This is a genomic window from Nocardia bovistercoris (assembly GCF_015674855.1).
In the GTDB taxonomy this organism is placed as follows: domain Bacteria; phylum Actinomycetota; class Actinomycetes; order Mycobacteriales; family Mycobacteriaceae; genus Nocardia; species Nocardia bovistercoris.
The window spans coordinates 287,581-402,923 of record NZ_JADMLG010000002.1; the positions used below are offsets into that span (position 1 = coordinate 287,581).

Sequence of the window (115,343 nt, forward strand, 5' to 3'; positions counted from 1 at the left end):
CTACGATTCACTGCTGCCGACCATCGAACACGTCATCCATTCACGCACCGCGAGATCCGACGACTCCTACGACGCCGAACACCGCACCCTCGTGCAAGCCGTCATCGACGGCGACGCCGAACGAGCCGCGCAAGCCACCCGCTGCTTCCTCGGCTCGCTCATCGCCGAATATCCTGAACCCCGCTAACGGAATTCGCCAGGCGAAATCCACGTAACCAAGGGGTCACCGAGCGCCGTAACGCGATGTGAGTCGGATTTGCCGGCCACGCAACGGAGCGCCATCGGGGCGCAACAACCGGCTTCTACCTTTGTCTCGAACCGCAGCGAGGCAATCGAGAGGAAGCCCCGATGACTGCCACAGTAGCCCCCGCCGACTCGGCGACCCCGACATTCACCCACCAGAGCCGAGGACGCTGGCTCGAGAAATGGGAACCCGACAACACCGAATTCTGGGAATCCGGCGGCAAACTCACCGCACGCAAGAACCTGCTTTTCTCGGTGTTCGCTGAGAACCTCGGCTTCAGCGTGTGGGTCATCTGGGGCACCGTGGTCACCAGCATGGGCCTGGCGGGCTTCGACTTCCTCGCCGGACTCGGCAAAGGCAACCCCACCGCGGTCAGCAACGCGCTGCTGCTCACCTCGACCCCGACCCTCGTCGGCGCCGCACTGCGCATTCCCTACACCTTCGCCATCCCCAAATTCGGCGGCCGAGCATTCACCGCGTTCAGCGCGGCCATGCTGCTCATCCCCACCCTCGGCCTGGCCTACTTCGTGAACCAGCCCGGCACCCCCATGTGGGTGTTCATGGTGCTGGCCGCGCTCGCGGGCGTCGGCGGCGGCAACTTCTCCTCGTCGATGGCCAACATCTCCTTCTTCTTCCCCGAAGGCAAGAAAGGCGCCGCACTCGGCATCAACGCCGCGGGCGGTAACCTCGGCGTCGCGCAAACCCAGCTGATCCTGCCGCTGCTCATCACCCTCGGCACCCACATCATGGCCAAGGACCCCGCGGGCTACCGCTTCGGCATCACCCTGTCGGTGCTGGTCTGGATCCCGTTCATCCTCTTCGCCACCTTCGGCGCGCTGCGCTACATGGACAGCATCGGCACCGCCAAATCCGATGGCAAGTCCTACAAGCGGGCGCTGACCAACCGGCACACCTGGATCATGTCCTTCCTCTACATCGGCACCTTCGGCTCCTTCATCGGCTTCTCCTTCGCCTTCCCCACCCTCATCAAGGCCAACTTCCCCGACCTGGCGAAGATCGGCTGGATCACCACCGTCGGTAACCTCGCCTTCCTCGGCGCCCTCGTCGGCTCCTTCAGCCGCCCCTTCGGCGGCTGGGTCTCCGACCGGGTCGGCGGCGCGAAGATCACCGTCTTCGTCTTCGGCGGCATGTCGGTGGCGGTGGGGCTCATCATGGTCGGCCTCGAGATGAAGAGCTTCCCGGTCTACCTGATCGCCTTCCTGCTCCTGTTCGTCCTCACCGGCATCGGCAACGGCTCCACCTACCGCATGATCCCCTCGATCTTCAGCGCCGAAGCCAAGAAGTACGCCTCCGAACACGGCATGGACCTCACCGAAGCCGCCGCGTCGGCCCGCCGCCAAGCGGGCGCGGCCATCGGCGTCATCGGCGCGATCGGCGCCTCCGGCGGATACCTGCTCCAACAAGCACTTCGCCTGTCCAACATCAACTTCGGCAGCATGACCCCCGCCTTCTGGGCCTACGCCGTCGCCTTCCTCGTCATGGCGAGCGTCACCTGGTTCTTCTACCTGCGCTCCAGTTTCGCCGTCGGAAGGATCGGTTCGCTGGCCTACGCGAAGGTCTGATACCGCCCGCCTCCGAACCCGAATGCCGCCCCTCCCGTCCGAGGGGCGGCATTCGCCGTGTCAGCGAGACGACGAAAGTTGGCACATCATGTGAGTTCGGGGCACATGATCTCGTGATTCCCGTGGCGTTGCCGACGAAGTGCGGGCACACTTTCCATGGCGACCCTGTGCACGCCGATAGTCGACCGGGGGAGGTGGTCATCTTGAGAATTCGACCGCGGCAACAACTTCTGGACCTGTGGCGAGCGGTACTCGCCTACTCGTATCGCGACGGGGAGTGGCACTGGGGCGGACGCGACGGATCCAACTCCATCAGCGACGCCGAGCAACTGCTGTGCCTGCTGTATCCGGCCACCGAGGTCGACGCGTTCCGACTCGACCAGCCCGACGAAATCGAGCCCGACGCGAGAGAGGCGCTCGAACTCTTCGGCGAGGAGAGCCGCATCGGCGGCATCCTGGTGAACGTACTCGAGGACTACCTCGACCGCTACACCGGCGACGACGGACATCCACATTTCGGCGCAGGCAGCTATCTGCATTCGATCAACGGAATTCCGCCCAGCGACGCCCAACGGGGGCTGGAAGTCGTCGACTCCTATTCGATGTCGGTGAGCCTGTGCATCGCGTCCATGCGCTTCCTGCGCGGATTCGAGCGATTCGTGCGCACGGAAGTTCGGATGGAGGCCAGACAGTTACGCGACCGCATCCCAAGGGTGACGGAGAAGGTGTCCGATCGCCTCACCGCGGCGATGGCGGGGCTCGTCCGCAGCTTCGTGATCCACACTCCCGAACCCAAATCAGTTACGGGTCAGGCGATCCTGACCATGATCAAACAGAGCGAAACACCGGCCGACGAACTCCTCGCGCAACTGTCGTCCCGACTGGAACGGCTGCGAGTACAGGCCGCCAGCGAAATCCGGCTCGCCCAATACGACCAGAGCGAGGTGGCCGAAGGAACACGCATCGATATCGCCGACGACAGACGCCTGTTCGAGTGCGGGTGGAGCTGGGGCGTGGTCACCACCGCCGCAGGCATCGATTTCGTGCCGAGTCATGCGGGCACCGCGCCGGGCAACGCCGATCCCCGCCCCTACCTGTACTTCTCCACGGTCGCCCTGGACGGCATCAGCGACCTTGCCTCCCAGCGCATTCGAGAATTGGATCTACTCAACCGCGACCAGCGTGTCCTCGCCGACGCGCTCGCCCTGCGTTTCGAACTGACCCGCACCTACTGGTCGACCATCGCACGATTCGACAGCGGTCACTGGCCCCTGGAAGACATTCCTTGGCGCACCTCCGACGAGGACGAATCCGACTACTACAGCCTCGCGGTCTCGGCCATGCTCATCCAGGATCTGGTCTTTCGTGACAGCACCGAGGATCTCGCGCGCACGGTCGCGATCTTCGACCAACTCGCCCGCCGCGGACGCATCACCAGCCGCCTCACCTCCGGTGACCAAGCGGCCACCCTCCACCACCCCGGAGTTCAGCTGCGGCTCACCGGCAGCAAAGGCATCGGCGGCGGTCCGGAATTGCACTGGTACGCACCAGACTTCGCGACGATGATGCTGAAGCGCTGCGTACAGGCCGCCAGCCTGCGGACCGATGTCAACATCCGCGACCAGCTCACAGCGCTCGCCGAATCCGCGATGGGCCACCTCGACAATTTCATGCTGCGCGACGGGCAGGCACGAGGGCTCTGGGACGACCCGAGCCGATTGATCGACTCGACCGTCCCCCGCCCCGACGAACCCTCGTGGTTCGTCACCGAACGAGTGATGGAATGCCTCGTCACCGCGTTCGACACCTTCAGCCGGCCATCATTGGCGCCCAAATCCATGGTCTCCCGCGCGGTCGATCTGCTCAGCGAAGCCGAACACCTGCTCAACCAGGAGGAACTAGAGGTCGAAGGCGACGACCTGTCACCACGGCAGAACCGCGTCAACCAGATCAGACAAGCACTCGATCGCGCCCGCCGAATCCTGCACGAGCGGCCGGGAACCGCGTACGCTCTGGCCACCCGTGCCCTGACAGACCTGGACGAACTGGCGTACGCGCGCCAGGACGCCAACCGGTAGAGGAGGGGATCGTGCTGGTCTTCGCCACCTCCGACAAGGGTGGCACCGGACGCTCGGTCACCAGTTGCAATATCGCATACCGACTAAGCCTGTCCGGGCGCAACGTGGCCTACGTCGACTTCGACTTCGGGTCCCCCACCGCGGGAGCCCTTTTCGAGATCGGGTCGATAGAACGCGGTATCTCCACCGAGCCGGGTACACACGTGAGCGGGGTGCACAATTACCTGCTCGGCCGCAACGGCTCGCCCGCACGTGTCGATGTCGCGAGCAATACCGACCGGACCGAACTCAAGCGCACGACCCAACGCGCCGGTCGACTCGTCCTGCTCCCCGGTGACGAAGGCGGCGCGGAGTTCCTCACCTGTGACGAGGAGATGGTGGAACGCTGTGTCGAATTGCTGGCCGCGCTGGACCAAGAGTTCCGCGTCGTCGTAGTCGATCTCAGCGCGGGACGATCCGTCGCACTGGAGATCGCATTGAAAGCGACGATCCAGCCCGCGCTGCGGCGCCGCACCGCCCGCTGGCTGATCTTTCACCGCTGGACCCGCCAGCACGTCCTGGCAGCCGCCGGACTCGTGCACGGACCGAATGGATTCCTGGAAGCCGGTGTCGAATACGGCCACACCGACGCAGAATTGCTCGGATCAGTGCGCTTCGTGCGCACCGCCGTCCCGACCACGGTTTCCTATCTGAGCGCCGACCACCCCGCCCAATCGACCTGGTTGCTGGAACAGGACGCGGCGCTGCGCCGTCTGGCCACCGCCAACCGCCTCGGCACCACCTCGGTGCTCGGGGCCACCCCCGTCGAGCCGGTTCTGCAATGGCGCGAACAGCTGGTCCTCGATAGCGATGTCAACGCCCACATCGCCAAAGCCGAAACCACCCAGGCGTATATCGAACTCGCCCGCCGCCTGGTAGACGACACCGCCTGGGAGATGCTCTAGATGCGGCACACGCAGAGCTACAGCGAGGCTACGGATCTACTGCGGATCGCTGCTGTTCCGTTGTCCCATTTGTCCATCGAGGTCGGACATTTCTATCTCACCGACATCATCGATGACATCGGCAGGGTCGAATCGGAATTCCGCCGGATGGTCCCGTTGGTCACCACGTTCACCGAGTCGGCGCGTGTCCGGTTCGGGCCGACCGCCCGTATCAGCACCTGTTACCTCCTCGACGACTACTTTTCGCCGGACCGGAACGCGGCGGAAATCCTCGACAAACTGCTGAATGCCGCCAGCGCCGCCGGACTAGTCATCGACTACCTCGTCCGCGAATCCGGCTGCGCCCAGATTTCGCACTTCAACGACGGCGTGCCAACCGGTGAGCCGATTCCGGTCGCGGAGATGGTCGCCGCGCAAATCGTCGCCGAGCCGGCCCCACAGGACAAATCGCGTGACCGTCCCACGGATCGCCCCGGCTGGCTCTGCAACGGCCGCCGCTCCTCCGAGCACGACCCGATGCAGGCCATGCGCAACAGGCAGTACCTGCCGCCAGAGGAATTCGGCCGCCGCGAACACACCATCTTCCTCGACGTCGAGTTGTGGAACATCCGCACTGCCGACGGTGTCGAAACCACCCGGTGGTCGTGCGCCTTCCTGGCCGCCGTCTGGCATCTGCTCCGACTCGGAGTGCTTCGCTATCACGGGGCGCCCGTGATCGTCGCACACCCGTGGCACGGCGAACCATGGCCGCAGCGGTGGCACGACGTCCCACCGCTGATCCAACTCAATCCCGACGCAGAGCCGTTCGCCGCCTACCGGACGCTGTCTATGCTGCCCAAGCTCTACATCGGCGTCGAACACGCAGTCAGGCTGATCCTCGACCACCTCGACCTCGACGAGGATGTGGTCACCCAAATCATCGCGAGCGCCGCCGCCGAAGCCGCTCCCGTGACCATCTCCCGCAAGATCAGCGACCGACTGTCCCACCTGCTCCTCGACGGAGCCTGAGATGAGGGGCACGCTGGTCGTACTCGGCGAGGTCCGCACGTGCCTGCTACCGGCCATGGCCGCCGTCAACCGAGCCGAGGCGAACGACTTGCTGGCATTGATGCCCGGCCGCGTGGTGCGTTGGAAGGAACGCCCCGGCCGACTCGCCATCTCCCCGGCCTTGGCGGTGGGCGTCGACTGCAACCTGACCGCAGGAACCGGGACCCCCCGCATCGTCGGCACGGTGGCGACCAACGCAACCCTGGTAGGAGGTCGAATCCTGCAATCCTCGTCCCACACCCGCGTCGTACGCGCCACCGAGCGCCAGCGGCAGACCTGGTCGCATTACATCAGCCAAAAGGGCGTAACCGAACTCATCGGCCCCCTCCCCGAGCGCGACACCGCCCCTGAAGACCTGACCGAGGGGTACCTGGCCGCCCGTGCCGAGGAGGACTCCCTCGACCTCGCCACGATCACCGCCCGCCTGCTGTCCCGCATCACCGCCGACGCTCGACTCGACCATCAACCACCCCTGCAAGCACGTACCACCCGACTGCGCTGGGCCGCCCGAATCGGCGGAAGCAGCGGTCCTTCGGCGACCATGCTCGTGGACGACGAAGAGGTCCGCTCGATCCGCCTGGTCCTGCGCGAAGCCGACGATCTCGATGCGGCACAACGCTTCTGCGAAGACCTAGCCGCGCACGACTGGTTACTGACGACATTGGTCGACATCCTCGAGGAAGCCGACCGCTACCCTTCCGCCAGCCGCGAACGACGAGAGATCCTCGCCCCCGCGCTGGAACACCTGACCGGATTGTGGATGCCGGGCGGACACACGCCTGCCGCGACGCGAACGCTCTGGAAGGAGTTACAGAACGAGCCCGGGTTCACCAGACAGTGGACCACACTCGTTTCGAGCCTGCGCGACAATATCGCCGTCGCGACACTGGCCGCCCTTCGCTAGCTATCGACCAGCCCTCGCCAAAGATTGATTCCGTCTGAACCCCGTCATCGGTTCCGGCTGATCCGTAGCACCGGCGGGGGCGACACCGTCGCGGATCGGTTCATCGTCTCGGGAACCGTCCGCCGAATGGTAGAAAACATCGGCGGGATCCAGCGTACGCTCCATAATGTCACGCGACCCATTCGAACCGAAATATTCCTCATCGGAATCGACCTTTTCGAATCCGACCTTCTTGAACAGTTTCCTGGCATGCTCGTTCGCGGGTCGCACTGTCAACGTGACCACCTCGACATTCGCAGCCACGCACTTGTCCAGAGCGAACAGGAGCAAGCGTCGACCGAGACCGCGTTCTCGATACGATTCGGCGACGGCGAACGTGAACAACGTGGCCTTGCCCTCCTTCGCGAGGACCAACACGTACCCGACGACTCCACCGTCAACAGCGACTACCCATTCAGACCCGTGATGGGCGAACAGTTGACGTAATGCCACCGAACCGTATGGCTGCTGTCCCGCGAAAATCGTGTGCTCCAGGACCCCGATCGCCTCAAGATCATTCAGGCATGCCTGCCGAAGGTCTGTTCCGTGCGGCATCTGCCCTCCTTCGTCGGATGTAGGACGGCCGAAGCCGCGTAGCCAATGCGAACTCGGTTTCGGACGGAGGATCTCCAAGGCTCTCATACCAAGCGAAAGAATATCGTCCTACTTCAACATATCGCACGATCGTCAGCACATCGCCAGGTTCCGTCATCCTCTCGATCCCACACGCAATCTTGCGAAAGCAAGCGCGGTACTCGACTCTGTTTCCCAGAAGATTGCTCCGTAAACATCTGCACCGCAGCTATTCTGCGGCGACGAGCAAACTGTTCGGTTTTCTGGACTGGAGATGTCCACCGATGCACACTCTAGAAACGACGACGTTCGGCACGATCCGGTCGTGGGGTGAGACATCGGAATGGCAAGGCGGTCACGGGCACGGCCCTGGAGAGAGGGGAGCCGGTGCGCGCGCATGTCCATAGCGACCGCGGCTAACCGTGAGAATCGCATCGACAACGGCCGGGGGACCGAATGTTCCGACAGGCACAACAGGACGATCTCCAGATGATGGCACGAATAGAACAAGAGTCGTTCGGGGAACTGGCGTATCCGATATTCGTTCTACGCCAACTGTTCGACCTACACGGCCGCCATTGGATCGTCGCATACGACAGTTCGAGCATCCAGGGCTACGCCATGGTCTGCGTCGACTCCGACTATTGCGCATGGATCTTGGGGCTGGGCGTATCGCTGCTCTGTCGTGGACGCGGACTCGGGCGGGGATTGCTCGGGCGAGCGATGGACCAATGCAGGCGCTGCGGTGCCGAGCGCGTGCGCATCACCGTCCGACCCGACAACGCCATCGCCGCGCAGCTGTACCGCAGCGCGGGCTTCATTCGAATCGACTACGAGGAGAACTATTTCGGCGCGGGCAACCCGCGCGAAGTGCTCGAACACACGCTGGGCAACGGTGTCCGCCCGTGGACACGGGCGGACACCGGCGACCACCAATGGATCAAGCAGTCGGGAAGACCGCAGCCGTAAGCGAATTTGGCCGCTATCGTGGAACTCGTCACATTTACAGCAGCGGTTGCTGTCCGGGGGGAACCATGATTGAGAACGCGCACCGCGACGAGACGCCGCTGGGGGTCCGGAGGATGACCCAACGCATCAGATATCGCGCCCATGGATACTGCGACCTGATCACGCAGCCCGACCAACCCGGAAACACCCTCACCTCGGGCTCGCTTCTGGCTGAATTCCATCATCAAGTCGAGAAACTGGTGCTCGACTACGAGAACGAGGAGATCCCGGCTCGCGGCGACGCGCTGATATTCGGAGACATCTACAACGAGTACAAGCAACCCGGTGAGTACACCGAACCACCGTCCGAAAACGGACCGACCGAGACCGATGATCGAGGGGACGCCGTCACCAAGGCGATCACAAAACTCCTCGCACTGGAGACGGAGTTCCGAGGCCCCCGAGAACTGAGCGTCACTCAGAATCACCATCTTGCCAAGTGGTACGAAAAGCTCGGACACACCCTGCGCACCGTCGACCTGCCGTCGCATGCCGCACTCGCCTTCAAGCGCGCGACCCGGCTGCACGGTCTGGCCCAGGATCCCTCCGCGCAGGACAGATGCCGACTGAAGCGGGCGCGGGCGAAGCGTCGCGCGACCACACCCGCCTGGAAGCGCATCCCCGGCTGGGTATCGGACGCGCTCTGCGGCTATGGTTTTCTCCCATTCCGGCTACTGTTCTGTGTTGTCGTGCAGATGGCGCTGGTCACCACAATCTTTCTGATCGTCGAAGACCAGTCGTTCGGCACATCGTTCCAGATGTGCGTCACCAACTACCTCGCTCCGGTCGGGCTCCCCTATCTCGACAGCAAGAACATCGGAGTGGGCGGCAGAGTCGTACTCAATATTGAGGCGTGGATGGGCATCGTGACCACCTCGGTGTTCTTCGCACTGCTCGTTCGACGCTGGTTTCGCATCTGAACTCACACCTCGTAGCCGATTCTGTTCGGTCGCGTCGCGCTCCACATCGCCATCATCACGCGATTGCGCAGATGTGCGACAGAGTTCCGCCATTCGGCGGTGAGAGCCGCGTCGGCCTGGAGTTGCGTCCACAAGCCTCGCAGCTCGGGCGGAGTATGCGCTTCCGGCAACCACAGGTGGGCGAGATGCTGCAATACCGGGGCGATGATCTCGGTCGCCTCAGGGGAGGCAGGGCCTGCCAGATCAGCGCGTTCGATCGCATCGGTGAGCACCGTGAGCAACCAGTCGTGCACCGCGAGATCTTCGCAGAAACGCTGCGCGTCCATCAGCTCCGGTTCGGACGGCACGACTATCAGCGCCGCGCGCACCACATCATCGAGTAACCGGAAGGAGACTCGGGGTGAATCGACGTCACCGATGCGGGCGGCCCAGCGCAACCGAGTCGTCCCCGCGCGCAACGGCGCACGTCCGAGCCGTCGCATGCCGATGTCGTTGACCAGGCCCGCGGTTATCGACTCGAGATCGAGTGTCGGCCCGCCGCGCGTCGCCAGAAATCCCTCGGTCAAACGGGCGCTGGTGGCGTCGGAGACCTTCGCGATCACCTCGAGAACACCCGCACGCGCGAGATAATGGTCCCAGCCTTGTCTCTTGTCGTGAGCCGAGCGGACGACAGTGCAGCGCGCCGAACTCTGCAACACTCGACCACCGACCACCACACCCCTGCGGGCCACCGTTCCGATCGCACGGACCGCGGGGTGGGAAGGCGCGGCCAACGCGCAGTCGACACCGTTCAACACTTCCGACGATATGCCGAGCGATATGGGCCGTGTCCGCCACCGCACCCGATGATCCGGATCAAGTGCGAGCAGGTCCTCGACTTCGCCGCGTTGCAACGCGACAGCCGTCGGCAACAGTAGGCTGCGGACCTCACCGAAGACCGCGAGGATGCCGTGCGATAAAGAGGGTTGCGCGGCGTAAGGCGGCGTGGACGGCGCCGGTTCGCCCCGAAGGCGAGGCTGCGCTGTCGCACTGCGTGCGATCAAGCGTGCGGCACGATCACGGCTCGCACCGGCCTGTCTTGCCCTCCGGGTATGAGGTGAACGGGATACGTCCACCTCAGGTTCCGGCCAACAGGTAGTGCGCGAGACGTTCGGCGACCCGCCGCGGCACCTCTACGTTTTCGCCGCTACCGCGCCGAACCACCTGCTGAACGACATCCTGATCGAGATGGACGTGGTCGAGGATCACTCGCACGGCGTGCTCGATCTCGAGGTACCGCTGCGGCAGAATCGACAACGACCGATACGCGGCGAACGGCTTGGCCCCCTTGTTGAGCTTAACGACGGCGGGTAGGTCGGCCCATCGATCCGGCCATAGCTTCTTCGGATCCCACAACATAGGCTCCACTACGGGTCTGCCATCGACGCGGAGCACACCCAGGCGCATCAGCTGCCAAACCGCCGCGAGAAACGGGCAGGACCATTTCCGAAGGGTATCCGTTCGCCCATTCATATCGCTGGCAGGTGTCGTCGACATCTCGACATCGAGGAATATCGAGTGGAAGCGCCTGCCCATCTGCTCCGGCGGTGTGGGAGGCCGCTCGGGATGCATGGCTTGACCGGGTTCCGCACCGGTCGACCGCACTCCGTTGCAGAGCCATCCTGAGGCCGTGGTGGGCGGCACGCTGCCGTTCTCCCACGCTCTGGGTTCCGCGACGATCCGGTCGCGCACGATCTGTGCCAGAGGAATCTCCGGCATGAAGACCGCCCCCTCGCGCATGACCGCAGGCACCTCGGCGCATCCCGCTTCGCGAGCGAGGTAGTCGATGGTCAGGCCACATTCCTTGGCCACATCCAGCACCTTCGGGAGAATCAGGCGGGGATCGGTATCCGAGCGAAAGTAGTCATCGATCAAGAAACAAGTACTCACCCGAGGGCGGCGGCCGAACTCGAGCTCGGCCGCCCGTACGAACCCGTCGAGCAGTGCGACGATACTGCGGAACTGACTCCGAATATCGTCGGTACCGTTGACCAACTCCCCCATGAGGAAATGACCGACTTCGATCGACAGATGCGACAACGGCACGGCGCTGATGCGTCCATGCTCGGTCGCCTCGCTGTAGCCCACCACATTCTCCATGTGGTTGGAGACCTTCCTTCCTGATAGCGTCGACGGTTGCTTATGCGAGTGCCTCAGTCTGGACCCCACATTCGCGCGTCGAGCAGTGCTTCGGCGAGCAGATCGAATGCTTCGACGGTTTCCCGATTGGCGATCTCCCTCTGCACATCGACATCGAGGATCAGCTGCTCGCGCCACTGCAGCATGGGCTCGACCGGGATCGTACCCAGAAGTGCACTGGCCCCGACTCGTAACTCACCGGCGAGTTCGTTCAGTATCCGGTCCTGCTGGTGCAACCAAGCGGCCTGTGGCGCCGAACCTCCGCGCAACCGATCGACCTGCGGGACCACCGTTCGCACGAACCGAACATCCTTCAGCAATTCTTTGCCGTGCCCGGCCTGTCTACCGCATTCGAGCAGTCCGTGTGGACCATACACCAGGCTGTTGGCGGCATAGATGTGTTGGCGTGTCCACCGATGGAAGACAAGCCAACGCACCGTGCGGTCCTTCAGCGCCTTGTCCGCGGTCGCACTCAGGACGATATCCATGGCGAGGGAGCGACCGGCGCTGAGATCCACGATGGATACGTCGAATTGCTCGTCGACCTCGCGCAGTAGGCGCACGCAACGACTGATGACATCCGCGTCCTTTTTGCGATCGAACTCCCCACCGCCCTGATCTCCGGGGAACAGCACCAACTGTCCGCCGCGACCACGAATGCGTCGCATGTCCTCGCGATCGGTCGCGTCCCGCACATTGACTCGCGCCGGGGTGCCTGCCGTGCCGAGCAGATACGAGTGCAGCCCTTGGCCGTGCTCGGCTTCGGCGCCCTGCGGCCGGACCGGTGCGACGCCGCGCTCGTATCCACCGAGCTCAAACAATGCCCCCGCCGTCGGTGAGCCGAAATCGAAGTCCAGATACGCGACACGCCTACCTCGAGACGAAAGTCGGTAACCCAGATTGCAGCTCGTCACCGACCTACCCGTACCTCCCTTGTCGGAGGTCGCGAACATGATCATCGGATTACACATTCCTCGTGGCGTCACGGCGCGCGGCGGCGAGCTTGTCCAGCTCGCGCAGCGCGTCGAGGGTATGCACAAAAGTCGTCGCGGCGTCTTCACGGATCAATCGCCGGGCCTCATCGATATTGCGCTCCACACCGTCGAGCGCGGCGCGATTATCGGAATAGTCATCGACGCTGACGCCGAGCATCTCCTGGTCGAATCGATGCTCGGCGGTGTTGAGCATGACTCGCGCGACCGTCTGTAGTTCCGGCCAGTTCGGTGGTGGTTCGCGATAGGTGTGCTCAGCAGCGACCAGACACTCGATCACACGCTCGGTCATATACCACGAAGGCATATGCTCTTCGGTATGCGAGCCGTCGGAGAAAGCGCCGGCCGGGTCGTCCCACAGGCCGATCGCGCCCCTCCGCAATATCCGCGAATGTAGATGGTCCATAGTCGATTTCGACAGCTCCATCAGCTTGTCCCTGGCCGCCACATTGTTGGACAGACGCGCCGCTTGCAACATGCGCTTGAGCAGCACCGCCGAGAAGTCCGATACCTGCCAATGCAACAGAGGACCGTTGTCGACCCGCTCGGTTCCACGTAACCTCAGCAACACGCCCGGCCGATGTAACAGTACCGAAGGATCGTCCTTCATTGGACGACGGATGATCCGGCCGCGACCGGCGAGCTCGTCGAAAATCGCTACGGCCCTGGTCAAGTCGTCGTCGGAGGCATTGCGCCGCACGAGATCCTCGATCAGTACGGCGGAAACGATGAGGCTGTAGTAGTCGGACTGCTCGCCATCGGAGGTCTGCCACGGAATATCCTCGAGCGGCCAGCTGTCCTCGCCGAATCGCGCGATGATCGACCAGTAGCGTTGCGTCAATTCCCAGCGCGTGCGCAAAGCCTGTGCCAATCGGTGCTGAGTCTCGTCGAGCAACCCCAACTCTCCGGCCCGTGGCGATACGAGGTCGTTGATGCCGTCGAGCGCGACGACGGTGAAATAGAGGGACGGCCTGGATTCTGCGACACCGGCAACCGTGCCGATCGGCGAATCGACGAAGTCCACCGGACTTGCACCGATAGGAATCCCCCAACTCCAACCGCATTCGAACAGCAGTGACTCGTCCTCCAGCTCCCTGACAGACTCCTCCTGTCCGAGCGATACATCACTGCGCAGCCGAGCGCGCACCCGTTCCAGACTGGCCCTGATACCGGTGATCACCGTCTGCTCGGTTCGGCCAGTCGGGTTCAACATCTCCAAAATCGACTGTCCCTCATGCGATTTTGGACGCATCGTATTGACGACGAAGCTGCGGACCAGACCGGTCATCGCTGCGGTGAGGCGCCTGCTCAACTGTACGGACAGCTCGTCTATCTGCTCGGTGAGCTGACCGGGCCTTGCCCTGGGTCGATAGTCACGCAGGAATCGCAGACCCGCCATGCACACCGTCAACGACATCGAAAAGGAGTCGACGATCTCCAACTGTTGCTGGACCCTGGTGGGTTCACGCCCTTCCTCACCGGAACGCACATAGCTTCCCCCCGCGAAGATCGGGAGCCCGTCCTCGGTGGAGTTCTTGCGGACATAGGAACTCAGCAGCAACACGATGAAAGCACCGATTCGCGTTGTACCACCGATCGATTCGAATACCGACTGCACATCCTGTTCGATTCGATCCGGATCGTGCAAAGCGAAGATGTCGATCTCGGTCGCGGGGTAGAGTAAACACAGTAGCTGTTCGGAATCACTGATCGAGTTGGAACCGTGGACTCCGCCCCACTCCCACTCACCATCCTTCCAACACGCATTGATCATCGAGCGCCAGATCCCAAGGATCTGCTCCCTCGGTTGGATACGCATTCGCCGCCGTCCTCGAAAACCCCTCGTAGCGGGCCGCTTCGGTCCCAAGTCAGACATTCTCGACCCAGCGGCGATGATCTGCAAAAGATAGCACGCCCGTACATCTAGGACGGTAGGCCATCGGTGCTCGAGCGCCCGAAATGTCCGCCCAACGCTGAAGATTCGACCTTCCGGTCACAATGTCAATCGAACCATGTCTGCGGTCCGCGACAAGCCGGGGAACGCCTGCGGTGTCGATCGCGGATGCAACGCGTGCACGGCCAATCGGAACATCACCGCGCGCAACAGCATTTGGGGCCACTCCGGAAGATCGGACCACCGTTCCATGAGCCCGTCGTCGGCGCCACCCCACGCCAGGGCATCGACCACCGCGACACCGGCCGCCCACGGAGCCGGACGCCAGTACGGAGTGATGTCGGAGAGGCCCGGGGTATAAGGGCCGTCGAAAAGAACTGTGCCGAACAGATCGCCGTGCACGAGTTGAGCCGGGGTCTGCACCGGCTTACGCAGAGTGGCGAGTTGGCCGATGAGTTCCATGCTGCGTTGCCCGTCGGGGCTCGTAGGGGTGGGGCTGCCGCCGCCTCGGAGGGTGCGCAGCGGGACGGCTTCCCAGGCGGCTCGGTCGGCGGCTACGAAGACGTCGACATCCACCCAGGGGGCCACGGGCGGCTGGACGAGGAACCGGGGACGTTCCAGATTCGCGGTAGCTTGGTGCAGACGCAGGGATACCGAGACGACCTCGTCGTGGCGGGGTTCGGCGGTGCCTTGCAGGAATGTGTCGGCGCGCCAGCCGGATACGACGTAGCGGCCGTCGGTGGCGCGGACGGGGCGGGCCAGGCGCAGGCCGTCGACCGAGAGGTTTTCGCGGACCTTGGCCGACCACGCGGCGCGTGCGTGATCGGCGACGGGGCTCAGGACCACGTCGCCGAGGCGCCAGCCGCCGTCCCAGTCGCCGAGGGAGACGGGGGTCACTTCGCGTAGACCGAACGTGGCACGGACGTGCTCGGGAGGTTCCACAGAAGTCACTGCGGTACCGTACCGCCGGTCGGGGCCTGCCCTACGGAGCCACACCGACGGTCCGTACACCCACCCGTCTCGTGCCTCGCACCCACCCCACCCGAGCACACCGCCCCAGATGACGCTAACCTCCGCCGCACGGCAGCACCTCCGCCGCACGGCAGCACCTCCGCCGCACGGCAGCACCTCCGCCGCACGGCAGCACCTCCGCCGCACGGCAGCACCTCCGCCGCACGGCAGCACCTCCGCCGCACGGCAGCACTACCTCAATCGGTGCCTTCGGTCGAGCACCGAAAGCGCCGGGGCACCGTCAGTAGACCGGGAGGGACTTGTCCACCTGGTTCGCCCACGCGACGATGCCGCCTTGTACGTGGGTGGCGTCGGCGAAGCCCGCTTTCTTGAGGGCGGCGAGCACTTCGGCGGAGCGGATGCCGGTCTTGCAGTGCAGGACGATGGGGCGGTTCTGGGGGAGGTCGGAGAGGGCCTCGCCGGAGAGGATGCGGTCCTTCGGGATCAATTTCGCGCCTTCGATGTGGACGATGTCCCATTCGACGGGTTCGCGGACGTCGATGAGTTCGATGTCCTTGCCCGCGTCGAGGAGTTCCTTCAGTTCGCGGGCGGTGATGGTGGAGTCGGCCGCGGCGGCTTGGCCTTCGTCGGAGACCACGCCGCAGAACGCCTCGTAGTCGATCAGTTCGGTGATCGGCTGACGTTCCGGGTCGCGGCGGAGTTTGATGGTGCGGTAACTCATGTCGAGTGCGTCGTAGACCATGAGTCGGCCGAGCAGCGGGTCGCCGATGCCGGTGAGCAGTTTGATCGCCTCGGTGACCATGACCGAACCGATGGACGCGCACAGCACGCCGAGCACGCCGCCTTCGGCGCAGGACGGGACCATGCCGGGCGGCGGGGCCTCGGGGTACAGGTCGCGGTAGTTGATGCCTCGGTCGTCGGGCGCGTCCTCCCAGAAGACGGAGACCTGGCCTTCGAAGCGGTAGATCGAACCCCACACGTAGGGTTTGCCCGCCAGTACGGCCGCGTCGTTGACGAGGTAGCGGGTGGCGAAGTTGTCGGTGCCGTCGACGATCAGGTCGTAGTCGGCGAACAGCTCGACCGCGTTGTCGGGTTCGAGGCGGATCTTGTGCAGGTTCACGGTGATGCCCGAGTTGATCTCGCGGATCGAGTCGCGGGCGCTGTCGGCCTTGGGGCGGCCGATGTCGGATTCGCCGTGGATGATCTGGCGCTGCAGGTTCGAGGCGTCGACCTCGTCGAACTCGACGATGCCGAGTGTGCCGACGCCGGCCGCGGCCAAGTACAGGAGTGCGGGGGAACCGAGGCCGCCCGCGCCGATCACGAGCACCTTGGCGTTCTTGAGCCGCTTCTGCCCGTCGACGCCGAGATCGGGGATGATCAGGTGGCGACTGTAGCGGGCGATCTCGTCGGTAGTCAGCTCAGCGGCCGGCTCGACGAGCGGCGGCAGGGACTTCGATGATGACACGTCCAGGACTCCTCGAATCGAATGGGCCGGGCACGGCGCGGCATATGTCCATGATGCAACGTCGGCCGCCGAACCGTTCTTCCCGCCCCGGCGCTCGCCTCAGCCGCGCGGATACGGCCAGGGGTTGAACCGGCAGCGTTTGCCGTCCATGGGAACGACGCCGTCGGGGTCGAGCGCGGCGATGTCGTTGTTCTTGGTGCCGAAGGTCTGCTGCATCATCACCGGCGCGAGTCCCCCGTCGGTTTCGCACGGCTGATGCTGGTGGTAGCCGATGGCATGGCCGACCTCGTGGTTGATCAGGTACTGCCGGTAGGAGCCGATGTCACCTTCGAAGGACAGGGCGCCGCGCACCCAGCGCACCTCCGACAACACGACCCGGCGCAGGTCGGCGTTGAAGCAGGAAGAGTCGATGGGGATGTCGAATCCGCACGCCTTGCGGGTGGAGTCGCGCGAGGTCAGGGAGATGCGGAAGTCGGGTTCGCCGCGGTCGATGCGGCGGAACGCGAACTTCTTGTCGTGCGACCAGCTCTTCGGGTTGGCCAGGGTGCTGTCGACCATGGCCGCGACCGCGGTGTCACCGCCGAAACCCGAGGTGTCGACGCCGTCCTCGATTTCGACGGTGTAGCTGAAGTGCAGTTCGGCGCCTTCGCCGAATTCCGGGCTCGAGCCCGCGACGGTGTGCCAGAGGCCAGTACCGGTCTCGGTGAACGGGCCGCCTTCGGGTAGTGCGCCGGTGGGTAGGTCGGTCGGGAAGTGGCCGTCGCCGGGTGGTGCGCCGATGATGCCCGCCGACGCGGCGCGCGGGCTGAGCCGTCCGAAGCCGGGTGCGCCGGACGCGCTCGCTGTCTCGGCTCCGCCGTTGACGGCGTCGACGATCACCAGCACGGTCACCACGAACAGCACGGGCAGCGCGTAGGCGCGCCAGCCGTAGGTGGAGATGAAGCGTCCGAGTGGGCTCTGCTTCTTCACGTCCCGGTCGGGGCGCGGGGCGCGATTGCCGCCGTCACCGGGCGCGGTGGGGTCCCAGCGGGCGCGCAGCGGCTGATGCGAGCGGTCGGGGGTGTGCAGGCCGAGCGGATCGTAGACCTCGACGTCGGTTTCTTCCTTGACCGCGAGTTCGGCCGTCGTCCCGGTCTCCGGCGGCGCGTGCTCGGCTGTCGGGTCGGGACCGCCTCGGTCGCCCGCCGCTGCGTCGTCGTAACGGCCCGCCGCTGCGTCGTCGTAACGGCCCGCCGCTGCGTCGTCGTAACGGCCCGCCGTGCCGCCGCCGGTACGGCCGGGTTGCACGCGATCGCGCTTACGTCCTCCGATCCTGGAGCGCGGCCGCCCTTTCGCGGATTCGGAATGCGCCTCGGACCTTGCCACGGAGTCCGACACTACGGTTCCGAGGGCCGAGGAGCGAATGGGACGTGAACTCGAGCACCCGCCGGACACCACGGGGAGGCCGGAACCGCGGATCCGGATCTGCAGACGCGGAGGGTCACGAACACAGGTTCTCACAGCTCGAGCCCACGATCGCGCACGACCGAGCTCCGACGCGCACGACTTCGGCGACGACAGCGCCGACACCTGTGCCGAGAGCACCGGCGAGCGGTGGGACGAGACATCGGCGACACATTCGACGGGACATCGGACACATTCGACGGAGACATCGGTGACACATTCGAGACCGTCGTGCGATATACCTCAGGAAGTGGATCCACATGAGCGACCCCGGTCGGCATGCGGGCCACGACCGGGTATCGTTCTTGTGATACCCGGTGCGCACATCCCTTCTTACCGGGGAATCGACTGGGAGAGCCGAAATGACCGACCTCGTGGACCGGATGACGTCCCGTAGAACGTCGTCCGAGGCCATGGCACCGACGAAACGCGGTACTCGTCTGCCGCGCGACGAGCGGCGCCAGCAGCTGCTCCATGCTGCCAGTGAGGTCTTCGTGCTACGCGGGTATCACGCCGCGGGCATGGACGAGATCTCCCAGTGCGCCGGTGTCAGCAAGCCTGTGCTGTATCAACACTTCGCCAGCAAGCTCGAGCTGTATCTCGCGGTGCTCCAGAGCTACGTCGACATGCTGGTGTCGAGTGTGCGGCAGGCGCTGCGTTCGACCACCGACAACCGGCAGCGCGTGCGCGCCGCGGTCGCGGCCTACTACGACTTCGTCGACAACGAGATGCAGGGCTTCCGCCTGGTCTTCGAATCCGACCTCACCAGCGAGCCGCAGGTGCAGCGCCGGGTCGAGCAGGCCACCGAGGCGTGCGTCGACGCGGTGTTCGACCTGGTCGCCCACGATTCGGGACTCGACCCGTACCGGGCCCGCATTCTCGCGGTCGGGCTGGTCGGCGCGAGTCAGTTCACCGCGCGCTACTGGCTGGAAGCCGATCGGCCGATCCCGAAGGACGAGGCCGTCGACACCACCGTCGCCCTGGCGTGGGGCGGTCTGTCGCATGTGCCGCTGCATCCGCTCGACGGTCAGCCGCGCACGCTCGGATCCTGAGTCTTCGTAACCGACGAAGCCCCTGAACCCGACCGAGAGGTCGAGGGCAGGGGCTTCGTTCGTCGCAGGCTTTCGTTCGTCGCCGTGGCGCGTGGATCAGACGGCGGCGAATCCGACGCGGCCCGCGGCGGGGGTGCCGATTTCCACGTAGGCGACCTTGGACGCCTGGATCAGGAATTTGCGGCCCTTCTCGTCGATCAGCGAGACGACGCCCGCATCGCCGGTCAGCGCACCGGTGACCAGTGCCTCGACCTCGTCCGGGGTCTGCGAGCTGTTGATGACCAGCTCCCGCGGGCTATCCGAAATACCGATCTTGACCTCCACGGCCAACCTCCGAAACTCGAGTCCAGTGCTTGTCGGATCAAGGCTAGTCCAGGGCGGTCGCAGCGCGGCAGACGGCCGCCTGCGCTGTCAGCGAACGGCGGCCGTCGACTACTTCGGCTCGACCAACTGGATGTCGAGTTCGATCTTGACCGCGTCGCTGAGCATGCCGGGCAATGGGCCGCCGACACCGAAATCGGTGCGCTTGATGGTGCCGGTCGCGGAGAATCCGGCGTGGCGCTCACCGGCGGCGGGGTGCTCGCCCACCCCACCCCATTCGACCTCGAGGGTGACCGGTTTGGTGATCGCGCCGAGGGTGGCTTCGCCTTCGACGGTGAAGGATTCCTCGATCAGCACCGGCCGTGGCGCGCGGAAAGTCAGGGTCGGGCGGTTGGCGACATCGAGGAAGTCGGCCGTGCGCACGTGGTTGTCGCGGTCGGCGTTGCCGGTGTCGAAGGAGTCGAGGTGGATGGTGGCGCCGAGGGTGGCGGCGCCGGATTCGTCGACCACGAATTCGGTCTCGAAGCGGGTGAAGGTGCCGCGGACCTTGGAGATGCCGAGGTGGCGGATGGTGAAGGCGACCGAGGAGTGCAGCGGGTCCAGCGTCCAGGCGCCGGGGGTGAGAGCGGATGTCGCGGTGGTGGTTTCGGCTGTTTCAGTCATGCTACGACGATCCACGCGCGCTCTCCGGTTAACCAGACCGCCGTTATCCTGGACCTGACAGGGCGCGGCTGACTGTCCTCGGACAGGGCACGATGGATGGATGGACCGAAACGGCTTCGCGGAATTCCTGGTGGCACGCCGCGCCGAACTGCGTCCGTCCGATATCGGGATGCCCGCGGGCGGACGGCGCAGGACTCCCGGTCTGCGGCGCGAGGAGGTCGCGGTGCGGGCCGGGGTGAGCGTCGACTATCTGGCTCGGCTGGAACAGGGGCGCGATACGAACCCGTCGGTGTCGGTGATCGACGCGCTCGCCGACGCGCTCCTGCTCGACGGTGCGCCTCGACAGCATTTCACCATGCTCGCCTTCGCTTCCGGTAACGAATACAACTGTCCCGGTTCGGAATCCCCGCAGGAACAGGTGCCCGATTCGATGCGAGCCGTGTTGAAGGCGTTGCAGCCGATGCCCGCCTTCGTGATGGGCCGCTACCTGAACATTCTCGCCTGGAATCCGGCGTGGGCCGATTTCGCGACCCCGCTCGGCCTGTTCGACGACGAGGAGCCGAATCTGGCCCGATTCGCCTTCGGTAATCCGTCCGCGCGCCGGGTCTTGCGGGATTGGCCGAGGGCGGCCGACGATTTCGTCGCGGTGTTGAATCGGGCGAAGATCCGGTGGCCCGCCGACGATGCGCTACGCAAATTCATCGAAATATTGCGCGGCGAACCGGAATTCGCCGCGCGCTGGAAACCGCATCGCATCGAGGTCAAGGGTTCGGGGGTGCTCGAATTCGAGCACCCGGAACACGGACCGCTCGACGTGCCCTTCGAAATCCTCGACACCGATCGCGACCAGAGCGTGGTGATCTGGCTCACCGACCGGACCGCCGCGCAGGCGCCCGGTCTGCGTCTGGTGACCAGGAGCGCCGCCAACGAGTGAGGACTTACAGCCCGAGTACCGCCATGCGCTCGGCGTGACTGGTCTGCATCCGCTCGAAGAGTTCCGCGATGCCGTTCAGGTCGCCGGTGGCGGTGAGCACCAGGTCGGTGAGTTCGTCGCGCTGGGCCATCACGTACTGCGCCTGGGTGATGGCCTCGCCGAGCAGCCGTCTGCCCCACAGGGTGAGCCGGTCGCGCTCGGAACGGCTGACGGCGACGGCCTTGCGGACCTCCTCGACCACGAATTCGGAGTGGCTGGTCTCGGCCAGCACGTCCTGCACGACGGCCGCGACCTCGGGGCTGAGCGCGCCCGCGATCTCGGTGTAGAAATCGGCGGCGATGCCGTCGCCGACGTAGAACTTCACCATCGACTCGAGCCAGGTCGAGGGGTCGGTGGAGGCGTGGTAGGCGTCGAGGGCGCGCACGAACGGCGCCATCGCGTCGAAGATGTCGGCGCCGGTGCTCGCCAGCGCGGCCTCCAGCGTCTCGAAATGGGCCATCTCGGCGGCGGCCATCTTCGCGACCGCGACTTTGCCGCGCAGCGTGGGTGACAGTTTGGCTTCCTCGGCCAATCGGTAGAACGCGGAGATCTCACCGTAGGCGAGCACCGCGAAAAGATCGGCGACACCTGGATGGTCCGCGGCGAGGATCGCGGAATCGATGAGCGGGACTCGCAACGCGGCGGATGACTGTGTTCCCATGTCAACCGAGCCTAGTCCGCAATTCCGAACGTGGCCTTACCAACCCGCGCGTTATCGACATCGCTACATCGAATTCACAGACTGGGAAAGAAACTTGTCCAGATACGTCCATGTGGTTTCCCTGGCCGTGTCGCCGGTGAGAATGCCCAGATGACCGCCCGGCGCGGTCTCGAAGCGGACCGAGGCGGCGCCGGTCAACGTGGCGAGTCCGGCCTCGACGGCCGCGGCCGGGGTGATGACGTCGTCCGGGCCGCCGACGAGCAGCACCGGGGCGGTCACGTCGGCGAGCGCGATGGCGCGCGAACCGAGGCGGAGCACGCCGCGGCCGATGTCGTCGTGCAGGATCATCCGGCCCCACAGCTGGCCGTAGAAGCGGCCTGGGTAGCCGGGCATCTCGGCCATGAACCGGTCGACCGACTCCATTCCGGCCAGTGTGTCGGTGCGCGCGATATTGGCGGCGACGAACCACGGCCTGCGCAGTTCCCGGTCCAACGCGGTGACCCGGTAGGCGAATCGGGTGAGCGGGGCGGGCACACCGCCCGCGACGCGGATCGCGGTCGAGGTCGCGAGTCCGCCGGTCAGGCGGGCGACCGCGCGCAACTGCGGCACGCCGGTCACCTTGCCGTAGTCGAGCGGCGAGCCGATCGCCGTGACGGAGCGCACCGGCAGGTGCGCGTGCGCGGCGGCGGTGAGCAGGGCCAGGGTGCCGCCGAGTGACCAGCCGATCAGGTCGACCGGTTGTCCGTCGCGGTCGGCGGACACGCGAAGGATCGCCTCGTGCAGGATGTCGTCGATCCAGTCCTCGAAGCCCATGCGGCGGTCGGCGAAGGTGATCTCGCCGTAGTCGATGAGGTAGGGGTGGCGGCCGGTGGTGAGCAGGTGCCGGGCCAGGCTCCGGTCCGGGCGCAGGTCGAAGCAGGAGGCGGGAGCCGCGGGCGGCGGGATGAGCAGGACGGCGGGCGCGTTCGGGGCGCCGCCTTCGAAGCGACGCAGGGCGCGGTGCGGTTCGTCCCAGAGCAGGGTGGACGGCGCGGGATCGGGTGCGCGCACGCCCGATCCGAAGGTCAGCGCCCAGGCGTTGCGGGCGGCGGTGGTGACGGTGTCCGCGAGACTCACACCGGAAATCTTACCGATACCATCGGTAACACAAAGTTAGCCGATCACTGCCCCATACCGACCGGATTGTTCGCGGGAACCACCGACGTGCGCACGGCTCGCACCAACGGCTCGAGCACGGCCGTGAGTTCGGCCACCGCCTCCTCGCTCAACCGCGACAGCGCGCCACGCCACGCCGACTCGTCGGTGACGGCCTCCACCCGCTCCAGCAGCGCCACGCCGTCGGCGGTCAACTCGGGCGCGGACGGCTCCCCCGTCACCAGCCCCGACCCGGTCAGGTCCCCGACCAAGGCCGCCCACTCCGGCGCCGACCAGCCGCGCGCGGTCCGCAACACCGGCTCGGTCACCTTGCCCGCCGCGACCTGGAGGACCAGCGCGTGCGCACCCGAGACCCCGGCGCCGACCAAGGCCGCGACGTGCCCGTCGCCGCGATGCTCGCGCAGGGCGGTCGCGACCTGCCACAGCGCCGCCACCGCGTCCTGCCCCAGCGATAGCTCGGCATTCGCGGCGAACAGCGGCCTGCCGGTCGGATCGGCGCCGCGCAGCGCGGGCAACAGCAACTCGACCGCGCGGGCGCACTCCTCGTCCCGTGCGCCCGACGCACGCAACAGCCGGGTGGCGGCCGCCGACCTGGCCTCGAGACAGCGCGAAGGCGACGTCCGCGACCAGGCATCCGGCAGCGCCCTGCCGACCATGTCCGGATGGAAACCGGCGAAGGTCGCCGTCACCGCGCCCGCCGTCACCGCGCCCAGCGGCGCGGCGCGGAACGCGAAGTAGGTCTGCCAGAAACCGCGCAGTCCGATCTCGACGCCCGCCTCCTTGATCCCGGCGCCGAAATACACCACGTCGTGGATCGGCTCGAGTGTCGTCCAGATTCGCCGCGCGACATGAATTGCCATGTCGCGCAGCGTACGTGGCGAACACGACGGCGGAAACAGGAGTCGGTTCCGAGAATTGCGGCGACGGCAATTCGAGCCGTGCACAATATCACGCTACAATCACCACGGACAACGGAAAATTTCGCTCGACCGGAGTCGCCCGATCCGCGCCCTCGACCGTCGTCACGGATGGTTTCGGTGAAGGGCCATCGATCAGGTTCCGGGACGAAATTTCCCGATGTCAGGAAAATGTGCGCGCACCAGATCCGCATCACCGTGCGCCGCGCCGATGTTCCAGGTAGCTGCCGTCTCGCAACGGCGCCGTGGCGACGTCAGGCGACTGGCCGGGTGAGTATCACAGGCGGATACGTGGCCTTCGTGGACCGGCCGGTCCGCCCACGCCTCGTGCGCGCGTGACGCGATGACGAGGAAGGCACGAACCTGAGCAAGATCACCGTCGAACAGGAACCAGGTCTGACCGACACCCTGTTGACCGCCGAACTGGATGACACGCATACCGCACCGACATTCGCCGAATTGGGGGTTCGCGCCGAAATCACGCGCGCACTCGGCGAGATCGGAATCGAACGCACATTCGCGATTCAAGAACTGACCCTGCCGCTCGCGCTCGCAGGCGAAGATCTCATCGGTCAGGCGCGCACCGGTATGGGTAAGACATTCGGATTCGGCGTTCCGCTGTTGCATCGGATCGCCACCACCGACTCCGGCACCACGCCGCTGGACGGCACACCGAGGGCACTGGTCATCGTGCCGACCCGCGAACTGTGCATCCAGGTCACCGCGGACCTGGAGAACGCGAGCAAACATCTCAGCAACCACCAGGGGCCGCTGCAGGTCGCCTCGATCTACGGCGGGCGACCCTACGAGTCGCAGATCGCGGCGCTGCGCTCGGGCGTCGACGTCGTGGTCGGCACGCCGGGGCGACTACTCGACCTCGCCAACCAGAACCACCTGATCCTCGGCAAGATCGGCGTGCTCGTCCTCGACGAGGCCGACGAGATGCTCGACCTCGGCTTCCTGCCCGATATCGAACGCATCCTCACGATGGTCCCGGACAAGCGCCAGACCATGCTGTTCTCGGCCACCATGCCGGGACCGATCATCACCCTGGCGCGCACCTTCCTCACCCGCCCCACCCACATCAGGGCCGAGGAACCGTCCGATTCGGCCGTGCACGACCGCACCGCGCAGTTCGTCTACCGCGCGCACGCGCTGGACAAGAGCGAACTCATCGCCAAGGTGCTGCAGGCCGAGAGCCGCGGCGCGACCATGATCTTCACCAGGACCAAGCGCACCGCGCAGAAGGTCGCCGACGAACTCGCCGACCGCGGTTTCGCCGTCGGCGCGGTGCACGGCGACCTCGGTCAGATCGCGCGCGAGAAAGCGCTCACCAAATTCCGCAAGGGCGTCATCGACGTGCTCGTCGCCACCGACGTGGCCGCGCGCGGCATCGACATCGACGACGTCACCCACGTCGTGAACTACCAGTGCCCCGAGGACGAGAAGACCTACGTGCACCGCATCGGCCGCACCGGTCGCGCGGGCCGCACCGGTGTCGCGGTCACCCTCATCGACTGGGACGAACTCAACCGCTGGGCCGGAATCAACACCGCGCTCGGCCTCGGCATCCCCGACCCCGTCGAAACCTATTCGCGCTCCCCGCACCTGTTCTCCGACCTCGGCATCCCCGAAGGCGCGACCGGGACCGTGCGCAAGGCGCGACAGGAACGCGACGCGGACGCCACCGTCGAGGAGCGGCCGGCGCGCGCCCCGCGCAAACGCAACCGCAGGCGCACCCGCGCCGGTCAGCCGATCGAGGGCGGGCCGGTCACCGGGGTGGAGCCCGACGGCGGCGAGGTTTCGCCGTCGGAGCGGGTCGTGTCCGGTGAGTCGGAGTCCGAGGAAGGCGGGCGTCCGCGGCGGCGCCGTCGTCGCCGGAAGGGGAACGCCGAGCGGGATACGGCGGTCACCGAGTCGGGTCGGAGCGAGGACGAGTCCGCGGCTGTCGAAGCGGCGGATGATGCGACAGCGCACCGCGACGATGATCCGACAGCGCACGGCGACACAACGACGAGCGGCGCGGCGACGCCGGAAAGTGACGCGTCCGATACCACGGATTCCGAGGCGGCGCAGAAGCCACGTAGGCGACGCACGCGCAGGAATTCGGAGGCCGACACCACCGTGAACGGGCATCAGTACACCGATGCACCGGCAGCCGAAGCGGACACCGCGACCGGTCGATCCACCGCGTCGGGGGCGGACCGTGTCGAAGCATCCGAACCCGCGGCGGCGGGATCCGGGGATGTGACAACGTCCACGGCTACTTCCGCGATGACGGCGCCCGCCGAGATCGCAGCATCCGTCGAGCCCGCCGCAAGTACGACGTTCGCCGAACCAGCTACGCGAACGACATCCTCCGCACCCGCCACGGGGGCAACCACGGCCGCAGGGGCGCCCGAGCCCGCCGCCGGCACGACGTCTGCCGATATGACCACCGGTACGACGCCGTCCGAATCGGCCGACGGAGAGACATCCACGGGTACCGCTTTGGGAGTGGCTTCCACCGACGCCTCGTCTGTGACAGATTCCACACCGGTTGCATCGGAGGCCGCGGCACCGCCGCGGCGCCGCACGCGCAAGAAGGCGGTCGTCACCTCGGACGCGGAGACGGCGGTGAACGGCGACTCCGCGACCACCGTCGACGCTGCCGCGACGAACGGGGCGGAAGGCTCCGTTGCCACCGACTCGGCCGAGCCCGTAGCCGACAAGCCGGTCCGCAAACGCGCCCCTCGCAAGAGCGCCGCCGCGACCGTCACGCCGAACGCAACCGGTGCGAACTCCACCGACGATGGGGCAACGGCGGAGGAGACCGTCGAGAAGCCGACCCGGCGACGGACCCGCAAGACCGCGACCACCGAGGAGCCGAGCGCGGACACCGCGCCCGCGGCGGCCGCGGCCGAGGAGAAGCCGACCCGACGGCGCACCCGCAAGACGGCGGAGGCCACCGAAGCGAACGGCGAGGAGACACCCGCGCCCAAGCGAACCAGGCGCCGCAAGGCCGACGTCACCGAGGACACCACCAACGGTGACCACGTCCCGAACGGCGCCGCCGACGAAGCGCACCGCGTCACGTTCTCGGCGGCCGCTTCGGCCTGATCCAAGGCTTCGTCCGCCCCATCGGGAACGGACGAATCCGCCCCGCACACCTGTGGACTGTCGACATTCCGGTCGACAGTCCACAGGCGTATCGGCACGGTCCCGACACCCACACAGCGGCTCGCGAGACCGTCCCGTGTGCCCTTCGCTCGAGCGGTCCGGCTGTCCGACCACGAACAGCACACGGCGGTCGGCCCGCAGCAACCCGACCGATCGAGCCGGGCCTGCGGCACGCTGTGCGGCCACGAACGGCGCACCGTGGTCGGCTCGACGACGGCGACCAGCAGCGGCTCGGGGGTGACGCAGCACGGGATTCCGCCGGAAAGGTGACCGGTTCGGGGGGATTCGGGAGATCGACTACCCTCGCAGGCGTGCTCGCACCTGAGCGGCGGACGCGCGCCGATATCATCTTCGCAGTCGCGATCGCCGTTGTCGTGTCCATGACCGCGCTGGTGGTGTGGGCGCGCGGCGACGCGACGGGGACCGAGTCGGTGACGGCGTCGACGCCGGTGACGGCCCCGCCGACGGCGGAGGGGGTGCCCGCGAGTCTGCGGGAGTTGTGGCACGCGGAGGATGGGGCGAGCAAGCGGGCATTGGTGTCGGCCGGGGTGGTGGTCACCGCGCAGGACGGCACGGTCTCGGGGCGTGATCCGCGCACCGGCGAGCAGGTGTGGCATTACCGGCGGGATATGCCGTTGTGCGGGGTGGAGTCGCAGTTCTCCATGGTGCTCGCGGTGTACCGGGACGAACGCGGGTGCAGTCAGACCACGTTGCTCGCGGGTGACTCGGGTGCGCGGCGCACCGCGCGCAGCAGCTACATGGATGCCACGGTGCGTTTGTCGGTGGACGGCACTTACGCGCTGGCGCAGGGGCCGCGGCGGCTGGAGATGTGGCGGTCGGATCTGGTGCGCACGATCGAGTACGGGTTCGTCGACGCGCAGGTCAATGCGAAGACCCAGCCGCGCAAGGGCTGCGATCTGCTGTCCTCGGCCTCGAATCCGTCCCGGCTCGCGGTGTTGGAGCGGTGTCCCGATGATCCCGCCGATCGTTTGACCGTGCTCAACCCGGTGCCGAAGGACAACACGGTGCCCGAGGAGTACGGCTCGCATGTGCTCTCCGGCGGCGGCGCGGACTCCCGTGACGCGCGTGTGCTCGCGGTCTCGGACACCAGGATCCTGGTGTATCTGCCAGAGGCGAGCGCGCAGGGCGGCAGCGAGACGGTGCCCGCACGGCTGGCGGTGTACGACGCGAACGGGAATCCGCTGGTCAACCACCGCTTGCTCGCGCCGCTGACCGCCACGGCCGAGGTCACCAAACTGGGTTCTACCTACTTCCTGTTCACCGGCGAGACGCTGCTCGCCTTGAACGGCAGCACCTTCGACCCGCTGTGGAATCTGGGCGAGGTGCTCGGCACCCCGGCGATGATGGCCGGTTCGCTGCTGGTCCCGGTGACCGGCGGCATCGCGGCGATCGATCCGGCGACGGGGACGGCTTCGGCGAATATCCCGGTCGATCGCGCGGGCCACGACGGCTCCCCGCTCGCGCTCGCGGTCATCGGCGGCGTCGTGCTGGAGAAACGCGGGAGCACCATCCACGCGCTGGGGTGACGCGGGCATGATGGACGGCATGTCCGGAATCGACGATGCGAGGGTCGTATTGCTGCGCCACGGTGAAACCGCCTGGTCGAAGCTGCGCAGGCACACCGGCCGCACAGATGTGCCGTTGACGGAGTCCGGGGAGGAGCAGGCGGTGGCCGCGGGTCCGCTGCTCGCCGAACTCGGGCTGCGTGATCCGCTGGTCCGCACCAGTCCGCGCCGCCGCGCGGTGCACACCGCCGAGTTGGCTGGTCTGAAAGGCGCGGTGGTGGACGAGGATCTGGCGGAGTGGGACTACGGCGACTACGAGGGGGCAACCACGCCGCAGATCCGCGAACAGGCCCCCGATTGGACGATCTTCACCGGCGCGGTGCCCGGCGGCGAGTCGGCCGAGCAGGTGGGTGCACGCGCCGACCGGGTGCTCGCCTCGGTCGCGGCGGTGTTGCCGGAACGCGACGCGGTGCTGGTCGGGCACGGGCATTTCTCTCGTGTGCTGATCGCGCGGTGGGCCGAGTTGGCGGTGCGCGAGGGTCGCCGTTTCGCCATGTCGACGGCGGCGGCGAGTGTGCTCGGCTACGAGCACGGCGGCCGAACGATACTGGCGCACAACCTGACCGCACGGACACAGGGGTGAGCGTGATGCCGTTGCACGCCGAGATCCGGCGCGCCGTCGAATCCGATGTGCCCGCACTGGTGGAACTCGTACACGATCTCGCCGCGTACGAAAAGGCTTCCGAGCAGTGCACTCTCACCGTCGAGCAGTTGCGTGCCGCGCTGTTCGGTTCCGCGCCCGCGCTTTTCGCGCATGTGGTCGCCGACGAGTCAGGGGTGGCCGGATGCGCGATCTGGTTCCTGAACTACTCGACCTGGAACGGCGTGCACGGAATCTACCTGGAGGACTTGTACGTCCGGCCGGAAAGGCGTGGGCGTGGCTATGGGAAGGCGCTGCTCGCGGCGCTGGCGGCGGAGGCGGTGGCCGAGGGGTACAGCCGGGTCGACTGGTCGGTGCTGACCTGGAACACGCCGTCGATCGAGTTCTACCGGTCCATCGGCGCGGTGGGTCAGGACGAGTGGATCGGCTACCGGCTCACCGGTTCCGCACTGCGCGCGCTGGCCGCGCAGTCACGCTGAGGTCTTGGTGAGTTGTACGGTGGGACAGGATGTTCCGCCGTCGAAGGTCGAGGTAGAGGATGCAGGTCACGATCCCGGACGGCTGGCCGGACACCGTCGGGGACGCGATCGCGGTGCAGGACTCGCTGCGCCCGCTGGTCGATGCCACCGATCCGAGGCCGCCGGATTTCCGCACCATCGCAGGCATCGATTCGGCCTATGACGAGTCGGGGCTGGTCGCGGCCGCCGCCGTGGTGCTAGAGGCGCCGACCTGGCAGACCGCCACCACATCGGTGGCCATCGGCGAGGCGAGCTTCCCGTACGTGCCCGGTTTGTTGGCTTTCCGCGAACTGCCGACAGCGTTGGCGGCGCTCGAACAACTCGACGCCACACCGGATCTGCTGATCTGCGACGGTCAGGGACTGGCGCATCCGCGACGGTTCGGACTCGCGTGCCACCTCGGGATTCTGGCGGGCATCCCGACCATCGGCGTGGCGAAGAACGCTTGGGGCGACTACACCGATCCGGGTCCGCAGCGCGGCGCCCGCGGCGATATCCGGATCGACGGCGAGGTGGTCGGTCGGGTGTTGCGGACCAGGACCGGAGTGCGACCGCTGTTCGTGTCGGTGGGACATCTCGTCGACCTCGACACCGCGTGCGAGCAGGTGCTCGCGCTCACCCCGCACTACCGCCAGCCGGAGACCACGAGGCAGGCCGATCAGATGTGCCGCAGGGCGTTGCGCGACGCGGTCGCGCGCAGGCAGCGCACGCTCGGCGCCGCCGGTTGAGTCAGTCGAGGTCGGCGCCGTATTCGCTGGCCATCCACCGGGTGGAGGCCGGTGCGAAAAGCAGGACGAGCGCGGCGATCACGACCACGCCGAGCAGCGCGCCGTAGACCGGCTGGTGGGAGTCGGTGAGCAGCGACCAGGTGACCGGGAGCAGCAGGATCTGGGCGATGGTTGCGATGGCGCGACCCCACCGGTACCCGAGCAGCAGTCCGATGCCCGCCGCGAGCACCGCACCGCCGAGGATGCCGAACCACGCGGCGGTGCCGTAGCCGCTGGCCTGGCTCTGGTCGTGGCCGAGCAGTCCGCGCACCACGAGCACGACGGCGACGATCACCGCGATCGCGCCTTCGAGCGCCACGAGTCCGCCCGCGCCACGCACCGTCACGGGCACCCCGCCCACTGTGTTCTCGCCACTGTCGACCACGCGCCCCAGCCTACGAGTACGCGCGGCCCGCGCGCGGTGGCGGGGAGGTGGAGCCGATTAGGCTGCCACCGTGCGGACGCTGCTGATCGTGAATCCGAATGCCACCTCGACGACGCCTGCGACCAGGGATCTGCTGGCGCACGCGCTGGAGAGCCGCACTCAGCTCACGGTCGCGCACACCCAGCACCGAGGGCATGCGGCGGAGTTGGCGCAGTGGGCATCGACCAACGAGATGGACCTGATCGTGGTGCACGGCGGCGACGGCACGGTGAACGAGACGATCAACGGTTTCCTGCCGCTGCCCGAACTCGACGACGGCGGCGCCTGGCTGCCGCGCCTGGGCGTGATTCCCGGCGGTTCGGCGAATGTGTTCGCGCGGGCGCTCGGAATTTCTCCCGACCCGGTCACGGCGACGAATCAGTTGATCGACCTGTTGACCTTGGAGGGCGATCGCCGGATCGGGCTCGGGCTGGCCGACGATCGCTGGTTCACCTTCAGCGCGGGCGTCGGGCTCGACGCGGATGTGTGCGAGGCGATCGACGCGGGTCGCGCCAATGGGCACCCGGCCACACCCGCCCGCTATATTCGAACAACTGTGCGACAATTTTTCCGGGCAAAGCGGAAGGAGCCGACCGTGCGGATCGAAATACCCGGATTCGACCCGGTCGACGAGGTCCATTACGCCTTCATAACGAACGCGAGCCCGTGGACGTACCTGAACTCGACGCCGGTGCACACCAATCCCGGCACCACGTTCGAGACCGGGCTCGGCGTGTTCGCCGTACGGTCGATGGCGGTCCTGCCAACCCTGGCGCTCTCCCGCCAGCTCCTGATGCCCGACGGAAATCCCAAGGCGCGCAATTTATTTCGTGAGGACGACGTGCCGTCGGCGCGTGTCGAGACGACCGAGCCGATCGGTCTGCAAATCGACGGCGACTTTATCGGCAAGCGAAACGTGGTGGATTTCACCTCGGTGCCGGACGTGCTGGAGGTCGTCGCTCCGCGGCCGCGGCGATGAGGACACTTCACAAAAAACCCGGTAGTTGTGCTGCGAAAACCCGGTAGACCGAGTACAAAGGACCGGGCAGGTTCCCCCATGTGGGGACTCTCAGAGCGTGAGCTTCCCCACGGTGCGCCGTAGACCTATTGACATCTACGGTGTTCGTGAAAGCATTCACAAGCAACCGTGCGGAAACATTCAAGTCGCACAAGTGAACGAACCACAAACCGTCGGCGCCCTTTGCGGCGCCCAGTAAAGGAGCAGAGGATAATGGACTGGCGCCACAAGGCCATCTGTCGCGACGAGGACCCCGAGCTGTTCTTCCCGGTGGGTAACAGCGGTCCTGCGCTCGCGCAGATTGCCGATGCCAAGCTGGTCTGCGCTCGCTGCCCCGTTACCGCCGACTGCCTGTCCTGGGCCCTGAAGTCCGGGCAGGATGCCGGCGTGTGGGGCGGTATGAGCGAGGACGAGCGCCGTGCGCTCAAGCGTCGCAACGCGCGCACTCGCACACGCACCGTCGTCTGATTTCGACGACGGCGTTGCCGGACCATTCAGCCCGGCCCGGCAACGCATTTCGGCCCGGCACCCGCGAGGTGCCGGGCTCAATTTGTTTTCGGACGGGAATTACCGCCGCGCGCGAATCCGCGAACCGTGAATCCGAAGAATCCGGCAGCGCACAGAATCCGGCAATGCGGACTTCGATGCGGATGGCGCGGGCGGTTTTTCGCGTTCAGCGCGCCGAACGGCGGCCGAGCGGAACCCGAAGCACCGCATCGGTACCGACGTCGGCGCCGGGGTGTAATCCGATCGAACCGCCCAATTCCGCGGTGACGAGCGTGCGAACGATCTGCAATCCCAGCCGATCCGAGGCCTCGAGACTGAAACCGGGCGGCAATCCGCGTCCGTCGTCACTGATGATCACGTCGAGCCAGCGCGCCGACCGCTCGGAACGTATTGTGACGGTGCCGTTCTCGCCCGAATCGAAGGCGTGCTCGATGGCGTTCTGCACCAACTCTGTGAGAACCATCACCAATGGCGTCGCGCGTTCGGCGGAGAACACGCCGAGCGAACCCGCCCGGCGCACCTTGATTCTCGTGGTGTGCACGGTAGCGACATCGGCCATGATCGGCAGCAGGCGATCCACGACTTCGTCGAGATCGACCTCCTCGTCCACCGACATCGACAGCATCTCGTGCACCGACGCGATCGAGGTGACGCGGCGCACCGACTCGGTGAGCGCGACCTGCGCCTCCTCGTTCTCGGTGCGCCTGGCCTGCAACCGCAGCAGCGCGGCCACCGTCTGCAGATTGTTCTTGACCCGGTGGTGGATCTCCCGGATGGTGGCGTCCTTGCTGAGCAGCGCGCGATCGCGGCGCTTGACCTCGGTGACGTCGCGGACCAGCACCGCCGCACCCGCGAGTTCACCGTGCGGGCGCAGCACCAGCGTGCGCAACAGCACCGTGGCGCCGCGCGCCTCCACCTCCATGCGCCTGCCGGTGCGACCCGCGAGCGCGGCCTGGATGTCGCCGACCACCTCCTGCGCGTCGAAGGGGTCGGTGATCAGCGAGCGCGTGGTGATCGCGAGATCCTGGCCCGCCAGATCGGCCTGCAGGCCCATCCGGTGATACGCCGACAGCGCGTTCGGACTCGCGTAGACCACGATGCCCTCGGTGTCGAGCCGGATGAAACCGTCGCCCGCGCGCGGACTGGAGTGCGTGGCGGCCCGATCCTCCGGGGTCGGGAACGAGCCGTCGGCGATCATCTGGCACAGATCGTCCGCGCAGGCCACGTAGGCGATCTCCAAGGTGGAGCGCACCCGAGAGCGCTGCACGTCGGTGTCGCGGCTCAGCACCGCGATCACATCGTCGCCGCAGCGCACCGGGATGGCCTCGCGAATGGCGTGCACCGGATACGGGTGGTAGACGCCCTTGGATTCGATATCGCTGTCGGAGCGGACGACCGTGCCGGTGGTCAACGCCTCGAAGACCTGCGGGTGCTCCTCGCGCAAAGCGCTTGTCCCCACCTTGTCCTCGATGTGGGCCGTCGACGCGGTGGTCGGGCGACACTGAGCGACACAGACCACGTCGGCGCCGTCCACGATCGGACCTGCGCCGACCCACAGCAGCAGATCGGCGAACGACAGATCCGCGAGCAACTGCCAATCACCCACCACCCGCTGTAAGTGGTCGACGGCGACGCCGGGTAGGTCGGTGTGTTCGGCGAGTAGCTCACTCAGTGTCGACACGTCGGATCCGCCGTTTCGTTCAGGAGATGACGGCGATCAGATCGCCCTGCTGTAGCACCTGGCCGGGCTCGACGGCGATCGAGGTGATCTCGCCCTCGACCTCGGTGAGCACCGGGATCTCCATCTTCATCGATTCCAGCAGCACCAGAGTCTGGTCGAGGCGCACCGTGTCACCCACGGCGACCTCGACCGTGAGGACCGTGGACACCATCTCCGCGCGCACTTCTTCAGCCATGACACCCCATTCGTTCGTCGTCGATTCGGCCTTAAGTATCCGCTGACGGTACAGCCAACCACACGTGGAAGAATGTTCTTCGTTCAGATGTGGTCCCCGCACCGTCGGGGAGGATCCGGAGGTCTACCGAATGGGTAAGCGCGGACGTAAGAAGCGCAGCCGCAAGGGAAATGCGGCCAATCACGGCAAGCGTCCCAACGCCTGAGTCGCGCCGGGAACATCGAGCGGCCCGCACCTCCTACTCGGAGCTGCGGGCCGCTCGGTGTTCGGGCTGACGCGGTTCGAGCTGAAACAGTCCGGCCGACACAGCCGGGCTAACTCTCGGTGGTCTCGATCCTGGTGATGGTGACCGACTTACGGATCTCGAGGGTCAGCCGGTCGCGCAGCGCGTCGGGCGCGCGATCGCCGCCGCACTTGCGGCTCAACAGATCCTTGACCTTCTCCTCGATGCCGTACGCCTCGATACAGGGCGAGCAGTGGTCCATGTGGTGCCGCAGCCGCTCCCGCGTCGCCTCGTCGCATTCGCCGTCGAGCATCAGCCAGACATCCGCGAGCACCGCCGTGCAATCGAGCTCCGTATCGGGGTCCCGCTCGCTCACTGCTTGACCTCCTGGCGATCACTCCGGTTGAACCCGCGCTCGCGCGCCACATCGGCGAGCAAACCCTTCAACTGCTTGCGGCCGCGGTGCAGCCGAGACATCACCGTACCGATAGGAGTGCCCATGATGTCGGCTATCTCCTTGTACGGGAACCCTTCGACATCGGCGTAGTACACCGCCATCCGGAATTCCTCCGGCAATTCCTGCAACGCGGACTTGATGTCGTCGTCGGGCAGCGCGTCGAGTGCTTCCACCTCGGCCGAACGCAGGCCCGTCGAACTGTGCTCGGCGGTGGCGGCCAACTGCCAGTCGGTGATCTCGTCGGTGGGGTACTGCGCGGGCTGGCGCTGCTTCTTGCGATAGGAGTTGATGTAGGTGTTGGTCAGGATCCGATAGAGCCAGGCACGCAGGTTGGTGCCCTCCTTGAAGGATTTGAAGCCCTGGAATGCCTTCACATAGGTTTCCTGGACCAGATCCTCGGCGTCGGCGGGATTGCGCGTCATGCGCAGCGCCGCGCCGTAGAGCTGGTCGAGCAGCGGGAGCGCATCGCGCTCGAACCGCCGGGCCAGTCCGGCCTCGTCGGCCGGGGCCGCCGCGTCATCGTCGAGCGCGCGGCCGAGCGTGTCCTCGGTCACCGCGTCATCGTCGCTCGTCACACCTGTCCCTTCGATCGGCGTACCTGCCAAATCTACCGGCAAGTTCGGATCGGCGGATGAGCGCGGGTGGTACGGCCCTGTCGCGGGCGACACCGGGCGTTCGTCGAGCAGTACTGGCACCGACATCTCTCCTTCACGTCGTGCGGGCCGGGTCGCGCGGATTGGCTGTCGCCGCCGAGCTGTGGCCTTCCGCGCGTCGTCTATTCGCATGCAACAGGAGTGGCCCCCGCCGTGTTCCCGCACCGGCCGTGCGCGCGGCGTCGGCGCGTGAATCGGTGGCGGCCACGGGTACCCGGGTCGCTAGAGTGGCCGCCATGGCAGGCGCTTCGACCCCCGCGATCCGCACGCTGACCGCGGCGAAGATCCCCCACCGGGTGCATTCCTACACCCACGATCCGCGCAGCGACTCCTACGGCGCCGAAGCCGTCGACGCGCTGGCCGCCGACCTCGGACTCGCGGCCGCGCAGATCTTCAAGACCTTGGTCATCGAGTTGTCCACCGGCGCACTGGCGGTCGCGGTGCTGCCGGTGCCCGACTCGCTGTCGCTCAAGGCCGCGGCGGCGGCGCTCGGCGCGCCGAAGGCGGCGATGGCGGACAAGGTCAAAGCCGAACGCGCCACCGGGTATGTGCTCGGCGGCATATCGCCGCTCGGGCAGCGCAAATCGCTGCCGACGGTGGTCGACGCCTCGGCGCTGAACTGGGAGCGAATCCTGTGCAGCGCGGGCAAGCGGGGTCTCGAGATCGATCTCGCGCCCGCCGACCTGATCGCGACCACGGCGGCGGTCACCGCGCAGATCACCGCGTAGACACCGAGGTGCGGCCCGCCATCGCAAGGCCGGGCCATCGGACAACTCCGCGGCGAAAGCCGATACGAGGACCGGCCCATTCCACGCCGAGACATCCGAGTGGTCGAACCATTCGATGGGTGAACCATCCGAGGGCGGTGGCCGCGACGAATGCATTACGGCGCCGACCGGTAGCACCGTCGCGCGCCGCGACAAACCGTCCGGCTCGACCGCTCCGACTCGAGGATGTGATGCGAATGTCCACGCTCCGCCCGCGCACCGTCACCGTCGCTCTCATCGGCGCCGCGGTATTCGGCCTCGGCGCGACGATCACGGCGACACCCGCCGTCGCCGCGCCCTACGCACCGGCTCCCGCGTGGTTCGACGGTCCTTTCACCGGACCGAACGCGGCGCAGGACCCGCAGCGCGACCAGCGGGCCCAGAAGGCGGAAGACCTGGGTGGGACGGTGGTCTCCGAGGTCATCGACCTGGTCACCGGCGTCGTCACCTGCGGTATCAACATCGCGACCGACAGCGTGAAGTGCAGGCTCTGAAGCCCGTTACAGCAGGCTGATCTGCTCGGCCCGGTCCGCGCCCGTCCCGTCGACGGCGCTCAACAGTTCAGGGCCGTTGTTCTTGACGCTGTTCACCAGGGTGGGAACCGGTCGCGCCACGATGTGCGCGACCGTTTCCGGTTTCGGCGTCTCCAGGAGTTCGGCGGGGGCGGGGCGGTCGGGGTCGAGCCAGGCGTCCCAGTGTTCGCGCGGCATCGGCAGCGGCATCCGGTCGTGGATCTTCGTCAGATCGCCGACGGCGTCGGTGGTGAGGATCGTGCACGAGAGCAGCGGGTCCGAATCCGGCAGCGCGCGGTCGCGCCAGATCGACCACAGGCCGGCCATGTAGAGACGCCCACCGTCGGCGTCGGCCATGTAGTAGGGGTGCTTGACCGGTTTCCCTTTTCCGGCGGCCGGTTCCACGATCCACTCGTACCAGCCGTCCATGGGCACCAGGCAGCGGCGGTATTTGACCGCGTCACGGAAGGACGGGGTGGTCGCGGCCTTGTCCGCGCGCGCGTTGAACAGCGGTTTGCCCTTCACCGGGACGCCCGGTTCGGCGACCTTCGTCCAGACCGGTATCAGTCCCCAGCGCATGCGCCGCAGGCGCAGTCGCGGGTCGTCGTCGGGGTGCTCGCGGTCGTGGCGTTCCACGACCGTCAGCACCTGCGTGGTCGGCGCCACGTTGTAGTTGGCGAAGGCGCCGGAATCGCCGCCCGAGGTCTCGGTCTCGTCGACGGCGTCGAGTTCGATCGCCAGCCTGCCCGGATTCGTGGTCGTGGCATAACGTCCGCACATGGGTCCCATGCTGCCACCGGCGAGCGATCCGGGTCGGGAGCAATCGGGGCATACTGGTGACTAGGTGAGAGTTTTGACTTAGCATTCTCTCAACGACGCTCTGCTCACGAAGACGCATCGGCGCGCCCATCGTCCCGGTTCGCGCACCGACCGGCCGCACCACAGGCAAGAGGAGATACCCACCGTGACAACCACCGAGACCACATCCGCCGCAGCCGACACGGCGCTACAGTCGGTCGATCCGGCCACGGGCGCGGTCATCGCCACCTACACCGTCGCCGACGAGGCCGCGGTGCGCGCGGCCGTCGCCAAGGCCCGCACCGCGGCCGACACCTGGGGTTCGCTGAGCTTCGACGACCGCCGCCGATACCTGCTGCGCTGGTCGAGCCGCCTGGTCGCGGACTCGAAGGAATTCTGCGAACTCATCCACAAGGAGAACGGCAAGCCCGTCGACGACGCGTTCCTCGAACTGATGCTCGCCCTCGAGCACATCACGTGGGCGGCCAAGAACGCCGGGAAGCTGCTGTCGCCGAAGAAGATCTCCCCCGGCGCGCTGATGGCCAACTTCTCGGCCCGCCTCGAACAGCGCCCGCTCGGCGTCGTCGGCGTCATCGGCCCGTGGAACTACCCCGTCTATACCCCCAACGGCTCCATCGCCTACGCGCTCGCGGCCGGGAACACCGTGGTGTTCAAGCCGAGCGAATACTCCACCGGCATCGGCAACTTCCTCGCCGACGCGTTCAAGAAGGCCAATCCCGACCTGCCCGAAGGCGTCTTCGAAACCGTCAACGGCTTCGGCGCGACCGGCGCCGCGCTGGTCGGATCCGGCGTGGACAAGATCGCGTTCACCGGATCCACCAAGACCGGCAAGCGCATCATGGCCGACGCCGCCGCGACCCTGACCCCCGTGCTGCTGGAATGCGGCGGCAAGGACGCGGTGATCGTGGCCGCCGACGCCGACGTGAAGGCCGCCGCCGACGCCGTCGCCTGGGGCGCCACCGCCAACAGCGGCCAGACCTGCGCCGGAGTGGAACGCGTCTACGTCGACCGCTCGGTGCGCGACGAATTCGTCGCCGAGGTCAAGCGCATCCTCAGCGAGGTCAAGCCGGGTTCCGACGACAAGGCCTCCTACGGCCCGATGACCATGCCGAGCCAGATCGACATCGTGCGCCGCCACATCGATGACGCGCTCGCGCACGGCGGCACCGCCGTACTCGGCGGACCGGACTCGATCAAGGGGCCTTTCATCGAACCGGTCGTGCTGCTCGACGTGGACGAGAACTCCGAGGCGGTCGCCGAGGAGACCTTCGGGCCCACCGTCACCATCCGCACCGTCGACGGCGTCGACGAGGCCGTCGAACTGGCCAACAAGTCCGTCTACGGCCTGTCCTCGGCGGTCTTCTCCAAGAGCCACGGCCTCGCCATCGCGCGCAGGCTGCGCGTCGGCGCCACCTCGGTCAACTCCGTGCTGGCCTTCGCCGCCATCGCGGGCCTGCCCTTCGGCGGCGTCGGCGACTCCGGCATCGGCCGCATCCACGGCGAACCGGGCCTGCGGGAATTCACCCGCCCGCATTCCATCGCGGAACAGAAGTTCACCATCCCCGGCATGGCGCTGCTGAGCTATGCGCGCACCGACTCGACCATGGGCCTGCTGCGCAAGATGGTCCCGTTCCTCTACGGTCGCCACAAGTAGCCACGACGCCACACCCTCGGGTCTCGAATCACCCATCGGTTCGCGACCGCCCGCGTGTCCGGTCCGGGCATGGGCGAAGATGGACCCGTGACTTTCTGGCCAGCGCCCCACGTCGATACCCCCGTCCACGCGACCGTCACCCTGCCCGGATCCAAATCGATCACCAACCGCGCGCTGATCCTGGCCGCGCTGGCCGACGGGCCGTCGACGATCACCGGGGCGCTGCGCAGTCGCGACACCGATCTGATGATCGGGGCGCTACGGGCGCTCGGGGCGCGGATCGACGGCGCGGCCGCCGAGTTGACCGTGACACCGGTCGCGCTCGGCGGCGGTGCGGTGGACTGCGGGCTGGCGGGCACGGTCATGCGGTTCCTGCCGCCGGTGGCGACGCTGGCGGCGGGCGATGTGGCCTTCGACGGCGACCCGCAGGCCAGGGCCCGCCCGCTGCGCACCATTCTGGACGCGCTGCGCGGCCTCGGCGCCGACATCGACGGCGACGCGCTGCCCTTCGTCGTACACGGCAAGGGCGCGCTGCGCGGCGGCGCCGTGACCATCGACGCCTCCGGTTCCTCCCAGTTCGTCTCCGGGCTGCTGCTGTCGGCGGCCCGCTTCGAAGAGGGCCTCACGGTCAACCACGACGGCAAAGCGCTGCCGTCCATGCCGCATATCGAGATGACCGTGGAAATGCTGCGACGGGCCGATGTGAAGGTGCAGGCGCCCGCCGACAGCCGCAGGGCCCAGACCTGGGTGGTGGAACCCGGCCCGATTCGCGCGGTCGACTGGGAGATCGAACCCGACCTGTCCAACGCGACGCCGTTCCTGGCGGCGGCGGCCGTCACCGGCGGCGAACTCAGCATCCCGCACTGGCCGCGGCTGACCACCCAACCCGGCGATGTCATCCGCGAGATCCTGGTCCGCATGGGCGCCGAAGCCCGCGTCTTCGACGGCGTGCTCACCGTGCGCGGCCCGGAACGGCTCGCGGGCATCGACATCGACCTGCACGACGTGGGCGAGCTGACGCCGACGGTGGCCGCGCTGGCCGCCCTCGCGGATTCCCCGTCCTGGCTGCGCGGCATCGCCCACCTGCGCGGTCACGAGACCGACCGGCTGGCCGCGCTGTCCACCGAGATCAACCGGCTCGGCGGCCGGGTCACCGAGACCGAGGACGGCCTGGAGATCGTGCCCGCCGAACTGCACGGCGGCCGCTGGCACTCCTACGCCGACCACCGCATGGCGACCGCGGGCGCGATCCTCGGCCTGCGTGTTCCCGATATCGAGATCGAGGACATCGGCACCACCGCCAAGACCCTGCCGAACTTCGTGACCCTGTGGGAGCGGATGCTCGACCCCGCGCCCGCCGATCACGGAGCGGCCCGCTGAGACCCGCCGGCGTGACCGGCTCGACGTCGCGCCTTGCCGAATGCGGGCACGGTCCGGTGGGAGTGTCCGGACGCGGCACCGCGGAAGCGCCGGGACGCGCCGCGACACGACCGGCTGGACACGGCACTGTGGGAGCGCCGAGGCGCGAGATCGGCGCGGCGGGGCAACGCGCGGCAGGCGCGCGCGTGAAGGCGTCGCGGTGAGTCGGGGGCGGGCGGCGGCCAGTTACGACGAGTCGGATGTGCGGGTGCGGGCGGGGCGCGGGTCGCGGCCGCGCACCAAGACCAGGCCGAGTCATCGCGATGCCGAGCCCGCCATGGTGGTTTCGGTGGATCGCGGGCGGTGGGGTTGTGTGCTCGACGGCGATCCGGACCGTCACCTCGTCGCCATGCGCGCCCGTGAGCTCGGCCGGACGCCGGTGGTGGTCGGCGATCAGGTCGACGTGGTCGGCGATCTGTCCGGTAAGCCGGATACCTTGGCGCGCATCGTTCGGGTCGCCGATCGGAGCACGGTGCTGCGCCGCACCGCCGACGACACCGACCCGTTCGAGCGGATCGTGGTCGCCAACGCCGAACGGTTGTTCATCGTGGTCGCGCTCGCCGATCCGCCGCCGCGCACCGGATTCGTCGAACGCGCCATGGTCGCGGCCTATGCGGGCGGGCTGCACCCGGTGCTGTGCCTCACCAAACACGATCTCGCGGCCGACTCCGAATTCGCCTCCGCCTTCGACGATCTCGACCTCACCATCGTCCACGCCGGCATCGAGGACCCGATCGAACCGGTCACCGACCTGGTCTCGGGCGGGCTCACCGCCTTCATCGGCCACTCCGGCGTCGGCAAGTCGACCCTGGTGAATCGCCTTGTCCCGGAAGCGGATCGGGCGGTCGGCGCGGTATCCGGGGTGGGCAAGGGCAAGCACACCTCGACCCAGTCGGTGGCGCTGGCGCTGCCCGGCGGCGGCTGGGTGATCGACACCCCGGGCGTGCGCTCCTTCGGCCTGGCCCACATCACCCCCGACGACGTCATCGCCGCCTTCGACGACCTCGCCGACGCCATCGAGAACTGCCCGCGCGGCTGCACCCACCTCGGCCCGCCCACCGACCCGGAATGCGCACTCGACGACCTCCCCGGCAAACAACGCCGAGTAGCCGCCATCCGCCTACTCCTCACCGCGTTGAACTCCAACGACCCGTGGTGAGAACCGCGGCGGTGCGACCGAACCCTAGGCCGGGTCACCCTCGGGGGCGGGACGGCACGGGTTCGGGAATTGCCGTGTGAGGGTGCGCTGTTCGAGGCGGAAGGCGGCTCGGGCGGCGATCAGGGTGCTCACGTAGCGGTACAGGGTGGCGGCGGCGAGAATCGCGCACAGGATCGGTATCCAGAGCTGTTCGTGCCAGCGAACGCCCGCGAGCGCACACAGCGTCAGCAGCGCCGCCGTGACCAGGGTTGCCCTGGTGCAGTATGCGACGGTGCGGCGGATCATCGCGCGGTGTTGGGCGCGCAGGAAGGCGCTGTGCCATTCGTCGGCGGCCGCGGCGCGGGTTCGCGCGTGGTCGGCGGTGGCCGGTGGTAGTTCGGATTCGAGACCGTCGCGCCATCGCCAATATCCGAGTTCGGTGTACGGGACGGTTTCGTCCCGAGATTCCTGCGCGCCCACGGTAAGAAAGGTAGCTGCTGGGTGAACGACGGTGGGGACCGCCCGGTTCGCTCGGTATCCAGCGAACTCGAATCGATGTGGGAACGGCGTGTCCGTACCGTTTTTCGGCCGCAACCCCAACGATTTCGGACGCCACCGTGAAATCGGGCGTCGAACAGCGCTTTCGGCTAACGTGCAGCGCGATTACCCGACAGTGCGCCACCGCGAATCCGCCACGTATGCCGGACCGGATTCCGTCCCGTCCGGTATGCCCGGACAGCCGGGACGGCAAACCCGACGGTTCTCCGAACATCGACCCACAGAGGAAGAATGCGCACGATTCTCGCCACCGCCATCACCGCGGGCGTGCTCATCGCCTGCGGCATCCAGAGCGCGCACGCCGCACCGCATTCCGGCCCGGCGGGCAACACCGCGGGCTCCGCGAATTCCGGTTCCGCACGCAATCCCGCCGATCTGCAATTCCTCGAGCAGATCGACTTCGGCGCGGCCGACTACGCGACCCAGGACGCCGTCCTCGACCTGGCGCGCGCGGAATGCGCATTCCTCGACACCCACGGCAACACCCCGGCCAACCGCACCCGCCTCGCCGAATCCACCCGCAAGGCGGTGCGCTACCCATACCTGTTCCTGGACGCGGCGGTCAAGACCATCTGCCCCTGGCACCGACTCTGACCCGAACACGCCGAAGGCGCCCGCGGAATCCGCGGGCGCCTTCGGCGTTCCGAACCGTCAGGCGCGGCGGCGGCTCTTGGGCGGACGCTTCGACTTCGCCTGCGCCCGAGCCGCTTCGCGGCGTTCCCTACGCGTGGTGCCGGTGCCCTCGTCGCCGTATTCCTGGGCGTCGTTGTGCACGGCAGCGCGACCGCCCTCGTCGGGACCGGCGGGACCCGAATAGCTGTAGCCGCGCGGACTCGACTCCTCGATGCCCTTGGCGCGCAGCGCGGCGGGCGCGGCGCCGTTGGTGGCGGGCGGCTCCTCGGTGGGCAGCGGACGCGGCGCGCTCGCCCCGACCGGCGACCGCAGGCCGGGATCGACCGAAACACCCTGCGGCTGCGGATGCTGCACCTCGACCTGCAAGTTGAACAGGAAGCCGACCGACTCCTCCTTCAACCCGTCAAGCATCGCGGCGAACATGTCGAAACCCTCGCGCTGGTATTCGACCAGCGGATCGCGCTGGGCCATGGCGCGCAGGCCGATGCCCTCCTTGAGATAGTCCATCTCGTAGAGGTGTTCACGCCATTTGCGGTCGAGCACCGACAGCAGTACCTGGCGTTCCAGGTTGCGCATCGACCCGTCGCCCGCGAGCCCGTCGATCTCCTGTTCGCGCTTGTCGTAGGCGGAGTGCGCGTCGTCGAGCAGCGCGTCGGCGAGTTCCTCTTTGGTGAGATCGCCCGCCTCGCCGACCTCGGTCTCGCCGGAGAGTTCCTTGGCGTCCAGGCTCACCGGGTACAGGGTCTTGAGCGCCGTCCACAGCTTGTCCAGATCCCAGTCCTCGACGTAGCCCTCGGCGGTTGCCCCGTCCACGTAGGCGGTGATCACGTCGGTGATCATCTCCTGGACCTGGCCCTCCATGTCCTCGCCGCGCAGGATGCGGTTGCGCTCGCCGTAGATGACGGTGCGCTGCTGGTTCATGACCTCGTCGTATTTGAGGACGTTCTTGCGGATCTCGAAGTTCTGCTGCTCGACCTGGGTCTGCGCGCTCTTGATGGCCTTGGAGACCATCTTGGCCTCGATCGGCACGTCGTCGGGCAGGTTCAGCCTGGTCATGATCGCCTCGAGCGCGGCGCCGTTGAACCGCCGCATCAACTCGTCGCCCAGCGACAGGTAGAACCGCGACTCACCGGGATCGCCCTGGCGGCCGGAGCGACCGCGCAGCTGGTTGTCGATGCGCCGCGACTCGTGCCGCTCTGTGCCGAGCACGTAGAGACCGCCCGCGTCGCGCACCGCGTCGGCGTCCTCCTCGGTCTGCGCCTTGACCTGTTCGAGGGTCGAATGCCAGGCCGACTCGTATTGATCCGGGGTCTCGACGGGGTCGAGGCCCTGTTTGCGCAGCAGGAGGTCGGCGATGATGTCGGGGTTGCCGCCGAGCACGATGTCGGTGCCGCGACCGGCCATATTGGTGGCGACGGTGACCGCGCCGGGCCGACCGGCCTCGGCGATGATCTCGGCTTCCTTCTCGTGGAACTTCGCGTTCAGCACGTTGTGCGGGATGCCGCGCTTGGTGAACTGCTTGGACAGGTATTCCGAACGCTCGACGCTGGTGGTGCCGATCAGGACCGGCTGCCCCTTCTCGTGCCGCTCGGTGACGTCGTCGACGACGGCGGAGAACTTGGCTTCCTCGGTCTTGTAGATCAGGTCGGACTGGTCGGCGCGGACCATCGGCCGGTTGGTCGGGATCGGGACAACGCCGAGGTTGTAGATCGAGTGCAGCTCGGCGGCCTCGGTCTCGGCGGTACCGGTCATACCGGACAGCTTGTCGTAGAGGCGGAAGTAGTTCTGCAGCGTGATCGTGGCCAGGGTCTGGTTCTCCGGCTGGATCTCGACGCCTTCCTTGGCCTCGATCGCCTGGTGCATACCCTCGTTGTAGCGGCGGCCGACCAGGATGCGGCCGGTGAACTCGTCGACGATGATGACCTCGCCGTCGCGGACGATGTAATCCTTGTCGCGGTTGTAGAGTTCCTTGGCCTTGATGGCGTTGTTCAGGTAGCTGACCAGCGGCGAGTTCGCGGCCTCGTACAGATTGTCGATGCCGAGTTGGTCCTCGACGAATTCCACGCCCGCCTCGTGCACGCCGATGGTGCGCTTCTTGATGTCGACCTCGTAGTGCAGGTCCTTCTTCAACAGCGGTGCGATGCGCGCGAATTCGGCGTACCACTTGGAAGAGGCGTCGGCCGGGCCCGAGATGATCAGCGGGGTGCGCGCCTCGTCGATGAGGATGGAGTCGACCTCGTCGACCACCGCGAAGTTGTGCCCGCGCTGCACCAGATCGTCCAGCGAGTGGGTCATGTTGTCGCGCAGGTAGTCGAAGCCGAACTCGTTGTTGGTGCCGTAGGTGATGTCGGCGGCGTAGGACTGGCGGCGCTGGGCCGGGTTCATGCCGCCGAGGATCACGCCGACCTCGAGCCCGAGGAAGCGGTGCACGCGGCCCATCCACTCCGCGTCGCGCTTGGCCAGGTAGTCGTTGACCGTGACCACGTGCACGCCGTCGCCGGACAGCGCGTTGAGGTAGGCGGGCAGCACGCAGGTGAGGGTCTTGCCCTCACCGGTCTTCATCTCGGAGATGTTGCCGAGGTGCAGCGCCGCGCCGCCCATGATCTGCACCTTGTAGTGCTTCTGGTTCAGCACCCGCCAGGACGCCTCGCGGGCCACCGCGAACGCCTCGAGCAGCAGATCGTCGAGCGTCTCGCCCTCGGCGTAGCGCTCCTTGAACTCGTCGGTCTTGGCCCGAAGTTCGGCATCGGTCAGCAGTTCGATCTCGGACCCGAGTGCGAGAACCTCGTCCGCGAGATGGGCCAGCCGCTTGACGATGCGGCCTTCACCAATCCGTAGCAACCTCGTCAGTGTCAGCGCAGGCACGGGTCTCGTCAGTCCTCTGGTCGGTGTGTCATCTGGTTCGGCCCACCCCGGTGGGGGCGGTGCGCGCGTTCGGGTGCGCGGATTCCTCCGGGCCGGCGGAATCTGCGGCACGCTCCATGTTAATGGCGCACCCCTGCACCGCCCGGGCCACCGTACCAACGCAGGCCGTTCCACCTCACCGTACTCGTCGCCCGCGCCGACGAGTACGGATGCGAAACCCTTACCGTGCGTGCGGCGGTGTCCTGTGGTCGAATCGGAGTACCCACCCACCCGGCGGGTTACGCCCGAGATGCCGACAACAGCGCCTACGGTGCGTGGTAACGCAGCACAATGAAGCGTGACGGCGGGGCAGGCGGAAGGGAGCATCGGGCAGCGTGATCACGAGACTGACGCCGCAGGACGCGGCGTTCTATCGACTCGAGTCGAGCAGCAATCCGATCCACATCGGCTCCCTCGCCATCGTCGGCGGCGCCGACTCCCCGGACATCGTCGGCGGCGCCGATATCGTCGGCGGCGCCGAGGATGAACCGCCGCTGGACTACGACCGCCTCGTCGACCTCGTCGAATCCAGGCTCTCGCTGGTCCCCCGCTACCGCCGCAAGGTGCGCGAGATCCCGCTGGCGCTGGGCAGACCGGTGTGGGTCGAGGACAGTCGTTTCGACATCACGTACCACATCCGCCGCTCCGCGCTGCCCAGTCCGGGCGCCGACAGCCAACTGCACGAACTCGTCGCCCGGCTCGCCTCGCGCCCGCTCGACCAGGGTCGCCCGCTGTGGGAGATGTACCTGATCGAAGGACTCTCCGGCGGCCGCAGCGCGATCTTCACCAAATCCCATTCCGCGCTGGTCGACGAGGAGGGCGCGCTCGAGATCGGCCACGTGATCCTCGATACGAGCCCCTCGCCGCGCAACCTCGCCGACGACTCGTGGGTCGCACCCCGCGAACCCAACGAGATGGAACTGCTGGTCGGCGCGCTCGGCCACCTGGCCGCCCAGCCCCGCGAAGCGCTCGACGTGGCGCGCGGGGCGAGCGCCGACGCCTTCGCCATGGTCGCCGCGGCGGGCAAGGCGGTGGATTCGGTGATCTCCGCGGTGCGCGCGGCCACCGCGGGCGCACCCGATAGCCCCCTGAACGCGAAGACCTCGCGCAGCCGCCGTTTCGACGTGGTCCGCACCGACCTCGAGAACTACCGAACCATCCGCAAACGCTTCGACTGCTCGATCAACGACGCCATCCTCGCGGTGATCACCGGCGCGCTGCGCAACTGGCTGCTCTCGCGCGACGAGGCGCTCACCGAACAGGCCACGCTACGCGCTGTGCTGCCCATGTCGGTCTCCACCGAGGATCCGGACCAGCTCAAACCGGCGGGCGAGGTGACCTCGTACCTCATCGATCTGCCGGTGGGCGAACCGAATCCGGTGATCCGGCTGTCCCACATCAAGCACGCCACCGAGGCCAACAACAAACAGCGCAAGGGCGTGCGGGCGAGGACGCTGGTGCATCTGGCAGGCTTCGCTCCCGCCAGCCTGCACGCGATGAGCGTGCGCGCGGCGAGTACGTTCGCAGAACACACGTTCAATCTGGTGATCACCAACGCGCCGGGTCCGCAGACGCCGATGTACATCGGCGGCGCGCGGATGCTGGAGATGTATCCGGTGTCGCCGCTGCTGCGCAATCAGGCGTCGAGTATCGGGGTCACGTCCTACGACGGACATGTCTTCTACGGACTCAACGCCGATCGTGACGCGATGGCCGATATCGACGTACTCGCCGCGTCGGTGCACGAGTCGATGGAGGAGATGCTCGGTGCCTGCGCCTGATCCCGGCACGTCCGGTCGCGAGACCACGCGGGTCTACATCCCGGCGACGGTGCCGATGCTGCGCCGCCTGGTCGCCGAACAGGAGATGTTCCCGCTCGGCGGCACCGCCTTCGCCGTCACGCCCGCGCTGCGCGAGGCGTACGCCTCCGGTGACGACGACGAATTGGCCGAGGTCGCGATGGCGGAGGCGGCGCGAGCGTCGCTGCGTCTGTTGGCCGCCGATCGCGAGGAGTACGCCAACGCGCCCGCCGACCCGGCCGATGGCGAACCGTCCGATGACGACGCGCCCGCGGCGACGAGTCCGGTGTATCGGCGCGCGGTGATCGCCGCCGACGTGACCGGGGTGAAGCCGAGGCCCGATCTGGACGACGCGGTGGTCAAGCTCGCGGGTCCGATCGCCTACCGCAGGATCGCCTCGGTGCACGTCGACCTCGCCGAGGCCGAACCCGAGGTCGCCAAGGCCGTCGACGTGGTCGACGCGGCCGATCTCGGTGACACCGACGCCGAATTCGTGCTCGGCGACGCCGAGGACCACCAGCTGGCCTGGTACGCCGCCCAGGAACTGCCGTTCCTGCTCGACCTGCTCTGACCTCGCTACGCCCGCACAACCTACGATGCCGTAACCTTGCTCGGGACGGCCGTCGACCGCGGCCGCACGACACGAGAGACGAAACGGCGCCGAATGGTCTTCAAGAATGTCCGCGAGTGGCTGGAAGCTCCGGCCGCGAGCGTCGCCGAGCGCGGCGGCCGGTTGAACGTACTGCGCGGCGCCGTCGCGCGGGTCACCACGCCGCTGCTGCCCGACGACTACCTGCACCTCGCCAACCCGCTGTGGTCGGCGCGGGAGCTGCGCGGACGCATCGTCGACGTGCGCGCGGAGACCACCGATTCGGCCACCCTGGTCATCAAACCGGGCTGGGGTTTCGACTTCACCTATCAACCGGGTCAGTACATCGGCATCGGCATCCTGGTCGACGGGCGCTGGCACTGGCGTTCCTATTCGCTGACCAGCCCGCCGAACTGGTCCGAGCCGGGCCACGGGGGCAAGCGCGTCATCTCGATCGCGGTGAAGGCGATGCCGGAGGGTTTCCTGTCCAGCCACCTGGTCGGCGGTGTGCAGCCGGGCACCATCGTCCGGCTCCAGACGCCGCGCGGCGGTTTCGTGCTGCCCGATCCGCCGCCCGCCAAGGTGTTGTTCCTCACCGCGGGCAGCGGTATCACCCCGGTCATGGCGATGCTGCGCACGATGGACCGGCGACAGAACGTCACCGATGTGGTGCACCTGCATTCGGCGCGCACTCCCGAGGATGTGATGTTCGGCCGGGAGTTGCGCGATCTACACGACCGGCACCCGAGTTTCACCTCGCACCTGCATCTCACGGCCGAGCGGGGCAAGTTCGCGCTGTCGGAACTCGACGCGCGGATTCCGGATTGGCGCGAGCGCGAGACCTGGGCCTGCGGTCCGGCCGGACTGCTCGACGACATCGAAACCCATTGGCGCGCGGCGGGACTGTCGGATCGGCTGCACGTGGAACGGTTCGAGATCGAGCGGTCGGCGGTGGGCGAGGGCGGCACGGTGAGCTTCGCGCGCTCCGACAGGTCCGTCGCGGTGGACGGCGCGACGAGCCTGCTCGAGGCGGGTGAGTCGGCCGGGGTGGTGATGCCGTTCGGCTGCCGCATGGGCATCTGCCAAACCTGTGTCGTCACCATCACTTCCGGGCACACGCGCGATCTGCGCAACGGCGACGAACGCCGCGAGGGCGACAAGGTGCAGACCTGCATCTCGGCCGCGGCGGGCGACTGCGCCCTCGATATCTGAGACCCGACCGAGCCGGACACGGTGTCCGCTCCCCTACGGTGCACGACCGCTATCGCGGGTACCCTCGTGGGTATCCAGCCAGAGAAGGGACCCCGGTGGCCATCACCGACATCAAGGCGTTCGCCCACCTCACGGCCGCCGATATCGAGACCCTCGGGCACGAACTCGACTCCATCAAGCGGTCCGTCGAGCTGTCGCGAGGCGAGCGGGACGCGAAGTACATCCGCCGCACCATCGCCGCGCAGCGCGGCCTGGAAGTCGCCGCGCGCGCGATCCTGTTCGGCAGCCGCAACCGGTGGGCCTGGCTGGCGGGCACCGCGATGCTCTCGGTGGCCAAGATCATCGAGAACATGGAACTCGGGCACAACATCAGCCACGGTCAATGGGATTGGATGAACGATCCCGAAATCCATTCCGGCACTTGGGAATGGGATCAGACCGGGCCGTCCTCGCAGTGGCGGCGCGCGCACAACTACTCGCACCACACCTACACCAACGTGCTCGGCAAGGACGAGGATCTCGGCTTCGGCATCCTGCGGATGACCCGCGACGAGCCGTGGCGTCCGCTGCACCTGGTGCAGCCGGTGGCGAATCTGGTGCTCGCCGCCAGTTTCGAGTGGGGTATCGCCCTGCACGACTGGAGTATCGAGAAGGAGTTGTCCGATACGCCGCGCTGGGAGCTGATGTCGACGCCCAACCGCGAATTCGGCCGCAAGATCGCGCGCCAGGTCGCCAAGGATTTCCTGCTGTATCCGGCGCTCACCGGTCCGGCGTGGAAATCGACGCTGAAAGCGAACGCCACCGCGAATCTGGTTCGCAATCTGTGGGCCTACGCGGTCATCTTCTGCGGCCACTTCCCCGACGGCGCGGAGAAGTTCACCGTCGAACAACTCGAGGACGAGACCACCGGCGAGTGGTACCTGCGCCAGATGCTCGGCAGCGCCAATTTCGAGGCGGGGCCCGCGATGGCATTCATGAGCGGCAATCTCTGCTATCAGATCGAGCACCATCTCTTCCCCGACCTGCCGAGCAATCGCTACGCCGAGATCGCGGTGCGAGTCCGCGAGTTGTGCGACAAATACGACCTGCCCTACACCACCGGTTCGCTGGGCAAACAGTATCTACTGGCCTTCCGCACCATCCACAAGCTCGCACTGCCGGACCGCTTCCTCAAGCGCACCGCCGACGACGCCCCCGAGACCTCCTCCGAGCGCAAGTTCGCGGGCATCACACTGCCCTCGTTGCCCACCGAGCGTTGGGCCGAAACCCATTGGCGCCCCGAGAATCACCGCGTGATCCTGGACCCGGCCACCGGTCGGCGGCGCGGTCTGCGCTCGGCGCTGGCCGAGGCGAAGGTGGTGTTGCGGGAGAAGGCCGAGCGCGAGAAGCAGGTGCTGCGCGAAGCCAAGGCGGCGCTGAAGGAGAAGGCGCAGCAGGAGAAGGAGTTGCTGCGCGAGGCGGGCGCCGCCCTCCAGGAACGCGCGCGCAGCGAGCAGGCGACCCGTCGGCACAAGAGGTCACTTCGCCGCATCCGGCGAATCCGCTGATCCGTCGGGTGGACGGCGTCCGCCGGGTCGCTTAGCATTCTTCGAGCGACCGCACAATGCGGTGATCGCCACATCTCCGTCCGCACCCACGCAACCTACGGTTCCGTAACTTACGGTAGTGTAACCACCATGGCTATTTCGGACGTCAAGGAGTACGCGCACCTCACCGAGGTCGATGTGGAGGCGCTCGGTGCGGAGTTCGACGCGATAAGGCGGGAGATCGAATCCTCCCGCGGCGCGAAGGACGCACGCTACATCCGCAATGTCGTCCGACTGCAGCGCACCCTCGAAATCAGCGGGCGCGCGGTACTTTTCGCCAGTTTCCTGCCGCCAGCGTGGCTGGCGGGGGTGGCCATGCTCGGCACCGCCAAGATCATCGAGAACATGGAGATCGGGCACAATGTCATGCACGGCCAATGGGATTGGATGAACGATCCCGAAATCCACTCCAGCACCTGGGAATGGGACAACACCGGCCCCGCCAAGCACTGGAAGCAGACCCACAACTACCTGCACCACAAGTACACCAATGTGCTCGGCATGGACGACGACATCGGCTACGGCCTGCTGCGGGTGACCCGCGACCAGCGCTGGAAGCCGTTCAACCTCGGCAATCCCGCCTACAACCTGCTGCTGCAGATGTTCTTCGAATACGGCGTCGCCATCCAGCACATGGAACTGGGCAAACTCGCCGCGGGCCGGTATCCGAAAGGCTCGCCCGCCCGCGCCGAATTCGACCGCAAGCGCGGTGAGGTGCTCGCCAAGATCGGCAAACAGGTCGGCAAGGACTACCTGCTCTTCCCGCTGCTGACCGGCCCCGCGTTCCTGTCCACGCTCACCGCCAACCTGGCCGCGAACATCGTGCGCAACGTGTGGACCAACGCGGTCATCTTCTGCGGCCACTTCCCCGACGGCGCCGAGAAATTCACCAAGGCCGACATCGACGGCGAAACCAAGGCCGAATGGTATCTGCGCCAGATGCTCGGCAGCGCCAACATCTCCGGCGGCCCGGTGATGCACTTCATGACCGGCAACCTCAGCCACCAGATCGAACACCACCTGTTCCCCGACCTGCCGAGCAACCGGTACGCCGACATCGCGGTGCGGGTGCGCGAACTTGCCGAGAAATACGACCTGCCCTACACCACCGGTTCGCTGCCGGTGCAGTACTTCAAGGCGTGGCGCACCATCATGAAACTGGCGCTGCCCAACAAGTACCTGCGCCACACCGCCGACGACGCCCCCGAGACCGCCTCGGAGCGCAAATTCGGCGGAGCCACCGCCCCCAGCTTCGACCCGGTGACCGGCAAACGCCGCGGCCTGCGCACCGCACTGGCCGAAGGCCGCCGCCGCATCGCCCGCGCGGTACCCATCGGCTGAAGTCCCGCGCACCCGAGGTGATTGACTCGGGACCCATGTGTGCCGATCAGATGAGCGTCTACGAGGCGATCCGCATCCGCCGCGACGTGCGCGCGGAATTCACCGGAGACCTCGTGGACGAGGCGACCCTGTGGCGAATCCTCGACGCCGCGCACCGCGCCCCCAGCGTCGGAAATTCCCAACCGTGGGATTTCGTGGTCGTGCGCGACCGATCGCGGCTCGACCGCTTCGCCGCCCACGTCGCCGAACAGCGCGTCGCCTTCCGCGACGCCCTGCCGCCCGACCGCGCCGAGATCTTCGATCCGATCAAGATCGAAGGCATCACCGAGAGCGGCACCGGCGTCGTCGTCACCTACGACGACACCCGGGGCGGACCCCAGATCCTCGGCCGAGCGACAGTAGCCGAAACCGGCGTCTACTCTGCCGTACTCGCCATCCAGAACCTGTGGCTCGCGGCCACCGCCGAAGGAATCGGCGTCGGCTGGGTCTCCTTCTACGACCCGCCCTTCCTCTCCACCCTGATCGACCTCCCCGACGGCATCCGCCCGGTCGCCTGGCTATGCGTAGGCCCGGTCCGAAACCTCCAACCCGTCCCCGACCTGGAACGCTTCGGCTGGCGCACCGGCCGCCCCCTCACCGAGGCCATCCACCACGAAACCTTCCGGGCGGCGCCCGTGATGGATGGTCCGTCGGCGTAGCGGTCCCTGGAGTTGTGTACCCGGCTTACTCGACAGCGGCCTGGGACCACCTCCGGCTGACCCCTGAAGGTTTCGGCAAGCACCGATTTCGACTTGCCCGAGGGACCAGAACCCCGATTTACGAACCGCTTCCAGGCCGCGAGCGCGTCGCATCGCCATCTTGTGGTGGGGTGGTTGGTGCACGCTGCGCTTACCTGCCCCTCCCGCGATGGCTTCGGGGACCATGATGTCCACTGGGATCCCGTCCGGACTGATCCACGCGCCGGGCTGGCGTGTCGTCGGATTGAGGACGAAGTTGGCCTTTTCCATGGCTTCGTTGATCGTCGGCTCGCCCCCGAGGTCGCGAGTATCCACGGCGACGTCGCTGTCCTTGGTGGCCTCGGCGATGGCGACATCGACTCCGCCGGTGTGTAGATAGACGGCTTGGGCACCGACCACGATCACCACATCCCGGTGGTCGACCAAGGCTTCGAGCGCATCGAGTAGCACCGTACGTGTACGGGTGAGCAGATCGAACGGGTTGTCAATCGCGGCGCCAGGATTGTTCATTCGTCCCCATCCAGTTGAGCAGTTCTTGTGCTTCCGAAGGTCCTCGCCCCGGTCCGGTCATCAGGTCGGCGGCCACCTGGGTCGGTGCCGCGATTCTGATGTCCTGGAACCCTTTTCCGCTTCGGGCGAAGAGAACAGGATAAGCGGGCACGGCGAGCAACACATTGGCCCCGGTATCGGTAGCGCGCAATCTCCAAGCGTCGGAGGCTGTTTCGGGGTCGGTGACGAACACCATCGCTGATCGAGGCGGTGCGTAGGACTGCCACGTCGCAGCGGCGACCGAACCTGTAACCGCGTAGTCGGTGACGCCGGCGAGACGGATGTCGTCCAAGAACGCGGGCAGGCCACGCGGCGCTATCCATCGCGTGATGGTGTTCGTGTGCAGGAACTGGTAGTCCTCGCTCCAACGACGTAGCAGCGCTACCCAATCCGGGACGACCACACCGTTCGACCGACGGATGATCAGGGCTTCCTGTTCGAGAAACTTCAGCACTCGATAGGCCGAACCGGTCGAGACTTCCGCAGCCTCGACGAGATGGCGGATCTTCCACGGTCCGCGGAAATCGAGCAGCGCACGGACGACTTTCGCGGCCGGTTCTCCATTGAGGGTGTCGCGCGGACGTCCAGGGCCGCGCCACGGGTCGGTTTCAGCGCCGACCGCCGAAAGGAACAGGGCCGCCTCGTCAGCGCGCACCATCAGGTTGCCGGTCGCATCCACGTAGGAGAGGCCCGTTTTTCGAAGGAGTTGCTGCGTCGAAACGGACAGATGCCGCGCGACCAAGAGGCCGATGCTCCCAGGATGCCGCGAAGTGGCGGTGGTGAGTTGTTCGCTCAACCGGTGGACGTCCTGCGGACGCACGATGTTCTTGGCTTCGACGAACATGACCAGGACGAGCCCATTCGGCGCGGTCAGCCTGATTTCCGCGTCGTAGAGGCGGGCGCCGGGGCGGGCAGGCGGTTCGCCGATCGACAGATCCCAGGTCCGTGGCAACCGTTCCCGGATGGCGTTCGCGGCAGCGGTGATCGCCTCGCGTTCGTTTCTGGGCGACTCGAGCTCCTTACCAGGCATGTTCGGATAATACCCCTATTCCGCACCACACGGAGAACCTAGATTGTTGATACAAAGTTATACTTTGCACATACTTCGTGGATAGTTGCTATTATAGTTTTATGAGCGATGCCGAGAACGCTGTCGTAGTCTTCACCGGGAAGAGCTTCGAGAAGATCTTGCGCGAAGGGGGCTCCCAGGCATGGAAGCTCGACCCCTCGCGCGCCAAGAAGTGCGAATGGCTCGTCTGCACCCAGAACGCCCACAACTACGAGGATTACGCCGACGGCGTCGCCCCGCACCGCAGCGCGTTCCTCATCGGACGGATCTCTCGCGTCAGCCCCGCCACCGACCCCGGAGTCGAAGACCGCTGGCTGGTCGAGATCGGCGAGTACGCTCCACTCGCCCAGCCCGAAGTGTGGGGCGGCGACCGCAACCCAGTTCGCTATACCACTCTCGATGCCTTGGGTATCGACCTGGAAGGGGTGAAGTTTCAAAAATTGGAACGCGAGACCACCTCCGCGGCGGCCGGACTCACGATCGCGCAGGCGAAGGCCGGGCTCGCGGCGACCTACGGCGTCTCCGTCGACTCCATCGAGATCGTGATCCGCGGATGAACGAGGAATCCTGATCTCGCCGGACGAGCGCGCAGGCGGACTCCCAGCTGATCCTGAAAGAATTGGTGAGCAACGAGATTCGGGGAGCTCAGCGATCCCCTCCGAATCCGCTGAGCTCCCCTGCCCGCCACGCGCCGTTGCGTGGCGGGTCGGCGCCGTCCCGGTGAATGCCCCTGCTCACCCCCGGAAACCCGCTTGGGCACTTGCTTGGGCACCGCCGAAACAGTAGCAATATTTCTACGAACTTTTCAAACTGTTTCTATCAACTTGTCATTGATCTGGCTGCGCTCTACGATGAGGCCCACTATGCAGAGCACTTCGGAGCTGTCGCGGCAGAAGCGCTTCGGCCGGATCATCAAGGAACGCCGGGACGAACTCGGCCTCACTCAGATGCAGATCGGCGACCTCGGGGGACCGTCGGCTCCGACGATCAGGAAGATCGAAGACGGGGAAGCCGCGATCAGTGTCCATACGCTGAACAAACTCGACGCGCCGCTGCGGTGGCGGCCGGGCAGTGCGGCGCGCACCTATGCCGGTGGCAGCCCCACCGAGGAGCGGGTGGAACCCGTCGTCGAGGACGCGTCGGTGGTCTCGGGACCGGATTCGATACGCTTCGAACTCTCCGACCTGACCGCGCTGCTCGCCGCCTCGGGGCGGCTCAACGACGCCGTGGAACGCGGGCACACCGCCGAACCGCACGTGGTCGCGGCCGTCGCCGACCTCAACGGCGTGGTGTCACGGCTGTCCGCCAGATATGCCACCGCGATGCTGGAACGCAACGGCGGCCCTGGGCGGGATCTGCATCCGCTGGTCGAGATGGCCTTCGCGCACCTACTCGAGGTGCCCGCCGAGGTGAGTGATTCCGCCGAGATCGAAGAGCGTCGCTATCGGCGCTGGTTGGCAAGTCGCGTCACCGATATCGACGCGAGTACGGAGGCCCGATTCCGGAGCCGATGGCTGGCCGCCAACGGTTCGCCACGCAACGGGAGACAGTGAGATGGTGGTGGAGATGTCCGACGATCCGATCGCGCGCGACCGGCTGAAACTCAGTCGCAAGATCAACCGGTTGTTCGAGACCATGCATCCGCGCTCGGCGCCGGAACGCAGCACCGCCTCGGTGGCCGAACAGGTCAGCGCGGCCATGCGGCGCACGGTGCCCGCCCAGCACATCGACCGGATGCGGGCGGGCGGATACGACGAGCACGGCGCCGACACCGAACTGCTCGCCGCCATCGCGGGATGCTTCGGCGTCAAACCCGACTACCTCACCACCACCGGCGCCGCCGCCGTCGCCATCGACCGCGAACTCGAACTGCTCGCCACCATGCGCGACGCGAATGTCGCGAGTATCGCTCTGCGCGGCTCCGACGTCGACCCGGCGCGGCTCGCGGATCTCATCGAGAGCACCGAGCGACTCGGACCTCCGAGTCGGTAACATCGCTACCTACACGGGAGGGATCCCAGAGCTGCTGTAGGAGATCGCGTCGCATGGCCGGACTGGACACCCGATTCCGGGAGCTGTCCCGAGACCTCCCCGTTCCGCACCCGTGGAATCTGCGCGCCTATCTGGATGCCGTGGCCGAATTCCGCGGCCGCGCAATCACTTTGCAGCCGGTGGACACCTCGGCGCTGGCGGGCGCGGGCTGCGGCACCGGCAGCGGACTGTGGATCGCCAAACAGGACAGCGATGTCATCGTCTACGGCGCCGACGCCACCGAATGGCATGCCGAGCACATCGTCGCCCACGAACTCGGCCACATGCTGCTCGGCCACGGACCCGACCCGACCGCCGATGACGCGCCGACCAGGGCCGCGAGCGCACTCGACGTGGTCAGTGAACTACTGCCATCGATCAGTCCGGAATCCATTCGCCACGTCCTCGGCCGCACCGACTACGGCAGCGCGCGCGAACGCGACGCCGAAACCTTCGCCGATCTGGTGATGTTGCAGGCGGTGCGCCCGCAGCGCCGAGAGTCCTTGCTGCACAGGACATTGTTCCGCGACCGCAGGCGCTGACCGGATCGGCGCGAACCCGGCCGGATCGGCGTCCGGCCGGGCCGCTCAGCCGATCACGCGAGCCGGATCAGGCCGTAATCGAATGCGTGCCTGCGGTATACGACCGACGCGCGGTCGGTCTCGCGATCATGGAACAGGAAGAAATCGTGCCCGACGAGCTCCATCTGGTACAGGGCGTCGTCGACCGACATCGGTATCGCGGAGTGCACTTTGGTGCGCACGATATGGCCGGGTCCGGCCGCGTAATCCAGCGACTCCGAGGATTCGTCGGCGCGCTCGCCCGGATGTTCGTGAGCGGCGCCGTTGAGGTGGGCGAAAAGCTGATCGTCGACCAGGTCGGCGGTCGCCTCCGCGACCGAGAGCGGGGTCTTCTCGCCGTAGTGCACACGCCGCCGGTCCTTGGTGCGGCGCAACCGGCTCTCCAGTTTCGCCGTCACCGACTCGAAAGCGGCATAGAAACTGTCGGCGCAGGCTTCGGCCCTGACGATGGGACCCTTTCCGCGCGCGGTGATTTCGACGCGCTGGCAACTCTTGCGTTGACGACGGTTGCGTTCGTGGAACAGTTCGACGTCGAACAAGAAGATCGACGGATCGAACCGCTCCAGGCGGGAGAGTTTCTCCGCGACATAGACGCGGAAGTGATCGGGCACCTCGACATTGCGGCCCTTGACCACGATGTCGGCACGTGGGGCCCGTTCCTGGTCCGGCGCGGGTTTTTCCTTGACATCGACGGCACCGGAATCCGATACCGATGGTTCTGCGTCTTTCACTGAAGGACGTGAAGAAGTCGTCACGCGTACCTCCCGGATCTGGCCGCACGGACCGAATACCCGTGCGGCGGGGTTGAGCCGTGCCGAGGCATGTATCACTGTCCGCCGCGCGGCGGTGCCCGGCACGATGTTGTCCGAGGCGCCACCTCCCAACTCCAGGTTCGGGTGTGTGAACGCGACGCTAGTACGCGGATGGACAGTCCGCCACTGTTCACGCAAATTTCTCGGATTCAAGCGGCACACGTCACCAGGACGCCACGCGGCGGTCCGACTGTCCGGGTCAGTGCGCGCACCGATTCGCGCGCGGTCGCGCCGGTGGTCAGCACGTCGTCGACGAGCACTACCTCGATGTTTCCGCCGTGTATCGCGGCATGTCCCGCTGTCGCGAGCACCGCGATCCGCCCCTGGAGGTTGCGTTGTCGCTGCCCGGAGGTGAGCCCGACCGAATCGCGCACGCCGGGGTGCATCCGCAGGATCGATAGGACCTGGCTATCGGGCAGCCACCGTTGCGCGACAAGTGCGGCGCGCAACACCGGATCGCCCCCGCGCCGCCGCGCCGAACGGGCCCGGCTCGGTGCGGGCACCAGAATGAGCGTGCGCCCCGGCGTCCGCAGGCGGGTCAGCGCGGCGGCCGCGGCCCGCCCGAGTGGCTCAGCCAGATCCCGACGGCCTCGTTCCTTGGCCGCGACCACCGCGCGCCGCGCCGGACCCGCGTACGGCGCCAGCGCCCAGCACGGCACCCCCGGATCCAGCCGCGGCCGCACCCGCACCGGCGGACCCGCCAACGCCGCCGCGCACCCGGCGCACCACCGGAAGCCCGCACCGCCACAACCGCCGCATTCGACCGGCAGGATCAGATCCAGCAAGGTTCGCATCGCCCGAGTCTGCCCCCGAGCACCGACAAACCCGGGTCATGCCGTCCCTCGGGGCAGTCGCTCGGCGCGACAAGATCTCCCCGTGCGACGCATACACGCCCGACAGCACCGGCACCCCGTCAGTCCCGGCCTCGGCACGTCGCGTCAGCTGGGGCTGCATCGCCCGAGTCCACATCCGAGCACCGGCCCAAAGTAAGCCCGGTAGTTGCCGCTTGCTAGCCCGGCCACCGGCACCGCGTTCGCCTCCCGGCCCCGGCACCTCGCGCCGGCAGGGCTCGCATCACCGAGTCCGCCCCGAGCACCGACAAACGCGGGTCGCGCCGCTCCTCGGGTGCGGCATGGCTCGGCACGGCGGGATCTCCCCGTGCGACGCACACAGGCCCGACAGCACCGCACCGCGTCGCCCCCGGCCCCGGCACCTCGGTCAGCTGGGCTCGCATCGCCCGAGTCCACATCCGAAGCACCAGCCCAAAGTAAGCCCGGCAGTTGCCGCTTTCTAGCCGGGCAGCACCGGCACCGCGTTGGCTCCCAACCCCGGCACCTCGCGCCAGTAGGGTTCGCCGCCGTCGGGTGTGCTGGTCAACTCCAGGACGGCGCGCGAATCCGCCACGTATTGGTGTTCCGGTGAGACGCTCACCGAGCGCACCGGCGCGGTCAGGTTGCGGTTGGTCAGCGGCAGCAGGCCCGACCCGTCGATCTGCACCGTGCGCACCGGGTCGACATTGCCCTGGAAGGCGATGAAGACGGTGTCGCCGCCGAGCCAGTTCAGCGAGACCGCGGGGGTGCTGACATCGACGGCGACCGGCATCGGCGAGGTGAGCGCGAACTTCCCGTCCGGCTGCCGCACCACCACCGCGACGTAGACCTTGCCGTCGGCGATGATCGCCACCCGCACCCCGGTGCGCGAGATCCTGATCTCGGTGATCGGCAGGCGCAGCGCGTTCGACCCGGTCGTCAGGCCCGAGATGTCGACATCCTGGAGCGAGACCGTGCCGGTGCCCCGGTCGTTGACGACCCTGATGACCCGCTCGCCGTCGATGACCGACCACGCCGCGCTGCCGTCGGCGGTCCATGACGGCCTGCTGATGGTCGTGCCCTCGGCGACCGGGAACTGGGTGCCGCCGTAATTGCCGACCATGAGGGTGCGCGGCGGCTCCGGCGGTGGGCGTCCGGCGTCGGCGACGGCCGCGACGAACTGCCCGTCCGGGGTGAGCGAGGCCGACTGCAGATTCCGCACCGCGCCGAAATAGCCTGGCGCCTCGGTGATTCCGTCCGCACTGACCTGGACGAGACCGCCTTCGCGCAGCGCGTGCAGCCCGACCCGGTTCTGCGCGATGACCTCGGGACTGAACTGCTGCACGTCGGCCACCGTCCAGCCGTTGGCGTACCGGTCGTCCAGCGGCTTGCCGTCGGCGAGCAGCACGTAAGGCCCGAGGATGTCGGCCCTGGCCAAGGTCAGGATCACCTGGGCGGCGAGCAGTTCCCGATCGCGTGGCGCGAGCGCGGCGGCGCCGAGGAAATCCAGCCGCACGCCACCGATTCCGACGCCGACCTCCCCGGGATCGCCGTTGACCTTGGTGATCGGCGTGCGCACGCTCACCGGCGGCGCGAGATTGTTGCGGACGACCGGCGCGAGACCCGGTTGCGGTCCCTGCGTGATCAGGTCGAGCAGCCGCTGGGTCAGCTGATTCTTCGGTGCGGACACCCAGCGCAGGTCGGGTACGACGGAGGTGGCGTTCGGGTCGGCGAAGTAGAGCGCGTAGCGGCGGTAGGACTTGGCGAAGGCGGATTCGTCCATCACCACGCCGTCGGGCAATTCGGCGATACGCCATTCACCGTCGATCCGGTTCATCTCGATCTTGTACTCGAGCGGCGGCCCCTCCATCGCCCGGTAGGCGCCGTCCGGCGCGATCTCGGCGACCTTCTGCGCGCGGATGCGGTAGGTGGCGGCGTCGTCGGCGCGCGACTCGAACAGCGTGTCGGGCCGGTCGACGATCACGGTGCTCGTGGTGTCGTCCCAGCGTTGCGCCGCAGTCGGGGTCAGGTATTGCCGTGCGGCCGCGTGCTGGTCGGTGGGGTCGGCGGTGGCCTGGAGGAAATCGCGCAGCAGCAGGGCTGGATCGCGGCCGACGGCGGGCGGCATCGGCCCCTCCGAGGTCGGCTGCTGGTTGATGGTCCCCAACGCCTGCGGCGCCGAGGACTCCGGCAGGCTCGCGCATCCGCTCAGCATGGCGACCACCAGCGCGAAGACGCCGATCAGCAGGGATGATCGGCTCCGGCCTCGGTGGTGGGTGGTCCTCACTGCGTGTCTCCGGATTCACGGACTCGGTCGTCGGCGGGCTGCTTGGATGCGGCGGCAACGCCGTTGCCCGCCGAATCGGGAGCGGACTCGTCGGTGGGCCTCGGCTCCGCCGTGGGTGCGGACTCCGCTTCGACCGTGGATCCCTCCACAACCGCGGCATCCTCCACAACCGCAGAACCCTTTTCAGTCGTGGAGTCGTCTTTTGTCGCAGGATCTCTCACAGCCGCAGGATCACCCGCAGCCGCAGAATCGCCCACAGCCGCAGGATCACCCGCAGCCGCAGGATCACCCACGGTCGCAGAATCACCCACGGTCGCGGAATCGTCCACAGCCGCTGGATGGTCGAGGCCAAGCGCCGCAGGCTCGCCCACGACCATGGATTCGCTCGCAGCCGCAGAATCATCCAGAGCCGCAGAATCGTCCGCAACCGCAGCGCCGCCCGCAGTCATGAAATCGTCCGCAGCCGCAGGATCACCCGCGACCGTGGAATCGTCCGCGACCGCGGCCTCGTCGGCGTTCTCGGCCGGATCCGGATCGGCGGGTCGCGAACGACGGCCGACCGGTTCCAGCGGCAACGGACTCGCCCCCATCTTCTTGCCGCGCACCAGCGGCAGCGTCAACCGGAAGCTCGCGCCTAGGCCGAGTTCGCCCCACGCCTCCAACCGGCCCTCGTGCAGGTTCGCGTCCTCCACGCTGATCGACAGCCCGAGTCCGGTGCCGCCGGAACGGCGCATCCGGGACGGGTCGGAGCGCCAGAAGCGGTTGAACACCAACTTCTCCTCGCCGGGACGCAGGCCGATGCCCTGGTCACGCACCACCGTGGCGACCGCGTTGACCTCGCCGTCGCCGCGCATGCGGATCAGGACCGGCTTGCCCTCGCTGTGGTCGATGGCGTTGGCGAGCAGATTGCGCAGCACCCGCTCGACGCGGCGCGGATCCACCTCGGCCACCAACGGTTCCTCGGGCAGATCGACCACCACTTCGATGCCTGCGTCCTTGGCCAGATGCCGGACCGTGGAAATGGCGGCCCGCGCGCACATGCGCACATCCAACGATTCGATCTGCAATTCGGCGACACCGGCGTCGTGACGGCTGATCTCGAGCAGATCGTTGAGCAGACCCTCGAAACGGTCCAATTCGGTGACGAGCAGTTCGGCACTGCGCGCCAATGCCGGATCGAGTTCGTCGCTACTGCTGTGAATCAGGTCGGCCGCCATGCGCACCGTGGTCAACGGCGTGCGCAATTCGTGACTCACATCGGAGGTGAAGCGGCGTTGCAGATTGCCGAATTCCTCCAATTGGGTGATCTGATTCGACAGGCTCTCGGCCATTTCGTTGAACGCCTGCGCCAGCCGCGCCATATCGTCCTCGCCGCGCACCAGCATGCGTTCTTTCAGCCTGCCGTCGGCGAATCGGCTCGCGATGCGCGCGGCCGAACGGATCGGCAGCACGACCTGGCGGGTGACCAGCGCGGTGATCGCGGCCAACAGCACGAGCAGCACCAATCCGCCGATCATCATGGTGCCGCGCATGAGCGCGAGACTGCGTTCCTCGTTGGCCAGCGGGAAGATCAGATAGATCTCCAGGGTGGGAATCTCGGCGCTCGGACTGCCGATGATGAGCGCGCGACCGTGGTACCCGTCGGGATCCGACACCGTCGCGAACTGGTAGCTGACCTGATTGCGCTGTACGAATCGGCGCAGTTCCTCGGGGATCTCGCTGATCGGTCCCACCGAGATCTGCTGCTGCGGCGTGCCGCCGACGATACTCAGCGCGGAATCGAAACTGCCCGCGACACCGCTGGATTGACCGGTGCCACCGCGATTGGACAGCGCGTTGCGCGCATCGGCGAGGCGCTGCTGCTGGGTACCGATATCGTGCACACCGGCGAGCTGGCTCTCCACCGTGTTGCGCGCGCGGTCCATCTCCTCGACGGCCGCGTTGATCTTGGCGTCGAGCAGCCGGTCGGTGATCTGGCTGGTGAGCACGACGCCGAGAATGGTGATGACGATCAGCGACAAGGTCAGCGTCGACACGATGACCCGCAGCTGCAGCGACCGTCGCCACAGGTGGCCGAGTGCGGTGCCGACGTCCTTGAACCACATCGCCACCGAGGTCAGCGCGTATTCGATGCGACGACCGAACCCACGCGGCGCGTGAGATCGGTCGTGCTCCCCCCACGCGTCCGTGGGACGCTCCTCGCCATCGGTCACGGCGGTCCGGCCTTGTACCCGACCCCGCGTACGGTCAGCACGATCTCCGGGTTCTCCGGGTCCTTCTCGACCTTGGCCCGCAGTCGCTGCACGTGCACGTTCACCAGGCGGGTGTCGGCCGCGTGCCGGTAGCCCCAGACCTGTTCGAGCAGCACTTCCCTGGTGAAGACCTGACGCGGCTTGCGCGCGAGCGCGACCAGCAGGTCGAATTCCAGCGGCGTGAGCGAGATCTGCGTACCGGCCCGGCTCACCTTGTGCGCGGGCACGTCGATCACGATGTCGGCGATCGACAGCAGTTCGGCGGGCTCCTCCTCGGTGCGGCGCAACCGGGCGCGCACCCTGGCCACGAGTTCCTTGGGTTTGAACGGCTTGACGATGTAGTCGTCGGCGCCCGACTCCAGACCGAGCACGACGTCGACCGTGTCGGTCTTGGCCGTGAGCATCACGATCGGCACGCCCGAGTCGGCCCGCAGCACCCGGCACACGTCTATGCCGTTCATACCGGGCAGCATCAGGTCCAACAGGACGAGATCGGGTCGGATCTCGCGCACCGCGGTCAACGCCTGCGTGCCGTCGCCGACCACATGCGGGTCGAACCCTTCCCCGCGCAAGACGATCGTGAGCATCTCCGCGAGCGCCATATCGTCGTCGACGACCAGAATCTTCGGCTTCATAATTACTATGTTGTCATCTCCCAGGCCAGGATCGGGCCGCCACGCCATTAATGGTGCGAACCCGCCGCACATCCAACCTTATCCAGCAACAATTTCGGCCAATCGCGCGGCCAGCGATGCCGGATCGTCACCGGAGCGGAATACCCACCACGGCCCGCGCCAGTTCGATTCGGCCAGGTCACGATATACCGTCGCGGTTCGATCCTGTAGTCCGCCATCGCGTTCGTAGGCATCGAGTGCGCGCGCGGGATCGGATTCCTCGCGCGAGCGCGCCCGCCGCGCCGCGACCTCGGTGGGCACTTCGAGCAGAACTTGCAGCGCGGGCACCGGAAGCGCGAACCGATCGAATTCCAATTCGCCCACCCAGCCGACGGTTTCACCGTCGGCCGCTTCCTTGCACCGCGCGGCCGAATACGCGGCGTTGGAGGCGACATAGCGATCCAGGATCACGATGTCGTTGTCGGCCAGCAGGTTCGACAGCTCCTGCCGCGAATCCGCCCTGTCCAGTGCGAACATCAACGCCATGCCGTGCACCGAGTCGACGAGATCGCCGTGGCCGCCGCGCAGCGCCTCGGCTGCCAGATCGGCGTGCACCGAGGCGCCGTAGCGCGGAAAAGCCAGCGTAGCCACGCGCAGACCGCGCGCGCGCAACGCCGCGCCGACGCCGTCGATCAGCGTCCGCTTACCAGCTCCGTCGAGTCCTTCGACCGATACCAGCGCTCCCATGCGGAGCAATGTACCCGCGCCCGCGCGCACGGCTCGACCGGGTCCGGCGAGTCCGCCGGACAGGGCGCGCCCCGCCGAGTGTCCCCGGCGAGGCGCTCGCGCTCAGTAGCGGTAGTGGTCGGGCTTGTAGGGGCCCTCGACGTCGACGCCGATGTATTCGGCCTGGTCCTTGGTGAGTTTGGTGAGCTCGCCGCCGAGCGCCTCGACGTGGATGCGCGCGACCTTCTCGTCCAGGTGCTTGGGCAGGCGGTACACCTCGTTGTCGTAGGTTTCCGGCTTGGTCCACAGCTCGATCTGCGCGATGACCTGGTTGGAGAAGCTGTTCGACATCACGAAGGACGGATGTCCGGTGGCGTTGCCGAGGTTGAGCAGGCGGCCCTCCGACAGCACGATGATGGATTTGCCCGACTCGCCGAAGGTCCACAGGTCGACCTGCGGCTTGATGGTGAGCTTTGTGGCGCCGGAACGCTCGAGGGCCGCCATGTCGATCTCGTTGTCGAAGTGGCCGATATTGCCGAGGATCGCCTGATCCTTCATCGCCTTCATGTGGTCGAGGGTGATGATGTCCTTGTTGCCGGTGGAGGTGATGACGATGTCGGCGTCGGCGATCGCCTTCTCCACGGTGACGACGTCGTAGCCGTCCATCAGCGCCTGCAGCGCGTTGATCGGGTCGATCTCGGTGACCTGCACCCGGCCGCCCTGTCCGGCAAGCGATTCCGCGCAGCCCTTGCCGACGTCGCCGTAGCCGCAGATCAGGATCTTCTTGCCGCCGATGAGCACATCGGTGCCGCGGTTGATGCCGTCGATGAGCGAGTGGCGGGTGCCGTACTTGTTGTCGAACTTCGACTTGGTGACCGAGTCGTTGACGTTGATCGCCGGGAACACGAGTTCACCCGCGGCGGCGAACTGGTACAGCCGCAGCACGCCGGTGGTGGTCTCCTCGGTGACGCCCTTGACCGCTTCGGCGATGGCGCCCCACTTGCCCTTGTCGGTTTCGAAGCGCTCGCGCAGCAGGTTCAGGAACACCTTGTACTCGGCGGAGTGGTCATCGTCCTCGGGCGGCACGGTGCCCGCCTTCTCGAACTGCGCGCCGCGCAGCACCAGCATGGTGGCGTCGCCGCCGTCGTCGAGGATCATGTTGGCGGGCTCGCCCGGCCAGGTGAGCATCTGCTCGGCGGCCCACCAGTACTCCTCGAGGCTCTCGCCCTTCCAGGCGAAGACCGGGGTGCCCTTCGGCTCGTCGACGGTGCCGTGCGGGCCGACCACAACGGCCGCGGCGGCGTGGTCCTGGGTGGAGAAGATGTTGCAGGAGGCCCACCGGACCTGCGCGCCGAGCGCGACGAGGGTTTCGATCAGCACGGCGGTCTGCACCGTCATGTGCAGCGAACCCGAGATGCGCGCGCCCTGCAGCGGCAGCACGTCGGCGTATTCGCGGCGCAGCGCCATCAGACCGGGCATCTCGTGCTCGGCCAGGCGGATCTCTTTACGGCCGAAATCTGCCAGCGACAGATCCGCCACCTTGTAATCGACGCCGTTGCGGACATCGGCGGTCAGGGACGTGCGTGCGGGAAGTTCTGAGGTTGTCATGCGCCTGGCTCAGCCTCTCGGTGAATTGGTTTCGATGGCAAGGCTAGTCCGTCGCGTCCCGGCGGCGTTCGGCGGACGGACCGGGTGGTGGCCGGTGAGTCAGCTGTAGGGAATGCCGGTGGGCCACAGGCTCGATTCGGCGGTGACCGCGCCGTCGGGCTCGTCGGCGTACTCGCCGGCGCAGACGCCGTCGACGGCCGCGCGCACCTGGGTCTCGACGGCGGGGATCAGCGGTTCGAGGGAGTGGTCGAGTCCGCCGTTGCCGAGGGTGGGGAACGGGGTGAGCCTGCACTGTCCGCCGTCGAGGCGCCCGTCGGTCCACTCCCGTTCGCTGCGGATCGAGTAGTAGGCGGTGGCGCCGTGGGTGTCGTCGCCGCGGTTGAGGTTCGTCATGAATTCGGTGCCTGGGCAGACCTCGGCGCCGACCGGCTGTCCGCAGGCTGCCGGTGATCCGTATTGCGGCGCACCGATGGCGACGTAGGTGGCGACCTTGTCGGCCCCGCCGAGTTCACGCAGGTAGTGGCGCCCGCTGACCGCGCCGACACTGTGCGTGACCAGGGCAACGGGCGCCTTCGGATGCTCGCCGCGCGCGGTGTCCACCGCTCGGGCGATGGCCACGGCGTCGGCGGTCATGTCGAAGCCATTCAGGTCGAGGACGCGCGTGGCGTATCCGTCGGCGCGCAGTGACGCGGCCATCGGCTCGTAGGGCAGCGGTCCGACGGACTGGCCCGGCACGAAGATCACGACCGCGCGCGGTGCGTCGGCGGCGTGCGCGGACGGGTTCGCGGCGAACGGGGTGACGACGGCCGCGGCGGCGGTGGCGAGCACCAGCAACCTCTGAAGCATTAGCCGAGCCTAACCTAACCTTCCGGCGCGGCGTCAACCGTGCCGGAAACCGGGCGTCAGGCCACCGCGCGGCGCACCGCGAGCAGACGCCTGCGCTTGCGCGGCAACACATTCGCCTTGGTGATGTCGCCCTCGTAGTGCGCGAGCACCCGCTTGTCCATCACCGAACGCCACAGCGGGGGGATGGCGGCGAGCACGATCATCGTCGCGTAGCCCGCGGGCAGTTGCGGCGCCTGCGCCGAGGAGCGCAGCGTCTGATAGCGGCGACCGGGGTTGGCGTGGTGGTCGCTGTGCCGCTGCAGGTGGAACAGGAAGACGTTGGTGACCAGGCGGTCGCTGTTCCAGCTGTCGCGCGCCGAACACCGCCGGTAGAGGCCGTTGGCGCGGCGTTCGCGCAACAGGCCGTAGTGCTCGACGTAGTTCACCGTCTCCAGCAGCGCCGCGCCGATCACGGCCTGCAACAGCAGCCATGGCAGCACCTGAGGGCCGAACAGCAGGGTCAGGGTCGCGAACAGCGCCAGCGTCATCGCCCACGCCTGCAGGATGTGGTTGCGCGGGTCGAACCAGCGCTTGCCGAGGCGACCGAGCCGCTCCCGCTCCAACGCCACCGCCGACCGGAATCCGCCGATCACGCTGCGCGGCAAGAACTCCCACAGCGACTCGCCGAGCCGGGCGCTGGCCGGATCCTCGGGTGTGGCGACGCGCACGTGATGGCCTCGGTTGTGCTCGACGAAGAAATGGCCGTAACCGGACTGCGCGAGCGCCACCTTCGCCAGCCACCGCTCCAGGTGCTCGACCCGGTGCCCGAGTTCGTGCGCGGCGTTGATGCCGATGCCACTGACGAATCCGAGGGTGGCCGCGAGTCCGAATTTGTCGGCGAGACTCAGGTCATCGCCGGCCCACATGGCGCTCGCGATGATCAGTCCGATGAGCTGGATGGGCAGGAACAGGTAGGTGCACCACCGGTAGTACCGGTCGTTGGACAGGCGCTCGTAGTCCTCGTCGCGCGGATTGGTTCCGTCGTCGCCGATCAGCCGGTCCAGGGTGGGGATGACGATCAGCACGATGATCGGACCGATCCACCAGAAGAACGCCAGACCGGTGTGCGTCACCAGTTGCGACGGGAGCAGAGCCGATGCCGGAGCAAGCAGACCGAGCACCCAGAGGTGGCGTTTGGGATCGAGTGACCCCGTCGGTTTGCCAACCGATTGCACGTTTGCCCCGCTAGATCAGTACTTCACTTCGTTGCGAGACAATACATACAGGTTTTGCGCTCATTACACAGGGCCTAGCAGAATAAACGTGGCGGCAGTTACAAGCCTGGTAGTCGGTTTTTAGGCATCTGCACATGTGACCGAACACACCGCGCACCGACGGCTATTGCCCGGCGCTCGCCCACTGCGCTGCTACGGCCGTTCCCGCGCCGCGAGAATCGCCTCGACATAGGGCGCCAGCAACTCGCTGAGCTCCACCGGAGCATTGCGCCCCGGACCGGGCGGCGTCGGGATGAAACTGAGCGCGATCCTGGCCAGCGCGTGCGCGAGCACCTCCGACTCGGCCCGCGTGGCATCCACCCAGCTGTTCTGGAACGCGGTCGCCAGTCGGTCGGTCGCGTGCTCGAGCAGCGGCGCGGCATCGAGGGTGATCAGCCGCAACAGATCCGGCTTCACCTCGCCCGCGAGCAGCGAAAGCACCAGCGGGTCGGCGCTCGCTTCCAGGAAGAAGCCGGCCAGCCCCTCCCGGAACGCGGCGCGCGCGTCACCCACATTGCCGTCGATCGCCGCGCGCACGTGATCGACCAGATCGTCGGCCAGGCGCAGCGCGTACGCCTGCGCCAACCCAGCCCGCGAACCGAACTCGTTGTAGAGGGTCTGCCTGCTCACCCCGGCCCTGGTCGCCACATCGCCGAGGGTGATCTTGGCCCAGTCCCGTTCGGTGAGCAGTTCGCGCATCGCGTCGAGCACCGAGGTGCGAAGCAGCACCCGCGCGGCCTCCTGATAGGGAACCCTCGGTCCGGTGCGCGACATACCCGCGACATTGTCACGGGCCCCGGCCGCGGTCAAAATCTCACGACCGCTCTACTTCGACCATGAAGAAGTCGGCTTTGGCCGCACCGCAATCCGGACAGGTCCAGTCGTCGGGGATGTCGTCCCAGCGGGTTCCCGGTTCGATGCCGTCCTCGGGCCAGCCTTTCGCCTCGTCGTATTCGAAGCCGCACTGCACGCACTGGAACAGCTTGTACTCACTCATGTGTTCGCTCCCATCGGTTCGAAGTCGACCTTCTCGCGGACGCCGCAGTCGGGGCAGCACCAGTCATCGGGAACGGCCGACCACGCCGTGCCCGCCGGGAAGCCCTCGTGCGGTTCGCCCTTCGCCTCGTCGTAGACGTATTCGCAGACCGGACAGCGGAACGCGCTCACGACCGCGCCTCCGTGACATCCGAGGCGCCCGCACTGTCGGAGGCGCCCGCACCTGTGACATCCGAGGCGCCCGCACCTGTGACATCCGAGGCGCCCGCACCTGTGACATCCGAGGCGCTGGAGCCGTACCGGGCCAGCACCTTCTCGCGCTCCGGGGGATGGATATTGGCCTTGGTGATGTCGCCGCCGTAGTGCGCGAGTACCCGCTTGTCCATCACCTTGCGCCACAGCGGCGGGACGTAGGCGATCATGATCATGCTGGCGTAGCCACTGGGCAGATTCGGTGCGCCCTCCCAGCTGCGCAGGGTCTGGTAGCGCCGGGTGGGATAGGCGTGGTGGTCGCTGTGGCGCTGGAGGTGGTACAGGAAGATGTTCGTGACGAGGTGGTCGCTGTTCCAGCTGTGCGTGGGAGCGGGCCGTTCGTAGCGTCCCGAGTCCGTGCGCTGCCGGACCAGGCCGTAGTGCTCGAGATAGTTGACGGCCTCGAGCAGGCTGAATCCGAACACCGCCTGCAGGATCAGGTACGGCAGCAGCCCGATGCCGAAGATCGCGAGCAGCGCCGCGTACAGCAGCACCGACATCCCCCACGCGGTGAGTACTTCGTTGTGCCTGCTCCACGGCTTCTTGCCCATGCGCTCGAGCCGGGTGCGCTCCAGCTTCCAGGACGAGACGAGACTGCCCCAGACGGTGCGCGGCCAGAACTCCCAGAAGGTCTCCCCCACCCGCGAACTCGCGGGATCCTCCGGCGTGGCGACGCGGACGTGGTGGCCGCGATTGTGCTCGATGTAGAAGTGTCCGTAAAACGACTGGGCCAGTGCGATCCGCGACAGCCACCGCTCCAGGTGCACCTTCTTGTGACCGAGTTCGTGCGCGGTGTTGATGCCGATGCCGCCGATCAGGCCGACCGTCAGCGCCAGGCCGATCTTGTCGACCACGTGCAGTCCGCCGTCGATGCCGAGCCAGCTCACGTTGTCGGCGGTGATCAGGTAGCAGGCCATGATCAGCGTCGCGTACTGGAACGGTAGGTACAGGTAGGTGAGGTAGCGGTAGTACCTGTCGTTCTCCAAGTACTCCATGACCTCGTCGGGCGGATTCTCCCCGTCCGCGCCGAAGAACAGGTCGGCCAGCGGGATGAGCACGTAGATGAGGATCGGGCCGAGCCAGAACGGGACCTGCGCGAGCCGATGCAGGCCGAGTTCGTTGAGCGCCCAGATCAGCGGGAGTCCGATGGTGAACAGTCCGGTCGGCGCGAACAGCCCCCACAGCCACATGTATCGCTTGCGATCGCGCCACGCGGGCGCGGCCTGCCGCTCGGGCGTCCCGATTTCGGTCGACATCGTCGTCTCCAATCCACAGCGCGTGTGACGCGCACTACAACCACATTTGACAATAGAACCATCAGTGTCATGTGTCTATACAAATTGGATGATTTGTAAAATCGAGACCGTGTGCCGTCCTGTGACGGAACCGACCCGGACAACGGAACCGGGCCGCACCCGACATGGGTACGGCCCGGTCGGATCGGCGACGGCTACCGCGCCAACAGCGCATCCGCGTTGTCGGGCAGCGCGCCCACCCGCCACCAGCGCAGGTCGGTGGACTCCGCACTGCGCACCGGCACCGCACCGGCGGGCGCGGTGATGCGGAACAGCAGATCGAGATGCCGGGTCGGCTGCCCGAGCGAACAGGTGATGGGATGGGCCTGCGCGCCGAACAACCCGGGATCCAGGACGAGCCCGTCGATGCCGGACTCCTCGGTCGCCTCACGCAGCGCGGCATCGGCGACCGTCGCGTCCTCCTCCTCGCAGTGACCGCCGAGCTGGATCCAGCGACCGACGCGCGGATGCAGGGTCAACAGCACCTCGGCGCCGTCGTGGGAGTACACGATCGCGGAGGCGGTGATGTGCCCTGCCGCGTGCTCACGCAGACAGCCGCGCGGGGCCGACCCGAGGAAAGCGAGCATCGCCTCGCGCAACGACTGGTCGGAACCCTTTGCCGGAGACCAGGTTTCCAAGATCTCGGTAGCCGACGCGTGCAACGAGCGCGCGCTCACAGTTCCACCAGCCCGGCTCCGGGACCGAAGACCGGACGCGGGCTCAGCTCCTCGAGCGGATGCCCGACGGCGATCGCGCCGAGCGGATTCCAGTCCGCCTCGAGCCCGAGCGTCTCGCGGGTGAGTTCCGGGGCGAAGATGGTCGACCCGATCCAGCAACTGCCGACGCCCTCCGCGGCCAGCGCAACCAGCAGCCCCTGCACCGCCGCGCCCACCGCGACCGTGAACATGGTGCGCTCGGCCGCGCGACGGCGCTCGTCCGGATAGTCGTGCGCACCGTCCGGGACACAGAACGGAATGATCACCTCCGGCGCGTCGAACAGGATGCGGCCGCGCGCGACCCGGCGCCGCACCCGCTCGGCGTCGAGTCCGTCGGCGGTCAGGTCGGCGCGCCACTTCTCGGCCATGGCCTCGAGCAGGCGGGCGCGGACCTCGGGGGTGCGCAGCCACACGAAGCGCACGGGTCGGGTGTGGTGCGGCGCGGGCGCGGTGAGCGCGGTCGCGATGGCGGAGCGGACGAGTTCGGGATCGACCGGGGTGTCGGCGAAGCGACGGATCGAGCGCCGCAGCAGCAGCGCCTGTCTGCGGCCCTTCGCGATGGCGTAGTCGGTGCCGAGCCAGAACAGGTCGTCCTCGCCGCGGCGCAGCAGATCCGCGGCCGACGAACCGTCGTCGACCACGGGCAGGCCGCGCACCACGGCCACCGGGACACCTCCGAGTTTGCCCTTCACCAGATCGGCGGCGGCCGCGAGTTCGTCGGCGATGGCGACCAGGGTGACGTGCAGTTCGTTGCCCTGCCCGTCCACCGCGCCCGCGTAGTCGTGCAGCACCCGAAGGCCCGCCGAGCCGATCGCGACATCGGTCTGCCCGGTTCGCCACGCGCGCCCCATGGTGTCGGTGATCACCACGGCGACCGTCACGCCGAGTCGTTCGGCGAGTGCGCGCCGCAGCGCCTTCGCGCTGGCGTCGGGATCGCTGGGCAGCAGCAGCAACTCACCCTTTTCGACATTCGAGCCGTCCACCCCCGACGCCGCCTGGACGATGCCGAGCTTGTTCTCGGTGATCAGAGTCCGTCCTTTGTGCGCCAGCACCCGGACGGCTTCCTGGTCGACCAGCGAGCGGCGCACCTTGTCGCGTTCCTCGGGGTCGAGCGGCGCGGCCACCACCCGCCCTTCGACCTTGGCGACGATCTTGCTGGTGACGACGAGGATGTCCCCGTCGGCCAACCAGCCCGCCTCGGCCGCGATGTGTTCGGCCAGATCGTCGCCAGGCCGGAACTCCGGCAGGCCGAGGACGGGCAGGATGCTCAGTTCGGTCGCCGCGTGGTCGGTGTTCGGGGTCACCTCGGTGTTCGGGGTCACCATTTCACTCCTGCCAGGTCGAGGCCCTCGCGCACGATCTCCGCGGTGGTCGGCGGATCGGTCATCAGCAGCGGCACGCTGCGCACCTCGACACCGGGCACATCGGCGGTGTCGGTGCTGTGGATCAGCCATCCGTCCAGGATTCCGGTGCCCGATCTGGCGCCGTAATGCCTGCCTATGGCCTCCGCGGTGGTTTCGACGCCGATCACCGAAAGGCATTCGTCGGCCATCCCGCGCAGCGGCTTGCCGTCGATCACCCCGGAGACGCCGATCACCGGCGCCGCGGTGGTGCGCAGCGCGCCGCGAATGCCGGGCACCGCGAGGATGGCGCCGATACTCACCACGGGGTTGGACGGCGCCAGAAATACGGCATCGGCGGCTTCTATGATCTCGGTCACATTTGGGGCAGGTTTGGCGTCTTCGGCCCCGATTGTCGCGAATCCATGGGTCCTGATGTTCGCCCGATACCGTACCCACCACTCCTGGAAATGAATCGCGCGACGTTCGCCAGAGTTCTCCTCGTCACTCACGACGACATGTGTTTCACAGCGATCATCGGTTGCCGGGATGAGTTTCACGCCGGGCTGCCAGCGGTTGCACAGCGCTTCGGTGACCGCGGAAAGCGGGTACCCGGCACGCAACATTTCGGTGCGAATCAAGTGCGTCGCGATATCGCGATCGCCGAGCCCGAACCAGTCCGGCTGCGCGTGATACTTCGCCAGCTCCTCCTTGGCGTGCCAGGTCTCGCCGACCCGGCCCCATCCGCGTTCGGTGTCGATGCCGCCACCCAGGGTGTACATGCAGGTATCGAGGTCGGGACAGATTCGCAGGCCGTGCATCCACACGTCGTCGCCGACATTGACGATCGCGGAGATCTCGGCGTCGGGCAGCAGCTCGCGCACACCCTGCAGGAAGCGCGCGCCACCGACTCCGCCGACCAGCACGGCGATCCTGCGCCCGTTCGCGGGCGCGATGTGCGCTTGTTGTCCAGTCACATCGAGACAGCCTATGCCGTGGCCGAACCCGGCTCACTCACGCCATATTTGCTGTTTATTTGCTATTCCCGACACAAGATCAACGGAGAAATCGAAGGCGGATAGTAACGGAATAGCGACGGCGGCTTGACCATCCCTACATCCGGCGTGTCTAATCACAGACATGTCATTCCGGGTTCGCGCGAGAGCCCAAGGCGCGAACAGTTTTTCGAACACATGTTCGCACGGGAGTGACGTGTTCGGGGATGTCCGCGGGACAACGTCGCGGGGTAGGGCCGTCGGTGTCCGTGTTGGCCCGACGGAAAAAATCATTCTGCGCTAACACACAGTGAGGAGGCGGAGCGATGACCGACGATATGGTCACGCCAACCGATTCCACAGCAGGCGCAGCTCGTGGCGTCTGCGCAGACATCGGCCGAATCGAACGGGAGGACGCGAGCGACGACATGTCGACGCCGCGGCTCAGCCTGGTCGTGACGGGGTTCGACGAGATGTTCGAGTCCATCGAAGAGCAATGGCAGGAACGCGCCCTATGCGCGCAGACCGACCCCGAGGCGTTCTTCCCCGAGAAGGGCGGCTCGACTCGGGAGGCGAAGCGCATCTGCATGGGTTGCGAGGTTCGCGACGAGTGCCTCGAATACGCACTCGCGCACGATGAGCGCTTCGGTATCTGGGGCGGGCTCTCCGAACGGGAGCGCCGTCGCCTCAAGCGCGGAATCGGCTGACGGACGGGCGCCGCACCGACCTCACCGCGAGGTCGGTGCGAGTTCACCCCACGACCCGCGAACAGCCACCAGCCGATGACGACGATTCAGCAAGACGACCATTCAGCAAGACGACGATTCACAAGACGATTCACAAATAGCATAGATTCGTTTCATGTCCCGCTCTCGTAATCGACGGCCACCGACCGCGCGGTCGGTGATCCGCCGCGGCCGCGGTGTGCGCGGGCCGATGCTGCCCCCGACCGTGCCCGCGTGGCGCACCCGAGGGCAGCAGTTCGACCGGCTGGTCCTCGAGGCTTTCGCCCCGCTGGACAGCCGCTGGCACGATCGACTCACCAAACTCGACATCGCCGTCGACGATGTCCCCAAAATCCGTCCGCTGCACCCCGATTCGGTCACCTGGCCGGACGAGGTCGTCGCCGACGGCCCGGTGCCGCTGTCGCGGCTCGTCCCCGCGGGCGTCGACCGCCACGGCGCGGCCACCCGGGCCCGCGTCGTCCTGTTCCGCAAGCCGCTGGAACTGCGCGCGGGCGACCCCGACGACCTCGTCGACCTGCTGCGCGAAGTCCTCGTGCAGCAGATCGCCACCTATCTCGGCGTCGACCCCGACATCATCGATCCCGAACCCGAATAGGCGCGGCCCGAGCACGTGAGGAACGCCCCTTTACCGCGTGTCTGGCCGCGAGCGGAGGCCAGGGGGGTTACTCTCATCGACGTGATCCCCATGCGTCGTTGCTGCCGACCAGGCTGCAAGAATCCGGCCGTCGCGACGCTCACGTATGTGTACTCGGACTCGACGGCCGTGGTCGGACCGCTCGCCACCGTCGCCGAACCGCACTCATGGGACCTCTGCGAAACACACGCCTCACGCATCACCGCGCCCAAGGGCTGGGACATGGTCCGCCACGAAGGCGGATTCTCCTCCAGCACACCGGACGACGATGACCTGACGGCGCTGGCGGAGGCCGTACGCGAGGCCGGATTACGCAGACGTCCGCCCGAACCCGAACAGCGCGGCTATCGCGACTATTCGCCACCGCCGCAGCGCGCCACGAGAACCGGTCGCCGCGGCCACCTCAGGGTGCTGCCCGATCCACCGAGCTGAGCGCGGGCCCTACGTGGTCACGCTGCGCTACCACCTCCGGGCCTGACGCACTCATGACGGTGTCCTCCGGGTCATGAGCGCGGGCCCTACGTGGTCACGCTGCGCTACCACCTCCGGGCCTGACGCACTCATGACGGTGTCCTCCGGGTCATGAGCGCGGGCCCTACGTGGTCACGCTGCGCTACCACCTCCGGGCCTGACGCGCTCATGACCGCCGTCGAGCCTGTCGGGGCGAGCTATTAGGGTGGTGCCCATGACAGCCACGCGCTCTGCCGAATTCGTGAACGCGGTGATCAAGGCATACGACGTCCGCGGAGTGGTCGGTGAACAGATCGATGCGCGATTCGTCGGCGATGTCGGCGCCTCGTTCGCGCGCCTCATGCGCGCCGAGGGCGCGTCCCGCGTGGTCATCGGACACGATATGCGCGATTCCTCACCGGAACTCGCCGCCGCCTTCGCCGCGGGCGTGCGGGACCAGGGCCTGGACGTCACCCATATCGGCCTCGCCTCCACCGACCAGCTCTACTTCGCCTCAGGCAAGCTCGGCTGCCCGGGCGCGATGTTCACCGCGAGCCACAATCCCGCCCGCTACAACGGCATCAAGCTGTGCCGGGCCAACGCGCTTCCGGTCGGCCAGGACACCGGCCTGAACACCATCAAGGACGAACTGGTCTCGGGCGTACCCGCATACGACGGCGCGCGCGGCGCGGCGGACGAGGTGGATCTGCTGGCCGACTACGCGCGGTTCCTGCGCGAGCTGGTCGAGCTCGACGACATCAGACCGCTCACCATCGCGGTGGACGCGGGCAACGGCATGGGCGGCCACACGGTGCCCGAGGTGCTCGGCGTCCTGTCGCAGGTCGAGGTCGTCCCCCTGTACTTCGAGTTGGACGGCACCTTCCCCAACCACGAGGCCAATCCCCTCGATCCGGCGAATCTGGTCGATCTCCAGAAGCTGGTGCGCGAGTCCGGCGCCGATGTCGGCCTCGCCTTCGACGGCGACGCCGACCGCTGCTTCGTGGTTGACGAGCGCGGCGAGCCGGTCTCGCCGTCGGCGATCACCGCACTCGTCGCCGAACGGGAGCTGGCCAAGGAACCGGGCGCGGTCGTCATCCACAACCTGATCACCTCGCGCGCGGTGCCCGAACTCGTCGAGGAACTCGGCGGCACGCCGGTGCGTACCCGCGTCGGGCATTCGTTCATCAAGCAGGAGATGGCCGCCACCGGCGCGGTATTCGGCGGCGAGCACTCCGCGCACTACTACTTCCGCGACTTCTGGGGCGCCGATTCCGGCATGCTCGCCGCGCTGCACGTGCTCGCCGCGCTCGGCGAGAAGGATCGCCCGGTCTCGGAGCTGATGTCGGCCTATCAGAAATACGCGGCCTCCGGCGAGATCAACTCCACCGTCGCCGACGCCGCGCAGCGCACCGCGGCCGTGCTCGAAGCGTTCGAGAGCCGCGCGGTCTCGGTGGACCGGCTCGACGGCGTCACCGTGCAACTCCCCGACAACGCGTGGTTCAATCTGCGCGCGTCCAATACCGAACCACTGCTCAGGTTGAACGTCGAAGCCCGATCGCAGGAGGAAGTAGACGCACTCGTGACCGAGATCCTGAGCATCGTCCGCGCCTGACTGGAATAGTGGAATCACAGACATTGGATTCGCCCCACGCGGCCTCGATGCGCGCGTTCCGGACGGAACCAGGGCCGGATCAGCTACAGCGCGATGAGGGGAGGTGGGACGCCCGATGATCGCTGGAACTCCGGTGCTCGATCTCGACGACTCCGCGTCGCTCGAGGCCGCCGACAGCGGTGGCGCCCTCCGTTCGGCAGCCTCCGGCGGTGCCCAGGTCCGGGCCACCGCGGCGGCCGTGGCCGAAGACGCGCTCGGTCGGCTCGTCGATCTGCGCCCGCGCAGCCTGGTCCTGGTCACCGGTCCCGGTCGCGCCACGCGCGCCGCGGGCATGCTGATCGCGGCGCTCGGCGGACGCGCAGGCCTCCCGATCGTGCCCGCCGCCTCATTGCCTCCGTGGGTCGGCCCGCTCGACGTGGTGCTGGTCGCCGGTGACGACGCGGGCGATCCGAGCCTGATCGACGCCGTCGACCGCGCCCAGCGCCGCGGCGCGGAAGTGGTGGTCGCCGCACCGCTCGAGGGTCCGTTGCGCACTGCCGCCGGTCGGCGCACTGCACTGCTCGAGCCGCGTGTCCCGGTACTCGACCACAATCGGCTGCTGCGCTATCTCGCGGCCGTCATCGCGGTGCTGCGCGCGGTCGACCCGACGCGTTCCGGCGCGGCCACGCCCGACCTCACGGCGCTCGCCGACGTCCTCGACGCCGAAGCACTGCGCGACGCGCCGCAGAACGAGGTGTTCCACAATCCCGCCAAGACCCTGGCGGCGCGGATGCAGGAGCGCGCCGTGGTGTTCTCCGGCGACTCCCCCGCCGCCACCGAACTCGCCGAACACTGCGCCGAAGTGCTGTTGCGCGCCGCGGGCCGGGTGGCGACGGCGGTGGATCTGCCCGAGGCGGTCGCCGCCAACGGCGTCATGGCCGACGCGGCGGGCGGATCGACACCCGATTTCGATCCGCTGTTCCACGACGAGGAGCTCGACGGGCCCGCACCGGTGGACCGGGTGCGGATCTTCGTGCTCAGCACCGATCCCGATCAGGCCGCCGCGCGCCGCAGGCTCGCGGTCTTCGGCGGCTCGGGTCCGGTCGACGCGGACCTGGTCAACGCCGATGTCGACCTGCTACAGAACACGCTCAGCGATCCGGCGGGCCCGACCCCGGCGCGGGTCGACGAGGCAGGCGTGCCGTTGCCAGGATCGGCCACCCACAGCACCGAACTGGAGCAGCTCGCCGTGCTCGCCCTCAGAATCGAAATGGCCGCCGCCTACCTCAGGCTGATCGGGCGCGGCGGCGCCCCCGCCACCGACGAACGGTACGACGGGGGACGCTACTAGTGCACGAACTCGTTGGTGCACTGCGTACCTACGCATGGGGTTCGCGCACCGCGCTCGCTCAGCTGTGCGGCAGGCCGGTGCCGTCGGCCCATCCCGAGGCCGAACTGTGGTTCGGCGCGCACCCCGCCGATCCGGCGCACGTGCGCGGACTCGACGGCGTCACCACCTCATTGCTGGAGTTGGTCGCGGGCGATCCGGACCGCGAACTCGGCGCCGCCGCACCGGCCTTCGACGGGAAGCTGCCGTTCCTGCTGAAGATCCTCGCCGCCGAGGAACCGCTGTCCCTGCAGGCGCATCCGAGCGCCGCGCAGGCGCGTTCCGGTTTCGAGCAGGAGAACCGGGCGAAGGTGCCCCTGGATTCGCCGATGCGCAACTACCGCGACGACAACCACAAACCGGAACTGGTGGTGGCGCTGGAGCGGTTCGAGGCGCTCGCGGGATTCCGTGATCCACGCCGGACCGTCGAACTGTTGCGGGCGCTCCAGGTGCCGCAGCTCGGGTGGTATGCGGATCTACTGGCGGCGCAACCGGATTCGGCGGGTCTGCGGACCTTGTTCACGACCTGGATCACGCTGCCGCACGGGGTGCTGTCCGCCCTGCTGCCCGCGGTGCTCGACGGATGCGTGCGATACCTGTCGGGCAAGGGTTCACGAGAATTCGCCGCCGAGGCGCGCACCGCGCTGGAACTCGCCGAGGCGTATCCGGGTGACGCGGGCGTGCTCGCGGCGCTGCTGCTCAACCGCCTCACCCTCGAACCCGGTCAGGGGCTGTTCCTCGCCGCCGGAAATCTGCACGCCTACCTGCGCGGACTCGGCGTGGAGATCATGGCGAACTCCGACAACGTGCTGCGCGGCGGGCTCACCCCGAAACACGTCGACGTGCCCGAACTGTTGCGGGTCCTGGATTTCGAGCCGATCGACCTGCCCGTCATCCTGCCCGAACCCGCGGGCGACGGATCGGTGCGCTATCGCACACCCGCACCCGAATTCGCGCTGCACCGCTTCGACCTGGCCGCCGGTTCCGGGCAGGTGCCGCTGCACGACGGCCCCGGCATCGTGCTGTGCACATCGGGCGTCGTCCGACTGCTGCGCGACGGCGCCGAACTGCTCGTCACACGCGGCGGCGGTGCGTGGATCTCCGCCGCCGACAGCGCTATTCGAGCGCAGGCGGTGGACGGGCCAGCGCAGTTCTTCTGCGCGTGCGTCGGCCGGACGAACTGATCGGACGCTGATCTTCGCGCCCGAATGTGGCGTGCGCCCTCGGGGGTGGGCTCCGGCGGCCGCGACACGCTAAGTTAACCGGGTCGGTGCGACGAGGAGAGGACATTCCAGACATGTCTGCTGGTGGCGGCAAGAAGGCGATTATCGCGGCGTTGACGGCGAACGCCGGTATCGCGGCGGCGAAGTTCGTCGGTGCGGCGATCACCGGTTCGGCGTCGATGCTGGCCGAGGCCGTGCACTCGGTCGCCGACACCTCCAACCAGGGCCTGCTGCTGTTCGGGCAGAACCGGGCCGAACAGGAGGCCGACGAACTGCACCAGTTCGGATACGGGCGCAGCCGCTACTTCTACTCGTTCGTGGTCGCGCTGGTGCTGTTCACCCTCGGTTCGGTCTACGCGATCTACGAGGGCATCCACAAGGTCCAGCATCCGGAGGAACTGACCTCGCCGCTGGTCGCGGTGGTAATCCTGGTGATCGCGGTCGGTTTGGAGACCTACAGCTTCACGACCGCCATCAAGGAGTCGCGCCCGCTCAAGGGTTCCAGCACGTGGTGGCGTTTCATCCACACCTCGCGCAGTCCCGAACTGCCCGTGGTGCTGCTCGAGGATCTGGGCGCTCTCGTCGGCCTCGTCTTCGCCCTCGTCGGCGTCGGCCTTTCGATCGTCGTCGACCCGATCTGGGACGGTATCGGCACCCTCGCCATCGGCGGCCTGCTCGGTGTCATCGCCGTCATCCTCATCATCGAGATGCACAGCCTGCTCATCGGCGAAGGCGCCACCCCCGATGAGGACCGCCTGATCCGCGAGAACCTGGTCGACGGCGAACACATCGACCGTGTGATCCACCTCAAGTCCCAGTACCTGGGCCCCGAGGAAATCCTGGTCGCCGCCAAACTCTCCTTCACCCCCGATCTCGATATCGCCACCATAGCCACGGCCATCGACGCCGCCGAAGCCCGAGTCCGAGCGGCCGTCCCCGCCGCCCGCCGCATCTACCTCGAACCCGACCTCTACCGCGAACACCTCGCGACGAAGTAGAAACGTCGGCGGCGCGTGGTCGTCAGCGCACCCAGGCCACATGGACGACCACCACGCGTCGTTCCTGTTCGAGAACGACGTACACGGCGAGACCGGCACCGTCCGGGCCGAAGACCATTCGGCGCATTTCCCCGTCCGGAATGTCGTCGCTGTAGGGCGGGCCCTCCCACGGCGTCAGTTCCAGAAACGCGATGAGTTCGGCATAGTCCACCGCCACTTCTACTGGCAAGCCTCCGACCTGAGCCAGCGCGTCGGACACTATTTCGTACTGATACACCCCTGCGGACTATCGACCAAGTCGCGCATTGATAAGCGCACGGTGCTCGGCCGCGCCGATAGTCTCCACGGCACGACCCGCCTTCAGGTCGGCGACCTGTCGCAGCATCCGCAGGTGAGCTTCCGCGCCGTGGCGCTGAGTGATCTCGGCGATTCTGCGGAAGGCGGCCAGCACGGCCAGCACACCCGTGAGATCGAGAGACTCGGCCGCCGCCGACATTTCTTCGCTGTACCGGCGCAGGAACTCGGCCTGTTCCTCGCCGACCAATGCATCATGGATGGCGCGCGGCGTCGAGCCCGCCAGCAACGCGGGATGCGTCGATGGCTTGAACGACTCGGGTGAGGCCATCTCGATACTGTAGCCCAACCCTGCGACACGTAGAGCGTTCGAGCAGGTCATAGCGCTTTCCACCTCCATACTCGCCGTCCGGACCGAGACTCCGGTTGTTCGATTCCGACCGAGTCGGGACATCATCCACTCATTTCGCAGACTGACAGCGGTCTCGGTGCGTAGCGCTCCGCACCGAGACCGAATGTCGTTGGGGGTCAGGCGTTGCCGGTGGCGGTGGCCTCGCGGGTGCGGGTGAGGAAGGTGTCCCATTCCGCCGGGGTGAAGACCAGGGCGGGGGCTGCGGGGGCCTTCGAGTCACGTACGCCGACGGAACCGCCGTCGAGGTGGGCGACCTCGACGCAATCGCGGGAACCGCTGCAGTAGGTGCTCTTGTACCACTGTGCCGTGGACAGGTCGAACGTCATCGGGTCAACTCCTTCAGGATGTGTGTCATCACGGTGCGACTATCGTTCTCGGCCAACACGATTCGTTGAAGTCGCGTGCATGCGTCCCGGTATATGGCGACTTCGGACTCCTTCTCCAGATACAGCCCGCCCGTGTACCCCTGCACGAAGACGATTGGCGGTTCAGTCAAATGGGCACGCGGATGCGGCGGGAACTCCATCAAGACGAAGTTATTCGTGATCATGCCGATGTGCATCCCCACCGATTTCGGGACCAGTCGGATGGAGATGTTTTCCAGTGTACCGAATTCCAGTAGATGGCGTATCTGGGTTGCCATAACTTCCGGGCCGCCGATCGGTCTGCACAACGCCAACTCGTCCGCAATAATCGAGAGCTGGATCGGGTTCTCGGTATCGGCCAGGCGAACCTTCCGGTGTTGCGAGAGCTCGATGCGTCGCTCGACCTCCGAGGTATCCATATTCGGAAACTCCGACCACAGCACCTCACGTCGGTACTCGACCGTCTGCAACAACCCCGGCACCAGCAGCGGCTGGTACGAGGTCAGCCGCTGCGCCGACTGCTCCAACCCGACGAACAGGTTGAAGTCCTGTGGGATCGCGTCGTCGAACGCGTTCCACCAGCCTTTACTCTGCGCCTCCTCGGCCAGGCCGAGGAGCACGGCGATCTTGGCGTCGTCCGCCCCGTACACCTGACACAGCCGTTCGACGTCGATGAGCCGCAGCCGGACCGGCTGTCCGGTCTCCATCCGCCAGATGGTTTGTTTACCGACCGATATGGCTTTCTTCGCCTCGTCCATGGTAATTCCGGCGGCTTCGCGGAGTGCATTCAGTTCCCTGCCGAGCAACCGTCGCGGCAGAGTGGAACTAGCCCCCATTTTCTGGACCCCTTCTTATTGATCGGTTCCCATTGGAACTCGACGCGAGTACCAATTGGAACCAGGCTCGATTTTCGTGGACAAGTAGTCCGGAACGCTTTCGACCGTCGGCATGTCGATGGTCTGCTGAATAGGCGCCCGGTACAGACGGTTCGACGCCTCGACACGTGAACCGTTACCCGCCGCCACGGAGCGAAGGGGTCGGCGGGTACCGGCGCACTTTACCTCAACAACAAATGCAGGGAGTCCACTTGACCGCACCACCGGTTCTCGACGAGCTCATCGGCCGCCGCCGCGCGGCCGCCACGCCGCAGGCGTCCGTCTCCACGCATCGCCGCACCGTCGTGGCGGCCGGAATGCCGAACGCGCGCAACGCATGCGACGTACAGCAGGCACGATGACCGATCCGTGCCTCGGTTTCGCGGACACGCCTCGCGCGCGCTGCGAGTACTACCGCAAGGTCTGTGAGCTGCCCGCCGTGGTCGATCCGCGCCACGGCGGCATCACCTTCCGCGCCGGACTCGTATGGGGCCTGATGATGGCCTCCGAGTTGGGCCGCAGGGTGAAGCTCGAGTTGGAGCGCACCGGGCGCGGCGGCGGGCCGATCGTGTCGCATCCGCGCAGCGGGACATGGTGTTTCCTGGTGCGCTCCGATATCCCGACCACCCGCCTCACCGAGGACGCGGCGCTGTTCCGCAGCGGCGTGCGGGTGATCGCCGACGGCGCCGTCATCGCCCTACCGTCCCCCGTCGACACCGATCCGGCCTACCGAGCGTGGATCAGCGCCGCGCACAGCCCTTTTCGTCCCTCCGGAATGTCCGTCCTGGAAGCCGTCGGCGTGTGCGCCGACCGCCGCCTCCCCCTCAACGAAACCCCGAGTCCGAAATGAACACAGCACCCGAAGACACCTCGCCCCGCCCGCAGGAACCCGACGTGCACCTGTCGATCTTCCTGCACGGCATCCGCTTCGATTTCATCGCCTGCGACACCGCCGCCCGCGCCTTCGTCCGCGACCACAACCGCCGCAGCCACGTCGACGCGGCATCGATCGAACCGCTCGCGGCGGGCGCGACGCACCCGCGCCTCCCCAACGAACGGCTCTACCTCGACCCGCCACCCGATTACCACACCACCCGACTCGACGGCGCGGAAGCCCGCTGGTTCGCCCGCGAAGGCGTCGTCCGCGTGGTCTCGGTCACCGACGCGTCCGGATACACCGTGCCCCTGCACGGTTTCGACCTCGGCGCCTGCATAGACCACATGCCCCGCAAACTGTGGCACCTCGTGCGCCGCCGCCACGAGGCCATCGAAGACGAAATGCGAGGACGGCTGGTGTCGAGCGTGGAAACGCTGTTCGAGGAACTCATTCGCCGCACCCCCGTCCGCACCGACCGCAGGCCAACGGCCGTGGTCAGCGTGTGAGTACGAGCACATCCCGCGCCGAGCCCAGGCACCCTGCCGCGCACAGGCACCGGTCGGGCGATCGAGCGGCCGCCGATGGAACGACAGCCACGCGAATCCACACAGGTCACGGCTCCGTCGGAGACCAAGCCCCTACCCTGAGCACGTCGAACCGGTACAGCCGGCACGTGAGACGGAACGGGGTAACGACAATGGGCGACGGCGAACAACTGAACCTGGACTTCCACGTAGAGCAGACCGCATGGGGTAAATGGGTCGATCCCGAACGCCGCGCCGCACAGGTCGGCAAGTTCATGGAATACGCGGGACTGCCGAAGCTTCCGGCGCGACCATGGCCGGAAGGCTCACCCGAGGTCGAACGGATAGACCCGCTCGTCGCCGCACTGTTCCCCGACTTGGCCACCGCCATGGCGCCCGAGAACACCGACCTGGCCGACATGTTCATCTGCTTCATGGGCGAATGCTTCATAAAATACGCGGGCGCGCGATGGTTCGACGAGGAATGGTTCGGCCGCGAATATTCCTTCTACGATGACGTGAATCCGGCCCTGTTGTTCGATAACCACGACGAAGATATCAGAACCGCATGGCGATTCATGGACAACATGATCGGATATCACCCGGGAGACCATAACGGAATGTTCTCCTATTTTGTTGCCGCACTGCATGAATACCAGGGCTATTACCACGACAAGCATCGCGAGGATGCCTCGACATAGCCCTCCACAGCGCTAGGGGGGTACGTGCCGGATGGCTACGACAAAGACCGTCAAAACGTTGACAACAACACGCGCGGAGAGATATTCGAGAACGGAACGCGAATGTTCTTTCGCGATACCGAAAACGGATACTTCAAGGACAACCGGATCTTCAAAGCTGGTCCTGACCGCATAAGATTCGATAAAGTGCGGGAGTCCGGCGGCCTCGTCTTCACGATCGAAGAGAAATCCGGCAGGCTCGGCGGGGAAAAGGACGAGACCCAGCTCAAGGTTGCGCGTATCCTCCTGGATAAGGGGGAAATCCATCACCATTCCTTGCGGACTGTCGATGGCGAGACCATCTCGGACAGCACTCGCAAGTTGATCGTTGATCTAGAGCGGGATTTCCCCGGCGGGTTCACGCACCAGGTGATTTCTCGAGAAGATGCTCGCGAAATATGGGCGCTCGGCAGGCAACTGGAAAAGGGGCAACAACTCGAACTCGACGGTGTGCGTGAGAAAGCTCGTCAACACAAGATCCAGCAACGAGCGCAGATCAGAGAACAGACCGAAGGCATTGTTCGAGAGGAATACCGGGAGACCGGGGTTCCCGTCGACCGATCGCGGCCCGCGAACGCGGACAACGGCCGTCAACCGGTCGACATGCGACGGCTCGAGGAGAACCTGCTGGAGGCCGAGTACCTCGAGGGCAGGCAACAAGCCCTCCGCGACGCCATTGCCGCGCGAACCAGGGAGATCACGGAGGCCCGCGACGCAGGGAGCGTCGTCGAAGTCGAATACCTGCGCGATACGCACACCCGACTAGCCGAAGAGCTCGAAACCTTGCGCGGTCTGGACCGGGCCATCGCCCACGACTACCACCTTGCACTCGGTTTCAGCGTCGAGGATTCCGCGCTCGTGGTGGGTTACGAACAACCCGCGCGTGAGGCGGCCCGCGCCGATCTGGTGGTCGGGCTCGAGGTCATCGGGACCGAGGTCCGCCGTCAAGATTGGACACACGAACTCGGTCCACACAACGACCGCCTCGCCGAACTCACTCGGCAACGTGTCCAGGACATCACCGAACGCATCGCGGGTCCGCGTAAACGCGAATCGGCGATCGACAACGCCCGCGCGGGCGCGGAGAAGCTACGTCTCGATCCTCTCGACGCGACCGAACGGAATCTGGATATCGAGAAGTTCCGTGCCGTGCGGGAGGGCCGGAATCTCGGCTACGACCCCGACACGCGCACTTACACCTTTCATCGCGAAGGCTCCGACCCGGTGCAGGTCGCGCACGACGATCGAGAGCGGCGCATGGGTGAAGACGCTCGCGGAATCGAGGCCGGGATGGACCTGAATGCGATCGAGGTCGCGCACCTGGTCGCACTCGGCCACGCTCACGCTGTCGAGGAAGCAGTACGGGCCCGACTCCGAGATGCCCCGCAAGCACACGGATTGGGGCATGAGCGAGGCGTCGGGCGTGGACTGGATCGGGACCGGTGAGACCGCCCGCGAGCGGATCCGGAACTGTGCCGCCGACGCCGAGCGCGAAGCCGTCCGCTCGGTGTCGGCGGGGGATCAACTCTGGGCCAACTGGGACAGGAACTTTCGGGTACGGGTGTCGCCGCGCATGTAGACGATGGCGCCGAACTCGGTGGCGCCCGCGGCTTCCACGTCGGCGAGGCGGGCCGCGACTTCTTCTTCGGTGCCGATGATCGCGAGGTCGGCGGCGCCCTCGGCGCCTTCGCGGTCCATCATGGCGCGGTAGGAGGGCAGGGTGTTGTACATGGCGAAGTTCTCGGCGGCCTGCGCGCGGGCCGGTTCGGGGTCGTCGGTGATGCAGACGGGGAGGTTGCAGATGATGCGGGGGGCGGGGGCGCCCGCCGCTCGGGCGGCCTCGTTGATGACGGGCGCGATGTGCGAGGCGATCGTCTTCGCGCCGGTCATCCACAGGATGGTGCCCGCGGTGTGCTGCCCGGCGAGTTTCAGCATCTGCGGGCCGAGCGCAGCGAGCAGGATCGGGATGGGGCCTTCGCCGGGGGTGCTCAACGCGATGTTGGCACGCATGGTCTCACCGGTGAACGACACCGGCTGCCGTTCCAGCAGCGGGCCGAGGATCGCGAGGTATTCGCGCATGTGTCGCACGGGGCGATCGAAGTCGAGGCCGAACATGTTCTCGATCACGACCTGGTGGGACAGGCCGATTCCGAGGGTGAACCGGCCATCGCCGATGGCGAGCGCGGTGGTGCGCGCCTGCTGGGCGAGCGCGGCGGGATGACGCGGGTAGGTGGGCACGACGGCGGTGCCGAGTTCGATGCCGGGGACGCGGCTGCCCGCCACCGCGAGCGCGGTCATCGCGTCGAAACCGAAGATATTGGGCAGCCATGCCGAGGCGAAGCCGTCGTCGGCCGCTTGGCGTATCTCGTCGGTGAGTCGGTCGAGTGCCTGCGGTCCACGACCTTCGTTGAGCGTAATGCCGATGCGCATTCGATTCTCCTCTCGCTCGGGTTCGAGCCTATGCCATACACGTGTCCAGGATTTGTGTGGTTCGGTAGCGCCCGTGCGGCGGCGGGTTCACGATCGGGTGGTGAGCAGGTCCAGCGGGTCGGTGTCGATGCCGAAGCGGTCGCGCAGGGCGTGGCGCACGGCGTGCACACCGTTCATACCGTGCACGCCGGGGCCCGGCGGGGTCGCCGATGAGCACAGGTAGACGCCGGGAAGTGGGGTGGCGTAGGGGTTCCAGCGTGGGGCGGGACGGAACAGGAACTGGCGCAGGGTCATCGCGCCTGCGGAGATGTCGCCGCCGATGTAATTGGCGTTGTGGAAAGGCATTTCGGCGGCGGTGCGGACGTGGTGGGCGAGGATCAGGTCGCGGAATCCAGGGGCGAAGCGTTCCACCTGGGCGATGACCGTCGCGCTGACGTCTCGCGAAGAGCCCTGCGGGACATGGGCGTAGGTGTAGAAGGTGTGTTTGCCCTCGGGTGCGCGCGTGGCGTCGACCACGCCGGGCTGGATCGCGAGCACATAGGGCAGGTCGACGTGGCGCCCCGCGGCGACGGCGCGTTCGGCGGTCATGGCCTCGGCACGGTCGCCGATCAGGTGCATGGTGCCCGCTCGCGCGCAGTCCTCGACCTTCCACGGCACCGGGCCGGACAGTGCGAAATCCACCTTGCACGCCGCACCCCCGTACCGGAACTTCCGCAGCCGGTCGGCGTAGCGGTGCGGTAGCCGATGCCCGCCGACGCGCAGCAGTTCGGCGGGGGCCAAGTCCAGCAGAACGGCGCGCGCGCCTGCGAACTCGTCGATCGAATCCACTCGATGGCCGGGGAACACCCGACCGCCGAGGCGCACGATCTCGGCGACGAGCGCGTCCACGATGGCTTGGCTTCCGCCGCGCGGAAGCACCCAGCCGCCCGCGTGCGCGAGCGTGCTCAACAGCATGCCCGCACCCGCCGCCGGGATGGCGCGCGGCGGGGTGATCGCATGCGTCGCGACCCCGGCGAGCAGGGCGGGCGCGATATCGTCACGGAATCGCAGATTCCACAGCGGTGTCCCCTGTTCGAAGACGCGCAGCCCGAACCGCACCGCCGTCGGCAGGTCCGGCGGCAGCGCGCGCAGATCCGACATGGCGACCGCGACCACCGACTCCCAGTGCTCGACCAGCGGACCGAACAGCCCGCGCCACGCGCGCCCGTCGACCCCGAGCCCGTCGACCGTCCGGTCCAGGTCACGCCATGCCAGCCCGGCGCGGCCGCGGTCGAGCGGGTGCGCGTAGGAAACTTCGGGCGTCAGCAGTTCGACCCCGTGCGCGGCCAGGTCGAACGCGCGGAAGAACGGCGAAGCCAGCGCCATGGGGTGGGCGCCCGCGCAGATGTCGTGGTGGAAACCCGGCAGCGTCACCGCACCGGTTCGGCAGCCGCCTCCCACTGTCGTCTCGGCCTCGTACACCTGGACCGACAGCCCCGCCCGCGCGGCCACCACGGCCGCCGCCAACCCGTTCGGTCCGGACCCGACGACAACGACATCCGCCATTCCCCCACGCTACCGCCGCATACTTCGACTGCGGCCGCGCCGCCGCGTACAGGCAGGCCGACGACCAGGTGGGGTAGCGCGGCCGGTCACGACGAATGGCGCGCCATCGGCCTCCTGGACACCGAACGTCACGACCTGGTCGCCGCAGCCGACCGAGTTCGCCGGCTCGCGCCGTGAGTTGTCCCGCGTGTCATGGACCGAAGTCGGATGTCGGCCACGGCCGAGCCTCCCGAGGCACACGGCGACAACATCCGACGCGCCTGCTCGGGATCGAACCACCGATAGCGACCCATGCCCGGTCCGGCGCGGTGGCGGGACCGGGCCGGATCAGACGTCGGTGGAGAAGCGGATGCCGCCGTCGGGGATGACCACTCCGGGCCACACGCGGGCGCCGCGCAGGAGTTCGCAGCGGGCGCCGACGTGCGCGCCGTCGCCGATGACACCGTCGCGGACCAGGGCGCGGGGGCCGATGCGGGCGCCGAAACCGACGATGGAGCGTTCCACCGTGGCGCCCGCCTCGACCACGGCGCCGTCGAAGATGACCGCGCCGTCCAGCCGCGCGCCCGCGCCGATCTCAGCGCCGCGACCGATCACCGTGCCGCCGATGAGCAGCGCGCCGGGTGCGACGCCTGCTCCGGGATGAATCAGCGACTCGCCGCGCTGGCCGGGCAGCGCGGGCGAGGGGGCGATGCCGCGCACCAGGTCCGCCGAACCGCGCACGAAATCCTCCGGCGTGCCCATGTCGCGCCAGTAGGACATGTCGACGTGGCCTTGCACGCGCGCGCCCTCGGCGAGCAGGGCGGGGAACACCTCGCGTTCCACCGAAACCGGGCGACCCGAAGGGATCTTCTCGATGTATTCGCGACGGAAGACGTAGCAGCCCGCGTTGATCTGGTCGGTCGGCGGGTCCTGGGTCTTCTCCAGGAAGGCGGTGACCCTGCCCTCTTCGTCGGTAGGCACGCAGCCGAAGGCCCTCGGATCGCTGACCCGCACCAGGTGCAGGGTCACGTCGGCCTTGGTCGACTCGTGGGTGTCGAGGATGGCGCCGAGGTCGGTGCCGCCGAGAACGTCGCCGTTGAAGACCATCACGGTGTCGGCCCGCAACTTGGGCAGCACGTTGCGGATGCCGCCGCCGGTGCCGAGCGGTTCCGGCTCGAACACGTACTCGAGTTCGATGCCGAGGTCGGAGCCGTCGCCGAAGTGTTCCTCGAACACCTCGGCCTTGAACGAGGTGCCGAGCACGACGTGGGTGATGCCGGCTTCGGCGATGCGGGCGAGCAGGTGGGTGAGGAACGGCAGTCCGGCCGTCGGCAACATCGGCTTGGGGGCCGACAGTGTCAACGGACGCAGCCGTGTCCCCTGGCCGCCGACCAGAATCACGGCGTCGGTGCCTGCATGTCCTGCCATCGAGTTGCCCCTGTTCACAGTGGATCGTTCCCGCCGCGCGCGGCCGTTCAGCCGCGCGCCTGCTGTCGCAGCGCAGATCGAACCGCAATCCGGGAGCGAATCGCAAGTCCGGCCCGCAGCGCCAGCCGCAACGGGGCCTGCCACCAGTGCGGATGCCGGTCGGCCTGGAACCGGTACGCGCTCGCGTGATGGGCGGGCAACATGATTTCCGGATGTCTGCTGGCCGCGTGTCCCTTGGCGTGGGTCACCTCGGCGCTCGGCACGAACACGTTGTGCCAGCCCGCCTTGCCCATGCGGTCGCCGAAGTCGACGTCCTCCATGTACATGAAGTAGCGCGAGTCGAAGCCGTCGATGGAGTCGAAGGCGCCGCGACGCACGAGCAGGCAGGAACCGGACAGCCAGCCGACGGTCCGCTCCGAGACCTGCTCGTTCTCCTGCCGGTAGCGCCTGGTCCACGGGTTGGCGGGCCAGACGGAGCCGAGGATCGCGTGACCGGCGCCGTCGAGCAGGCCGGGCACCGAGCGGGCCGACGGGTAGACGCTGCCGTCGGGTTCGAGCACCATCGGGCCGATGGCGCCCGCGCGCGGCCAGCGGGCGGCGGCCTCGAGCATCTGGTCGATGGAGTCGGTGCCCCAGCGGATGTCGGGGTTGGCGATGATCACGAATTCGATTTCCGGGTCGATCTCGGCGACCGCGCGGTTGATCGCGCCGCCGTAGCCGATATTGCCGCCGGTGCGCAGCAGCCGCACGTGCGAGTTGGCTTCGGCGACCATTTCCGGGACGCCGTCGGTGGAGCCGTTGTCGGCCAGGATCACCTGTGGCTTCTCGGTGGTGGCGTGCGCCAGCGTGGTGACGAAGTGTTCCAGGTGTTCCCCCGGTGAGTAGGTCACCGTGACGACGGCAAGACCTGCGGATTGGTTGTCGGTTCGCTCGCTGCGCTCACTCACGAGCGCCCAGCCTAGCGGGACCGGCACGCTCGCGCGCCCGACGGTCGAGAACCCGTACGGATCGACGCGAAACCGCGCGGCGAATCCGGTCGGGTCACGCGAAATCGGTGCGGCCGGAAGGGATCGCGTCGACCGGACGCGTGGCGTGGCAACCCGCGAGCGACTCGTGCAGCGCCGCGCGCCAGTGCCGCAGCGGCGTCAGGCCTGCCGCTGTCCACGCGCGGTCCGACAGCACCGAGTACGCGGGTCGGCGCGCGGGGCGGGGGAAGGCCGCGGAGTTGGTGGGGCGCACGCGTCGGGGATCGGCCCCGATCTCCTCGAAGACCGCGCGGGCGACCTCGAACCACGTGGCCGCGCCGGTGTTGGTGGCGTGCAGCACGCGCGGGGTGTCGGGGCGTGCGGCGAGTTCGAGGAGCGCGGCGGCCAGGTCGACGACGTAGGTGGGTGAGCCGCGTTGGTCGTCGACCACGTCGACAATCTCGCGTTCGGCTTCCAACCTGCGCATGGTCGCGACGAAATCGGCGCCGACGCCCCGGTAGACCCAGGCCGTGCGCACCACGCGGGCGGTAGGCGCGAGGTCGAGCACCGCGCGTTCGCCTTCGAGTTTGGAGCGGCCGTAGACGCCGGTGGGTCCGGTTGGCGCGTCGGTTTCGTAGGGCGTGTCGCCGGTGCCGGGGAAGACGTAGTCGGTGGATACCTGGATCAGGTTCGCGCCGACCTCCGCGCAGGCAGCGGCCAGAATGGCGGCGCCGGTCGCGTTGACGGCGAATGCGGCGTCGGGTTCGGATTCGGCGCGGTCGACGGCGGTGTTGGCGGCGCAGTTGAGTACCGTGTCACCCGCCGCGAGGACCGCGCGCACGGCGTCGGCGTCGGTGATGTCGAGTTCGGCGCGGGTGTATCCGAGTGCGGCGGGCGCGCGGCGCAGCAGTTCCGCGCCGAGCTGCCCGCCCGCTCCGGTGACGACGAGACGGGCTTCCGACGGCGGTATCGCGGCAGGCACGGGCGCAAGTCTGGCACGCCGCGCGTGCCGAGGTTGCCCGGCATCGGGTTAACCATTGGTTAGCCTATGGGGACTCTCGGCCGCCGCGCGCGGACGAGTCACGGGGACAGCGGGTCGCTCGGACGGGAATTCTGGTCGCGCCGACAACGCCGCGCACGGGTGGCGCCGCGAACTACCTGAGCCGGACCATGGATTCGGGCGCGGGATCCGGGCACGCGGGATCCGGAAACGCGCGTGAGTGCCGACACCGATATCGGGTACGCAGGGTTCGTCGAGAGGATGCGGAAGTTGCAGGCGATAGCGCGACCGTCCGGGGGCGGTCCGGGAACGTTCGGGGCGGGCCGGGTCGTGGTGGCGACGCTGGCGACGCTGGTCCTCGTCGTCACCGGATTCGCGTGGCACAGTGTGGACTCCCTGATCGCCGATATCGAGCGCATCGGCGATCTCGGCCTCGGCGGCGCGCGCGACGGCGCGGTGGACATCCTGCTGGTCGGCGTCGACAGCCGCACCGACGCGCACGGCAACGCGCTCACCGATTCCGAACGCGCCCTGCTGCACGCGGGCGACGAGGTCGGCACCAACACCGACACCATCGTGCTGGTTCGCGTGCCCAACGACGGGCGGTCGGCCACCGCGATCTCCATTCCGCGCGATTCCTACGTCGATATCCCCGGATTCGGCAAGGGCAAGATCAATTCGGCCTACGGCGCGACCAAGGAGACCGAGCGGTTGCGTCTGATGGAGCACGGCGTGTCCGCGCCCGAGGCCGACAAGCAGTCGACCCAAGCCGGGCGCAAGGCGCTCATCGGCACCGTCACGAATCTCACCGGAATCACCGTCGACCACTACGCCGAGGTGAGCCTGCTCGGCTTCGTCCTGCTCACCAATGCCGTCGGCGGCGTCGAGGTGTGCCTGAACAGCCCTGTGGACGAATGGATGTCGGGCGCGGACTTCCCCGCCGGACGCCAACGCCTCGACGGCCCACAGGCTTTGAGCTTCGTGCGCCAGCGCCACGACCTGCCGCGCGGCGACCTCGACCGGATCGTGCGCCAGCAGGTCTTCATGGCGGGCCTGGTCGGTCAGGTGCTCAGCGCGCGCACCCTCGCGAACCCGACGCGACTCGGCCAGCTCAGCGAAGCGGTCGGGCGCACCGTCGTCCTCGACGAGGACTGGGACGTGGTCGGATTCCTGCAACAGCTGAAAGACCTGAGCGGCGGGCAGGTTCGGTTCGAGACCGTCCCGGTGGCCGATCTGAACGCCACCACCGGCGACGGGGAATCGGTGGTGAAAGTCGAGCCGAAATCGGTGAAATCGGCGGTGGCCGCGCTGGTCGGCACGCACGACGACGATTCCGGCGGTGCCGATCCGAGCACGGTGACCGTGAGCGTGTACAACGCGAGCGGCGTCGGCGGGCTGGCGGCGCAGGTGTCGCAGGCATTGCGCGCCAAGGGATTCCGGGAAGGGACCGTCGGCAACTACACGGGTCAGGGGGTGACCGGCAGCCGAGTGCTCGCCGCGAGCACCGCCGATCCGAGGGCGCGCGCGGTGGCCGAGGCGCTCGGCGGGCTCACCGTGGTCGCCGACTCGAGCGTGTCCGCCGATTCGGTCGGCGTCGTGCTGGCTAGCGATTATTCTGGTCCCGGCTCGTCGGCGAGTTCGATGTTCGATTTCACCGGAACCTCGGCGCAGGCGACCCCCGTTCCACCGGCGCCGCCGATCGACGCGGGGCGGAGCGGACCGACATGCGTGAACTGACCACACCCGAGCAAGCGAAGCGTGAACCCAAGAATGCGTGATCAAGACCAGGCACTCACCCTCACCGAGGCGGTGCTCGATCCGATCCTCGCGCGCGAACCGGCCGGGCCGCGCGTCACCTACTACGACGACGCCACCGGAGCCAGGATCGAACTGTCCGGGCTGACCTTGGCGAACTGGGCGGCCAAGACCGGCAACCTGATTCGCGACGAGTTCGGGCTCACCCCGGGCGCGCGGGTCGCGGTGCTGCTGCAGGCGCACTGGCAGACCGCCGCGGTGCTGCTCGGTTGCTGGTGGGCGGGCACCGAGGTCGTGCTCGGCCCCGATCCCGATGCCGACCTGGCGCTGGTCACCCCCGACCGTATCGACGACACGGACGGGGTCGGCGAGGTGGCGGTGCTGTCGCTGGACGCGATGGGCACGCCGGTGCGCGATCTTCCGGTCGGCGTCACCGATTTCGCGACCGCGGTACGGGTGCACGGCGACCAGTTCCATCCCGGCGGCGCGGGTGTCGCGCTGGACGGTGTTCCGGTGGCACAGGTGTTGACGCAGGCGCGCAAGTCGGCGGCGCGGCAGGGTTTCGCCGAGGGCGACCGGGTGCTGTCGAGCACTCCGTGGGCGACGCCGAGCGACCTGATCGATGGTTTCGTCGCGGTGCTCGCGGTCGGCGCGTCGCTGGTGCAGGTGGTGCATCCGGATCCGACGCTGGCCGAGCGGCGCATCGCCTCCGAGCGGGTTACCGCGCAGCGTCTGTGAGCACTCCTACCGCGGTATAGGTGGCGGTCCGACCACGGGCCGTTCCACTGCGGTTGCCGAGTCCGTACCGTGGGAGAGGTCACACGACGGTGAGGTGGTGGATCATGAAGCCGCACTATTGGCTGCGCTGGCTGTCACAGCAGGGCACCCCGCGGTTGGTGTTGCGCACGCAGGCGCGGCGCGGCGACCCGTTCGCGTCCCTGCTCGGCGGACCGGACGGCATCGCCGACCCGTACCCGCTGATCGAGCGGTTGCGCGGGGATCGGGCGCTGGTTCGCACCGCGCTGTCGTGGGCCGCCTTCGATCACGAGCTGTGCCGGACGATCCTGCGCGACAAGCGCTTCGGCGTGCGCACGCCGGAGAGTTTCGAGATCCCCAAACCGCTGCGGGCCATCGCCCAGCGGTCACCGCTGCCGCCGAATCCGGTGGAACAGCCCTCGATGCTCGTCATCGACCCGCCGCTGCACACCGCCATGCGCAAACCGGTGACGTCCGCGTTCACCCCGCGCGCCATCGCCAAACTGCGCGACCGGGTCGAGACGGTCACCGCCGAACTGCTCGACGCCCTGCCCTCGGGCGGCTCGGCCGACCTGATCGCCGCCTTCGCCGCCCAGGTCCCGATCGCGATCATCTCCGAAATGCTCGGCTTCCCTGACGAGGACCGCGAGCTGTTCCTCGGCTGGGGCGACGCGATGACCCCGCTGCTCGACATCGGCATCTCCTGGCGCGCCCACCGGCACGCGATGAAGGCGATGGAGGTGATGAACGACTACTTCGACGTCCATCTCGCGCGCCTGCGCCGCGATCCCGGCGACGACATCCTCAGCACGCTGGTGACGGCGGGCGAACTGGACGACTACGCCCTCAAGGCCAATGCCAGCCTGCTGATGGGCGCCGGATTCGAGACCACCGTCAACCTCATCGGCAACGGCGTCGTGCAGTTGCTCGCCCGGCCCGACCAGCTCGCTCGGTTGCGCGCCGAACCCGAGCTGTGGCCGAACGCCATCGAGGAGGTGCTGCGCATCGACTCGCCCGTGCAGACCACCGCGCGCACCGCGCTCGAGGACGTGGAACTCGACGGTCAACTGCTGCGCGCGGGGCACACCGTGATCCTGTCGCTGGCCGGGGCCAACCGGGACCCGAAGGTGTTCCCCGATCCGACCGATTTCGATGTCGCGCGGCCCAACGCCAAGGAGCACCTGTCGTTCAGCAATGGCATCCACGTCTGCCTCGGCGCGAGTCTGGCCAGGATGGAAGCCGGGCACGCGCTGCGCGCACTGTTCGAACGGTTCCCCGACCTGGCCTTGGACGGCACACCGGACCGCAGGCAGCTGTTCACGCTGCACGGGTACGAGCGGATGCCGGTGCGGCTCGGGCAGGCGGCGCGTGCCGTCGAGCCCACCGGGGCGGCGCTCTATTGATTTCGACCGCTCGGCGGATCACGTTGATTCGCCCACTCGGCGGATCAGCTGAATCCGACCGCCTGGTCGCCCCAGGCGGTGTGCAGGTCGGCGTCGGGGTCGTCGACCACCCGGTCGACGGCGTCGATGAGCAGAGTCGCGCGGGTGCCCGGCCGATACGGCGTCCAATGCTTGGAACCGTCGAGGGCCGCGGGCACGCCGTGGGCGGCGAAAGCGAGCCAGCGCCGCATCATCCGGCCCGACACCTCGCCCGCCGCCTTGCGGCCGCCGAGCCAGAACGTGGGATCGTGGTTCAAGGTGCCGAAATTGCCGAAAACATAAGGTAATTCGGTAGCATGCCCGGCGCCGACGCGGGCCGCGCGCAGCATCGGCGTCGCGTGGTCGAAACGGTAGGCCCAGGTCGGCGAATGCTGGGCGTGGCCGTCGGCGACCCAGTGCGCGGGCATGCGGAAGGCCGCGTCGGTCGACATCGCGAGCGCGCCCCTGGTCTTCGCGAGATCCGGGTAGGCGGAGGTGATCTCGGCGATCCGCTCGGCCGACATGTGCGGATGGCTCGCGGCCACGTCCTCGAGCATGAGATTCACCGCCTCCGGGGTCACCGGCATGATCGGGGAACGGAAAACCCGGAACAGCGACGCCTCGTCCTTGTTGGTGCCGATGATCAGCGGCACCCGGTGCGAACGACCGCGCTGGAACCGGTCGACCGGGTAGGCGGGCAGCAGGTCGCCGTCGACCACCGGCGCCGCCGCGAGTCGGCCCGGCTCCTTGAGCGGCACCTCGTCCAGCAGCACGCCCGCGGCGCGGATGATCCGGTCGATCGGCATATCGATCAACTCCAGCGCCCGCGACGAGGGCAGCTCGAGCAGTTCCATGAACCGGCGAGCCACCACCGACGCCCGCTGCTGGCCGAACACCGTAGTCGCGGGCGGGCTCTGCGCGATCGCCTGGTGGAACAGGCCCGCCGAGCGCGGCGAGGTGAGCAAGGCGGTCACACAGCCCGCGCCGGAGGATTCCCCGAACAGCGTCACATTGCCGGGATCACCGCCGAACGCGGCGATATTGTCGCGCACCCACTCCAGCGCGGCGATCTGATCGTGCAAGCCCAGATTCGGGCTGAAACCGTGGAACAGCGACGACAGATCGAGGAAACCGAGCGCGCCGAGCCGATAATTGACCCCGACGACCACGACATCCCCGGCTTCGGCCAGCCTGCGCCCGTCGTAGACGCCCTGCGCCGCGGTGCCGAGGCAGTAGGCGCCGCCGTGCAGCCACACCATGACCGGCCTCGGCTCACCGTCCTCGCGCAGCGCGCCGCGCGGCGCCCACACGTTCAGCCACAGACAGTCCTCGCCCATTCTCAGGTCGGAATCGACCGGGACCATCGTGCCCATCGTCTGCGGGGCGACATCACCGTAGGTCGTGCACGGCCGGACACCCACCCAGCGCGCGGGCGGGGACGGCGGGCGGAAGCGCCGCGTTCCGGTGACCGGGGCGCCGTACGGTATGCCGCGCCAGGTGGCGACCGATCCCTCCAGGAATCCGCCGACCTCCCCGTACTCCGTGCGCGCGACCGGTGTCCGCGCGTCGGCATCGGGTCGGGGGACCTCGACGACCGCATGGGTGGCTGTGCCGGAGCTCTTCTGCTCGCTCATGAACCGCACCTCCTGCCCGGACCCGGCAGTGCGCTGAGTAGTTGCTACTCCCGGGTCGGCACTTCCTGATCTTTCCTATCGAGAGTACGACGCCGATCGGGGCGGGGAAGCCGAGACGCGATATTCCGAGCGCACGCGATACGCTGGCGCGATGCCGAGCTATTCGTTCCGGTGCCGTGCCTGCGGTGACACATTCGATGTCGACCGCCCGATGGCGCAGTCCGCCGATCCCGCCGCCTGTCCGAGGGGGCACGAGGACACCGTCAAGCTTTTGACCACATTCGCCACGGTCAGCCGGGGGAATTCCGCCGTGGTGAATCCCGCGCCCGCGCCGAAGCCCGCCGGTGGCGGTTGCTGCGGTGGCGGTTGCTGCGCCTGATCCGCTCCGTGTGAGCGGGGGCACTCCTCCCGCGGCGTGAGTGTTTCGGCACGATCCGGACAAGCGCGCGCTGATCGGTCGGCTTTCGCCTCGATGGCTGCCCCCGCGCCCTCACTTCACCGATCGCTCGGCACACCATGCGGGACTCAAGAATGTCCCTTTCGATCCGCGTGACCCAAGTCGCGGTCGGGTGCGACTCGGTCGCGTACACGTTGCTTGAGCACGGTGATGTCAGGGAAGCCGCCGTCGGCCTTGCGCTCCCACACCTGATCGCCGTCCACGGTGACGCGGAACACTCCGCCGGTGCCCGGAATCAGCGCGACCTCGCCCAAGTCCGTGCCGAAGGTGCTCAGCAGTTCCTGCGCCATCCAGCTCGCCCGCAGCAGCCAGCGGCACTGGGTGCAGTATTCGATCGCGATACGCGGCATGCGCCGACCGTACCGCCCCCGCACCACCCGAGCGCGCTCACTTGTTCACGGCTGGATCACACCGTCCAGGTAGGCCCACGCGCCGTCCTCGCGAACGAACCGGCTGACCTCGTGCAGCGAACTACGTTTGCCCGCCGATCGGTAATGGGCGACGAATTCGACGATTCCGGTGTCGTCGAAGGGGCCGCCGCTTTCGGTGCGCACGATCTCAAGGAAGAACCAGCGCTGGTCGGGGTCGAGGTCGACAGTGCTGGGACGGCGGCTCGAATGCCAGGATCGGCGCAGGTAGTCGGGGTCGCCGACGGCGAAGGCGGTGTAGCGCGAGCGCATCAACGCCTCGGCCGTCGGCGCGGGTCGCTCGCCGCGCAGCAGTGGCGCGCAGCACTCGTCGAACGGTTCGCCGCGACGACACGGACACGCGGAGGATTCGGCCATGCGCCGATTCTGGCCCCCGTGCGGCGGCGGCGATTCAGCGGGTAGCTACTCGCGAGAGTGTCGCGTCGATCGCCTCCGCCTGCTCGCGCCAACGTCGCAGTTCGGTGACACTCGGCGCCAGCTCGTAATCGTGGTGATGAGCGGCACGCGAGAGCGCCACCCACACCGTCGACACCCGCGCGGCGGTGTCGACATCGGTGAACGTGCGCAACGCCAGCAACTGGGCCCGCATCGGACAGCGCATCAGCTCCGGCGCCAACCGGGACCACAACTCGTCGACGGACTGTTCGAGCGCGAGCCGCAGAATCCAAGCGGTGGCCCGTGACCACACGCCGCCCGCGTCGGTGACCTCACCGTCGAGGAGGCGATCCACGGCCTCGAAACGCTCGCGGACGGTCGGACGCGGCGCGCGCGGTCGCGGTGGTCGCTTGCGCTGTCCCGCCCCGCGACCACCGCCGCGCACCCGCCGTTGCCCGGTCATCGCCACCTCCCGGTCATCGCCGCCGTCCCGTCATCGCCGCGGTCCGGTCGCCGCCGTCGCGGGCCTCGGTGGCCAGCTCATCACCACCACTGGTCCACCGCTGTCCGGTCATCGCCGCCTCCCTCATCGCTGCCTCCCCTCATCGCCGCAGTCCCGTCATCGCCGCAGCCCAGTCGCCGCCGTCGCGGGCCTTGGCGGCAAGCCGGTCATCGCCACTGATCCACCGCTGCCCGGTCATCGCCGCTGGCCCGTCATCGCCGCTGGCCGGTCGTCGACGTCGCGGGCCTTGGTGGCGACCCCGTCATCGCCGCTGGTCCACCGCGCCGAGGACACGGTCACCGGGTCAGCCATGTGATGAAACGTTCGGTGTCGGAGATCAATTCGCGCATGGAGCGGCCGATCGGGACGTGGGCGGCGGCGGTGACGTCGCGCAGGGCGTTGACCAGCCATCTGGCGTCGCGGGCCAGGAAGGCGTTCAGGTCGTCGACGTTGTAGTTCACGCCCATGACCGCCAGGGCGACCATGGCGCGGGTGGTGTGCGCGCGCTCGACGTAGCGTTCCACCTCGCGGTAGTCCATGCCCGCGGCGAGCAGGTCGCGGCGGACCCGCGCCTGGGCGGCCGCCTCGACCGCCGAACGGCAGCAGGTGGCGACCAGTTCGTCGGCGATGGCCTGCGGCAGCTGCGGGGTGCGCGCCAGCGACCGCGCGTCGTCGAGGTAGCGGCGCACCGGGTCGCCCGACACTCGCACCTCCACTACCGAACGCTCGCGGCGCTGCACCTCGAGGACGGTGGCGTCCAACTGCATCCGGCGCACTGCCTCGGCCAGCCGTTCGTCGTGGGTGAACACGACCACCTGCCGGTTCCACGCGACCGTCGCCAACACCATCGCCAGCCCGTCGACCTTGGCCGGATCCATGGCCTGCACCGGATCGTCGATCATGACGAAACGGAACGGGCTCTCCGGCACCGTGGCGCGCGGCAGGAACAGCGAAAGCCCGAGGGCATGCAGTTCGCCCTGGCTCATCACGCCGAGGGCGGCGCCGTCGACCTCGTCCACGGTGACGTCGAGCAGCACCCGGCGCGCGGTACCGGCGTTGCCCTGCAAGCGAATCGCGCCGAGTTCGACATTGCTCTGCTGGCGCAGCGTCCGCCACACCCACCGGGCCGTCGTCTCCAACGGCGTCATGCGTTCACCGCGCAGACCGGCGGTCGCGGACTTCAACCAGTCCTCGGCGCGGCGCAGGGTGCGCAGTTCGACCGCGTGCAGCGCGACCTCGCGCGCGGTCTCGAGCCAGCCGACGATGCGCGGCACCAGCGGCGCCCACACCTCGTCGAGCCGATCGAGTTCCTTGCGGGTGCCCTGCTGCAGCAGTTCGAGCTGATCCACCAGCCTGGTGTGCGCGCAACGCAGCCGCTCACCCAGACCGGGCTCGTAGTCGGCCTCGCTCAGCGCCGCCCACTCCGACCAGGCCCGACGCACCGCACCGGTGTCGACGGTCGGCGGGGTGCGCGGATGGAAATCCAGCTCGCGCGGCACCTGTTCCGGCAGCGCGCGGGCGGCGCGCACCGCGTCGGCCAATTCGGCGCGGGCGTCGGTGAGCGCGCCGACCCGGGTCGACAGCGCGGCGATGGTGATGTCGGTCGCACGCGCCCATTCCTCGTCGAGGATGCCGTGCCCGCACACCGGACAGGCGCAGGCGCCCGCGAGCTCGACATGGTCGCGCGCCTTGCGCAACACGTCGAGGACACGCAGGTCGGTCTCGGCGTCCACGGTGGAGCCGCGCGCGACCGCCGCACCCGAGGAGTCGATACGGTCGGCCACCTCCGCCACCTCGGCGGGCGAGGGCAATGCCAGACGCACGATGGCGCGCAACCCTTCCGGACCGATCGGGTCGCCGATCGCGCCGAACACCCTGCGGCCGATCGCTTTCAGATCCGGCGTCGGCTTGCGCAGCAGTTCGGTCACGGCGACCGCGCGTTCGTCGGCCAGATGTTCCATCGCGGCAACGAGATTCGCTTGCTCCTGACGCGAATTGCGCAGGGCGCGATCGAGTTCGAGGCGGCGGGTGCGCAAACTCTCCTGGGCTACGGTCAATTCGTCGAGCCCGAGCAGCTGGTGCAGCGCGTCGAAAAGGTCGCTCGGCTTGCCGTCGACCAGTGCGCCGAGCTCGCTGTAGGACAGGAACGGACGGTAGAGGTCGAGAACCGAGGTCCAGCGGTCGCTGTCGAATGGCGCCGAAAGCGGTTCGGAATCCGGGCTTTCCGCGGTGGAACTCGGGTGCCGTTCGGTCCAGTGCGCCTCGCCCAATCCCGCCTCCGGCGTCCATTCCTTGGACACGGTGAACGCGGGTCGCTCGCCCTCGGTGAGCAGATCGAGTTCGATGCGCGGGGTCGCGCCGTCGTGCAGGTTGCGCCAGCCTTCCCGCCACGCCGCCGACCGGCCGTCCCACCGACGATTCCCGCCGGTCAAGGCCATTTCGGCGGCCTCGGCGAAACTCGACTTGCCGCTGCCGTTGCGTCCGACGACCAAGGTGAGTCCCGGTCCCGGCGCCAGTTCCAGCGTCGCCTCGGGGCCGATGCCGCGGAACCCGCGCACCCTGATCGCGCTGAGGAAGATGCCGTTGACATCGAATTCGCTCGAGCCGTGCCGAGAATCGCCGTCGCGCAACGCGCCGAGCACGGCGTCGACGACATCGCGGGTGACCGCGGGATCCTCGGCCAGGCGCCGGGCCACCACCTCGGACAGGCGCGGCGGCAACTCCGTGGGCGTGGGATTCACGCGCATTCGCAAAACCCCTTCACCACCGAGCTCGGCCGCCCCCGCACGCGCCCGGTGTTCTGTCGAAAGCTGAGCGAAACGGTACCCGACGCATCGGGCTCACTCACACGCGGTGCCGAATACGCGGCAGGCGAACGAACGTACCCGCGGGGATGGTTTATGGCCATCGAGCGCATGCGGCCGCGCTCGATGTCCACCCCTCGCCAGCCCCGGCGGGTAGCTCGATGGTGTGTCACCCGTAGGGTGGCTCGGACGAGGCCGAACAGGACAGAATGCCAGGGAAGATCGAATTCCGCAAGGCGGGTGGACCGCGCGAATCCGCCGTGCGCACAGCGAGTTCCGAGCGACGCGGAGCTCGCGGCCGCGTGTGCGCGCCGCCGACGGCGGGCGTGACGACCGTCGCCTTCTCGACCGCCACCCCTGCTTCGACGTGCGTGGATTCGGGCGTGTGGCCGTGCGGGACGGCGGTTGTCGACCGGGCACGGCGAGTGGCGGGCGCGGGCTGTCGGTGGGGTGGGGTAGAAATCCGTTCGACACAGCGACAGGGGGAAATCGTGACCGGATACCAGGCGGGAGTGCCGAGATGACCACTCCATCGAAAATGAACCCACCGTGGACCGAGACGCGGATCGGCGCACTGGCCACGGACGCGGGCGCCCTGCGCGCCGCGCGGGAACTCGCCGCGCGATGGCGGGCGGCCGGGCACGCGGAAGGCGCGCTGTGGGGGTTGTGCGCGAGCGGTGGCGGTGCGCCGTACGAAACGGTGGTGGATCTGACGAGCCCCGCCTACCGCTGTAGTTGTCCGAGCCGGAAAGTCCCGTGCAAACACGCGCTGTCGCTGCTGCTGCGGTGGTCGGCCGGTGCGGTGGACGAATCGGCGGAGGTCCCCGAATTCGCGGCGGGATGGCTGTCGCGGCGCGCGGCGCGCACCCCCCGAGAGAACACCGCGCGCACCCCCGATCCGGCCACGGTCGCGCAACGGCGCGGCCGGGTCACGGCGGGGCTGGAAGAACTCGACATCTGGCTCGGCGATCAAGTGCGCACCGGATTGGCGCAGGTCGACCGGTCATATCGGGCCTTCGAAACCATCGCCGCCCGCATGGTCGACGCGCAGGCGCCCGCCGTGGCCACCGCGCTGCGCCAGATCCCCACCACCATCGCCACCCGCGCCGACTGGCCCGACCTGGTGCTCGGCGAATACGCGCGCCTGCATCTGTTGATCGCGGCGCATCGACGCCTCGACGATCTCCCGGACGGGCTCGCCGCGAGCGTGCGCACCCACATCGGCTATTCGACCTCGGCCGATTCGGTGCGCGCCGAACCACCGCTGCGCGATCACTGGATGGCGCTCGGCAGCCGAACCACCGAGGAGGAACGGCTGCACACCCGCCGCACCTGGCTCCACGGTCGCCACACCCGTCGACCGGCTCTCGTGGTCGAACACAGTTTCGGCGCACCCGATTTCGCGCGGGATGTGCCCGCACCGGGTTCCATGATCGACGCCGCGCTGCACTTCTATCCCGCCGCGGCGCCGCTGCGCGCACTGTGGGGCGATCGGCACGGCCCGGTCGAACCGTTCACCACCCTGCCACGACCCGAGAACGCGGGCGGGCCGGTGGCCGACGCACTACGCGCGAACGCGACTGCGCTCGCCGCCGATCCGTGGCTACGTTCGTGGCCGGTGATACTGCACGACGTGGTTCCGGTGGTCACCGAGAACAATTGGCGCATAGTCGATTCCACCGGCGACGCGCTGGATGTCGCGCCCGACGAACAACCGTGGAAGCTGCTCGGGACATCCGGCGGGTACCCGGTCACCCTGCTCGCCGAATGGACAGCCGCCGGCCTGCTGCCGATCTCGGCGCTGGTCGCGGGCGAAATCCTCGATGTCACCGGTGATCGCACCCCGGTCCGCACCGACGTGGCCACCGAAGGCGCCGAACTCACCTCCGCCGCGCTGCTCGGCACCGCCCGACGCAATCCCGACCCGAGCCGACTCGCCCCGCCCGTGGCCGCCGTCGTCCGCGACCTGCACACCGATCCCCCGCTGGCTCTCCTCGAATCAGCGGCACTCCGCGACGCGTTCGCCCGGGCGGGCGCGACCGCGGGCACCGCGCAAACCCCGCCGCCCGCAGGCGAAGACCAACGCCGCCGCCTACCGACCCCCGCCGCCCGCCGCCTCGCCACCATGCTCGGCGACAACTCCCATTTCCTCCCCGAATGGTTCGAGGCCGCCACCCCCTTCGACTACCGCGCCCCGGACGCCCTCTGCGCCCTCCTGCTCGAACACGCGACGGCGAGCACCCGATGGCGTCCCCAACTGCTGCGCCTCGCGGGCGCGCGGGCGCACTGGCTCGCATCGAAAAACCCACAGTGGCGTGCCATGGACCTGGCCGACATCGGTGCCGACGCCGCCGGGAACATCGCGGCGCCTGCCACTCGCGCGGCAGGCACAAGCGATGACACCGCGCCCCCGAAGCACGGGGCCGACGCCGATACAGCCTGCCACACCGAGAATGGCGCAGACCTCGCGTTCGATGCGGGCGCAAGCGATCCGAACCACGGCACGAGTCCTGCGGACACGAATCCCGTTGAGGGGCAACTCGATACCGACGGTACAGCAGGTGGCGGGCAAGGCGCGGTCGGGAGTCGCCGCGGGAGCGGGGCGGATAGTGATGTGTGGCGGTTCGGCGGGGCTCGGGCTCGGGCGGACTGGCTGGCCGAGTTGCGGCGACGGGATCCCGATTCGGCGCGGCATATGGTGGTCGCGGCGTGGGCGAAGGAGTCCGGCGCCTCTCGGGCCGAATTGCTCGCCACGTTCGAGGCGGGGATATCGGCGGCCGACGAGGCATTTCTCGACGCGGCGTTGGACGATCGGCGGTCCGACGTGCGGCGGGCCGCCGCCGGATTGCTGGCGCTGCTGCCCGATTCGGCGTTCGCCCGACGCATGGTCGAGCGGGCGGCCACGTGGATACGGCCGATCCGATTACGCTCCGACGGACCGACCGCGACATCCGTTCCGTCCGAAAGCGGTGCCACTCGTGTCCACCTTGTGGTCGACGTCCCCGATCCGCTGGACGCGGCGGCGGCGCGCGACGGAATCATCGATCGGGCGGGCGAATTCACCTACCGGTGGGCGGGCGCGCCGGACCGCACCGCCGGACTGCTGCGGCAACTCGTCGCCGCGACCCCGCTGCGCCACTGGGCGACCGGGTGGGGCGCGTCAACGCGGTTCAGTCCGCAGGAGCTGACCGGCGTCGGGATCGATGACCGATTCCGACAGCCGCTGTTCGACGGATGGGTCGACGCCGCACTGGCCCAACGTGATCCGCACTGGGCGCGAGCGCTTTTCGACGCGGGTGTGCCTTCCGACACCGCGCTGTTGCGACGGCGGGAACTCTTCGCGCTGCTGCCCGCACAGGACCGGACCCGGCATCTGCTGCGCCTGGACGGATCGTGGTTGTCGGAGATCGAGGCGCTGCTGCCCGCGCTCGACCATCCGTGGCCGGATCAGTTCGCCCACCACCTGATCAGGCTGCTGTTCGAACGCGCCGTCGTCGCGGGGCGCTCGATCAGCGCGCACGGTGCGAGTCCCGCCGCGCACCGATCCCTGCTGAACGCCGCGGCCGTGCATCTGCCGGTCACCGCAGCACCCGCCGTCGAGTCGCTGGCGCACCGCTGCGAGGATCCCGCGTGGCAGCACGCCTTCGAGCGGCTGGCCCGTGACCTCAACCACCGCTCGATCATGCTCGAGGAGTTGCAGTGACCACCACCGATCCCGCCGCCGATCTGCTGCGCCCGCACGCCGAACAGGCGTACGCCGGGGAACTCGCCGCCCTCGCCGCGGTCGACGATCGCCCCCGCCCGCCGTCGTGGCGGCTCTCGCCGTGGGCGGTGGTCACCTATCTGCTCGGCGACACCCTCGCCGACGGCACCGTGATCACCCCCAAATACGTTGGCCCGCGCCGACTCGTCGAGGTGGCGGTCGCGACCCTGGCCACCGACCGCGCGCTGCTGCTGCTCGGCGTACCCGGCACCGCCAAGACCTGGGTGTCGGAACATCTCTCGGCCGCCATCAGCGGCGCGTCGACGCTGCTTGTGCAGGGCACGTCGGGCACCGCCGAGGAGGCAATCCGCTACGGCTGGAACTACGCGCGGCTGCTCGCCGAAGGGCCGAGCGACGGCGCGCTGGTGCCATCGCCGGTGCTCACGGCCATGCGCACCGGCGCCATCGCCCGCATCGAGGAGCTGACCCGCATCCCGTCCGACGTGCAGGACGCGCTCATCACAATCCTGTCCGAGAAGACCCTGCCGATACCGGAACTCGGCGCGCAGGTGCAGGCCGCGAAGGGTTTCAACGTCATCGCCACCGCCAACGACCGCGACCGCGGCGTGAACGAACTGTCCTCGGCGCTGCGCCGCCGCTTCAACACCGTCGTGCTGCCGCTGCCCGCCGACGAGGAAGAGGAGGTCGCGATCGTGGTGCGCCGCGTCGAACAGCTCGGCGCCGCACTCGAACTGCCCGCCGTCCCCGCCGCAGCCGAAGAGGTGCGCCGGGTGGTGCGGGTGTTCCGCGAACTGCGCTCCGGCATCACCGCCGACGGCCGCACCAAACTCAAGTCGCCGTCGGGCACCCTGTCCACCGCCGAGGCGATCTCGGTCATCACCAACGGCATCGCGCTCTCGGCGCATTTCGGCGACGGCACCCTGCGCGCCTCCGATATCGCGGGCGCGGTGCTCGGTTCGGTCGTCAAGGACCCGGTGGCCGACACCGTCGTGTGGACCGAATACCTCGAGGCCGTCGTCCGCGAACGCCCCGACTGGTCCGACTTCTACCGGGCTTGCCGCGAGGTGACCGGATGAGCCGAAACCGCACCGCGGACGGCGGCCGATGAACACCGCCGACGGCGAATCCGCGCCGGTCACGAGAATTTTCGGGATCCGCCACCACGGACCGGGTTCGGCGCGATCGCTGCGCACCGCACTCGAGTCCTTCGCACCCGACGCCATCCTCATCGAGGGTCCCGCCGACGCCGACCCGCTGGTCGAATTCGTCGGCGACCCCGACCTGCGCCCGCCGATCGCCCTCCTCGCCTACGTCCCCGCCACCCCGGCCCGCGCCGCCTTCTGGCCCTTCGCCGCCTTCTCCCCCGAATGGCAGGCCCTGCGCTACGCCGCCGAACACGATGTCCCCGTCCGCTTCTGCGACCTGCCCGCCGCGAACGCACTCGCCGCCACCGACGAAGGCGGCGAACGCGGCGACCCGCTGGCCGACCTGGCGGCAGCGGGCGGCTACGACGACGCCGAACGCTGGTGGGACGCCGTCATCGAATCCCGCGTCCACCCCGCGAACTCCCCGACCGCCGAGGTGGCGACAGCAGCTCCCTTCGACACGGCAACACCACCCGCCGTGGCACCAACCAGCACTGCCGCTGCGACCACCACCGCCACCGGCATCCCAGCCACCACCACCGCCACCGGCGAGACCGCAACGACCGTCGCCGACCGGGCTGTCACCGGCGACGCAGCGCGGGCGACCACTACTTCCGCGACCGCGACAGCGATCCCGCAACCGACCGGCGGGACGAAGACGGCGGCCGCCGGTACCACCGAGTCTGCTACGGGCGCACTCTCCTCGGCGCCGGGCGGGGAAGCCGTCGCGGCGTTCGAGGCGATCACCGAAGCCATGGCCGCGCTGCGGGAGCCCGCGGATTCCGAGGCGGCGCCCACCGTCGATGCCCACACCCTGCGGCGGGAGGCGTATATGCGGCAGACCATGCGGGCCGCGTTGAAGGCGGGGGCGCGGCGTCTCGCGGTGGTCTGTGGGGCTTGGCACGCGCCCGCGCTCGCCGGGCCGTTGGGACCCGCCGCGCCGGATCAGCGGCTGCTCAAGGGGATGCCGAAGGTCAAGGCCACGGTGACGTGGGTGCCGTGGACGCATTCGCGATTGGCTTCCACGTCGGGGTACGGGGCGGGGATCACCTCGCCGGGCTGGTACCACCACCTGTTCACCGAGGTCGATCGGCCGGTCGCCCGCTGGCTCACGAAGGTGGCGGGTGTGCTGCGCGCGCACGATCTTCCGGTGTCGAGCGCCCACGTGATCGAGGCGGTGCGGTTGGCCGAAACCCTTGCCGCACTGCGGAACCGGCCGTTGGCCGGGCTATCGGAGGTCACCGAGGCGGTGCGCGCGGTGTTGTGCGGGGGCGACGAGGCGATGGTGCGGGTGGTCGTCGCGGAACTCGTCGTCGGCGAGGCGCTCGGCGCGGTGCCGGAGGGGGTTCCGACGGTCCCGCTGGACGCGGATCTGCGCGCCCGCATCCGCACCCTGCGCATGAAGCAGGAACCGCGCGCCAAATCAATCGACCTCGACCTGCGCAAGGAGCGGGAACTCGAACGCTCCCGGCTGCTGCACCGGTTGCGACTGCTCGGCATCGACTGGGGTGTGCCCGCCACCGGCGAGGTCCGCGCCACCGGAACCTTTCGGGAGAGCTGGACTTTGCGCTGGCGTCCCGAATTCGCGGTCGCGGTGATCGAGGCGTCGCGGTGGGGTTCGACGCTGCGCACCGCGGCGGCGGCGAAGATCCTCGACACCGCGCACCGCGACGGCGTCACCCTCACCGAACTCACCGCCGCACTCGACGCCGCGCTGCTGGCCGACCTCGGCGACGCCACCGACGGACTCGTCGCGCGGCTCGAGTCGGTCGCGGCGCTGGATCACGATGTCACCCATCTGCTCGCCGCCCTGCCGGGCCTCGTCGACACCTTGCGCTACGGCGACGTGCGCGGCACCGACACCAAGGCACTCGGCAAGCTCGCCGACGGTCTGCTGATACGGATCTGCGCGGGCCTGCCCGGCGCGGTCACCGGTCTCGACACCGACGCCGCCACCGCCTTGCGCGACCTGCTCGACGCGGCGCACACCGCCATCAACACCCGCGACGACGCCACCGCGTCCGGCGCATGGCTGGCAGCGCTCGGCAGGCTCGCCGATCGCGGCGACGTGCACGGCGCGCTGGTCGGCCGCGCGGTCCGCCTACTCGCCGACGGAGGGATCCTGGACGACGACGACGACGCCGCGCGCCGACTCGCCGCGGCGCTCTCGGTGGGCAATACCCCCGCCGCCAAGGCCGCCTGGATCGACGGTTTCCTCGGCGGCCGCGGGCTGCTGCTCGTCCACGACCGGGAACTGCTGCGCTTGATCGACAGCTGGCTGGCGAGTCTGGGCGAGCAGGATTTCGTGGAGACGCTGCCGCTGCTGCGCCGCACCTTCGGCGCGTTCGAATCCGGTGAGCGCCGCGCCATCGGCCGCGCGGTCCGCGACACCGGTTCGACGCCCGCTCGCGCCCGAACCATCGACAACGATCGCGGCCTGCTCGCATTGCGCGCGGTCGCCGACATCCTCGGAGTCCGCACATGAGCGCCGACCGCATCGATGACGACCGCACGGCCCGACGGTGGCGGCTGGTCCTCGGCACCGCCGCCGAACCCGAACTCGGCGGCCTCGGGTCACCCGAGGAAGCCGCCATGGATCGCGCCATGGGCAGTCTCTACGACTCGACCCCGGACGCGCCGACGGGGCGGCGCTCGGCCGGGCTCGGCGGCTCGGCGCCCCGCGTCGCCCGCTGGCTCGGCGATATCCGCACCTATTTCCCGTCGACGGTGGTCGAGGTGATGCAACGCGACGCCGTCGAACGACTGAACCTGACCCAACTGCTGCTCGAACCGGAGCTGCTCGAGGCCGTCGAACCCGATGTCCACCTGGTCGGCACACTGCTCGGGTTGAACAAGGTGATGCCCGAAACCACCAAGGCCACCGCGCGTTCGGTGGTGCGCCGGGTGGTACGCGATATCGAAGAGCGCATCGCGGCGCGCACCGAGGCCGCGGTGTCTGGCGCGCTGAATCGCGCCGCGCGGACGCGAAGACCGCGGGCGCGCGATATCGATTTCGACCGGACCATCCGCGCCAATCTGGCGCACTACCTGCCCGAACAGCGCACGATCGTGCCGCAGCGGCTGATCGGCCACGGACGCAGATCCCGTGCGGTGCACCGAGATGTCGTGCTGGCCATCGACCAGTCGGGATCGATGGCGGCCAGTGTCGTCTACGCCTCGGTGTTCGGCGCGGTGCTGGCGTCCATGCGTTCACTGCGCACCTCCCTGGTGGTCTTCGACACCGAGGTCGTCGATCTCACCGATCACCTCGACGATCCGGTTGAGGTGCTGTTCGGCACCCAACTCGGTGGCGGCACCGACATCAACCGCGCCATCGCCTACTGCCAGTCCTTGATCACCCGCCCCGCCGACACCTTGTTCGTACTCGTCTCCGACCTGTTCGAGGGCGGCATCCGCCACGAGATGCTGCGTCGCGTGCACGCCATGAAGGAGGCGGGCGTCCAGGTGGTCGTGCTGTTGGCGCTGTCCGACGACGGTGCGCCCGCCTTCGATCACGAGAACGCGGCGGCGCTGGCCGCATTGGACGTCCCGGCCTTCGCCTGCACTCCCGACGCCTTCCCTGACCTGCTGGCGACGGCGCTGGATCATGGTGATGTCGGCGCGTGGGCGGAGCGCACCGTGCGGTAGGCGTCCGGTCGAAGCGACGGTCGCGGTCGCCCCGTTCGCTAGGCTGCGAAATGTCGTTCGCTGAAGGGGGGCAAGCTATGTTGCGCCGCGGTGACGTATTCGCCGGGTATGTGATCGAGCGCGAACTCGGTCGCGGCGGAATGGGTTCGGTGTACGCGGCGCGGCATCCGCGGCTGCCGAAGCTCACGGCGTTGAAGCTGCTGCACCGGGAATTCGGGGAGGACGAGACCCGGCAGCGATTCGAACGCGAGGCGGATCTGGTGGCGCGTTTGGACCACCCGAATATCGTCACCGTCTACGACCGCGGCGTCGAGGACGAACTGCTGTGGATATCCATGCAGTACGTGGACGGTGTCGACACCTCGTCGGTGCCCGCGCACGCGATGTCGCCGACGCGGGCCACGCAGATCATCGTGCAGATCGCGGCGGCACTGGATTACGCGCACCGCCGAGGTGTCCTGCATCGCGACGTCAAACCCGCGAATATCCTGCTGTCGCGTTCGGACGGCGTGCCCGCCGGTTTCGAGGAACGGGTGCTGCTCACCGATTTCGGCATCGGGAAACTGCTCGACGACACCGGCGGACTCACCCGCACCGGAACGCTCACCGCCACCCTGGCCTACGCCTCCCCCGAACAGCTCTCCGGCGGCGACCTGGACCATCGCTCGGATCAGTATTCGCTGGCCTGCACGCTGTTCCGGCTGCTCACCGGCTCGGCCCCGTACGAATCGCCGCATGTGGGCGCGGTGGTGTACGCCCACCTACAGACCCCGCCGCCCTCGGTGCGCGGCCTCCGCCCCGACCTGCCCGCGGAACTGGACGCGGTGCTCGCCGCGGCGATGGCCAAAGACGCGACGGTCCGCTACGCCAGTTGCAGCGAATTCGCCGAAGCCGCCGTCCGCGCGCTGCGCACCCACCCGACGCTGATCGCCGCGCCGCGCCCGATGACCGAATCGGCGCGCCGAGTGCCTACTTCGCCCCCGAGTCGCACGGATATCGTGCGCGGCGCCCTGTTCGGCGGCGCCGTCGGCGACGCACTCGGCGCGCCCGTGGAAAGCATGCCGCTGCAACACATCCGGCAGCGCTACGGACTCGCGGGAGTGACGGGCGCGCCCGCGACCTTCGACGGCCGGATCTCCGAGGAAACCCAGCTGACCTTGTTCGTCACCGAGGCATTGATCAAGGGTTCGGTGCGCGCCAGAGCGCGCGGTATCGGCGGGGCGACGCTCGGACTCATGCAGTCGGGCATGCTGGTCTGGTTACGCGGCCAGGGTTTCGAGATCCCCGATCAGCCATTCCCGCCGCACAGCACGCTGGCCGATCATCCCGAACTGATGAGCTATCGCGGTGTCAGCCACGCGGCGGTAGTGGCCTTGCAGCGCGCGGCGGCACGGCGGCAACCGGGCAGGCCGCTGGGAACGCGCGCCGAGCCGGTCAACGATTCGAAGGGCTGCGCGGCGGTGGTCCGCTCCGCGCCATGCGGTTTCGGCTACGCCGCCGACCGCTCGGGCGCCGCCATCGAGCACATCTTCGAACTCGGTTGCGACGCGGCAGCACTCACCCACGGCCATCCAAGCGGCTGGTTGCCCGCGGGCACGATGGCCGCCATCGTCTACGGGTTGTGCCGAGGAGCCGACCTCGCCGCCGCGGTGACCGCCGCCCGCGCGGAACTGGTTCGGCACGCGGGTCACGAGGAGACCGAGACAGCGCTCGCGGATGCGCTCCGCCTCGCGTCCGAAACCGGCGCCGCACTACCGTCACCGGACCAAGTGGAACGACTCGGACGCGGCTGGATCGCCCCCGAAGCATTGGCCATCGGCGTCTTCACCGCGGCGACAGCAGTGGCGGCGGGCGGCGATCCCGAACAGATAGTCCGCAACGGCATCCTCGCGGCGGTCAACCATTCCGGCGACAGCGACGCCACCGCAGCGATCTGCGGTTCCCTCCTCGGCGCCCGCTACGGCGTAGCGGCAATACCCACCGCATGGCGTTCCGCCCTGGACGCCGCCCCCGTCATAGACCGTCTCGCAAACGACTACTGCGTCGAATTCGGCGCGAACCCCCCACGCGACGACCGCGGCGAACCCACCGCCCAATGGCTCGCCCGCTATTCCGGCTGACCTCCGAACGCGTACAGCAGCCCCATACGCCCACGACAGCCCGCGAGGCAAAACGGCGAGCGAGACCGATCGTCGGAATGTCTCATCGTGATCAACCTATCGAGTCACCTCATCGATCACACGTAGATTTGGCACTACCCCCCACAGGTATGGACACCCCGATGGGACTACCCCGCACGCGCACCGACCTGCAAGGCGTCGGCGCCCTGCTGCTGCTGACAGCATCGTTCGCGATGCTGACGGTACTGGCGCGCTATCTGGACGGCGGATTCACCGTCGCTCAGCAGGTCTACCTGAGGACCGGCGTGGCCTTCCTGATCGCGGTCGTCGCGTTCAGCCATTGGATTCGCTGGCGCGTCATCGTGAAGACCAGAGCCCGTGAATGGTTGGTGATCATCGCTCGGGCCGTGCTCCTGTACATCATCGGCACAACGCTTTTCACCAAAGCCGCCACGATGTCCTCCGTGGTCGATGTCTCGTTCATCGCGGCGCTGCCGCTGGTTCCCGTCATCGGCATACTGCTACGCAAGGTCCGGGTGACGGCTACGAAAGTGCTCTGCGTCGCGGGCACAACCGTCGGTGTCGCTCTCCTGTCCGGAACGGGCAGCGACCTGGGTAGGCTGCTCACTTCATGGAACCTCGGCAATCTGATCGCGTTGGCTGCCGTGACCGCCATCGCAGTGAGCTATATCGGTCGAGACTGGCACGACGGCACGTTGAACAACCACGAGATCACGCTGCTCACAGTTGCTTTCGGTGCAATCGGAGTAATAATCGCCTCGGTCGTCCAGGGGGAGGGACTCCCTCATGTGTCGCCGAATGTCTCGCCTACCGCTCTCTGGCCTGCAATCGTCGTGGCAGGCCTGCTCAATATCTCCAACGTCTTCCTGATCAACTACGCATTCCAACGCGTCGATCCGGTACGCGCAGGCAACTACCTCACAATCGAATGCGTATGGGGACTTCTGTTCGGATGGTGTCTCTACGACCAAGTCCCCACTGCAACCGGGCTTTTCGGCGGGGTCCTGATCGTCATCTGCGCAATCGGGCTCAACGTCACCGGCAGCTTCGACACCCCCGCCCCCTATAGGAGAGGCATCATCGCCGCCAGGGAGTTCATCGAGCACAGGGCCGTAGGCGTCGCGAGACGGCACAGCAGACGCATTCCGGGCGGCGCAACCCATTCGCCCCGACGTAATAGCACAACCAGAATGGCTACACGCCCGGTCTGCGGCCGACTACTCCACGTTGGTCCGCCATTTCCTCGACCCGATGGGCCGTTCCGTGTGCGGAATGGAGACAGTCGGGTGCAGGAGGGCGGCGGTGCCGAGCAGGCCGACGGCTACTACCGCGTCGAGCCAGTAGTGGTTGCCGGTGCCGACGACCACGAGCAGGGTGAGGGTGGGGTGGATCAGGAAGATCCAGCGCCAGGCGCCCTCGGTCGCGGCGACCAGCGCTACGGCTAGCAGGAGTGCCCAGCCGACGTGGAGAGAGGGCATGGCCGCGAACTGGTTGGACAGGCCGTCGGCTCCGACCGGGCCGTAGACGGATTGGCCG

General features: G+C 67.8%; 107 protein-coding genes and 3 pseudogenes (2 of these 110 only partly in view). 57 read left to right on the forward strand and 53 right to left on the reverse strand.

What is annotated here, in order from left to right; translation table 11 throughout:
* The 6 genes from IT779_RS05320 to IT779_RS05345 form a co-directional block, all read left to right on the forward strand.
* Positions 1 to 187 carry the end of a FadR/GntR family transcriptional regulator gene (locus IT779_RS05320; RefSeq protein WP_196148044.1) on the forward strand. 488 nt of this gene lie to the left of the window's left edge, so 187 of the gene's 675 nt are visible here — the last part of the coding sequence; the start codon falls outside the window, past its left edge; it ends in the stop codon at positions 185 to 187.
* A gap of 161 nt (positions 188 to 348) precedes the next feature.
* Entirely contained in the window at positions 349 to 1,827 is a 1,479-nt protein-coding gene (locus IT779_RS05325; protein ID WP_196148045.1) for an MFS transporter, read from the forward strand.
* A gap of 203 nt (positions 1,828 to 2,030) precedes the next feature.
* Entirely contained in the window at positions 2,031 to 3,905 is a 1,875-nt protein-coding gene (locus IT779_RS05330; RefSeq protein ID WP_232541460.1) for an SCO2524 family protein, read from the forward strand.
* A gap of 11 nt (positions 3,906 to 3,916) precedes the next feature.
* A complete protein-coding gene (locus IT779_RS05335; protein ID WP_196148046.1) occupies positions 3,917 to 4,849 on the forward strand; it encodes an SCO2523 family variant P-loop protein in 933 nt (310 codons plus the stop codon).
* Positions 4,850 to 5,857 carry an SCO2522 family protein gene (locus tag IT779_RS05340; protein ID WP_196148047.1) on the forward strand — a complete coding sequence of 336 codons (1,008 nt, stop codon included), beginning with the start codon at positions 4,850 to 4,852 and terminating at the stop codon, positions 5,855 to 5,857. It begins immediately after the preceding gene.
* A 1-nt stretch (position 5,858) separates the two neighbouring features.
* A complete protein-coding gene (locus IT779_RS05345; protein WP_196148048.1) occupies positions 5,859 to 6,800 on the forward strand; it encodes an SCO2521 family protein in 942 nt (313 codons plus the stop codon).
* Here IT779_RS05345 and IT779_RS05350 read toward each other — a convergent pair whose 3' ends face one another.
* Positions 6,801 to 7,394 carry a GNAT family N-acetyltransferase gene (locus IT779_RS05350; RefSeq protein ID WP_196148049.1) on the reverse strand — a complete coding sequence of 198 codons (594 nt, stop codon included), beginning with the start codon at positions 7,392 to 7,394 and terminating at the stop codon, positions 6,801 to 6,803. It abuts the gene before it with no gap.
* Positions 7,395 to 7,901: 507 nt separating this feature from the next.
* On the opposite strand from IT779_RS05350, the gene IT779_RS05355 reads away from it, so the two are divergent.
* Complete coding sequence (locus IT779_RS05355) at positions 7,902 to 8,381, forward strand: GNAT family N-acetyltransferase (protein WP_196148050.1); 480 nt, start codon at positions 7,902 to 7,904, stop codon at positions 8,379 to 8,381.
* 65 nt (positions 8,382 to 8,446) lie between these two features.
* Positions 8,447 to 9,340: a hypothetical protein gene (locus IT779_RS05360; RefSeq protein ID WP_196148051.1), complete on the forward strand. Its 894-nt coding sequence runs from the start codon at positions 8,447 to 8,449 to the stop codon at positions 9,338 to 9,340.
* 2 nt (positions 9,341 to 9,342) lie between these two features.
* Here the strand turns inward: IT779_RS05360 and IT779_RS05365 are convergent, their stop codons facing one another.
* The 7 genes from IT779_RS05365 to IT779_RS05395 all read right to left on the reverse strand — a co-directional run bounded on the left by IT779_RS05365 (position 9,343) and on the right by IT779_RS05395 (position 18,206).
* Positions 9,343 to 10,455 (reverse strand): SCO2521 family protein, encoded by a 1,113-nt coding sequence (locus IT779_RS05365; protein ID WP_332838670.1) that lies wholly within the window; start codon positions 10,453 to 10,455, stop codon positions 9,343 to 9,345.
* Position 10,456: 1 nt separating this feature from the next.
* Complete coding sequence (locus IT779_RS05370) at positions 10,457 to 11,467, reverse strand: SCO2522 family protein (RefSeq protein WP_332838671.1); 1,011 nt, start codon at positions 11,465 to 11,467, stop codon at positions 10,457 to 10,459.
* Positions 11,468 to 11,532: 65 nt separating this feature from the next.
* Positions 11,533 to 12,489, reverse strand: coding sequence for an SCO2523 family variant P-loop protein (locus IT779_RS05375; RefSeq protein ID WP_232541461.1), 957 nt, complete (start codon positions 12,487 to 12,489; stop codon positions 11,533 to 11,535).
* Positions 12,482 to 14,329, reverse strand: a complete 1,848-nt coding sequence (locus tag IT779_RS05380; RefSeq protein WP_232541462.1) for an SCO2524 family protein — start codon at positions 14,327 to 14,329, stop codon at positions 12,482 to 12,484. The genes IT779_RS05375 and IT779_RS05380 overlap by 8 nt, the downstream gene beginning before the upstream one ends.
* Before the next feature lie 174 nt (positions 14,330 to 14,503).
* On the reverse strand, positions 14,504 to 15,355 hold the full coding sequence (locus IT779_RS05385; protein WP_196148054.1) for a TIGR02569 family protein: 852 nt from the start codon (positions 15,353 to 15,355) through the stop codon (positions 14,504 to 14,506).
* A 301-nt stretch (positions 15,356 to 15,656) separates the two neighbouring features.
* Entirely contained in the window at positions 15,657 to 16,841 is a 1,185-nt protein-coding gene (gene moeZ, locus IT779_RS05390; protein ID WP_196148055.1) for an adenylyltransferase/sulfurtransferase MoeZ, read from the reverse strand.
* Positions 16,842 to 16,940: 99 nt separating this feature from the next.
* Entirely contained in the window at positions 16,941 to 18,206 is a 1,266-nt protein-coding gene (locus tag IT779_RS05395; RefSeq protein WP_408637724.1) for a DUF3152 domain-containing protein, read from the reverse strand.
* A 440-nt stretch (positions 18,207 to 18,646) separates the two neighbouring features.
* Here IT779_RS05395 and IT779_RS05400 point away from each other — a divergent pair, with 440 nt between their 5' ends.
* Positions 18,647 to 19,336: a TetR/AcrR family transcriptional regulator gene (locus IT779_RS05400; RefSeq protein WP_196148056.1), complete on the forward strand. Its 690-nt coding sequence runs from the start codon at positions 18,647 to 18,649 to the stop codon at positions 19,334 to 19,336.
* 96 nt (positions 19,337 to 19,432) lie between these two features.
* Here the strand turns inward: IT779_RS05400 and IT779_RS05405 are convergent, their stop codons facing one another.
* The gene (locus tag IT779_RS05405) at positions 19,433 to 19,660 is read right to left on the reverse strand and encodes a DUF3107 domain-containing protein (protein ID WP_196148057.1); all 228 of its coding nucleotides are present in this window, start codon (positions 19,658 to 19,660) and stop codon (positions 19,433 to 19,435) included.
* 108 nt (positions 19,661 to 19,768) lie between these two features.
* On the reverse strand, positions 19,769 to 20,320 hold the full coding sequence (locus IT779_RS05410; protein WP_196148058.1) for a YceI family protein: 552 nt from the start codon (positions 20,318 to 20,320) through the stop codon (positions 19,769 to 19,771).
* A 100-nt stretch (positions 20,321 to 20,420) separates the two neighbouring features.
* Here IT779_RS05410 and IT779_RS05415 point away from each other — a divergent pair, with 100 nt between their 5' ends.
* Complete coding sequence (locus IT779_RS05415) at positions 20,421 to 21,254, forward strand: helix-turn-helix transcriptional regulator (RefSeq protein WP_196148059.1); 834 nt, start codon at positions 20,421 to 20,423, stop codon at positions 21,252 to 21,254.
* Positions 21,255 to 21,258: 4 nt separating this feature from the next.
* Here the strand turns inward: IT779_RS05415 and IT779_RS05420 are convergent, their stop codons facing one another.
* The 3 genes from IT779_RS05420 to IT779_RS05430 form a co-directional block, all read right to left on the reverse strand.
* Positions 21,259 to 21,954 carry a ferritin-like fold-containing protein gene (locus tag IT779_RS05420; protein ID WP_196148060.1) on the reverse strand — a complete coding sequence of 232 codons (696 nt, stop codon included), beginning with the start codon at positions 21,952 to 21,954 and terminating at the stop codon, positions 21,259 to 21,261.
* Between the two features lie 63 nt (positions 21,955 to 22,017).
* Positions 22,018 to 23,070, reverse strand: coding sequence for an alpha/beta fold hydrolase (locus IT779_RS05425; RefSeq protein WP_196148061.1), 1,053 nt, complete (start codon positions 23,068 to 23,070; stop codon positions 22,018 to 22,020).
* Positions 23,071 to 23,114: 44 nt separating this feature from the next.
* Positions 23,115 to 23,969 carry an SCO6745 family protein gene (locus IT779_RS05430; protein WP_196148062.1) on the reverse strand — a complete coding sequence of 285 codons (855 nt, stop codon included), beginning with the start codon at positions 23,967 to 23,969 and terminating at the stop codon, positions 23,115 to 23,117.
* Positions 23,970 to 24,369: 400 nt separating this feature from the next.
* On the opposite strand from IT779_RS05430, the pseudogene IT779_RS05435 reads away from it, so the two are divergent.
* From IT779_RS05435 to IT779_RS05460, 6 genes and pseudogenes are all read left to right on the forward strand, one after another.
* Positions 24,370 to 25,907 (forward strand): annotated as a pseudogene (locus tag IT779_RS05435) (DEAD/DEAH box helicase); the annotation flags it as partial.
* A 1,356-nt stretch (positions 25,908 to 27,263) separates the two neighbouring features.
* Entirely contained in the window at positions 27,264 to 27,455 is a 192-nt protein-coding gene (locus tag IT779_RS05440) for a hypothetical protein (protein WP_196148063.1), read from the forward strand.
* A 41-nt stretch (positions 27,456 to 27,496) separates the two neighbouring features.
* On the forward strand, positions 27,497 to 28,732 hold the full coding sequence (locus IT779_RS05445) for an Rv3212 family protein (RefSeq protein WP_196148064.1): 1,236 nt from the start codon (positions 27,497 to 27,499) through the stop codon (positions 28,730 to 28,732).
* Positions 28,733 to 28,751: 19 nt separating this feature from the next.
* The gene (locus tag IT779_RS05450) at positions 28,752 to 29,354 is read left to right on the forward strand and encodes an acid phosphatase (protein ID WP_196148065.1); all 603 of its coding nucleotides are present in this window, start codon (positions 28,752 to 28,754) and stop codon (positions 29,352 to 29,354) included.
* 5 nt (positions 29,355 to 29,359) lie between these two features.
* Entirely contained in the window at positions 29,360 to 29,851 is a 492-nt protein-coding gene (locus tag IT779_RS05455) for a GNAT family N-acetyltransferase (RefSeq protein ID WP_196148521.1), read from the forward strand.
* Positions 29,852 to 29,910: 59 nt separating this feature from the next.
* Positions 29,911 to 30,618: an endonuclease V gene (locus IT779_RS05460; RefSeq protein ID WP_196148066.1), complete on the forward strand. Its 708-nt coding sequence runs from the start codon at positions 29,911 to 29,913 to the stop codon at positions 30,616 to 30,618.
* Position 30,619: 1 nt separating this feature from the next.
* Here the strand turns inward: IT779_RS05460 and IT779_RS05465 are convergent, their stop codons facing one another.
* Positions 30,620 to 31,042 carry a hypothetical protein gene (locus IT779_RS05465; RefSeq protein ID WP_332838672.1) on the reverse strand — a complete coding sequence of 141 codons (423 nt, stop codon included), beginning with the start codon at positions 31,040 to 31,042 and terminating at the stop codon, positions 30,620 to 30,622.
* A gap of 70 nt (positions 31,043 to 31,112) precedes the next feature.
* On the opposite strand from IT779_RS05465, the gene IT779_RS05470 reads away from it, so the two are divergent.
* Together IT779_RS05470 and IT779_RS05475 are read left to right on the forward strand one after the other, a co-directional pair.
* A complete protein-coding gene (locus IT779_RS05470) occupies positions 31,113 to 32,060 on the forward strand; it encodes a diacylglycerol/lipid kinase family protein (RefSeq protein ID WP_196148067.1) in 948 nt (315 codons plus the stop codon).
* A 252-nt stretch (positions 32,061 to 32,312) separates the two neighbouring features.
* Positions 32,313 to 32,567 carry a WhiB family transcriptional regulator gene (locus IT779_RS05475; protein ID WP_011211115.1) on the forward strand — a complete coding sequence of 85 codons (255 nt, stop codon included), beginning with the start codon at positions 32,313 to 32,315 and terminating at the stop codon, positions 32,565 to 32,567.
* Positions 32,568 to 32,772: 205 nt separating this feature from the next.
* On the opposite strand, the gene IT779_RS05480 is transcribed toward IT779_RS05475, so the two are convergent.
* A complete protein-coding gene (locus IT779_RS05480) occupies positions 32,773 to 34,287 on the reverse strand; it encodes a sensor histidine kinase (RefSeq protein WP_196148068.1) in 1,515 nt (504 codons plus the stop codon).
* Between the two features lie 19 nt (positions 34,288 to 34,306).
* Positions 34,307 to 34,522, reverse strand: a complete 216-nt coding sequence (locus IT779_RS05485; protein WP_196148069.1) for a biotin/lipoyl-binding carrier protein — start codon at positions 34,520 to 34,522, stop codon at positions 34,307 to 34,309.
* Between the two features lie 130 nt (positions 34,523 to 34,652).
* Here IT779_RS05485 and IT779_RS39020 point away from each other — a divergent pair, with 130 nt between their 5' ends.
* Complete coding sequence (locus tag IT779_RS39020; protein WP_022597109.1) at positions 34,653 to 34,727, forward strand: 50S ribosomal protein bL37; 75 nt, start codon at positions 34,653 to 34,655, stop codon at positions 34,725 to 34,727.
* Between the two features lie 109 nt (positions 34,728 to 34,836).
* Here the strand turns inward: IT779_RS39020 and rsrA are convergent, their stop codons facing one another.
* Both rsrA and IT779_RS05495 read right to left on the reverse strand, forming a co-directional pair.
* Positions 34,837 to 35,121, reverse strand: coding sequence for a mycothiol system anti-sigma-R factor (rsrA, locus tag IT779_RS05490; protein ID WP_196148070.1), 285 nt, complete (start codon positions 35,119 to 35,121; stop codon positions 34,837 to 34,839).
* A complete protein-coding gene (locus IT779_RS05495) occupies positions 35,118 to 35,903 on the reverse strand; it encodes a sigma-70 family RNA polymerase sigma factor (RefSeq protein ID WP_232541463.1) in 786 nt (261 codons plus the stop codon). The genes rsrA and IT779_RS05495 overlap by 4 nt, the downstream gene beginning before the upstream one ends.
* 188 nt (positions 35,904 to 36,091) lie before the next feature.
* Between IT779_RS05495 and ybaK the strand changes: the two genes are divergently transcribed.
* Together ybaK and IT779_RS05505 are read left to right on the forward strand one after the other, a co-directional pair.
* Positions 36,092 to 36,583 carry a Cys-tRNA(Pro) deacylase gene (ybaK, locus tag IT779_RS05500; protein ID WP_196148072.1) on the forward strand — a complete coding sequence of 164 codons (492 nt, stop codon included), beginning with the start codon at positions 36,092 to 36,094 and terminating at the stop codon, positions 36,581 to 36,583.
* 236 nt (positions 36,584 to 36,819) lie between these two features.
* A complete protein-coding gene (locus IT779_RS05505) occupies positions 36,820 to 37,116 on the forward strand; it encodes a hypothetical protein (protein ID WP_196148073.1) in 297 nt (98 codons plus the stop codon).
* Positions 37,117 to 37,122: 6 nt separating this feature from the next.
* Here the strand turns inward: IT779_RS05505 and IT779_RS05510 are convergent, their stop codons facing one another.
* Entirely contained in the window at positions 37,123 to 37,914 is a 792-nt protein-coding gene (locus tag IT779_RS05510; protein ID WP_196148074.1) for an SOS response-associated peptidase, read from the reverse strand.
* Positions 37,915 to 38,098: 184 nt separating this feature from the next.
* On the opposite strand from IT779_RS05510, the gene IT779_RS05515 reads away from it, so the two are divergent.
* From IT779_RS05515 to rsgA, 3 genes are all read left to right on the forward strand, one after another.
* On the forward strand, positions 38,099 to 39,607 hold the full coding sequence (locus IT779_RS05515; RefSeq protein WP_196148075.1) for an aldehyde dehydrogenase family protein: 1,509 nt from the start codon (positions 38,099 to 38,101) through the stop codon (positions 39,605 to 39,607).
* A gap of 69 nt (positions 39,608 to 39,676) precedes the next feature.
* Positions 39,677 to 40,987, forward strand: a complete 1,311-nt coding sequence (aroA, locus tag IT779_RS05520; RefSeq protein ID WP_196148076.1) for a 3-phosphoshikimate 1-carboxyvinyltransferase — start codon at positions 39,677 to 39,679, stop codon at positions 40,985 to 40,987.
* Between the two features lie 199 nt (positions 40,988 to 41,186).
* Positions 41,187 to 42,185: a ribosome small subunit-dependent GTPase A gene (rsgA, locus tag IT779_RS05525; RefSeq protein ID WP_332838673.1), complete on the forward strand. Its 999-nt coding sequence runs from the start codon at positions 41,187 to 41,189 to the stop codon at positions 42,183 to 42,185.
* 24 nt (positions 42,186 to 42,209) lie between these two features.
* Here rsgA and IT779_RS05530 read toward each other — a convergent pair whose 3' ends face one another.
* Entirely contained in the window at positions 42,210 to 42,644 is a 435-nt protein-coding gene (locus IT779_RS05530) for a hypothetical protein (RefSeq protein ID WP_196148078.1), read from the reverse strand.
* A 309-nt stretch (positions 42,645 to 42,953) separates the two neighbouring features.
* Here IT779_RS05530 and IT779_RS05535 point away from each other — a divergent pair, with 309 nt between their 5' ends.
* The gene (locus IT779_RS05535; protein ID WP_196148079.1) at positions 42,954 to 43,316 is read left to right on the forward strand and encodes a DUF732 domain-containing protein; all 363 of its coding nucleotides are present in this window, start codon (positions 42,954 to 42,956) and stop codon (positions 43,314 to 43,316) included.
* A gap of 57 nt (positions 43,317 to 43,373) precedes the next feature.
* Here the strand turns inward: IT779_RS05535 and secA are convergent, their stop codons facing one another.
* Positions 43,374 to 46,220, reverse strand: a complete 2,847-nt coding sequence (secA, locus tag IT779_RS05540) for a preprotein translocase subunit SecA (RefSeq protein WP_196148080.1) — start codon at positions 46,218 to 46,220, stop codon at positions 43,374 to 43,376.
* Positions 46,221 to 46,594: 374 nt separating this feature from the next.
* On the opposite strand from secA, the gene IT779_RS05545 reads away from it, so the two are divergent.
* The 6 genes from IT779_RS05545 (at position 46,595) to bluB (ending at position 53,484) form a co-directional block, all read left to right on the forward strand.
* Positions 46,595 to 48,040, forward strand: coding sequence for a WS/DGAT/MGAT family O-acyltransferase (locus IT779_RS05545; RefSeq protein ID WP_196148081.1), 1,446 nt, complete (start codon positions 46,595 to 46,597; stop codon positions 48,038 to 48,040).
* Positions 48,041 to 48,095: 55 nt separating this feature from the next.
* Positions 48,096 to 48,629 carry a DUF6912 family protein gene (locus IT779_RS05550; protein WP_196148523.1) on the forward strand — a complete coding sequence of 178 codons (534 nt, stop codon included), beginning with the start codon at positions 48,096 to 48,098 and terminating at the stop codon, positions 48,627 to 48,629.
* A 93-nt stretch (positions 48,630 to 48,722) separates the two neighbouring features.
* A complete protein-coding gene (locus IT779_RS05555) occupies positions 48,723 to 49,859 on the forward strand; it encodes a ferredoxin reductase (protein ID WP_196148082.1) in 1,137 nt (378 codons plus the stop codon).
* Between the two features lie 95 nt (positions 49,860 to 49,954).
* A complete protein-coding gene (locus IT779_RS05560) occupies positions 49,955 to 51,406 on the forward strand; it encodes a fatty acid desaturase family protein (RefSeq protein WP_196148083.1) in 1,452 nt (483 codons plus the stop codon).
* Between the two features lie 129 nt (positions 51,407 to 51,535).
* Positions 51,536 to 52,786, forward strand: a complete 1,251-nt coding sequence (locus IT779_RS05565; protein WP_196148084.1) for a fatty acid desaturase family protein — start codon at positions 51,536 to 51,538, stop codon at positions 52,784 to 52,786.
* Between the two features lie 50 nt (positions 52,787 to 52,836).
* Complete coding sequence (gene bluB, locus IT779_RS05570; protein ID WP_196148085.1) at positions 52,837 to 53,484, forward strand: 5,6-dimethylbenzimidazole synthase; 648 nt, start codon at positions 52,837 to 52,839, stop codon at positions 53,482 to 53,484.
* A 523-nt stretch (positions 53,485 to 54,007) separates the two neighbouring features.
* On the opposite strand, the gene IT779_RS05575 is transcribed toward bluB, so the two are convergent.
* A complete protein-coding gene (locus IT779_RS05575) occupies positions 54,008 to 54,916 on the reverse strand; it encodes a type IV toxin-antitoxin system AbiEi family antitoxin (protein WP_232541464.1) in 909 nt (302 codons plus the stop codon).
* 287 nt (positions 54,917 to 55,203) lie between these two features.
* On the opposite strand from IT779_RS05575, the gene IT779_RS05580 reads away from it, so the two are divergent.
* From IT779_RS05580 to IT779_RS05595, 4 genes are all read left to right on the forward strand, one after another.
* Positions 55,204 to 55,698, forward strand: a complete 495-nt coding sequence (locus IT779_RS05580; RefSeq protein WP_196148086.1) for a hypothetical protein — start codon at positions 55,204 to 55,206, stop codon at positions 55,696 to 55,698.
* A gap of 306 nt (positions 55,699 to 56,004) precedes the next feature.
* Positions 56,005 to 56,694: a helix-turn-helix domain-containing protein gene (locus IT779_RS05585; RefSeq protein ID WP_196148087.1), complete on the forward strand. Its 690-nt coding sequence runs from the start codon at positions 56,005 to 56,007 to the stop codon at positions 56,692 to 56,694.
* Between the two features lie 13 nt (positions 56,695 to 56,707).
* Positions 56,708 to 57,133, forward strand: coding sequence for a hypothetical protein (locus tag IT779_RS05590; RefSeq protein ID WP_196148088.1), 426 nt, complete (start codon positions 56,708 to 56,710; stop codon positions 57,131 to 57,133).
* A gap of 53 nt (positions 57,134 to 57,186) precedes the next feature.
* Positions 57,187 to 57,714: a zinc metalloprotease gene (locus IT779_RS05595; RefSeq protein WP_196148089.1), complete on the forward strand. Its 528-nt coding sequence runs from the start codon at positions 57,187 to 57,189 to the stop codon at positions 57,712 to 57,714.
* Positions 57,715 to 57,767: 53 nt separating this feature from the next.
* On the opposite strand, the gene hpf is transcribed toward IT779_RS05595, so the two are convergent.
* The 16 genes and pseudogenes from hpf to cofD all read right to left on the reverse strand — a co-directional run bounded on the left by hpf (position 57,768) and on the right by cofD (position 74,536).
* A complete protein-coding gene (gene hpf / locus IT779_RS05600; protein WP_408637734.1) occupies positions 57,768 to 58,391 on the reverse strand; it encodes a ribosome hibernation-promoting factor, HPF/YfiA family in 624 nt (207 codons plus the stop codon).
* A gap of 323 nt (positions 58,392 to 58,714) precedes the next feature.
* Positions 58,715 to 59,359, reverse strand: a complete 645-nt coding sequence (locus tag IT779_RS05605) for a ComF family protein (protein ID WP_196148090.1) — start codon at positions 59,357 to 59,359, stop codon at positions 58,715 to 58,717.
* 496 nt (positions 59,360 to 59,855) lie between these two features.
* A complete protein-coding gene (gene lpqB, locus IT779_RS05610; protein ID WP_332838674.1) occupies positions 59,856 to 61,661 on the reverse strand; it encodes an MtrAB system accessory lipoprotein LpqB in 1,806 nt (601 codons plus the stop codon).
* Between the two features lie 461 nt (positions 61,662 to 62,122).
* Positions 62,123 to 63,766 (reverse strand): annotated as a pseudogene (gene mtrB / locus IT779_RS05615) (MtrAB system histidine kinase MtrB); the annotation flags it as partial.
* Between the two features lie 104 nt (positions 63,767 to 63,870).
* On the reverse strand, positions 63,871 to 64,548 hold the full coding sequence (gene mtrA, locus IT779_RS05620) for an MtrAB system response regulator MtrA (RefSeq protein ID WP_198428203.1): 678 nt from the start codon (positions 64,546 to 64,548) through the stop codon (positions 63,871 to 63,873).
* Between the two features lie 78 nt (positions 64,549 to 64,626).
* Positions 64,627 to 65,274: a dTMP kinase gene (locus IT779_RS05625; RefSeq protein WP_196148091.1), complete on the reverse strand. Its 648-nt coding sequence runs from the start codon at positions 65,272 to 65,274 to the stop codon at positions 64,627 to 64,629.
* 102 nt (positions 65,275 to 65,376) lie between these two features.
* On the reverse strand, positions 65,377 to 66,861 hold the full coding sequence (gene ahcY, locus IT779_RS05630) for an adenosylhomocysteinase (RefSeq protein WP_196148092.1): 1,485 nt from the start codon (positions 66,859 to 66,861) through the stop codon (positions 65,377 to 65,379).
* 99 nt (positions 66,862 to 66,960) lie between these two features.
* Entirely contained in the window at positions 66,961 to 67,707 is a 747-nt protein-coding gene (locus IT779_RS05635) for an esterase/lipase family protein (protein WP_196148093.1), read from the reverse strand.
* A gap of 56 nt (positions 67,708 to 67,763) precedes the next feature.
* The gene (locus IT779_RS05640) at positions 67,764 to 68,921 is read right to left on the reverse strand and encodes an alkane 1-monooxygenase (protein WP_196148094.1); all 1,158 of its coding nucleotides are present in this window, start codon (positions 68,919 to 68,921) and stop codon (positions 67,764 to 67,766) included.
* A gap of 192 nt (positions 68,922 to 69,113) precedes the next feature.
* On the reverse strand, positions 69,114 to 69,734 hold the full coding sequence (locus IT779_RS05645; protein ID WP_196148095.1) for a TetR family transcriptional regulator: 621 nt from the start codon (positions 69,732 to 69,734) through the stop codon (positions 69,114 to 69,116).
* 40 nt (positions 69,735 to 69,774) lie between these two features.
* Positions 69,775 to 69,957, reverse strand: coding sequence for a rubredoxin (locus tag IT779_RS05650; protein ID WP_196148096.1), 183 nt, complete (start codon positions 69,955 to 69,957; stop codon positions 69,775 to 69,777).
* The gene (locus tag IT779_RS05655) at positions 69,954 to 70,127 is read right to left on the reverse strand and encodes a rubredoxin (protein ID WP_196148097.1); all 174 of its coding nucleotides are present in this window, start codon (positions 70,125 to 70,127) and stop codon (positions 69,954 to 69,956) included. The genes IT779_RS05650 and IT779_RS05655 overlap by 4 nt, the downstream gene beginning before the upstream one ends.
* A complete protein-coding gene (locus tag IT779_RS05660; RefSeq protein ID WP_196148098.1) occupies positions 70,124 to 71,464 on the reverse strand; it encodes an alkane 1-monooxygenase in 1,341 nt (446 codons plus the stop codon). Before IT779_RS05660 ends, IT779_RS05655 begins: the two co-directional genes overlap by 4 nt.
* A gap of 194 nt (positions 71,465 to 71,658) precedes the next feature.
* Positions 71,659 to 72,180, reverse strand: a complete 522-nt coding sequence (locus IT779_RS05665; protein ID WP_196148099.1) for an NUDIX hydrolase — start codon at positions 72,178 to 72,180, stop codon at positions 71,659 to 71,661.
* Positions 72,177 to 73,544: a coenzyme F420-0:L-glutamate ligase gene (locus IT779_RS05670; protein ID WP_196148100.1), complete on the reverse strand. Its 1,368-nt coding sequence runs from the start codon at positions 73,542 to 73,544 to the stop codon at positions 72,177 to 72,179. The genes IT779_RS05665 and IT779_RS05670 overlap by 4 nt, the downstream gene beginning before the upstream one ends.
* Complete coding sequence (gene cofD / locus IT779_RS05675) at positions 73,538 to 74,536, reverse strand: 2-phospho-L-lactate transferase (RefSeq protein WP_332838675.1); 999 nt, start codon at positions 74,534 to 74,536, stop codon at positions 73,538 to 73,540. The genes IT779_RS05670 and cofD overlap by 7 nt, the downstream gene beginning before the upstream one ends.
* A gap of 491 nt (positions 74,537 to 75,027) precedes the next feature.
* Here cofD and IT779_RS05680 point away from each other — a divergent pair, with 491 nt between their 5' ends.
* The 7 genes from IT779_RS05680 (at position 75,028) to IT779_RS05710 (ending at position 81,583) form a co-directional block, all read left to right on the forward strand.
* Entirely contained in the window at positions 75,028 to 75,261 is a 234-nt protein-coding gene (locus tag IT779_RS05680) for a WhiB family transcriptional regulator (RefSeq protein ID WP_029901515.1), read from the forward strand.
* A gap of 154 nt (positions 75,262 to 75,415) precedes the next feature.
* Entirely contained in the window at positions 75,416 to 75,895 is a 480-nt protein-coding gene (locus IT779_RS05685) for a metallopeptidase family protein (RefSeq protein WP_196148101.1), read from the forward strand.
* Positions 75,896 to 75,985: 90 nt separating this feature from the next.
* Entirely contained in the window at positions 75,986 to 76,366 is a 381-nt protein-coding gene (locus IT779_RS05690; RefSeq protein ID WP_196148529.1) for a DUF3499 domain-containing protein, read from the forward strand.
* Positions 76,367 to 76,619: 253 nt separating this feature from the next.
* Positions 76,620 to 77,996: a phosphomannomutase/phosphoglucomutase gene (locus IT779_RS05695; RefSeq protein ID WP_196148102.1), complete on the forward strand. Its 1,377-nt coding sequence runs from the start codon at positions 76,620 to 76,622 to the stop codon at positions 77,994 to 77,996.
* 115 nt (positions 77,997 to 78,111) lie between these two features.
* The gene (locus tag IT779_RS05700; protein ID WP_196148103.1) at positions 78,112 to 79,326 is read left to right on the forward strand and encodes a tobH protein; all 1,215 of its coding nucleotides are present in this window, start codon (positions 78,112 to 78,114) and stop codon (positions 79,324 to 79,326) included.
* Entirely contained in the window at positions 79,326 to 80,546 is a 1,221-nt protein-coding gene (manA, locus tag IT779_RS05705) for a mannose-6-phosphate isomerase, class I (protein WP_196148104.1), read from the forward strand. The genes IT779_RS05700 and manA overlap by 1 nt, the downstream gene beginning before the upstream one ends.
* A 113-nt stretch (positions 80,547 to 80,659) precedes the next feature.
* Positions 80,660 to 81,583 carry a cation diffusion facilitator family transporter gene (locus IT779_RS05710; protein WP_196148105.1) on the forward strand — a complete coding sequence of 308 codons (924 nt, stop codon included), beginning with the start codon at positions 80,660 to 80,662 and terminating at the stop codon, positions 81,581 to 81,583.
* A 22-nt stretch (positions 81,584 to 81,605) separates the two neighbouring features.
* Here IT779_RS05710 and IT779_RS05715 read toward each other — a convergent pair whose 3' ends face one another.
* From IT779_RS05715 to IT779_RS05730, 4 genes are all read right to left on the reverse strand, one after another.
* The gene (locus IT779_RS05715; protein ID WP_232541465.1) at positions 81,606 to 81,860 is read right to left on the reverse strand and encodes a hypothetical protein; all 255 of its coding nucleotides are present in this window, start codon (positions 81,858 to 81,860) and stop codon (positions 81,606 to 81,608) included.
* Between the two features lie 9 nt (positions 81,861 to 81,869).
* On the reverse strand, positions 81,870 to 82,208 hold the full coding sequence (locus IT779_RS05720) for a DUF6247 family protein (protein WP_196148107.1): 339 nt from the start codon (positions 82,206 to 82,208) through the stop codon (positions 81,870 to 81,872).
* A 197-nt stretch (positions 82,209 to 82,405) separates the two neighbouring features.
* A complete protein-coding gene (locus tag IT779_RS05725) occupies positions 82,406 to 82,615 on the reverse strand; it encodes a DUF397 domain-containing protein (RefSeq protein ID WP_196148108.1) in 210 nt (69 codons plus the stop codon).
* Positions 82,612 to 83,490, reverse strand: a complete 879-nt coding sequence (locus tag IT779_RS05730; RefSeq protein ID WP_196148109.1) for a helix-turn-helix domain-containing protein — start codon at positions 83,488 to 83,490, stop codon at positions 82,612 to 82,614. Before IT779_RS05730 ends, IT779_RS05725 begins: the two co-directional genes overlap by 4 nt.
* A 251-nt stretch (positions 83,491 to 83,741) precedes the next feature.
* On the opposite strand from IT779_RS05730, the gene IT779_RS05735 reads away from it, so the two are divergent.
* The 5 genes from IT779_RS05735 to IT779_RS05755 all read left to right on the forward strand — a co-directional run bounded on the left by IT779_RS05735 (position 83,742) and on the right by IT779_RS05755 (position 87,116).
* The gene (locus IT779_RS05735) at positions 83,742 to 83,891 is read left to right on the forward strand and encodes a hypothetical protein (RefSeq protein ID WP_196148110.1); all 150 of its coding nucleotides are present in this window, start codon (positions 83,742 to 83,744) and stop codon (positions 83,889 to 83,891) included.
* Positions 83,888 to 84,379, forward strand: coding sequence for a DNA-directed RNA polymerase subunit beta (locus tag IT779_RS05740; protein WP_196148111.1), 492 nt, complete (start codon positions 83,888 to 83,890; stop codon positions 84,377 to 84,379). Before IT779_RS05735 ends, IT779_RS05740 begins: the two co-directional genes overlap by 4 nt.
* Entirely contained in the window at positions 84,376 to 84,912 is a 537-nt protein-coding gene (locus tag IT779_RS05745; RefSeq protein WP_196148112.1) for a hypothetical protein, read from the forward strand. The genes IT779_RS05740 and IT779_RS05745 overlap by 4 nt, the downstream gene beginning before the upstream one ends.
* 191 nt (positions 84,913 to 85,103) lie before the next feature.
* Positions 85,104 to 85,631 (forward strand): hypothetical protein, encoded by a 528-nt coding sequence (locus IT779_RS05750; protein ID WP_196148113.1) that lies wholly within the window; start codon positions 85,104 to 85,106, stop codon positions 85,629 to 85,631.
* 24 nt (positions 85,632 to 85,655) lie between these two features.
* Positions 85,656 to 87,116: a hypothetical protein gene (locus tag IT779_RS05755; RefSeq protein ID WP_196148114.1), complete on the forward strand. Its 1,461-nt coding sequence runs from the start codon at positions 85,656 to 85,658 to the stop codon at positions 87,114 to 87,116.
* A 75-nt stretch (positions 87,117 to 87,191) separates the two neighbouring features.
* Here IT779_RS05755 and IT779_RS05760 read toward each other — a convergent pair whose 3' ends face one another.
* From IT779_RS05760 to rfbD, 5 genes are all read right to left on the reverse strand, one after another.
* Positions 87,192 to 88,100 (reverse strand): LLM class F420-dependent oxidoreductase, encoded by a 909-nt coding sequence (locus tag IT779_RS05760; protein ID WP_196148115.1) that lies wholly within the window; start codon positions 88,098 to 88,100, stop codon positions 87,192 to 87,194.
* Between the two features lie 87 nt (positions 88,101 to 88,187).
* Positions 88,188 to 89,645, reverse strand: coding sequence for a phytoene desaturase family protein (locus IT779_RS05765; RefSeq protein ID WP_196148116.1), 1,458 nt, complete (start codon positions 89,643 to 89,645; stop codon positions 88,188 to 88,190).
* A gap of 327 nt (positions 89,646 to 89,972) precedes the next feature.
* Positions 89,973 to 91,052, reverse strand: a complete 1,080-nt coding sequence (gene manB, locus IT779_RS05770; protein WP_196148117.1) for a mannose-1-phosphate guanylyltransferase — start codon at positions 91,050 to 91,052, stop codon at positions 89,973 to 89,975.
* 47 nt (positions 91,053 to 91,099) lie between these two features.
* Complete coding sequence (locus IT779_RS05775) at positions 91,100 to 91,999, reverse strand: glycosyltransferase family 2 protein (protein ID WP_196148118.1); 900 nt, start codon at positions 91,997 to 91,999, stop codon at positions 91,100 to 91,102.
* Between the two features lie 94 nt (positions 92,000 to 92,093).
* Positions 92,094 to 92,999: a dTDP-4-dehydrorhamnose reductase gene (gene rfbD, locus IT779_RS05780; RefSeq protein ID WP_196148119.1), complete on the reverse strand. Its 906-nt coding sequence runs from the start codon at positions 92,997 to 92,999 to the stop codon at positions 92,094 to 92,096.
* Between the two features lie 279 nt (positions 93,000 to 93,278).
* Between rfbD and IT779_RS05785 the strand changes: the two genes are divergently transcribed.
* The 3 genes from IT779_RS05785 to IT779_RS05795 all read left to right on the forward strand — a co-directional run bounded on the left by IT779_RS05785 (position 93,279) and on the right by IT779_RS05795 (position 96,931).
* Positions 93,279 to 94,754: an LCP family protein gene (locus IT779_RS05785; protein WP_196148530.1), complete on the forward strand. Its 1,476-nt coding sequence runs from the start codon at positions 93,279 to 93,281 to the stop codon at positions 94,752 to 94,754.
* A 33-nt stretch (positions 94,755 to 94,787) separates the two neighbouring features.
* Positions 94,788 to 95,510, forward strand: coding sequence for a TIGR03089 family protein (locus IT779_RS05790; RefSeq protein ID WP_196148120.1), 723 nt, complete (start codon positions 94,788 to 94,790; stop codon positions 95,508 to 95,510).
* Between the two features lie 104 nt (positions 95,511 to 95,614).
* Complete coding sequence (locus IT779_RS05795; protein ID WP_196148121.1) at positions 95,615 to 96,931, forward strand: cytochrome P450; 1,317 nt, start codon at positions 95,615 to 95,617, stop codon at positions 96,929 to 96,931.
* A 44-nt stretch (positions 96,932 to 96,975) separates the two neighbouring features.
* Here the strand turns inward: IT779_RS05795 and IT779_RS05800 are convergent, their stop codons facing one another.
* The gene (locus IT779_RS05800; RefSeq protein ID WP_196148122.1) at positions 96,976 to 98,583 is read right to left on the reverse strand and encodes a carboxylesterase/lipase family protein; all 1,608 of its coding nucleotides are present in this window, start codon (positions 98,581 to 98,583) and stop codon (positions 96,976 to 96,978) included.
* A 151-nt stretch (positions 98,584 to 98,734) separates the two neighbouring features.
* Between IT779_RS05800 and IT779_RS05805 the strand changes: the two genes are divergently transcribed.
* Positions 98,735 to 98,962, forward strand: coding sequence for an FmdB family zinc ribbon protein (locus IT779_RS05805; RefSeq protein ID WP_196148123.1), 228 nt, complete (start codon positions 98,735 to 98,737; stop codon positions 98,960 to 98,962).
* A 146-nt stretch (positions 98,963 to 99,108) separates the two neighbouring features.
* Here the strand turns inward: IT779_RS05805 and IT779_RS05810 are convergent, their stop codons facing one another.
* From IT779_RS05810 to IT779_RS05825, 4 genes are all read right to left on the reverse strand, one after another.
* Positions 99,109 to 99,390, reverse strand: a complete 282-nt coding sequence (locus IT779_RS05810; protein ID WP_196148124.1) for a SelT/SelW/SelH family protein — start codon at positions 99,388 to 99,390, stop codon at positions 99,109 to 99,111.
* A gap of 45 nt (positions 99,391 to 99,435) precedes the next feature.
* Positions 99,436 to 99,825, reverse strand: a complete 390-nt coding sequence (locus IT779_RS05815) for a YchJ family protein (RefSeq protein ID WP_196148125.1) — start codon at positions 99,823 to 99,825, stop codon at positions 99,436 to 99,438.
* Between the two features lie 34 nt (positions 99,826 to 99,859).
* Complete coding sequence (locus IT779_RS05820) at positions 99,860 to 100,306, reverse strand: hypothetical protein (protein WP_196148126.1); 447 nt, start codon at positions 100,304 to 100,306, stop codon at positions 99,860 to 99,862.
* Positions 100,307 to 100,641: 335 nt separating this feature from the next.
* Complete coding sequence (locus IT779_RS05825) at positions 100,642 to 103,092, reverse strand: AAA family ATPase (protein ID WP_196148127.1); 2,451 nt, start codon at positions 103,090 to 103,092, stop codon at positions 100,642 to 100,644.
* 577 nt (positions 103,093 to 103,669) lie between these two features.
* On the opposite strand from IT779_RS05825, the gene IT779_RS37470 reads away from it, so the two are divergent.
* The 6 genes and pseudogenes from IT779_RS37470 to IT779_RS37475 form a co-directional block, all read left to right on the forward strand.
* The gene (locus tag IT779_RS37470) at positions 103,670 to 106,852 is read left to right on the forward strand and encodes a DUF5691 domain-containing protein (protein WP_232541467.1); all 3,183 of its coding nucleotides are present in this window, start codon (positions 103,670 to 103,672) and stop codon (positions 106,850 to 106,852) included.
* Positions 106,849 to 107,949, forward strand: a complete 1,101-nt coding sequence (locus tag IT779_RS05835) for an ATP-binding protein (RefSeq protein WP_196148128.1) — start codon at positions 106,849 to 106,851, stop codon at positions 107,947 to 107,949. The genes IT779_RS37470 and IT779_RS05835 overlap by 4 nt, the downstream gene beginning before the upstream one ends.
* A gap of 28 nt (positions 107,950 to 107,977) precedes the next feature.
* Entirely contained in the window at positions 107,978 to 110,503 is a 2,526-nt protein-coding gene (locus IT779_RS05840; RefSeq protein WP_196148129.1) for a DUF5682 family protein, read from the forward strand.
* Complete coding sequence (locus tag IT779_RS05845; protein ID WP_196148130.1) at positions 110,500 to 111,666, forward strand: VWA domain-containing protein; 1,167 nt, start codon at positions 110,500 to 110,502, stop codon at positions 111,664 to 111,666. Before IT779_RS05840 ends, IT779_RS05845 begins: the two co-directional genes overlap by 4 nt.
* A gap of 77 nt (positions 111,667 to 111,743) precedes the next feature.
* Positions 111,744 to 113,786: an ADP-ribosylglycohydrolase family protein gene (locus tag IT779_RS37095; protein WP_198428204.1), complete on the forward strand. Its 2,043-nt coding sequence runs from the start codon at positions 111,744 to 111,746 to the stop codon at positions 113,784 to 113,786.
* Between the two features lie 455 nt (positions 113,787 to 114,241).
* Positions 114,242 to 114,826 (forward strand): annotated as a pseudogene (locus tag IT779_RS37475) (DMT family transporter); the annotation flags it as partial.
* 198 nt (positions 114,827 to 115,024) lie between these two features.
* Here the strand turns inward: IT779_RS37475 and IT779_RS05860 are convergent.
* Positions 115,025 to 115,343, reverse strand: partial view of a phosphatase PAP2 family protein gene (locus tag IT779_RS05860; protein ID WP_196148131.1) — the 3' portion only. The gene runs 500 nt beyond the window's last position; 319 of the gene's 819 nt are visible here — the last part of the coding sequence; its start codon lies beyond the right edge, outside the window — the gene reads right to left on this strand; its stop codon occupies positions 115,025 to 115,027.

Excerpts from the sequence above, each read along its gene's own strand:
- IT779_RS05325 (WP_196148045.1), top strand. The coding sequence starts at position 349 with ATGACTGCCACAGTAGCCCCCGCCGACTCGGCGACCCCGACATTCACC.
- IT779_RS05340 (WP_196148047.1), top strand. The coding sequence starts at position 4,850 with ATGCGGCACACGCAGAGCTACAGCGAGGCTACGGATCTACTGCGGATC.
- IT779_RS05345 (WP_196148048.1), top strand. The coding sequence starts at position 5,859 with ATGAGGGGCACGCTGGTCGTACTCGGCGAGGTCCGCACGTGCCTGCTA.
- IT779_RS05350 (WP_196148049.1), bottom strand. The coding sequence starts at position 7,394 with ATGCCGCACGGAACAGACCTTCGGCAGGCATGCCTGAATGATCTTGAG.
- IT779_RS05355 (WP_196148050.1), top strand. The coding sequence starts at position 7,902 with ATGATGGCACGAATAGAACAAGAGTCGTTCGGGGAACTGGCGTATCCG.
- IT779_RS05360 (WP_196148051.1), top strand. The coding sequence starts at position 8,447 with ATGATTGAGAACGCGCACCGCGACGAGACGCCGCTGGGGGTCCGGAGG.
- IT779_RS05375 (WP_232541461.1), bottom strand. The coding sequence starts at position 12,489 with ATGTGTAATCCGATGATCATGTTCGCGACCTCCGACAAGGGAGGTACG.
- IT779_RS05380 (WP_232541462.1), bottom strand. The coding sequence starts at position 14,329 with ATGCGTATCCAACCGAGGGAGCAGATCCTTGGGATCTGGCGCTCGATG.
- IT779_RS05400 (WP_196148056.1), top strand. The coding sequence starts at position 18,647 with ATGACCGACCTCGTGGACCGGATGACGTCCCGTAGAACGTCGTCCGAG.
- IT779_RS05410 (WP_196148058.1), bottom strand. The coding sequence starts at position 20,320 with ATGACTGAAACAGCCGAAACCACCACCGCGACATCCGCTCTCACCCCC.
- IT779_RS05415 (WP_196148059.1), top strand. The coding sequence starts at position 20,421 with ATGGACCGAAACGGCTTCGCGGAATTCCTGGTGGCACGCCGCGCCGAA.
- IT779_RS05420 (WP_196148060.1), bottom strand. The coding sequence starts at position 21,954 with ATGGGAACACAGTCATCCGCCGCGTTGCGAGTCCCGCTCATCGATTCC.
- IT779_RS05430 (WP_196148062.1), bottom strand. The coding sequence starts at position 23,969 with ATGGCAATTCATGTCGCGCGGCGAATCTGGACGACACTCGAGCCGATC.
- IT779_RS05450 (WP_196148065.1), top strand. The coding sequence starts at position 28,752 with ATGTCCGGAATCGACGATGCGAGGGTCGTATTGCTGCGCCACGGTGAA.
- IT779_RS05455 (WP_196148521.1), top strand. The coding sequence starts at position 29,360 with ATGCCGTTGCACGCCGAGATCCGGCGCGCCGTCGAATCCGATGTGCCC.
- IT779_RS05460 (WP_196148066.1), top strand. The coding sequence starts at position 29,911 with ATGCAGGTCACGATCCCGGACGGCTGGCCGGACACCGTCGGGGACGCG.
- IT779_RS05475 (WP_011211115.1), top strand. The coding sequence starts at position 32,313 with ATGGACTGGCGCCACAAGGCCATCTGTCGCGACGAGGACCCCGAGCTG.
- IT779_RS05485 (WP_196148069.1), bottom strand. The coding sequence starts at position 34,522 with ATGGCTGAAGAAGTGCGCGCGGAGATGGTGTCCACGGTCCTCACGGTC.
- IT779_RS05495 (WP_232541463.1), bottom strand. The coding sequence starts at position 35,903 with ATGTCGGTGCCAGTACTGCTCGACGAACGCCCGGTGTCGCCCGCGACA.
- ybaK (WP_196148072.1), top strand. The coding sequence starts at position 36,092 with ATGGCAGGCGCTTCGACCCCCGCGATCCGCACGCTGACCGCGGCGAAG.
- IT779_RS05505 (WP_196148073.1), top strand. The coding sequence starts at position 36,820 with ATGTCCACGCTCCGCCCGCGCACCGTCACCGTCGCTCTCATCGGCGCC.
- IT779_RS05510 (WP_196148074.1), bottom strand. The coding sequence starts at position 37,914 with ATGTGCGGACGTTATGCCACGACCACGAATCCGGGCAGGCTGGCGATC.
- aroA (WP_196148076.1), top strand. The coding sequence starts at position 39,677 with ATGGGCGAAGATGGACCCGTGACTTTCTGGCCAGCGCCCCACGTCGAT.
- IT779_RS05535 (WP_196148079.1), top strand. The coding sequence starts at position 42,954 with ATGCGCACGATTCTCGCCACCGCCATCACCGCGGGCGTGCTCATCGCC.
- IT779_RS05550 (WP_196148523.1), top strand. The coding sequence starts at position 48,096 with ATGCTGCGCCGCCTGGTCGCCGAACAGGAGATGTTCCCGCTCGGCGGC.
- IT779_RS05555 (WP_196148082.1), top strand. The coding sequence starts at position 48,723 with ATGGTCTTCAAGAATGTCCGCGAGTGGCTGGAAGCTCCGGCCGCGAGC.
- IT779_RS05565 (WP_196148084.1), top strand. The coding sequence starts at position 51,536 with ATGGCTATTTCGGACGTCAAGGAGTACGCGCACCTCACCGAGGTCGAT.
- bluB (WP_196148085.1), top strand. The coding sequence starts at position 52,837 with ATGAGCGTCTACGAGGCGATCCGCATCCGCCGCGACGTGCGCGCGGAA.
- IT779_RS05575 (WP_232541464.1), bottom strand. The coding sequence starts at position 54,916 with ATGTTCGTCGAAGCCAAGAACATCGTGCGTCCGCAGGACGTCCACCGG.
- IT779_RS05580 (WP_196148086.1), top strand. The coding sequence starts at position 55,204 with ATGAGCGATGCCGAGAACGCTGTCGTAGTCTTCACCGGGAAGAGCTTC.
- IT779_RS05585 (WP_196148087.1), top strand. The coding sequence starts at position 56,005 with ATGCAGAGCACTTCGGAGCTGTCGCGGCAGAAGCGCTTCGGCCGGATC.
- IT779_RS05590 (WP_196148088.1), top strand. The coding sequence starts at position 56,708 with ATGTCCGACGATCCGATCGCGCGCGACCGGCTGAAACTCAGTCGCAAG.
- IT779_RS05595 (WP_196148089.1), top strand. The coding sequence starts at position 57,187 with ATGGCCGGACTGGACACCCGATTCCGGGAGCTGTCCCGAGACCTCCCC.
- IT779_RS05605 (WP_196148090.1), bottom strand. The coding sequence starts at position 59,359 with ATGCGAACCTTGCTGGATCTGATCCTGCCGGTCGAATGCGGCGGTTGT.
- mtrA (WP_198428203.1), bottom strand. The coding sequence starts at position 64,548 with ATGAAGCCGAAGATTCTGGTCGTCGACGACGATATGGCGCTCGCGGAG.
- IT779_RS05625 (WP_196148091.1), bottom strand. The coding sequence starts at position 65,274 with ATGGGAGCGCTGGTATCGGTCGAAGGACTCGACGGAGCTGGTAAGCGG.
- ahcY (WP_196148092.1), bottom strand. The coding sequence starts at position 66,861 with ATGACAACCTCAGAACTTCCCGCACGCACGTCCCTGACCGCCGATGTC.
- IT779_RS05635 (WP_196148093.1), bottom strand. The coding sequence starts at position 67,707 with ATGCTTCAGAGGTTGCTGGTGCTCGCCACCGCCGCCGCGGCCGTCGTC.
- IT779_RS05645 (WP_196148095.1), bottom strand. The coding sequence starts at position 69,734 with ATGTCGCGCACCGGACCGAGGGTTCCCTATCAGGAGGCCGCGCGGGTG.
- IT779_RS05650 (WP_196148096.1), bottom strand. The coding sequence starts at position 69,957 with ATGAGTGAGTACAAGCTGTTCCAGTGCGTGCAGTGCGGCTTCGAATAC.
- IT779_RS05660 (WP_196148098.1), bottom strand. The coding sequence starts at position 71,464 with ATGTCGACCGAAATCGGGACGCCCGAGCGGCAGGCCGCGCCCGCGTGG.
- IT779_RS05670 (WP_196148100.1), bottom strand. The coding sequence starts at position 73,544 with ATGGTGACCCCGAACACCGAGGTGACCCCGAACACCGACCACGCGGCG.
- IT779_RS05680 (WP_029901515.1), top strand. The coding sequence starts at position 75,028 with ATGTTCGAGTCCATCGAAGAGCAATGGCAGGAACGCGCCCTATGCGCG.
- IT779_RS05685 (WP_196148101.1), top strand. The coding sequence starts at position 75,416 with ATGTCCCGCTCTCGTAATCGACGGCCACCGACCGCGCGGTCGGTGATC.
- IT779_RS05690 (WP_196148529.1), top strand. The coding sequence starts at position 75,986 with ATGCGTCGTTGCTGCCGACCAGGCTGCAAGAATCCGGCCGTCGCGACG.
- IT779_RS05695 (WP_196148102.1), top strand. The coding sequence starts at position 76,620 with ATGACAGCCACGCGCTCTGCCGAATTCGTGAACGCGGTGATCAAGGCA.
- IT779_RS05700 (WP_196148103.1), top strand. The coding sequence starts at position 78,112 with ATGATCGCTGGAACTCCGGTGCTCGATCTCGACGACTCCGCGTCGCTC.
- IT779_RS05710 (WP_196148105.1), top strand. The coding sequence starts at position 80,660 with ATGTCTGCTGGTGGCGGCAAGAAGGCGATTATCGCGGCGTTGACGGCG.
- IT779_RS05720 (WP_196148107.1), bottom strand. The coding sequence starts at position 82,208 with ATGGCCTCACCCGAGTCGTTCAAGCCATCGACGCATCCCGCGTTGCTG.
- IT779_RS05725 (WP_196148108.1), bottom strand. The coding sequence starts at position 82,615 with ATGACGTTCGACCTGTCCACGGCACAGTGGTACAAGAGCACCTACTGC.
- IT779_RS05730 (WP_196148109.1), bottom strand. The coding sequence starts at position 83,490 with ATGGGGGCTAGTTCCACTCTGCCGCGACGGTTGCTCGGCAGGGAACTG.
- IT779_RS05740 (WP_196148111.1), top strand. The coding sequence starts at position 83,888 with ATGACCGATCCGTGCCTCGGTTTCGCGGACACGCCTCGCGCGCGCTGC.
- IT779_RS05745 (WP_196148112.1), top strand. The coding sequence starts at position 84,376 with ATGAACACAGCACCCGAAGACACCTCGCCCCGCCCGCAGGAACCCGAC.
- IT779_RS05750 (WP_196148113.1), top strand. The coding sequence starts at position 85,104 with ATGGGCGACGGCGAACAACTGAACCTGGACTTCCACGTAGAGCAGACC.
- IT779_RS05760 (WP_196148115.1), bottom strand. The coding sequence starts at position 88,100 with ATGCGCATCGGCATTACGCTCAACGAAGGTCGTGGACCGCAGGCACTC.
- IT779_RS05765 (WP_196148116.1), bottom strand. The coding sequence starts at position 89,645 with ATGGCGGATGTCGTTGTCGTCGGGTCCGGACCGAACGGGTTGGCGGCG.
- manB (WP_196148117.1), bottom strand. The coding sequence starts at position 91,052 with ATGGCAGGACATGCAGGCACCGACGCCGTGATTCTGGTCGGCGGCCAG.
- IT779_RS05785 (WP_196148530.1), top strand. The coding sequence starts at position 93,279 with ATGCGGAAGTTGCAGGCGATAGCGCGACCGTCCGGGGGCGGTCCGGGA.
- IT779_RS05790 (WP_196148120.1), top strand. The coding sequence starts at position 94,788 with ATGCGTGATCAAGACCAGGCACTCACCCTCACCGAGGCGGTGCTCGAT.
- IT779_RS05795 (WP_196148121.1), top strand. The coding sequence starts at position 95,615 with ATGAAGCCGCACTATTGGCTGCGCTGGCTGTCACAGCAGGGCACCCCG.
- IT779_RS05800 (WP_196148122.1), bottom strand. The coding sequence starts at position 98,583 with ATGAGCGAGCAGAAGAGCTCCGGCACAGCCACCCATGCGGTCGTCGAG.
- IT779_RS05805 (WP_196148123.1), top strand. The coding sequence starts at position 98,735 with ATGCCGAGCTATTCGTTCCGGTGCCGTGCCTGCGGTGACACATTCGAT.
- IT779_RS05810 (WP_196148124.1), bottom strand. The coding sequence starts at position 99,390 with ATGCCGCGTATCGCGATCGAATACTGCACCCAGTGCCGCTGGCTGCTG.
- IT779_RS05815 (WP_196148125.1), bottom strand. The coding sequence starts at position 99,825 with ATGGCCGAATCCTCCGCGTGTCCGTGTCGTCGCGGCGAACCGTTCGAC.
- IT779_RS05820 (WP_196148126.1), bottom strand. The coding sequence starts at position 100,306 with ATGACCGGGCAACGGCGGGTGCGCGGCGGTGGTCGCGGGGCGGGACAG.
- IT779_RS05825 (WP_196148127.1), bottom strand. The coding sequence starts at position 103,092 with ATGCGCGTGAATCCCACGCCCACGGAGTTGCCGCCGCGCCTGTCCGAG.
- IT779_RS37470 (WP_232541467.1), top strand. The coding sequence starts at position 103,670 with ATGACCACTCCATCGAAAATGAACCCACCGTGGACCGAGACGCGGATC.
- IT779_RS05840 (WP_196148129.1), top strand. The coding sequence starts at position 107,978 with ATGAACACCGCCGACGGCGAATCCGCGCCGGTCACGAGAATTTTCGGG.
- IT779_RS05845 (WP_196148130.1), top strand. The coding sequence starts at position 110,500 with ATGAGCGCCGACCGCATCGATGACGACCGCACGGCCCGACGGTGGCGG.
- IT779_RS37095 (WP_198428204.1), top strand. The coding sequence starts at position 111,744 with ATGTTGCGCCGCGGTGACGTATTCGCCGGGTATGTGATCGAGCGCGAA.